The following is a 115,343-nucleotide window of genomic DNA, read 5'->3' as shown; positions in this document are numbered from 1 at the left end:
CAATTACGCTGAAAGTATAAGCGCGTCCTTCTTCAAGCGCTTCGTAGGTATAAGATTTATCGTCAGTTGTAGTGAGTACTGTACGGTTGCCTTCAGCTTCAACAGCAACTTCGAACTGCACATCTTCAATATCACCATAATTCCATGTCAATTCAACATTCGATCCATCAACGGAAGCACGTAAACCTGTTGGTGCATCCAGGTCTTCCTGGACGAATTCTTCAGATACTTCATTAGGAACTGTACCGCGTACGAATAATTCTGTGCTCTTTTGATCTGAAGGTGTATAGTCACTTGCCAATTGAAGTGGTTCAGTGCCAACTTCAATGGTTGCTTCTACAACCGATTCGGGTTGCTGGAATCTTCCTGCGTCCGGGGAAGAGATTTTAGACATGACGTCTTTGAATACTTGTTGAGACAATAAACGTTCATTGGAAGCGGTATCCATTGCTCCTTCTTTAGAAGGGTAGCCGCTCCAAACAGATATTGAATACTCAGGAGAATATCCTGCGAACCAGATGTCCGGGGCAGAACTGCTGTCATGCCCGTATTTTTCAAGGTCGTCAGCCGAGTAATTCGTTGTTCCGGTCTTACCTGCTATATCTACACCATTGACAGCCGCAGTCGTTCCAGAAGCACCTGAGAGATTTGGATTGAGTACGTCACGCAGCATGTCAGTAACCATGTATGCTGTACTGTCTTTCATAGCAGGCACTGATTCGGGTGCGACGACTTGTTCAGTCGTACCATCACGGAAAACAATCTTAGTTACCGTATGTGGTTTAGTGTAAATTCCATCATTGCCGAAAGCTGCATAGGCTCCAGCCAAATCGACAGTATTGATATAATCTTCAGTGCTTCCAATTGCGGCTGATTCAAAAATATCTCCGAAATCCAATCCCAGTTTCTGAGTGAATTCTTTTGCATTTCCGATGCCGACTTCGTTTAAAGTCTTGATTGCCGGAATATTACGGGAACGGTATAAGGCTTCCCGCATTGTCATTTCGCCAAGGAAATTGCCATCGAAGTTCCGGACTTCCTGACCACCGTCTTCATATGAATATGGTTCATCCACCAAGGTCTTGCCCGTCGACCAGTTCAGGTATTCGATAGCTGGACCATAATCCAGCAATGGCTTGATAGTGGAACCGATTTGACGGTCACGAGCTGTAGCGTAATTGCGGCGGACATCACCGCTGTATTCACGTGCTGCACCAATTGCGCGGATAGCGCCGGTTTCAGTATCGACGACCGTCAAAGCGGACTGCACTTCATCGTTGAAGAAAATATCAGATGCCATTGTGTCATTTACGGCTTTTTGAACATCAGGTTCAAGAGTCGTGTAAACAGTCAAACCTTCGTCGAGAGAAATATCTGCATCCAATGCCTCGATTTCATTTTCGACCATTTCCATGAAAGCTGTATATTCGCCGCTCGGTGGAGTAGGGCGCTGTTCTTCAGGCAATAGGGTTTCAGTAACCGGAATAGCCTGGGCAGCTTCTTTTTCTTCAGTTGTTATTTTTCCATGCTGTTCCATCAAGCTGAGTACGATATTGCGCCGATCTTGTGCACGATCCGGATTATTGAAAGGATTGTAACCGTTAGGGCTCTGAGGCATGCCTGCGAGCATCGCGGCTTCGTGCAATTCAAGTTCTGAAACATGCTTGCCGAAGAAATTCTCGGAAGCTGTACCAAATCCATAAGTGTTGCCTGACATCAGGATTTTATTGAAATACATTTCAAAGATTTCTTCTTTTGAATATTCTTGCTCCAGCTGGTAGGCCAGATACGCTTCCTGTGCTTTCCGTTCCAGTGTCTTATCGTTTTTCAGGAATGAATTCTTGATGACCTGCTGGGTAATTGTGCTGGCACCCTGTGAACCGAATCCGCCGGTTACGTTCGCAATCACCGCACCGCCAAGGCGGATAATATCAATGCCGGGATGTTCATAGAAGCGATTATCTTCCGTTGCTAAAATCGCATTTTCCATCAGTTTCGGAATATCCTCGTAATTTACATATTCCCGGTCTTCAACTGTCATATATGGTATTTCCGTTTCCCCGTCTGCCGCTAAAAATGTCGGGCTGATCGGATCGCGCAAAAGTTCTTCATCGAGTTCCGGGGCGCTGCTGGCATAATAAGTGAAAAGGCCGACACCGAATACCAGGCCGATGACTCCAATAATGAGGATCGTCAGGATGATCCGTTTAAACCATCCGCCCGAGGAGTTTTTGTTTTTCTTGTCTTTTTTCTTTTGCTGTTCCATTGCTTTTCTGCGCTGTTCGCGCGACATTTGTTTTTCGCTCACAAAATGTTCCTCACTTTCGTTGGTGCTTTCTACTGAAATTTATGCAGCTGGGGCAAATAATCGATGCGCGGAAACGCACCAGGTTTTAATTCGATACCGGTTTCCTCAATTTCCGCCAGAGTAACTGACTTCCTGCCACCGTCCATCATTCTATTCCAAAAAAATTCAAATGCTTCGAATGGAACAATGAAATAACGATCAAGGGAAGAAAAACGAATGATCAGGAAAGCCAATCCATCGTGTTTTCTAACCTGTGCCATATGATGGATTTGGTGTTCGTGTATATTCTTCAGCGGGAACGATGTTTTATTTTCCGTTTCCTTTGCCTCAAAATCTATATATTTGCCGTTCCATACACCGTTGTAATCAGTGGTGGATGGAGAACGGAAATAAGCTTCCTTAATGACGGCGGCGCTTCTTGAAGGATATTCGACTCTCACGATCTGGACAGGAACCGGTTTTTTATGGATGACTGCACGTCCGAGCTGAAGATAATAGTCGTTCGTTTCATTCAATTCATCCTCTAGTGTTTTACCCCGATTGCTGAAAGAGAAATCTTTTTTCTTTTTTTTCTTTTTGGGATCCGTTTGCTGTTCTTTTTGCGGAACGAACTTCTTTCCATTCGGATAGTTGATTGCCATTGTGATACACCTCGCTTACTTTATCATATCACATAGATTTAGACGACGAATGAGCCCTAAAGTTCCATTTCGCTAGATTCATGATAGCCGATAGGGGGGCTAATGCCAATTAAAAAGAATGTCTGTTCGTTCAGAGTCGTCTCCTATAGGCGTATATGATAAACTTAGGGCATTGGAGGGATCTTGAAAAATGAATATTCGTGAACTTTCTTCCTTATTATATGATGAATGCGGAAAATGCCAGGATCGCTTTTTTGATATGCGTGAACGGGATGCAGTTCCAGATTTCTACGAGGACGTTAAACCCTATGCCGATTATTGGCACAGTAAAATAAATCAATGGCAAGAGGAATCGCTTATTTATATACAGCAGGAACGGCCAAAATATGTCCATAAGCCCCAGATTGATACAGCGGCTGAAGGGATGACTCAATTTTTCGTACAAAGTTTTTATAAGGAAACAAGCAAGAAACGTTTTATCCAAACCATACAGGCGGCCCAGTATACGCTTCAGACTTTTATGCTGGCCATAGACGAAAAGAGCGATACTAGATGATCAGAAAGAAAACATTGCCTCAATTGATGGATGAATGGAAAACAGAACCGGATATGATGGAGCGGATTGTCCATTGGCATACGAAGGAAGAAAAACCGGCAAGATACGCTGATTTTCCGGTAGAGATGCACGACAGCCTGAAAGCGGCACTCAGAAAAAAAGGCATTGAACAATTGTATACGCACCAGCGCGAAGCCTTTGATCTGGCCCAGGAAGGCAGATCCTATACAGCTGTCACGCCGACAGCTTCCGGAAAGTCCTATTGCTATCATCTTCCGGTACTTCATAAAATCCTGAACGATCCAGGAGCCAGGGCACTTTATCTGTTTCCGACAAAAGCCCTGGCACAGGATCAGAAAAGTGATCTTCACGATCTGATAGAAAAAACGGAAAAAGAGATTTTATCCTATACGTATGACGGCGACACTTCTCCGGCCATCAGAACGAAAGTCCGGAAAGCGGGGCAAATCGTCATGACCAACCCGGATATGCTGCATTCCGCCATTTTGCCGCATCATACAAAATGGGTGTCTTTGTTTGAAAATCTGCATTACATCGTCATTGATGAGTTGCACACCTATAAAGGTGTTTTCGGCACCCATGTCTCGCATGTTATCAGACGCCTTAAACGGATCTGCGAATTTTACGGCAGCAATCCGGTGTTCATCTGCACATCCGCGACGATTGCAAATCCCAAGGAATTGGCTGAAGCGCTGACCAATGAAGAACACGCGTTGATCGACCAGAACGGAGCACCTTCCGGCAAGAAACATATCGTATTTTACAACCCTCCAATCATCCATCCGACTTTCGGTGTCAGAAGAAGTGCGGTGCTTGAAGTGCGCGATTTGGCGACGCTGCTGATTAAACAAGGGATACAGACAATCGTATTTGCCAAAAGCCGGGTCAGAGTCGAGATGCTTGTCACATATCTTCAGGCAATCACCAAGATGAAGCTTCAGGATGAATCCATTAAAGGCTACCGAGGCGGCTATTTGCCGACCGAACGGCGGGCAATCGAGAAAGGTCTGCGGGACGGTTCGATTCAATGTGTCGTTTCGACAAACGCCCTTGAACTTGGCGTTGATATCGGACAACTGCAGGCTTGCATCATGACGGGCTATCCCGGGAATATCGCCAGCGCATGGCAACAGGCCGGACGCGCCGGAAGACGCCAGGATGAATCTTTGGTTGTCTATGTCGCACAGTCGACAGCACTGGATCAATACATCATCAACAACCCTTCCTATCTGCTGGATCAATCACCGGAAGAAGCGAGAATCCACCCGGAGAATATCATTATTTTAATGGACCATTTGAAATGTGCTTCATTCGAATTGCCTTTTTCGTCAGATGAAATGTATGGCGAATTCGAGGTGCAGGAATTGCTTGAGTATTTGCAGGAACAGGGCGTACTGGTACGTACTTCCGATCGCTGGCATTGGATGAGCGACCGTTTTCCGGCACATGATATTTCATTGCGGTCAGCTTCACAGGAAAATGTCGTCATCATTGACCAGTCGGTTCCGTCTGATACCCGGGTGATAGGGGAAATGGACCGCTTCAGCGCATTGACATTATTGCACGAAGAAGCGATCTATCTTCACCAGGGAACACAGTTCCAAGTTGAAATCCTGGATTGGGAAGAAAAGAAAGCTTATGTCAGGGAAGTTGATGTGGATTATTTCACAGATGCCAATCTGGCAGTCGAGTTAAAAGTGATGAGTGAAGACAAAACAAAAGATATGCAAAGGTCAGAAGTTTTTTACGGCGATATTGCGGTATTGGCGATGCCGACCATTTTCAAGAAAATCAGATTTGATTCGCATGACAATATCGGGTCCGGTCCTATTTCATTGCCGGCCGAGGAGCTTCATACTTCTTCCACGTGGCTGAGTTTCAGCAAGCCGGACGGATTTTCGGATTCGGAGTTATCGGATATGATGACCGGTGCGGCATACGCCATCGAATCATTTATCCCGATATTCGTATCCTGTGATCGCCGCGACGTTCATGTGGTGCCACAGGTGAAATCGCCGCATAACGATCTGCCATCGTTCTTTATCCATGATTCATATCCGGGAGGCATCGGCATCAGTGAACGGATTTATGATATGTGGCTGCCGCTGCTTGATAAGGCAAGAAGCCATGTAGCTGAGTGCCCGTGTCTGGATGGCTGCCCATCGTGCATTGGTGCGCAGGACGCCATGGTCAATATGAAAGAAAATGTCATCAGATTACTCGACGAGCTTCGCGAAGAGAGGTGATAGCCGATGTCGTTTGAAAATAAACTGCTGCAAATGAAAGGCATGCTGAAAAAAGACGCAGGTGCCAAGTCGAAACCAAAAGCGCAGAAACAGGGGAAGCAACGGCCGTTGCACGAAGGCAGATGGCAGGAGATCGGCCTTGAACTGGTGGAAAACGAATTTGGTTTCATTTTTAAAAAAATAATCCGCTATCCGTTTGAGACGCGTCATGGAAATATTATGTTGAATGAACTCGACCGGGTGTTGTCTGCATGGGAAGAAGCAGAATTCGATCATCCTTTCAAGTTGAAGAAAGAAGAACGCATCTTGTTTTTTGATACAGAAACGACTGGCCTCAGCGGCACAGGAGCTTATATATTTCTTGTGGGATTATTGGAGCGTACGGACGAAGGATTTGAAATGGTCCAGTATATTATGCCGGACCCTTCCAATGAAGCCGCTTTTCTGTACGAAACGGATCTGTGGCGGTCGGAAGACCCAATCATCTTTTCTTATAATGGAAAAAGTTTTGATTGGCCTCAGCTGACCTCTAGATGGACGATGCATCGGAATATTTTGCCGAAACTGAAGCCGCTCCGGCAGATTGACCTCTTCCACGGGACAAAAAGGATATGGAAAAACGAATTGTCACGAATGAAGCTGAGCACCATCGAAGAAGAAAAGCTTGGTTTCAGGAGGGAAGGCGACGTGCCTGGATTTCTGATACCGGCCATCTATCTCGATGCGGTGAAAAGCGGCTACCCGGAAGCTCTCGATAAAGTACTGTATCATAATGAGCTGGATATTCTTTCACTCGTATCCCTTTATGTTCTTTCATCAGACCTTTTGATGGAAGATCTTGAATCTGAAACATTCGGCGCCTACACGAATATCGGAAAATGGTATGCTGATCTGAAACAATTTGACCAAAGCGCTGCCTATCTTGAACATGTTACAGCTGAACGGGGTGCTTCTTCGGCACTTGCCCGTTATTTCCTGGCGATACAGCGAAAACGCAGCGGCCAATACGAAGAAGCTGTAAAGCTGTTTACAGAAGCTGCCCCGAATCTGAGAGGGCCTGTAGAAGTGGAAGCCTGGATACATGCAGCTAAATTATATGAACATCAAATCAAAGATTATGAAAAGGCTTTGATTATGGCAGGTTTTGCAAAAGAAGCCAGTGGACAACTGGAAATCAGAAAATCGCTTGTCCGTGATCTCGATAAAAGGCTCATTAGGCTTGAATTGAAGAAACAAAAAAACCGTCCTTCAAATAAGAAGTTTTAAAACACAAAAATAATGCTTATGATATACTGAACATAAGCAGTCTTTTATGGAAGGACGATTAAAATGGACAATAAATTCACAGCTAAAGATATTTTAGAAAAAGATTTTAAAACAGGTATGCGTGGTTATAACCAGGATGAGGTTGATCACTTCCTGGATGATATCATTCAGGATTATGAAGCATTCAACAAGAAAATCGATCAATTGATGAATGAAAACAAGCGTTTGCGCGCTGAATTGGAAGACGCTCCCCGCAAGCAGGCCACTCCTGCACCGGGAACGACGAATTTTGATATATTGCGCAGGCTTTCCCATCTGGAAAACCATGTTTTCGGCAATAAATTGAACAACGAGTAATACTCTTTGTTTTATTGGAGCAAATGCAGTATACTTATGTAGCCATTAGAATTCTGGCAATCGCTCCGGCTACCGGCCGGAGAGGAAAGTCCATGCTCGCACGGACCTGAGATGGCCGTAGTGATCGCGCTTAGCGAAACAATAAGCTAAGGCAGCTGCTTTTGCAGTTGACGGCGGGTAGAACACCTAAGTCTTCGGATATGGTCGAAATACCCTGAAAGTGCCACAGTGACGGAGCTGCATAAGAAATTATGCAGGTGGAACGAGGTAAACCCCGCGAGTGAGAAACCCAAACTATGGTAGGGGCACTTTTCCAAAGGAATTGAACTGAGGAAAAGGCAGGAGCAGTCCTGCAGATAGATGGTTGCCTTCCAAGTGTACAAGGCGAGAGCCGTTTGAGTACGTGGAAAACAAAACATGGCTTATAGAATTTCTGATGGTCTTAAATTGCAATTTAAAAAAGCTCTCCCCAGGGAGAGCTTTTCTTCATGATTATAGATAGTGAAAGAAGCGCTGGCATTGAATAGTCAGTTGCTCTAATATAAGAATCGCATAAATAGTTTTTTCATTAAAGAACAGGAACTACAGTCAACAGGAAAGGGTGTAAGTATGGCTACATATAAATTGTTAGCGACTGCTGCAATGGGCCTTGAGTCCATTGTCGCCAGTGAAGTGAAAGACATGGGTTACGAAACCCAAACTGAAAACGGCAAAGTTTTCTTCGAAGGAGACGAGCGGGATATTGCCAAAACGAATCTTTGGCTGCGCACTGCAGATCGTGTGAAAATTATCGCAGGCGAATTCAATGCCTTTACGTTCGATGAGTTATTCGAAAAGACCAAGGAAATTGAGTGGGAAAAATTCCTTCCAGTGGATGCAGAATTTCCGGTACAGGGAAAATCAGTGAAATCGACCCTGCACTCAGTGCCGAATTGCCAGTCCATCGTCAAAAAAGCGATTGTCGAACGTTTGAAAAAAGCTTACCACCGCAACTCCTTCCTGGATGAATCGGGTCCACGCTTTAAAATCGAAGTATCCATCTTAAAAGATAAAGTGCAATTGTCCATCGATACGAGCGGCGCCGGCTTGCATAAACGCGGCTACCGTGTCGACCAGGGGGAAGCGCCACTCAAGGAAACACTTGCAGCAGCTTTGGTGAAGTTATCACGCTGGACGCCGGATCGCCCTTTTGTCGATCCATTCTGTGGTTCAGGAACAATTGTCATCGAAGCCGCAATGATCGGCCAAAACATTGCACCGGGCTATAACCGGGAATTTGACAGCGAAAAATGGCCATGGATCGGTGAAGATATCTGGAATGAAGTTCGGGAACAGGCAGAAGAGATGGCGAATTATGATCAGCCGTTAAATATTCTGGGAACCGACATTGATCACCGGATGGTAAAAATTGCTGAGCAGAATGCGCTTGAAGCAGGATTTGCTGATATTATCCAATTTGAACAACGCCAGGTCAAAGATTTTAAAACGACAGAAGAAAATGGTGTTGTAGTCGGCAACCCTCCTTACGGTGAACGAATCGGTGAAATTGAAATTATTGAAGAGATGATACAGGATATGGGAAGAGTATTTTCAAAACATCCTACTTGGTCTGTTTACATCCTGTCTTCAATGGCAAGATTCGAAACACTTTATGGCCAGCCAGCGACGAAAAAAAGAAAATTATTCAACGGCTTTATACGAACAGATCTTTTCCAATTCTGGGGAGAACGTCCGAAAAAATAAAATTGATGGAACGGAAGGGCATCGGCTCTTCCGTTTCTCTGTGAGGAGCGTTTATGAGACAACCAATACCATTTCCTTTATCCAAAGACAAAACGTTCTTCGAATCCTTAAATGACTGGATCGGAGATGTTTTCTACGACGAATTGCCTGAAAAAGGCTATGACCTTCGGGATGAACAGATCTTTATGGCTTTTCAAATTGAAAAAGCGCTGAAAGAAAAATCTGTGATGTTTGCCGAAGCGGGAGTCGGAACGGGTAAAACGCTTGCCTATCTATTGCCGGCGATTGCATATGCACGCTATACAGGAAAACCGGCATTAATTTCCTGCGCAGATGAAACTTTGATCGAGCAATTAGTTAAAAAAGGCGGCGATATCGACCGGTTGGATGAGCTTTTTGATTTGAACCTGGATGTCCGCCTTGCAAAATCCCGTGATCAGTACCTGTGCCTGCAGCGGCTGGAAGGGGCAAAGAAAAGAAGCGGAGCGGACTTTCTGGATGATATAGAATCAAGGCTCCCTGAATTTGTAAACAAAACGTTTTCAATGCAAAACACTTACCCATACGGGGAACGCTCAAGTTTTCCGGAGATCAATGACGAACAGTGGCAGCAGGTCAATTACCACCCGATCCAGAACTGTGCCGCGTGCGAACTGCGCAATAAATGCGGTCAGACCATCCACCGCAACCATTACCGGGAAGCGACGGATCTCGTCATCTGTTCCCATGATTTCCTGATGGAGCATCTATGGACAAAAGAAACCCGCATCCGTGAAGGGCAAACGCCATTGTTGCCGGAATTCTCGCAAATCGTGCTTGACGAAGGGCATCTGCTGGAATTTGCGGCGCAGCGCGCTTTGACATATGAAGTGCAGGAGAGCACACTGCTCGCTGTAACCGAAAGTATCCTGGCGGATAATGTCCGCGAAAAAACGTTGAATATGATTGAAGAGACCATTGATCTGCATAACGATTTCTTCCGCCTGTTGCGGAAAAATATAGTGGCAAGCGACGAAGACCGTAAAGCGATAAAAAGAGACCCTGCGTTGATCAGTTTAGGCAAAGGGTTGATCAATCATATCAATCTGTTGTTAGAGGAATTTGTATTCGAAGGTGAATTATTCACGATTCCCGAATATGAATTGCGTTTGGCGGAAGAGTTTTTTGAGAAATATATCTTTTCTATGGGCTTATTCACTGAGGAAGGCGACGCAGTGCACTGGCTGGAAATTAAAGATGACATTGAAACACTTGTCATCATGCCTCGTCTCGTGACAGATATTCTTGATGAGAAATTATTCGACGGCAAAGTGCCGATCATTTTCTCATCCGCTACATTGTCAATTAAAAAAGACTTCAGTTATCTATCCGACAGCCTGGGAATCGATAAATACCAGTCATTCTCGGTGCCATCGCCATTTGACTATGAAGACGTCATGAAAGTGCTGAAACATCCACTGGAACAGCAGCATAAATTCCAGCGTGCATACGATTTACTGTCAAGCGGAGAGCAGACGCTGATTTTATTCAAATCCAAAATGGATATGGACAATTTCAAGCAATCACTGCCGCTTGACCACGCCTATAAAATCGAATTTGAAGGAGACCGCGAACTGTCTACTGTCGTGAAAGACTTCCAGGAAGCGAAATTCCAGGTTCTCTGTTCTTATCATCTGTGGGAAGGTCTGGACTTGCCGAAAGAAGCTTTAACACAAGTTGTTATTGTCGACTTGCCATTCCCGCCACAGGATCCGGTTTTCGAAGCAAAACGCAAATTCAGCTCCAATCCGCTTGAAGAAATCGATCTTCCGTTTATGCAGCTCAGAATCCAGCAAGGAATCGGACGGCTGATCCGTACATCGGAAGACCACGGCGAGATCCACTTGCTGCTGAATGAAGATGAACTGGCACTCGAACACTTATGGCAGGAAGTACTGCCGGTTTCTGCCGAAAATTTTCTAAAACTGTAAGCCATTCATGATATAATAGACCCATTCGACAAAGGGGGATATATATGTCATTGGAAATGCAATTTACGGAACACATGAAAAAACTGATCGCTTATAATGAAGCAGTTTCATTGCTTTATTGGGATCTGCGTACAGGCGCACCCAAAAAAGGGGTGGATTTGCGTTCGGAAACAATCGGCGTGATTTCTTCTGATATTTTTATTATGTCAACTTCAGAAAAATTCGGAGATTTAATTACAGCATTGGAAGCAAAAAAAGGTGAGCTGGAACCGGTCATGCTGCGGTCTGTGGAAGAAGCACGGAAACAGTACGATCTAAGCAAAAAGATTCCAGCTGATGAATACAAGGAATTTGTGATTCTGCAATCCAAAGCTGAGTCAGTCTGGGAAACAGCCAAAGATACAGACGATTTTTCTTTATTCCAGCCTTATCTTGAAAAAATGGTGGCTACGACGAAAAAAATGATCGGCTATTGGGGAGAAAAGAATGGCAGTGCCTACAACACATTGCTGGACCAATACGAACCGGGCATGACAACTGAAATTCTGGATGAAGTGTTTGGCGAATTGCGCAATCGCATCATCCCACTGGTGCAGAAGATTGCTGAATCAACCAATAAACCAAAGACAGATTTCCTGTATCGCCAATTTCCGAAAGAGGCACAGGAAAGTTTCAGTGATAAAATCCTTGAACAGCTGGGCTATGACTTTGAAGCTGGCAGGCTGGACGAAACGGTGCATCCATTCATGATCGGCATCAACCGTCAGGATGTGCGGATTACCACAAAGTATGATGAAAAAGATTTCCGGACAGCTGTTTTCGGCACCATCCATGAATGTGGCCATGCGCTGTATGAACAGAATATCGGAGAAGAATTGAGTGGAACATTAGTGGAGACAGGTGCATCTATGGGCATCCACGAATCTCAATCATTGTTTTTCGAGAATTTTGTTGGACGCAGTGAGAAATTCTGGGAAAAGAATTATGAACTTCTGAAAGTATTTTCACCTGAGCAGTTTGGGCAGGTGCCGCAGGAAGAGTTTATCCGCGCAATCAATGAATCCAAGCCTTCGCTCATCCGAATTGAAGCGGATGAACTGACTTATGCACTTCATATCATGATTCGTTATGAATTGGAGAAGGGTCTGTTCAATGGCGATTTGGAAGTGAAGGATCTGCCGCAGCTCTGGAATGATAAATATGAGGAATACCTCGGTATACGTCCTTCAAACGATGCAGAAGGTGTTTTGCAGGATGTCCACTGGGCTGGCGCGAGCTTCGGTTACTTTCCATCTTATGCGCTCGGGTATATGTACGCGGCGCAGTTCAAGAATGCCATGCTGAAGGATTTGCCGAATTACGATGAACTTCTGGCAGCGGGAGATATTGCACCGATTCGGAACTGGCTTACTGAAAATGTCCATAAGCACGGATCGATGAAAAAACCTCTTGAAATTTTGGAAGAAGCGACGGGTGAAGGGCTGAATGCGGAGCATCTGGCGAAATACCTGGAAGAGAAATATTCGAAAGTTTATCAATTAGCTTAATAGAGTTTCACAGGCCGCCCTGGCTACAATCGGGGCGGCTTTTTTTTCGTTTATGACGAAACTGTAAGATTAACGTCATCTTAAGTAAATGCTGCCTTTAGGCATCCACCCTATACTTAAATTATCCCAATTAATAAGGTAGTAACTAAGAAGAGGAATGACAGCTTAGAGATGGCTTTAATAACTTTGGATGAATCCCAAAATCAAAATGTGAGGAGAGGATATTATGAAAAAAATTACTTTATGGTTAGCAGCTTTATGCGGAGGAGCAATAATGTTATCGGGCTGCAATATGTTAGATAAAGCGAATGGCATCATTCTTTACGGGGACGAAGAAAAAGTTTTGTCTTCACTGAAAGAAGAGCATAAAGGGCAAGTTGAAAAAGATTCTCTTTCTGTGAAACTGATGGATACTGATGGAAAACGATTGATGATTATGGACGAAACCTCTGCACAATATCTGCTGGAAAAGGAATTGCTGCAAGAAGTGAAAGATGGCAGAGATACTGAAGCTCTTTCCTCTATACCGAAATTGGCAGAAGGTGAAGCGTTTCTTTTTGCCAAGAAAGAAGACAGTGACATCGGTTTTGATAGCTTGCCAGATCAGGTGAACTATGAAGGCAACGTCATTATCGGTGATGGCCGCGCATATGCAGACATGTTTTTGGTTGTCGCTGACGAGGATTTTACCGCTTTTGAAGCTGAAGCGAAAACCATGGGAATTATTCAATACAATAAAGACCCGGATGGCATCGGCGGCTTTGACGTGGAAAGAGAACAGCTGGTAAAAATAGAAGAGTAAATTCTCAGCGATTTATCTTCTGCTACTTTAATAAACTTTTCAAATCCAGTCTTGATTGAATAATGACGGGACAATTCCCTGAATTTTCGCTTATAATAGGAGCCGGAGGGGATAAAATGTTGAAGTCATTCAGTTTAGAAGGAAAAACAGCAATTGTGACCGGAGCGGGTAAAGGCATCGGGCAGGCGATTGCTATGGCCGTCGCGGAAGCAGGCGCAAATGTCATGCTTGTTGCGCGGACAGAATCAGATTTGCAGAACGTAAAGGAATTAATCGGCAATGACCGGACAGAATATGCAATTGCGGATATAACCGACCGCAGCCAAATTCAGCGTGTTGTTGAAGAAACGATAGAGCGGTTCGGTGCTATAGATGTTCTGGTAAATAATGCTGGCATGAACATCCGTTCAAAACTGTTGGATGCAACGGATGAGGAATGGCATAGAATTATGGACACGAATGCCCAAAGCGTCTTCATGTTTTCACAGGAAGCAGCGAAAAAAATGCAAAGCGGCGGATCCATCATCAATATCAGTTCAGTCGGCGGCGAACGTGCACTGAAGACAGGTGTCGTCTATGCTGCTTCCAAAGCTGCAATCATCCAGATGACCCGGGTAATGGCAATGGAATGGGGCGAAAAAAATATTCGCGTCAATGCCATCGGTCCCTGGTATTTCCGTACACCTTTAACGGAAAAATTATTGAATGACAAAGAATATCTTGATTCAATTTTGGCAGTGACCCCGATGAAGCGCGTCGGTGAACTTCCCGAGGTTGCGACACCGGTCGTATTCCTTGCATCTGAAGCATCGAGCTATATCACCGGCCAGACTTTATTCGTCGACGGCGGAATGTCCATTCATGGGTTTTCTTAAGAAAAGCGGAGGCTCCCGCTTAGAGTAAAATGACTTTCAGTAAAAGAAAATTCAACAGCATCCTCTCCTAAATTGGAGGGGATGTTTTTCGTTTAACGCGATAAATGGTATGATAAAAGGAGTATAAAATGAAGGGGATACCGGAATATGACAGCTTTGGATCATCATAATGAATTAATAGAAACAGCGCGCCTGCACCGCATCTTTGAAGAAAATGACGACACAGACCGTGCCGCGAAAGCGAAATTATTTGGGAGGAAAATACTAAAAAATCAATTTATCATAGGCTTTGCAGGGCATTTTTCATCGGGAAAATCATCAATGATTAATGCTTTGACTGGCGAAACCTTATTGCCGTCAAGTCCGATACCGACCAGTGCCAATATCGTGAATGTACATAAAGCGGATTCGGATTTTGCAATTGTCAACAAAACGGAAGGGAAGCCGGTTTATTTTCCCGAGAACTACGACTTTGAAGCCGTTAAGCAGTATTGCAAAAGCGGCGATGTGACACAGATTGATATTGGCCATAAAGATTCCGTTTTGCCGGATGGTGTAAGCGTCATGGATACTCCTGGAGTGGATTCCACAGATGACGCCCACAGGATTTCCACTGAATCTGCACTTCATATTGCAGATATGGTTTTTTATGTGATGGACTATAATCATGTTCAGTCGGAGCTGAATTTTAACTTCACAAAAGAATTGCAAAAATACACAGACCTTTATCTGATCGTCAATCAAATTGACAAGCATCAGGACAGTGAGCTGGATTTTCCAGCTTTCAAAAAATCAGTGGCAGATTCTTTTTCTGCATGGGGGGTTCAGCCAAAAGGCATTTTCTTTACTTCATTACGTGATTTTGAAATGGAGGGCAATGATTTTGAAGCTGTGAAAAGCCTTGTTTCATCTTCAATGGAAGGCTGGGAAGGAAACGTCGGTAAAGCTGCAGAATCCGCACTTTCCCAATTAAAAGATGAACATCTGAACTTTTTGGAAGATGAAAAGATGGAAAGGCTGGAGACATTTTCAAATGTTCTGAGTCCGGAAGAATGGGAAATGCGTGAAGATGTTAAAACTGAAACAAATAAAGTGGAACGGCGTATGTCTGTACAGGATTTTGACAGCTGGAAAAGTGACTTTGAAAAAAATCGAAAAGAATTGCTCGAAAATGCCAATATCATGCCATACGAATTGCGCAACTCACTGACTCTTTATCTTGAAGCAATGCAACCTGACTTCAAAGTGGGAATGCTATTCAGCGGCAAAAAGACGGAAGCGGAACGTGATGCCCGACGAGATGATGTCAAAGAAAAGATGGCAACAGTAATTCCTTCTCAAATAACAGTGCATCTGAAAAGATTGATGAAATCAGCTTTGAAAGACGCGGCCCTGTTGACTGACCAGGATTCATTGGCAATCGATGATATGGAACTTGAAGTGCCATTTTCAGTGGTTGAGGAACAAATGCCAAAAGGTGTTTTGATTACCGGAGATACAGTGCTCAATTTCGCCAATAGTTTGAGTGTCGCCATTCAACGGTGGTTTATAAAAGAAACTGAAAGCTGGAAAAATGCACAAAAAGAGAAATTCGAATCACTGCCGGAAGATGCCGGCACAGAAATAGGCATGAAAGCTGAAACGTTGAATCAGAAATTGCTTGCCATCAGTACACTGGAAGAAATGGACGAAAAAATAGAGAAAACCGAGCGTGCATTTTCCGCAATGCTGCCAAATCAAAAGATTTCTGCGGAAGCGATTTTGGAGGATTGGCGCAGTGAGTTCCAGGCTTCGACTGATGAGATGATCGAGTTCGAACCATCGATGCTTGCTGACAAGGAAGTTGTCCAAAGAGAAGAAGAAGAACAGCAGTCAGCACAAACTGCTGAAACGGCCCAGCAGGATGAAGAAATTGTTCTTGGTCGTGCTTTAAAGACAGCTGCTGCACTTGGGCCGATCAGAGGCTTCGAAGAAACAGCCGACTATCTGAAAAGGAAAGTTTCAAGACTTGAGGGCCAGGAATTTACGATCGCTCTATTCGGCGCCTTCAGTGCTGGAAAGTCATCTTTCTCCAATGCATTGATGGGAGAAACAGTTTTGCCGGTTTCACCGAATCCAACGACGGCGACGATAAACCGGATACGCCCAGTCAGTGAAAATCATCCTCACGAAACGGCTGATGTGCGTTTGAAAACAGTCCAGCAGATGACGGAAGATGTACGCAACTCATTTGGCATCTTCGATGTCAAAATACAGTCTCTGGATGATGCCTATCGAAAAGCTGAACAATTGCCGGAAGCAGGCGGGACCGAGCAGCAGGTGCATAAGTCGTTCATCGATGCGTTCAAGTCAGGCTATCGTGACTTTAAGGACCAGCTTGGAGAAACTATCCGGACGAACCGGGAAGAATTCGGTCTCTATGTGGCAAAAGAAGAGCGCAGCTGCTTTGTCGATGAAATTGATTTTTATTATGATTGCGAACTGACTCGCAGCGGTGTTACGCTTGTTGATACACCTGGTGCAGATTCGATCAATGCCCGCCATACGAATGTGGCATTTGAATATATCCGGAATGCGGATGCTGTTCTATTCATCACTTATTACAATCACGCTTTTGCACGTGCGGACCGTGAATTCCTGATACAACTGGGACGTGTCAAAGATGCTTTTGAAATGGATAAAATGTTCTTTGTAGTAAATGCAATTGATTTAGCGCAAAACAAGGCAGAACAGGAATCGGTTGAGAATTATGTCAAAGAGGAATTGCAGCGCTTCGGCATCAGATTTCCTCGGCTATTCGGTGTCTCGAGCCTTCAGGCGCTGAAAAATCGAGAGCAATCTGGAATGGCGGAATTTGAGGAGTCCTTCCAGCATTTCCTGAAAGAAGAATTGAAAGGAATGGCTGTCCAGTCGCTGGCGGAAGAAGAACAGAAAGCAGTTGCGCGTTTCTGGTCTTTGATTGACCACACTGATGCTAATATGTCCCGCAAAGACGAGCGACTGTCGGAATTGAAAATCCTTGAACAGCAGCTCCGCAAGCAACTTGCGGATTCTCCTGCACCGGTTATGGTCAAAGATGCCTTGCAGGAACTTAGTGAACTTTTATATTATGTTAATCAACGTGTATTCTACCGTTTCAATGACTTTTTCAAGGAATCGTTCAACCCGTCCTTGTTTGCAGGAAAATCGTCGCAGCAAGCTTTGGATACAGCATTACATGATATTGTTGAAATGACCGCTTTTGACTTTGAGCAGGAAATCCGGGTGACGAATTTCAGGTTGTCTCAGCGGATTCAAAAATCTGTTGAAAGCCGTTTCCGGGACGAAACCGAAAAGCTGCGGGCAAAAAATCCTGATTTTTCATTTACACCGTATGAAGTGACGGAAGCTGACATGCTGGAACCGGATAAAGCCTTCACAGGTACAGATTATTCTTCTGTAAAGTCCTATTATAGAAACAATAAAAGCTTTTTTGAGAAAAACGAAAAAGAAAAACTTCGTGACGCTCTTCAAGCATTAATGGAACCGGATGCAAACATTTATCTGGAAAAAGAAAAGCGGAAACTGGCTGAATGGGCAGAGTTCTGGATTGAACAGGAAGCTGAGGGATTGAGACAGCACATCATCCGCCAAGGCACTGACCAGATCGATTCTGAACGAACTCTATTGCAGCAAGAGGAAAAACTGGCTCAGTGGAAAGAGATATATGCAAATTTGATAAGTGAAAGGGTGTAGGATTATGAAAGTATTTATCGAAACGCTGGATACGGACCAATATCGCTGGATTGATACACGTTATGAGCTTGGCAACCCGGATGCGGGAAAAAATCTATATGAGCAAGAACATATTAAAGGTGCAATCTATTGGGATCTTGAAAAAGATATGAGTGATATGTCATCCGAAGGCGGTCGCCATCCTATGCCATCACATCAGCAATTGGAAAACCTGGTCCAAAACAGCGGGATATCACCAAAGGACGATATCGTCGTCTACGATCAAGGAGGTTCCCCGTTTGCTGCCAGAGCATGGTGGCTGTTGAAGTATTGCGGATTTGAAAATGTCTACATCAGCCAAATGGGTTATACAGAGTTGAAAGAAAAAGGGGCGGCAGTATCTGAAGAGTTGCCACAAATCGCTCCATCGGATTATTCACCGGTCTTCAATAATGATATATATGCTGACCGCCAATACGTGAAGAATGTGATTAAAGGCGAAGAGCTGGGCATACTGCTTGATGCAAGATCTCCTGAGCGATACTCAGGAATCGAAGAGCCGCTTGACCGGATAGCCGGAAGAATCCCTGGGGCCCATAATTTTGACTGGAGTCAGCTGGTTAACCATGGAAAACTGGATACCGATGTGGATTTTTCTACTGTGATTCAACAGCATGAACCAGTGGTGGTCTATTGTGGCAGTGGAGTGACAGCAGCTCCACTATATGCAATGCTCGCAGAAAAAGGTTATGATTCACTGCGGCTTTATACAGGAAGCTATTCAGATTGGATTGCTGATCCTGAAAATGAGGTGGAGATTGACCGGGAAAAACATCCGGAAGCGTCGGATGAAGATACGCGTGTCATTCTCGCCAAACTGATTGAAGAAGGATACAGCGGCGAAATGCTGATGAAGAAATTCGAATACGAAAAATCCCTGCTGCAGGACAACAAGTAAAGCAAGCAGGAATTTCGAAAAAAGGGGTACCGGAAAAAAATCCGGTACCCCTTTTTATAATTGAAGATATTCAAATGAACAATTTATTCATGCTTTACCAGCAACAATCGGATAATCTGATGATTTTCCATTTCCCGTACCGTTATGGTATGGCCGGGAAGTTCAACCTTGCCGCCTTCAGTGATTTCTGTATTCATCATCTGGACCCATCCTCCGATAGTATCCACATCTTCACTGTCATAAAAATTCAACGCGAAGCGGTCTTCGAGATCCGATAACAACACACGGCCGTTCAAAAGATAGCGGTTAGCATCGAGAGTTTTGATCTCGTCCCGTTCATCTTCATCAAACTCATCACGGATTTCCCCGACAATTTCTTCGAGAATGTCTTCCATCGTGATGACGCCGGCAGTTCCGCCGTATTCATCGACGACAATCGCCATATGGACATGCTCTTTCTGCATTTTGACCAGTACATCCTGAATCGGGGCCATGTCATGGACAAACGGGATGTCGTGCATCGAAATACTCTTTTTCAGGTCCATTTCCTGCGTATAATTTGTCAGCATTTCCTTAACATTGATAAAACCGATAATATCATCTTTATCGCCTTGTTCCGTAACTGGGTAGCGTGTGTATTGATGCTCTCGGACAATTTCCATCAAGTCGCCATGATCCATTTCCATAGAAATGGTTTCCATTTGCGTACGGGGAATCATGATATCTTTCGCCATTCTTTCGTCGAAGGAAAAAATATTCTGCATATACGAAAGTTCGGTTTGATTGATTTCCCCGCTGTTATAGCTCTGGGTCATGATGATTTTCAGGTCTTCTTCCGAATGCGCTTGTTCATAGCCCACGGTTTTAATGCCGGCCAGGCTAAGCAGCCCTTTTGAAGTGCCGTTCATCAGGCGAATGGCGGGTTCCATGAATCGGCCGAATAAATAAAGGGGCCACGCCACTTTCAATGCGATATTTTCTGCATTTTGAATAGCCATCGTTTTGGGAGCCATTTCCCCGATCACGACATGGAAAAAAGTAATGATCGCAAATGCCACACCGAATGAAAAAATTGTGGTGATAGGCTCATTGAGGCTCAAGGCTTCAAAGAGCGGCCGCAGCAACTGTTCGATGACAGGCTCACCCAGCCAGCCGAGTCCAAGGGCGGAAACCGTAATGCCGAGCTGGCAGGCTGAAAGGTAATAATCCAGATTATCAATGATCCGCTTTGAAATAACCGCGCTTTTATTGCCTTCGGATATCAATTGGTCAATACGGGAAACGCGTACCTTGATGATGGAGAATTCTGCTGCCACAAACATTGCTGTCAGCGCTATAAGAAGCGCCATGATAGATAAATTCAAGATAAGTAAACTGTCCAATTAATCCTCCCTTGATAGGAGGTTCACCTCTGCTTTCCAAATATGGAACCATTATAACATATTCAGGAACTTCTTAAGTATTTGGCGGATTGGGATGGGAATTTCAAAAAAATGATGGGGGATTTATTGAATATCCTGTGAATTCAACTTATGATGAATTAGAGAAAAGGAGTGAGTTCATGAAGACGTTATGGCATGGCGGAATTATTTATACAATGGCGGCAGAAGGTAAGACAGTGGAAGCTGTTTTAGTTTCTGACAGTAAAATAGAAGCAATGGGTTCCTATCAGGAATTGAAAGACAGGGCTGACCAGGAAATCGACCTTAAAGGAAAAGTACTTTATCCCGGTTTTGTTGACAGTCATATGCACATGATTGGGCACGGAGAGAAACTGCTCCGTGTAGATCTTTCGAAAATCGATTCATCGGAAGATATGAAACAGCAGTTGATTGAATCCACAGATGATCTGGCGGCAGATGACTGGTTTATCGGAGAAGGGTGGAATGAGAACAATTTTCCTGACCGCAAAATCTTTCATCGGGTCGAACTTGATGAGATTTCATCTTCCCCGATGATGCTGAAGCGTGTCTGCAGACATGCCATCCTTGCAAACTCCAGCGCGCTCGCGCTTGCAGGCATAACGAAAGATTCACCGGATCCTGAGGGCGGATTGATTGTTCGCGACGCTGACGGCGAGCCGACAGGCTATCTACTGGATGCAGCTCAAGATCTTGTAGCGAATGTAGTGCCAGAAGTTAGTGTGGAGTATTTGACAAGGGCTTTGCAAACGTCTGTCGATGATTTACTGGCTTTAGGACTGACCGGCGCACACACGGAAGACATGGGCTATTATGGCCATTATTCGAAACCGTTGCAGGCATTCAAAAATGTATTGGGAGGCGAAACGAAATTCCGCGCCCATCTGCTGCGTGCTCACAGCGCATTTGAAGAAATGATGGAAAACGCTACATATGTAGAGCCTTTTGTAGATCCAGGTCCGATGAAGATTTTTGCTGACGGATCCATCGGCGGCCGTACAGCACTTTTAAGCAAACCCTATAATGACGATCCTTCTACCAGCGGAGTTGCCATCCATTCCGATGAAGAACTGAAACGTCTGGTATCAGTTGCCCGAAAACATGATGAAGCGGTGGCCATCCATGTTATTGGTGATTTGGGTATGGAGAAAGCACTTGACGCAATTGAAGCTCATCCAGTGCCGAAAGGGAAGCGGGACCGTTTGATCCACAGCATGGTCCTAAGGGAAGATTTAGTCGAGCGCATGGAAAAAATCGATGCGATCCTCGATCTTCAGCCAAGTTTCGTGACATCGGATTTTCCTTGGGTCGTTGAACGGCTTGGAGAAGAGCGTCTGGAATGGTCCTATGCATGGAAAAAACTGCTGGACCGCGGGTTGATCTGTGCAGGAGGATCGGATGCACCGATTGAAGAAGTGGACCCTAAGCAGGGAATTTATGCGGCTGTAACGAGACGCAAGCCGTATGAAAATCATGAAGGGTATATGCCGGAAGAAAAACTGAGCCGTTTTGAAGCTATCCAGCTTTATACGAGCGGCAGTGCTGCTGCCATTTGTAAAGAAAATTCAAGAGGCAGAATTGCTGAAAATTATGATGCCGATTTCAGTATTTTTGACCGGAACCTTTTTGAAGGAAATGAAGAGCAGATTCTCGAAGCGCAAGTCGAACTGACGGTTGTAGCTGGAGAAATCATGTTTCAGAGAGGGGAATGACAATGGAGGCTTATATAATAACCGGCGCATCAAAAGGCATAGGTCTTGCTCTCAGTAAACAATTAGCTGAAAAAGGGCATCAGGTATATGGAATTGCCCGTTCTTTTTCGAAAGAATGGCCGGGAACAAAGTCTTTCGATTTCGATCTTTTAAAAACATCAGAAATTCCTGCGTTAATTGAAATTATTTTCGGTTTTATTCCAGAGGATTGCGAAATCATAACGCTCATTAATAATGCCGGAACGATTACGCCAATCGGCTTTGCTGGAAACAATCCAGCCGATGAAATAAGCGGCAGCATCGCTTTGAACCTGACAGCGCCTATGATAACGACTGGTGCTTTTATAACTCAGGCTGCCGATTTTCCATCGCAAAAAAGAGTCATCAACATCTCTTCGGGCGCCGGCAGAAATGCTTATGAAGGGTGGAGTGCATATTGCGCCGGAAAAGCGGGACTCGACCATTTCAGTCTGTGCCTTGAAAAGGAGTACAAAGATATCAAAACGATGTCAATAGCGCCTGGCATCATCGATACGGATATGCAAGGAAAAATCCGGGAAAGCTCAGAAACCGATTTTCCAATGATTGAGAATTTCATAGCGTATAAGGAGCAGGGTAAGCTCAGCACGCCGGAACAAACTGCTGAACAGTTAATCCGTCTTTTTGAGAGAGAAGATTTTTGGGATTTGGAAACAATAGCAGACATTCGCGATTATAATTGAATTAACCAATTGAAGTTTATTTAGTGAAAGGAGCTTGTTGATGTCTAATATCCCTCCGAATATTCTTGCCTTGCTTGCGGATGCCGATCATGCGGGAGTAAACATGAAGAGTCCAAAAGCAGTAGTTACCCATTTATTGGCCCATGGAGAAAAGGAATCTATCCTGTTTTTCTACAAGCCCAACAGCCTGGAATTTGATTTTGATAAATACAATGAGGCCGTTGAAGTCATGAGAAAACAAAAAAATTAAAAAAGATGGTCACATATGCCATGTTGTATTTGGCACGTGTGACCTTTTTGAATACATTTATCTTCCGCCCAATAAATCGAACAGACCACCGGCTGCACTGCCTTCGCCTTTGGAACGGCCAGCAGGATTTTGAGGCGCTGCAGCAAATACTTTGCTGGCAAGACGGCTGAAGGGAAGAGATTGTACCCACACGCTGCCAGGTCCTCTAAGAGTTGCGAAAAATAAACCCTCACCGCCGAACAGAGCGGTTTTCACACCGGGAACCATCTCGATATTGTAATCAACATCGGAGGTCATGGCGACCAGGCAGCCGGTATCGACTTTCAGCACTTCACCTTTTTGAAGATTTTTCCGGTATAGAGTTCCGCCCGCATGAATGAAGGCCATCCCGTCACCTTCAAGTTTTTGCATGATGAAACCTTCACCGCCAAAAAAGCCGGTTCCGAGTTTCCGCTGGAATTCAATGCCGATGGAGACACCCTTCGCCGCGGCCAGGAAAGCATCTTTCTGGCAAATTACCTTGCCTCCGAGCCTGCTTAGATCAAGCGGCACGATTTTACCAGGATAAGGAGATGCAAAAGAGACGGTACGTTTTCCGCTGCCCTGGTTAGTGAAAGCTGTCATAAAGAGGCTTTCTCCTGTAATGATTCTTTTGCCTGCACCTAGAAGTTTTCCCATGACACCGCTGCCTGAACCATTGTTGGAACCATCGCCGAATATTGTTTCCATAACGATTCCATCTTCCATCATCATAAGCGCGCCTGCTTCTGCAACAACAGTTTCACTGGGATCCAATTCCACCTCTACAAATTGCATATCATCACCGTACAATTTGAAATCAATTTCGTGATTATTCATCTTTTCCTCTCCTTTTCCATTTAACTGTCTCTTTCTACTATATAAGTTATTCCGGCATAAATGAATGCTTAAATATTAATATTTACAGAAGCTTCTGTTTCCTTACAAGGTTCTTTATCTTTGAAAGCTGTTCCGGGACTATATCGAATGTTCCGAAAATATGGTAAGATTTAAGAAAATCTTTATACGAATGAGGGGTTATAATGGGGAATGTTCTTTCATTGGCAATCGTAGCTGTAGCGATATTTGCGGCTTACGCATTGAAGAAATTTTATGACAGACCGTATATCGTCAATTTTGCACTGGCAGCGATGCTTTTGCTGATTGTCGTCAGAACTGTAATGCTGCAGCCTATTACTGGTTTAGGATATGCCGCTATCGTAATTTGTACTGTCGCAGGAATTTTTCAGATTGTCCTAGGTATCAAAAGTTATAAATCGGCACAACAAGTTCAAGCATAAAAAAGAATCCCTTACTGGGGTTCTTTTTTTATTGAAAAAATGCGTTTTATGAAAATAAATGGATAGCTATGTTGTTTTTCTGATCAATTTTTCCGAATTATTAGAAAGTAGGTCTTTCATATCAATTTAAGTTTAGTATAATGATTAATATCACTTAAAGAATATACAGATTCTGATTGAGGAGGAGTTTTATGGAGCCAAGGAAAAGCAGAAAGGAATTCCGGAAAAATAAACAGCATTATAAAGAAACCGGTTTGTCTTACGGCGTAGCAAATATGGATGCCAAGCCGCTGGACCGTGAAGGCAATAAATTTCTCGAATTTTTAATGCATGCCTTTTTATTTTTGCTGGGTGGGATTATTTTATGCGGTATGTTATTGGGATTATTGACGATGACATGAAGCTATGTAAGTTGAACATAAGAAATAGAATTTACCGCTTTGGCGCTATGGACAGGGCAAAGATTATGCTCCTGCGCACTGCTCGTCGCAAAGGAGGCGCCATCTTCGTATGGCGCACCTTAGCTCCCGCAATAAGCCGAGAAGACCACTCGTCTTTGCTCCGTCGGCATTCGCCTGCTCCTGAGCCGCGCCTTTGCTGAGAGAACTTTCTAAAGATATGGAGCAAAACAGCGAAGACGCCTTGGGGAACAGAAACGGAGTTGGCTTTCCAACTCTGTTTCGACGAAGTGCTGAAATCCACTCGGGCGAAGTGCAACGAGACCGAGTTAGTTCAGCGCGAGCCAAGTGTGGCCGAAGGTTCTTCGGCCGGCGCTTTGCGACGAAGCTAGCGCAGCGATGCAGGAGCACGGTTCTTGGCAAGCGAAGCTGTTTTGCGGAATATCGATTATTAAAAATTATTAATTCCACTTATATTGCTAGAAAGGAGTGTTCGATATGATCAGATATCCACCTGCTGAAATCAGGAACATCGGGGTGACAGCACCATCATCAGGAGTAGAAGAAGAGCTGCATACACTCCTTGAACAAACAGTCAGACGCCAGCAGGAAAAAGGGTTCAATGTCAAAGTTGGAAAGACTGCGTGGACTCAGAAAGAAGCCAAATCAGCACCTGCAGAGGTAAGGGCAAGCGAACTGATGGATATGTTTTCCGGCGTCGATGCCATTATCCCGCCGTGGGGAGGGGAATTACTCATCGAAATCCTTGAGCATTTGGACTTCGAACGGATAAATCCTAAATGGATTCTCGGCTATTCGGACACCAGCCTGCTGCTTCTTGCAGTAACCTTGAATACCGGAATTGCAACTGCCCACGGCACCAATATCATTGATTTGCGCGGTTCGGAAACAGACGAAACAACTGCTAAATGGATTGATGTCCTTTCAACTGAAAGCGGGGAAGAAGTCAAACAGACATCATCGGAGTCTTATCAAAAGAGCTGGAATCACGTAAATCCATCTCCAATGGTTTTCCATCTGACAGAGAAAACAGAATGGAAGACAGTTTCAGGGAATGCAGTGAAGTTTGAAGGCAGACTGCTCGGAGGCTGCATCGACGTCATTCATCATCTGGCTGGAACCCCTTTTGGCAATGTTAAAGAATTCCGCCAGCAACATATCCCTGGTGAACCGGTGATCTGGTACCTCGAGAATTGTGAAATGTCGGTAGCGGATTTAAAGCGTTCATTGACTCAAATGAAATATGCCGGCTGGTTTGAAAATTGTACAGGCATTCTTTTTGGCAGAAGCGCAGCAAACCATCCGACCGAAGGATATACAGCAGAGAAAATGTACAGGGATCTGGAAAATGAGCTGGCTATACCGGTCATCTACGATGTGGATTGCGGACATATGCCCCCACAGATCATTTTTGTCAACGGGGCATTCGCTGAAGTGGAATTTCAGCAAGGCAATGGAAAAGTCAACCAGAAATTCATATAAAAAGGATGTAAATGTTTATGAAAATTAGAATCGTCACACCCAATGAAGCAGAGGCATACAATATTCTCAGGCTGGAAGCTTTGCTGGACACCCCGGACGCTTTTGCAGTTTTATACGAAGATGCTTTAAACAAACCTATTGAAAAGACCCGTTCCCAGTTGGCTTCGGAGCATTCCGTAACTTTTGGCGCGTACGATGCAGACAAACTGATTGGGAACATGACGCTGGCACGAAACACTGTGCCGAAGATGAATCACAGGGCTTCCATCGTTGCTGTTTATGTAAGTCCAGCTTACCGAGGCACCGGAGCAGCCGATGACCTTATGGAAAAATTGATGGAATATGCTGAAACGTGGGAAGGGCTCGAGCAGCTTGATTTGATGGTGGCAAGCCATAATTTGAGGGCAAAGAATTTTTATCTGCGATACGGTTTTGAGAAATATGGAACCGAAATTCATGCGATGAAAACAGGGGACAGATACATTGATGAAGAATTAATGGTGAAATTCATAAAGTAAGTGCAATGCTGCTTGTAATCCGGAAAGTAGGTGCTATATGAGGAATTTGTCGAAGATTACCTTGTTTGTATCATTATTTTTATTAATCGGATTTCCAATGATTTTTATGATTATTTCCATGTTTACCGATCAATGGATCTATATGTTCTCCGGATCCGTGCCGTCTGTACTGGCTGGAGCTTTTGGCATCTTTTTTCTAATCCAGCAATACAGGAAGACTGATGAAGAAGAAGCATAATTGAGTGTTGGCAAAGTCGCCTCAAAAAAAGCGCGGAGAAAACCTCCGCGCTTTTTTGCTGGTTTAATTTCATTTTTTCAATCGGTATACTAATTTAGCTAGGAGTATAAACCGTGCTCCTGTCCCTGCATCGCTGAGTTAGCTTTGGGACATGAAAAAACATTGCATCGCTTTGCTGCTTCGTCGCAAAGACTTAGCCTCGCAAACGTCGGCTAATGTCTTCGAAGCTGTTTTGCGGAATATCGATTTTCTTGCATTTATTTCTCAAAAAAAAAACAGGCTTCACTTGGAAACCTGTTTTTTGCCCTGCATTATTTCGATGATGACGAGACCAATCGTAATCCCAAGGAACACGTTGATCAGCAATGGTTCCAGAAATTGATCGCGGAAGATGAAAGCCACGGTCAAGATATAAAAAGCACCTTGTGCGACCTTGGCAGTAGTGGGAATTTTATCTTTTGGATACCTTACGCGCGCCAGCTGAAAGACGACGAACGATGCCAGCAGCAGTAAAAAATGCGGCCAATAAAGGTTGTCGACTGTATTATTGACGATAGCATAAATGATAAGCGGAATTATATAAAAAAGTACAGAATTCACAAAATCACCTTTCCGGACTACTTTCTTGAATTGTCCTGCTGTTTGCCACTGAACAGCAGATATAAATTATAGATGGCAAAAATAACGGCAAGCGTTACGATGACAATCGAAATGATAGGATAAACAGCTGGTCCTGTTTCCATTATTTCAATAATACGAGTGTAGATAATCCATGGTCCGATGACCAATATGAATATATCAAGTGCAGTCCCCAATTTTGTTCTCATGATATTCCTCCAATAGCTCATACTCTCTTTATCTTATCAGAAACAGCCATTGCTTGGGGAATGATTGCTTAAAGATATTGAATTGCATGCTTTATTTTCTGTTCGCACGCAAAGCAGTTCCGGCTAAATCATGGGCAGCCCGGTTCTGGGAATCAGGGATCCATTTGATGAAGCAATATGAAAAAGGTTTGGAGCGGGCCAGTGCCTCTTCAAGGAGCGGTTTATATAGAGGGTTCTTGATGAACTCTTTTTCAAATGCATCGACCACCACTTTTGAATCGGATTTTATGGAAACCATCTCTGAAGTTAAATCCGCAGCAAGTTCAAGGCCTTTTAAAAGAGCCGTGAATTCTGCGACATGATTGTCCATTTCACCGACAAACTCTTTGTGCTTGATCAAGTGGCCTTCGCCGCGGATAAATACTCCAACGGCACTGACTTTGGGAGATCCTGCTGTAGCTGCATCGATAAAAACTTCAAGCATCTATTACACCTGCTTTTCGTCATTTGGTGTGATTATTTTCGCAATATAGCCGAATGGGGTATCAAGTAGGGAAACGATAAATTTCAACACGTATGTGGAAATGAAGATTTGAACCCATACATCGAATGGAAATACGCCATAGAAGGCGATGCTGGTGAAAATCAGCGTATCGAGCAATTGGCTTAATAAGGTGGAGCCGTTATTCCGTATCCAAAATTGACTGTCTTTCGGAAACAGTTTTCGAAGTGCAGAAAATATCAGCACATCGAGATGCTGGCTGGCCAAATAAGCAATCATACTGGCAATTGCAATCTGCGGAACCAGTCCGAAAATGGTTTCAAGTGAGCCGTGGGCGAAATCGCTTTCTCCAGGGATGAACTGGAGACCGAATTGCATCGCAATGACCATGATCAGTAAAGCGGAAAATCCAAGCCACACCGCTTTTTTTGCTTCTTTCTTGCCGTACTTCTCATTAAGGATATCGGTCGCAAGAAATGTGGAAGCATATAGGCTGTTTCCAAGGGTTGCGGTCAATCCGATGATTTCAATCGTTTTGGTCACCTGAATATTTGCTAAAATTGTCGATATGGCAACCCAGGCAAACAACCCGGTTTTACCAAAAAATTTATACATAATTAAAAGCATAGCAAAATTGGCCACGACAAAACCAAGGCCCAGTAATTCATTGAACAAATCTTTTTCCTCCTTAGTTTTGGTAAAGCGGGAGTTCACGAACCGCTTGGATAATAAAAATATCCTTTGACAGTATAACTATTGTTGGAATAAAAAACAAACAAGTAGTAAAATGATGAAACGGCAATTATATAAGAGGTGACTGCGTGAATAAACTAACGATAATCAACGAAATAGATGAAATGTTAAATACGTACTGCGAAGGTTGTTTCGTCAGGACGCAAATCCGTAAAGACGAGGGCAAAACCGCTGCCCACCGCTTTTGCATCAGCAATTGCACCATCGGTACACAACTGCAATTCTTAGGCAATGAATTGAACAAAACAGGAACTTCCAGCAAAAATTGAAAAAAACCTGAGCGAAAAGATTATTCGCTCAGGTTTTTTTCATTCCGCTTTACTGGTGTTGTATTGCTTCAGCTGCAGGACTTTGCTTGAAGGCTGCGGATTTATATTATAGAGTTCATGGTTTTTAAATGCATGTACTTCTTCATAAACATCTTTCATCTTTTCCATCAGCCATTGATCGGAATGTTGTTTTTCTGACCAATAGAAAATATCCATGACATTCTTTTCACCGGTAATTGGATGGATGCGCTCGTAATGGATGGAGGGTGCTTTTTTGAAGTTCTGTTTTTGATAAAATCTGACTCGTTTTGATGATTCGGGGTCATCGGAGGAAACAGGATCAACTTCCAGGATGATGAGTTTATTTTTCTTCTTCACTTTTGAGATTAATTTGCTGCCGAGCCCTGTGCCGCGTGACTTGTCGCTGACCAGAATATAATCAATGAAAAGGTAGTCGGGTTTCTCAAAATAAACCAAAGTGTAATGGGGACCTTCTTCAACTTGATAGCAGTTCTTTTTTTCGCGAAGCAAAATTTTCATGTGATTTTCAGACTTCATTTCTTTGGCTGGAAAATATTCTCTAAGCTTTAAGTACCATTGTCCCATTGCTTCCATCTCCTTTCGATATAGGCAAGCTGATAATTTCTTGAATTGCAATAATAGAAATCTATATTTCTACTTACCATAATCTTCGAAAAACTAAACCCTTAGTCGCTTAAAATGTTTGAAAATTTCGATTAAGGAAATAATATGCTTATATAGGAACTAAATTCTGCTAAGGGAGTGTTTATTGATGAAAGACTCGACCAATGAAGGACAATTGACCGCTATTCTGGGCTGGAGCCTGCCTGCAATCGAAGCGGTGGATAAGTTGAACAGGCCATTTGTTGTAGTCGGTCCACCTGATTTCCAAGGTTTTGCCGATGAAAATGATATTAATTTTATTCCATGGGACTTTGACAGGCTCAATGAAGGATCTGATGAGCTTTACGAACGGCTTAGAGATATGGATACGAAAGTAGCCGTGCCGATCTATGAAGAAACCGTAGAATGGGCAGGAGCATTGAATGCCAGGTTGTTTGATGATCCGCGGGCTTTTAACCGCTCCCTGCTGCTAAGAGATAAAGGGTTAATGAAACGGAAAGCCCAAATGGCGGGTATACGCGTCGGTGTATTCGAGGAAGCCCATTCAAAAGACGACATCCACAGATTTTTAAAACGGGTAAACGATGCTCTCATTAAGATTGATGGGGACCTTAACGACCCGATTCATATCAAACCGTTGAACAAAGCGGGAACAGTGGGGCATATGATGATCCGTGATGCTGCGGATATTGACAAGATGGGCGAAGCGGAATTCCCTTATCTGATGGAAAGCCATTTGGACGGCCAGGAATTTTCATGTGAAGCATTTATCCATAATGGAAAGATAAAATTCCTCAATATCACCGAGTATGTTAAGCTCGGCCACTCGAATTTTGTTCCTGCATCTCCTACTCTTGAAGAATGGCGGCCACAAATTGAAAATCAAATTCAAAAGCTGGTTGATTCATTTGAAATTAAATATGGCGTAATTCATCCTGAATATTTCATCTCACATGATGGAACGATCAATTTCGGGGAAGTTGCTGCGCGTGTGCCAGGGGGACATATATTTGATTTGATAGAAAAAGCATATGGCTTTAATGCATTTCAGGCCCAGATTCTTTGCAGCGATCCGGATACGACAGAAGAAGAACTGGATGAATTTTTCCCGGAAGAAGTCACGTCAGCCAAAGGATATGCTGGAAGCTTAATGGTTTATCCACGTGTCCGCCTTGTCGAAAAATTGGATGTTCCTGAAGAGTTGAAAAATGATCCGTATTTCGATAAACACGATTTATTCATTCCGGTGACATCAAAAGTTGCTGAACGGGTTGGTTTCGGCAATCATTACGGCACTATATTCTTCTTCGGGGAAGACAGTGACCGTATGAAAGAATTGCTGGAGCAATACGAGAACTATGATTTCTATAATTAATCAACTGGGGGAATATAAATGACAACTGAGTCAGCTGTAAAAGACAGGTTTCAAAAAGCATTGAAATCACTGGAAGAGGCAAAGCCATTTGCGAAAAGCATGTACCAGACAGAAGTATTTCAAATAGCGCAGGAACTGGCTTCAACTGATGAAGGCATCGAGACGCTTTATGAATTTGCTCCGCAATTTGATAAAGCAGGCGTATTCCATGGCGGCCCGTGGTCCGATGCCACCAGCCTGGAAGCGCCATTTGTCGGAGGATCCTTAAAGATCAAAGGCGTCAATTCGGTGGTAGAACTGATGAGCGAATTGCGTATGCTTTCTATTATAGAAGGAAATTACGAACATGAAGGAGTGCCCCCGGAAGAAGCTTCGGCTTTTCTGAATGAAGTGCTGGCACTGAACTTGGACTTCCTGTTCCCGCCGGAAACAGAAGAGGCCAGGGTGGCTGGAGGAGAGCATATAGAGCGGGGCGAGCGGCTCTTCCGTTTTCTTGGCAGCAAGCTTTCCTATAAAGCAGTGGCAGATAAATTGGTGGAGGAAATTGAGCGGCTGACAGTGCAGCGTCCAATCATGGTGGAACGGATTATAAAAATGATAGAAACTGCAGTTCAAATGATTGATGAAAACATCGAGGAAGAAACGAAAAACAAATTGCTGTCTTTCCAAAAAGCTGTTTCTTCGCCAACTCCTTTGACTGATGAATCTCAGAATTTGAAGGAATACCAGAAGAAGTTGACGCAATTGGATGAACAGGCTGTGCTGGCTGAAGCGCAAATTTTCCGCGAGTCAATGGAAGCCACTGGTCTTGTTGCTCCTGCCCACGCAATTCTTGTCCGCCATTTAAACCGCAGGTATCCGGATCTGGTTCCGGAATCGCTTGGCCTGACTGAAATGGGTACAGCGAGTTATAACGCCAATCCCGAATTAATCCGCGACATGATCCAAATCGCTGTCCATCCGGCTACTTCCAAAGTGATCTATGGTTTAACAAGAATGCTGGACAGAGGCGTTCTGGCGCAGGATCCAGTTTTACCTGCACTTAGACGGCTTTTTGAAATTGACTTTCATCAAGATGTACGGAAAATGATCATGAAGAGCGAATACCGCAAAGCGGGAATTACACCAAATGGAGTGTTAGTGGGAGGCGTCATCAATGTTCTTGGCCAGCCTCTTGGAATTGGACAGGGACTAAATCCCACCTGCCAATCTGCCCGTGCCATCTCATTATGGGCACAGCACGGAATTGGGCAATTGCTTGAATATATCGCTCGGGCAGTCCGGGAAAATGATATTGATATGACGTTTGAAGGCACACCGGTCCATTCGAATGCAATTGAGGGCGGTGTAGCGGAAGAAATCCATCATGAATTGGATCCGGTTTCTAGTGTGCTGGTGCCGCATCTCGATAAAATCTATAATGAAATGATGAAAAAGACAGTACTTCGGGGTGAAGACGGACATAAATGGGTAAACCCTGAATTTTACGGGGAATGGATCCAAAGAGGTTTCGTCAACATCATCGATCCGCTTACCGGTTTCGTTACCGATTACGAAGCGTTTGTCCGATTATTTTATGCAACGCATCACCCCGAATACAATGAAGGCTATGAAATGATTTACCCGAATCCTGTCGGAATTTATATCACAAATGTGCACGGCAACCTGCTGGGCCTCCATGCAGTCTCGATTCAGCGGATTGATGAAGACCCTCACGGAGAGCATCGTGTATACTTCTATAACCCGAACAATGACAGCGGCCAGAATTGGGGACAGGGAATAGAGACAAGTGTCCAGGGCAACGGTGAACTGGAAGGCGAAAGTTCTTTGCCATTCAAACAATTCACAGCACGGATGTATGCTTTCCACTATAACCCGTATGAACAGGGAGATACTTATATGGTGGAAGATGCAGATGTCGAGGAAATTGAACAATTGTCCAGAGAAAGTTGGGGCAAAACATATACTTGGCTTTAAACAAGAAAAAAGTGCTGAACAAAAAAAGCAGAAACGGTAAATCCCGTTTCTGCTTTTTGTATGGTTACAAAAATTTTGATTTTACTCTGAATCCAGCTGTATTACATTTGCGGCTTGCGGACCACGATTTCCATCAATTATCTCGAACGAGACGGGTTTGCCTTCCTGCAATGTGCGAAAACCATCGCCTTTAATGCCGGTAAAGTGGACGAATACATCATCGCCATCGTTATACTCAATAAAACCATAGCCTTTTTCCGTGTTAAACCATTTTACGATTCCCTGGTGCATGCACGTTCCCCCTTGGTATTGAGTACTTTCGTGGTACCATTAACATAGCAGTAATGGATGGATTATACTATACACGAAGCCCGTAAAACCGTCAATTTTCCATTAAAATAAAGAAAAAATTATCTGTTGCATTCGCTGAGCAGATGGAACGGCATTTAAAGGACGCTTCGGGAATGATATTGACATCGACTGTTTAAGAGTAAAAACTCAATAAATTAATGAATAGCCGGGGAGCGGAAGTATGGCAGAAAATATTTTGGAAAAATGCAGAGCCAAGGTTAAGGGGATTTATGACACTTTCGATGCCAGCCACGACTGGCAGCATATCGAAAGGGTATTGGACAACGCAAAGCGGATTATGGAAACGGAGGAGGCTGACCCTTTCATAGTGGAACTGGCTGTACTTCTTCACGATGTTTCTGATCCGAAATACAAAAAAGGTGATTCTGACCCTGAATCGGAAATTCTGGGGTCTCTGGGATTGCCCCATGCGCAAGCCAGCCAAATCAAGCAGATTATCCACCAGGTTTCATTCAAAGGCGGCAATGGCGAACGGCCCTCCAGCCCGGAAGCAATGATCGTTCAGGATGCTGACCGGCTGGATGCCATCGGTGCAATAGGGATAGCGCGGACATTTGCCTACGGTGGCGCAAAAAGCAGAAAGCTTTACGACTGGGATGAAAAGCCGAGAAGTGAAATGACCGAAGAAGAGTACAGGAACAAGCCGACCAGCAGCACCACACATTTCTATGAGAAACTGCTTCTATTGAAATACACGATGACAACTGGCACTGGGAAGCAAATAGCTGATGAACGCCATCAATTTATGCTATCCTTTTTAGAGCAACTTAAAAAAGAAACGGATGGTAATGCATGAGCCACTTAAATATTACAAAACTGACCAAAACGGTCGGAGCTAAAACTTTATTCAAAGATATTGAGTTTTCATTATATCCAGGCGACCGTGCCGGATTAATCGGAGTCAACGGAACAGGCAAGTCGACGCTAATGTCGATTTTGGCAGGCGAAATGGATGCGGATTCGATTTCAATGGATCATCCGAAAAAATATGAAATCACGTATTTAAAGCAAGACCCGGAATTCGATGAATCACTGACAGTACTTGAAACAGTGTTCTCCGGTGAGTCACCGATCCTTCAATTGAACAGATCTTACGAACAGGCACTGACAAATATGATGACGGATTCGAGCTCGACGGAACTTCAGGAAGAGCTGATGAAAATCCAGGAAGGCATGGAACGTGAAAATGCCTGGGATATCAATGCATTGGCAAAAACTGCGCTTACTAAACTGGGCATCGATATGTTCGACCGGCCGATTGGTGAATTGTCCGGAGGCCAGCGAAAGCGTGTGGCGCTTGCAAAAGCATTGATAGAACCCTGCGATTTGATACTTTTGGATGAGCCGACTAACCATCTGGATGCCATTTCTACTGAGTGGCTGCAGGAAACATTGCTGCGCATGAACTCGGCAATGCTCTTTGTGACGCATGACCGGTACTTCCTGGATGCTGTTTCGACGCACATTTTTGAAATTGCCGATCAGACTATGTATACACATAAAGGGAACTATGGCGATTACTTGGAAAACAGGGCGGTGCGCGAAGAAATGGCTGCAGCTTCCCAACAGAAGCTTGAAAACCGCTTCCGCTCGGAATTGAAATGGATCCGGCGCGGAGCCAAAGCACGTTCAACCAAACAAAAAGCGCGTATACAGCGCTTCGATGAAATAAAAGAAAATGTGCAGAAAGAAAACGACCACACATCTCTTGAATTGTCGATGCAAAGCCAGCGTCTTGGAAAGAAAATCATTGAAGGCGAAAATGTGGGTATGGCATTCGGGGATAAACAGGTGTTCAGCGGTTTTGACTTCCTGCTGCAGGGCGGCGACCGAATCGGTATCGTAGGCCCCAACGGAGCAGGGAAATCCACGCTCATGAAAATTATTGCAGGCGAATATGAACCTACCCAAGGTAAACTTGAATATGGCAGCACGGTCAAGATTGCCCATTTCACACAGCATCTTCCCGAGATGAATGAATCTCAGCGGATGATAGAATACATTCAGGAAATTTCCAACGATTATGAAGCTGAAAAAGGTGTCCGTTTGTCTGCTACACAGATGCTCGAACGATTCCTTTTCCCATCAAACGGACACGGCACTCAGATTGGCAAGCTGTCAGGTGGTGAGCGTAAGCGTTTGTATCTTTTGAAATTATTGATGGAGCAGCCAAATATCCTGCTTCTCGATGAGCCGACAAATGACCTCGATATCCAGACACTTGGTGTTCTCGAAGATTTCCTTGAAAAATTCCCGGGTGTCGTGCTGACGATTTCGCATGATCGCTTCTTCCTGGATCGGATCGCCCATAAATTATGGACAACCGGAACAGGTAAAATTGAAGAATATCAAGGCCTTTATACAGAATTCATCAAAGAAAAGCAAAGCCCGGTGACGGAAGACAATAAAATACCGGTAGCTGCACTGACACCGGAAAAACCGAAAAATGAACCGAAAAAGAAAATGACGTATAAAGAACAGCAGGAATACAGCACGATTCTGGAAGACATTTCTTCATTGGAATCAAAAATAGAAGAGCGTGAAAAAGAAATGGCTGAAGCAGGAGCGGATTACGATAAACTGCGGAAACTGACAGCTGAAATTGATGAATTGACTAAGCAATATGACACCAAGCTGGAACGCTGGACGTATCTCCAGGATTTGGCCGAAGGATAAATAAAACTTGCAGGAGGGATTTTTGTGAAGATCAAAACAATTGAGCCTACACCAAGCCCGAATACGATGAAAGTGATCATAGATCAGGAACTGCCATTTGGGAAAAGCCATAATTACAACCAGGACAATCTCGAAGAGGCACCAACTGAAATCCAGAATATCCTGGCAATTGACGGGGTAAAAGGCGTATACCATGTAGCGGATTTCCTCGCAGTGGAGCGCATCGCCAAATTCGGCTGGGAAAACATACTGGCAGATGTCCGCAAAGCACTTGGCGAAGGCAGCGGCAACACCGAGCAGGAACTTGAGATTGATGAGCATTACGGGGAAGTATATGTACATGTTCAGGAGTTCAAAGGTATACCGCTGCAAGTTAAAGTTTTTGATAATGCCTCAGAAGAACGTTTTGGCATGCCTGAGCGCTTTGTAACGGCGATGAGCATTGTCATGGACCCTACAGAAGAAAATTACCTGATGCAGCGCAAATGGGCGGATTACGGTGTCCGTTACGGAGAAAAAGATGAAATAGGCAAAAGTGTTGTAGAAGAAATCGAAGCGGCTTATCCACAGGAGCGGCTGGATGCTTTAACACAGCCAAAAGATGCTGAGAAGCAGGAAGCCGTTTCGCGCGGAAGAAAAGTGACGGCGGAAGAATTTGATGTTCCCGAATGGGAAACGCGTTTCCAATTGCTCGACCAGATGATTGAAGCGGACCTTGAGGATTTGCCGCTGCTGGATAAGGCGCTTGATGATGAAAAAATGTCAATCCGCCGACAGGCTGCAATCTATCTCGGCGATATTGATGACAAGGCAGTTGTGCCGTATATTGAACGGGCTATGAAAGATAAAAGCTGGGCAGTCCGCAGAACAGCCGGCGATACGATCAGCGATCTGGGCTTTGAAGAATTCGAACCCATCATGATCGAGACATTAAAAGATAAAAACAAGCTGGTCCGCTGGCGTGCGGCTATGTTCCTTTACGAAACTGGAACAGAAGCGGCGCTACCTGCACTGAAGGAAGCTGCTGACGATCCGGAATTTGAGGTTAAGCTGCAGATAAAAATGGCGATTGCACGGATTGAGCAAGGCGAAGAAGCGGAAGGTTCTGTTTGGAAACAAATGACCGAAGCCCGCCAGGCGATGAAAGAGCAGAAATAAAAGCAGTTTAAATTTGAAAATAACCAGTGGCTATCACAGCCCCTGGTTATTTTTTATTGTCATAGCTCCAACTTAATTGAATATCTAATGTTTCCATGCATCTGGAAAGAGGTATTACCTTCTGAAACAGCTATTTTTTGTTAAAACTTGAAGGAGGGCATTTACATGGAGGGTAATATTTTTTCAATTGAAATAATCAGCCAGGGAAAATATGAGTCGTGGGAATTTAAAAACGAAGTGGCAAGAGACGAATTATTTGATAAAACTCGCGAACGTTTCAGCGAATATGCGATTGCAGATAAAGGGGACGATGTTGATGACACGCGAATCGCGCAGTTATCAGCCACCAGTCTGAAGATCAAGGAAGACGGAAACGTAGATCAGCAAGTGCCATATGAATGGTATGAAGCTGAGCAGTTTGAACAGCTCCTCAATTTCATCAATAACGAGTATCCGAAATATTAATAACCTGTAATGCATGAAAACACCTTAAGATTCCGTTAGAATGGAATTAAGAGCTTCGGTAAAAGGAAGCGAGTATATAAAAAGGTGGTAAGTGGAATGAATGCATATGATGAATATATGAAAGGCATCGTAACACCGATGCGCAAAGAATTGACTGACCATGGCTTTAAGGAATTGCTGACGCCGGAAGATGTAAATGAACATATCAGCGAAGCAAAAGGCACAACACTGGCCGTAATCAACTCGGTATGCGGCTGTGCAGCAGGGCTTGCACGTCCAGGGGTCATCGAAGCACTTAACAGCACGGAAGCAAAACCGGATCATCTAGTGACGGTGTTTGCGGGGCAGGAAAAAGAAGCGACTGCACAGATGAGAAGCTATTTTGAAGATGTACCGCCATCGTCGCCTTCCATCGCAGTTTTAAAAGACGGGGAACTTGCATATTTCATTCCGCGCGAACAGATTGAAGACCATTCGGTTGAACATATCCGTGATAATCTGAAACAGGCCTTGGAACAGGTCGCTGAATAATGGGAACGATTGTCACGACAGCATATCGGCCGACTGCAGACACTATTGCAGAAGCTGAAAGGATTGCTGGGGAGCTGGATATCCAATTCATCGTCCGCAATAAACGTTCGATAGACAGAATACATGCCGACGAACAATCGGATATCCTGGTGGCTTCAAAAGAACGGCTTGAGTTTTATCCAATGGGTAAAACAGAGCCGTTCTTTTTTCACCCGAATTCAGCGGCTTTCCGCACTAAGCGGCCATTGGAAAGGGATCCTCTTATAGAAGTTTCGGGTCTCGCACGAAGCGACAGTTTCCTTGATTGCACCCTTGGTATGGCTTCGGATGCAATCACAGTGTCGCAATATATAGGTTCTGATGGAAACGTCGTGGGCTGTGAGAGCAACCCGAATATAGCCTATATTCTTAAAAAGGGGCTGTCCCGCTATGATGCGATGCCGCATCTGACAGAAGCGATGAGAAGGGTTCGCGTCGTAAGTTTGGACGCAATCGATTATTTGAAAACACTGGACAACGGTGTCTTCGATATTATTTACATGGATCCGATGTTTACCGAAGAAATCAAAGAAGCATCCAATTTCACTCCCGTACGTTCTAGTGCCAATATGGGTCAGCTGACGGATGAATGGATGGAAGAAGCAAAAAGAGTCGCCAAAAAAGCAGTTGTATTGAAGGCGCATTTCCGTTCGCAGGATTTTGAACGGTTCGGATTTGAACGGCGTGTCCGTCCGAACACGAAATTCCATTATGGAGTAATCAAAATAAAATGAAACGCTAAAAGCCCTTCCCGAAGCAGGAAGGGCTTTTAGCTGTAAAATTATTAGTCAGTGAAGCTTAATGAAGTCAAGTACCCGAGCATAAGCAGGAGACCCAGGCCGATAAGGATCGATGCATCCATGAAAAATTCCTCCTTTTTCAAAAAAAAACAGCGCGTATTTGCTGATTTTATTGTACAATGAATTTCAAGAAGATGAAACCTTTACCATTATAATTCGTATAATTAAACAAAGTTGTTTACAAATTGTTCGAAATTGAAGGTGATTGAGATGAAAAATTGGTGGCAAAAATCGCTGGTGATTGCAGTAGCTGTCCTGAGCCTCGGTATGATTCCTCCTAACCATACGATTTGGGAATCATTGCTGGAAGACAAGCCGGAACTCAAAACCCATGCGGAAAAAAGTCCGAATACTCAAACTACATACGATTGGCTGGACCCATCTGAATTCTATTACAATAATCCGACCATACTTGATACAGTGCATCAGACCGCCGAAGAGCAAGCCTACATGAAATTCGGTTCGCGTATTGGTCCTGTTATCGGGGATGAATTCAAGACGGCCATTTTGCCGAACATCCAGCAGGCGATCGATCTGCATCTTGCCCAAGTAGATTCAGATAGCTTGCGCAGGCTGGCGATTTCTCAAAAGCCTTCCGGTGAGCATTCCGAAAAGATTTTTCATATCTACGACACCGAAACCAATAAGGATAAAATCCGTTTCCACGTACGTACAGAGAAGAAACCGCAGGACGGTTATTACTTCAACTTCCATTACCATTTGGAGGAAGATGATTTCCAGCAGCATATCACATTGGGCGATATTTACTGGTCCAAAAATACTCCGCCAAAGTGGCTGTCGTAAAACCGTTATATTTATAACGGTTTTTTAGATTGTAGAGAACTAGTCAACTTCGATAATCATTACGTTCTAGATGGATGCTTTACGCGGGGAGCGGGCCTGAGCCTTCTCGGTCGCTTCGAAAACCGATTCTCCTGTCTCTGCATCGCTGAGCTAGCTTCGAGATATGAAAGTGCGTTGCAGGAGCACATCTTTGCCTTTCACCGTCTAGCACTTCATTTTGTTTTAGTATAAATATGAAGACTCTTTTTCTTTATTTGAAATAAATTCAAAAGAATATCTACTATAAAAAGTGACCTAAGATATGGAGCAAAACAGCGAAGACTCCCAGGGGAACAGAAACACAGTTGGCTTTCCAACTGTGTTTCGAGCGAAGTGCTGAGATCCACTCGGGCGAAGTGCAACGAGTCCGAGTTAGCTCAGCGCAAGCCAAGTGTGGCCGAATTTATTTCGGCCGGCGCTTTGCGACGAAGCTAGCGCAGCGATGCAGGAGCACGGGTTTTGGAAAGCGAAGCTGTTTTGCGCAATATCGGTTTTCTACTCTCTTTCTCGACAAGCTGTTAAAACCGTTATATTTATAACGGTTTTTTTGTTATGATAAAGCATATAATGGAGGCGAATGGAATGAAACAATATTTAGATTTATGTGAACATATATTAGAGAACGGAACAAAAAAAGAAGACCGCACAGGTACAGGAACATTAAGTGTTTTCGGTTATCAGATGCGCTACGACCTGAAAAAGGGTTTTCCGTTGATGACGACGAAAAAAACCGCGTTCCGCCTCATTGTGTCAGAGCTTCTTTGGTTTATCAAAGGGGATACAAACGTAAAATCATTGATCGCAGACAATAATCATATCTGGGACGAATGGGCTTTTGGCCAATGGGTTTCAAGTAAAGAATATGACGGTCCGGATATGACCGATTTCGGCCGCCGTGCACAAAAAGATGAAGAATTTGCGGTTCTTTATAAGGAACAAATGGCTATTTTCCAGAAAAACATCCTGGAAGATGACGCTTTTGCAGAAAAATATGGTGATCTGGGTCCTGTATATGGCAAACAATGGCGTTCATGGCAGGCGACCACCGGAGAAACGATCGATCAATTGAAAAATGTGATTGAAGCCATTAAAAAAAATCCGGATTCAAGGCGTCATCTGGTGACAGCTTGGAATCCGGAATTTGTTGAGGATATGGCTTTGCCACCTTGCCACACAATGTTCCAATTTTATGTGGCTGACGGGAAATTATCCTGCCAGCTTTACCAGCGAAGCGCTGATGTATTCCTGGGGGTTCCGTTCAATATTGCTTCCTATGCCTTGTTAACGCATCTGATTGCAAGAGAATGCGGTCTGGATGTCGGTGATTTTGTCCATACAACTGGAGATACACATCTTTACCTGAATCATATGGACCAAGTAAAAGAACAGCTAAGCCGTACGCCGAAAGAGCTGCCGACATTAAAAGTCAACGAAGATGTCGAATCGATTTTTGATCTGACAATGAACGATATCAGCATAGAAGGTTATGATCCGCATCCGAGGATTTCAGCACCTGTAGCTGTTTAGGAGGAAAAATAGATGATTTCATTGATGGTTGCACATGATCCCAATCGCATCATAGGACGGGACAATCAATTGCCGTGGCACATACCGGAAGATCTTGCTTATTTCAAAAAACATACGTTGAATAAAGGCATTGTAATGGGGCGCAATACGTACGAATCAATCGGCAGGCCATTGCCGAAACGGCGTAATATTGTAGTCAGCCGACAGGAAAACTTGGAGATTGAAGGAGTCGAGGTCGTCCATTCCATCGATGATGCTGTAAAACTTGCAGAAGAAGTCCATCCGGAAGTTATGGTGATTGGCGGAGAACAGATTTTCAGAAGTGTCCTTCCCAATGCTGATCGACTCTATATAACGCTTGTACACGATGAATTCGAAGGAGATACGTATTTTCCGGAATACGGTGAAGGATGGCATCTTGCTTCAGAGTCGGAACGTCTTGAATCAGGTGGAGTTTCCTTCAGCTATTTGATATTTGACCGCAAAAGCGGAGGATCAAACCATGCTTAATTCGATCAAAACTTTTTCTTTTCTGTTCGGTTATTTGCCGGTTGCAGCGGTGAAGCTGAAGAGTTTTCAAAAGAAAAAGCCTCATTTAACAATTGAGGAATATGATGCGCTTATTCACACGGAACCGAGTAAATGGGCGTCAGGCATCATGAAACGCACTAAAAGTGAGGTTTCAGTAACCGGACTGGAGCTATTGCCGGAAGGACCTGTTCTCATTGTGAGCAACCATGAAGGCAATTTTGATATACCGGTCATTCTTTCCAGCATACCAAAGCCTTTTGGTTTCATTTCAAAGAAAGAAGTAAAAAAGCTGCCGGTGATTCCGATTTATATGGAAGATATGAATTGTGTATTCATCGATCGAACTGACCGAAGAAGTGCGTTGAAATCGATTTCCGACACAGCTGAAAAGTTAAAAGAAGGCCATTCGATATTAATTTTCCCGGAAGGCACACGAAGCAAAGGCAATGGCCTTGGTGATTTCAAAGCCGGTTTCATCCGTATTGCATCCGATGCGGGAGTACCGATTTTACCGCTGGCCATTCAGGGGACAGCCGATATCATGGAGAAAAATGACAATAAGATCAAGCCGGCTAAGGTAAGTTTACAGATCCTTGAGCCGATTGCGCCTGAAACATTTAAATCCATGCCTTCCAAAGAAGCTATTCAATTCGTTAAAGAAAAAATTGAATTGGCATTTAAGAATACGGACAATCAACAAAAGTAGTTCAGCCTGATAATCCTGTTGGACTTTATAGTCAGCCATATCATTTGCTATGGTTCCCTTATGTTTTTAGAATAGGAAATAAGGTATATAAGAAGAAGGAAGTGATGTCATGTCAAGGATTCACATAGTGACGGATTCGACCTCGGATCTTCGTCCGGAAGTATTAAAAGAGTATGGCGTGCATATGGTGCCGTTATCCATTCAAATAGGAGATAAAACTTATTTGGACCGAGTTGACCTTGAACCGGAATCATTCCTGGGACTGATGGAGAAATCCGATGAATTGCCGAAGAGTTCCCAGCCTGCTCCCGGTGTTTTCAAGGAGCTTTATGATGAACTTGGAAAAGACGGCGATCAGGTATTATCCATTCATATGACTGGCGGCATGAGCGGGACTGTTGAGTCTGCACGCACGGCAGCAGAACTGACCGATACGGATGTAACAGTGATTGATTCCCGCTATATTTCCTATGCACTTTCCTTCCAGGTTCTGGAAGCTGCTAAAATGGCTAAAGATGGAAAGTCGATGGAAGAGATTGTAGCCAAAGTGGATGACATTAGAAGGAAAACAAAATTATTCGTTGTTGTGGACACATTGGATAATCTGGTGAAAGGCGGCCGTATCGGAAAAGGACGTGCGATGGTCGGTTCATTCCTGAAGATTAAACCGATAGCATCACTGGATGATGGTGAGTATACACCTGTTGCAAAAGCACGGAGCCACAAAAAAGTGGTTGATTACCTTTTTGAGGATTTTATCGAGCGAACAAAAGGTAAAACGGTTAAAGGTGTAGGGCTGGTTCATGCTGGTGGGTTAGCGATGGCTGAACCACTGCGTGAAAAGATTATCGAATCCGGTTTTAAAGACATAGATTTTGATTTTACAACTCCGGTTATTTCTACTCACACCGGCATTGGAGCCATAGGCTTCATGTTTTATACCGATTGACAGGGGCAGTTAAAGATTTTTAGGAAGGTAAAGGAGAGAAATAAGTGAAACGCATCCTGTATATTGTCTTATTTGCCATAGTATTGTTAGCGGGATGCAGTTCCTCTTTTATTTTCGGAAACGACGAAGCGACGCCAAGGGTCCAGACGGTTTTTGCCGGGTACCAGGTGCCGCCGAACTTTGTACCGCAGGCACTTGTTATAACTGCGCTTGGCGATTCACTGTCACAAGGTGTCGGTGATGAAGCGAACAGGGGCGGTTATGTTGGCCGGCTTGCGTCTGAAATCAGGGAATGGCCCGGTGTCCGCGGAGCTGCGGTAGAGAATACAGCAAAACGCGGCCGCAGAAGCGATCAACTGCTATCCATGTTTCAAAAAGGTGAATTGACCGGTCCTGTTACTGAAGCGGATTATATCGTCATGACGATCGGCGGAAATGACATTATGAGAATCGTGAAGCGGGATTTATTCAATCTAAATCTTGAAGCTTTCCGGGAAGAATTGCTGTTATATGAGAACAGATATCAGAATATATATTCTACAATCCGTGAAATGAACCCTCAAGCTCCATTGATTATGATAGGCGTTTATAATCCTTTCTCGCTGATTACCAATGAGATACAGGAATTCGATGAAATTATGGCGGCCTATAATGGAGTCATGGAAGAGGCATTGGCGGAAGACCCGCAAGCTTGTTTTGTTCCGGTCCAGGATTTGTTTGAAGGAAACGATAATCTAGTTTATCATACGGATTTTTTCCATCCGAATGGGAACGGTTATGATTTAATGACAGAACGTATTTTAGAACGCATGGGAGAATGCGGTTTGATATTTGAAGACAGGGGGTGAGGGCTTTTGAAAATTTGGCGTACAGCATTTATTGTTTTACTGGCCGTTAACATATTGGCTCTAATCGCTTTCGTATTTTATATAACGATTCCCGCTAAGGATTATATAAGTTATGAAGCTGAAAAAAGGGCCTTTGCGGAAGGCAATACTTTAACGGTAAGAACATCTAAAGCGGATTTCGAAGGGATTGCGAATACCTATATACAGGACGCGATGAAAGACCAGCCAATTCCCTTGACTCTAGCTGTAAATGATGACGTGTCGCTGTCAACGGAATTACAGGTGTTTTCCATGACGCTGCCAATTTTGCTCAAGTTTGAACCATATGTGCAGGATGATGGAAATCTTTTGCTTGAGCAGAAATCGGTTAATGTTGGGATGCTTAATATTCCGCCTGAATCGGCGTTAAAGCTGCTGCGTGATTCCGTGACCTTACCGGAATTCATGGAAGTGGATCCCGGATCAGAAGAAATCCTTCTCAGATTGACTGATATTCCCTTGGATGACGGAATCAGTGTAAGGGCAGAGTCCTTCAATCTGGAAGAAGATGACATCAGATTGCGTGTTACCATAACCCAATAGGAAGAGGTGCAGGAATATGAAGACCGAAAAAGCGACATTTGCAGGAGGTTGTTTCTGGTGTATGGTCAAACCATTCGACAGCCTGCCCGGAATTGAATCGGTTGTCAGCGGCTATACTGGCGGAGATTTGGAAAATCCCACATACGAACAAGTGTGCACGAATCTGACAGGCCATAAAGAAGCCGTTGAAATTGTATTCCAACCTGAAATCTATCCATATGAAAAATTACTGGATGTTTTTTGGTCTCAAATTGATCCTACCGATGGTGGTGGGCAATTCTTTGATCGAGGTTCCTCTTATGCACCGGCAATTTTTTATCATACAGAAGAACAGCGGATTGCGGCTGAAAAGTCCAAAGAAGAGCTGGAGGCATCCGGCAAATTCGATAAACCGATTGTTACTCCGATTCTGGAAGCCAAGCCGTTTTATTTGGCTGAAATGTACCATCAGGATTATTATAAGAAGAATCCGGCACATTATGAGCGCTATTCTGTCGGATCCGGCAGAGCCGCTTTTATTCAAAGAAATTGGGGTGAGCAATAATGAAGGAAGAACTTAAGCAGAAGTTATCACCGATGCAATATCACGTAACTCAGGAAAACGGGACAGAACCTCCGTTCCAGGGGGAATACGACCAGCATTTTGAAGATGGCATTTACGTGGATATCGTATCCGGCAAGCCATTATTCAGCTCGAAAGATAAATTTGATGCGCATTGCGGTTGGCCGAGTTTCTCTAAACCGATCCAAGGTGAGGAAGTGAAAGAGAGCTTTGATACAAGCCACGGAATGCGCCGTACAGAAGTGCGTTCTGCATCTGCAGATTCCCATTTGGGCCATTTGTTCCCGGATGGACCGTCTGAACTTGGAGGATTGCGTTACTGCATCAATTCAGCAGCACTCCGGTTTGTACCCAAAGAAGACCTTGAAAAAGAAGGGTATTCTGAATATAAGGCGCTGTTTGAACAGGAATAACTTTTACTTTTTAAGGAATTCCATTATCATTTTGAATAGCTGATGAAGAATTAGTTAGCCCCGGGCCGGTTGTCCGGGGCTTTAATTTTGAAATAAGGAGTGGGTATATAAAAATGGAGCGGTCGTTTTATCATTTTGCCTTATCTTATCGGGGGAAAACAGAGGCCGATGATTTTTCTCGGTTTGCAGATGCAATGTTTTTGGATCATTCATTTCCCAAAACAACCAATGACTTCGAAAAGATTTCAAGATACCTCGAAGAACGTGCACACCCCATTATGAAAGCTTCTGTTTTCGATGAACTATGGGATGAATATACCAGTCATTAATGCTCTTCGTTGCACTTGATGGCAAAAAACAGTATGATTAGTACGACTAAAATAAAGTGAGGTTTTATAATGAGTGTTCATATTAATGCTAAAAAAGGCGATATCGCCGATACGATTCTTCTTCCGGGAGATCCGCTTCGCGCGAAATATATCGCTGAAACGTTTTTGGAAGATGTAACTTTGTACAACGAAGTTAGAAACATGTTTGGCTATACCGGTACTTATAAAGGCAAACGCATTTCTGTGCAAGGTACAGGAATGGGCGTTCCTTCAATTTCTATCTACACAACAGAATTGATGAACGAGTACGATGTCAAGAAACTGATCCGTGTCGGCACTTGCGGTTCGATCCACAAGGATGTTAAAGTCCGCGACGTAATTTTGGCGCAGAGCGCTTCTACAGATTCAAATATGAATTCAATCATTTTTGGTAATGTGTCTTACGCTCCGACTGCTCATTTCGGTTTATTGCTTAACGCTTATAACGCAGGCATTGAAAAAGGCTTGAACCTGCGCGTTGGTAACGTATTCACAGAAGACGTGTTCTATAACGACCACGCCGAGCATGAAAAATGGGCGCAATACGGTGTGCTTGCTCTTGAAATGGAATCTTCGGCTCTTTATACACTGGCTGCCAAATTCGGTGCACAGGCATTGTCGATCCTTACAGTAAGCGACCATCTATTGACTGGTGAAGTGACTACTGCTGAAGAACGCCAAACGACTTTCAACGATATGATCATCGTTGCACTAGAAGCGGCAATCCAGGAATAACCTATATCTTTGCAATAAAAAAAGAGACTGTTCAAAACAGTCTTTTTTTCGAATATTGAAGTCTGGCCGAAGCGTTGCTGGCTGCCGGAAAATATGAAAGTGGTGAAATAGATGGATGAAAGACGTCCAGAAGAGGGAAATGAGCAATTGCCTCCTGCAGAGGAGTCGCGTGGCCATTATATACGCCTGAAAACTTTCTCCTTCATCATGCTGGTGGTTGTACTCATACTGGCTACTGCAGGATTGACAGTTTTTGCGCTGACCTTCGGCGATGAGAAAGCGGTGGAAGTGAATTCTCCTGAACGGCGGGAGTTCCAGAAACTTTACACTGCCTATGATGAGATACAAAACAATTATTTTGAAGATGTCGACCGGGAAGAATTGATCAACGGTGCCATTAATGGCATGGTCGATTCATTGGGAGATCCATATTCCGATTACATGAACGAAGAAGAAGCTTCGCAATTCCTGGAAGGGATTTCTTCAAGCTTTGAAGGAATCGGAGCAGAAGTCCAGGAACGAAACGGCTACATTACAATCGTATCGCCGATAAAGAACTCTCCTGCTGAAAAAGCGGGCATCCAGCCCAATGACCAGGTAATCGCAGTCGACGGTGAAAACATTCAGGGATTCAGTACAACAGAAGCCGTTATGCTGATCCGTGGCGAAAAAGGGACGGAAGTCACTTTGACGATAATGCGCGGCGACATGCAGGACCCGATCGAAGTAACAATTGTCCGTGATGAAATTCCGATTGAGACTGTTTATTCCGAAATGATTGGAGACAATGTCGCACATATTCAAATCACGAGCTTTTCTCAGGAGACTTTCAGTGAACTGGAAACAGCCATTGCTGATATGAAAGAAGAGGGCATGGAAGCGATGGTAATCGATGTTCGCCAGAATCCTGGCGGCCTGTTGCAATCTGCTCTCGATATTTCAAACCTCTTTATCGAAGAAGGGGCAGAAATGTTCGAAGTCCAGGCAAAAGGACAGGAGCCAGAAATTTATCTGGCCAGCGACGCCGATAAAGTCGACATACCAGTGACTCTATTGATTGACGGTGGAAGTGCTTCTGCTTCTGAGATTCTTGCAGGTGCTATGAGTGAATCTGCGGGTATCCAGCTTGTTGGCGAAAAAACGTTTGGCAAAGGTACGGTTCAGACGGCAAATGATCTTGCCGATGGCTCAAACCTTAAATTTACAACTGCCAAATGGCTGACGCCGGACGGTAACTGGATTCACGAAAAAGGAATCGAACCGGATGTGGCAGTTGAATATCCTGAATACGCTTCTCTGCCATTTATCGATGCTTCCCTTGAACTGAAGGACGGCACCATTTCAGAACAGGTCCGTACAGCTGAAAAAATGCTGGAGGCCCTTGAGTATGAAGTAGGCGAAGTAGATGGTGTATTTGAAGAAGAAATGACGCAGGCAGTTGAGGCGTTCCAGGAAGACCAGGAACTCGAAGTGACTGGCATTCTGACAGGCGACAGCATTTACGCCTTAATGGATGAACTGCGTGCAAAAATTGAAGAAGAGGATCCTATGCTTCTTGAAGCTAAGAAATTAGTGATGGAAGAAGCCGGCATTGAAGCTTCAGCTCCGGAAACGGATGAAGAAGCGGAAGAGGCCGAGGAAGAATCTGCAGAGTAAATTGCAAAGGTCCGCGGAAGCGGGCCTTTTGTTTTTGTGTTATATGATAGAATTTAAGCATATAGAGGAGGGCTAACATGATTGATGTTTATTTATTCAGCGGATTTTTAGGGAGCGGCAAAACGACGCTCCTGAAGAATATGCTGATCCAGATAAAAGAGGCTGGTTTGAAGCCGGCTGTCTTTATGAATGAGCTGGGGGAACTTGCTATCGATTCTGATGAAGTGGAAGATGGTGTGCCTTTGAAGGAATTACTGGACGGCTGTATTTGCTGTACAGGTTCAGAAAAGTCCGAAGCACAGATTCAGACTTTGCTTGCAGAAGAAACATTTGATGTCCTGCTGATCGAAACTACGGGTGCTGCACATCCGGTGGAAGCACTCGACGCAATTTTTTCTCCGCTTTTCGCTGAGAAATTGAATTTCAGAGGGATAGTGACGGTGGCTGACAGCAAGCGGTGGTTGGACAGAGACCGTATGTCGCCTCAAATCCGTTCCTTATTCCTTGAACAGATCCGGCATGCTGATTTGATATTGGCCAATAAGATGGATTTGCTGGATGAGAAGGAGCAGGGGGATGCGGTTTTTGGCATGCAGTCACTGAACTCAAAAGCTCAGATTGTTCAAACAGCCAATTCGAAAATACCATATAAACTTTTGCAGAACCTGTCAGCCGGTACAAAAGGGACTGTGGAAAAAGCTGAGATTGGCAAATTGAATTTAAACACAAAAGTCCTTCGGTTTGAACAGCCTGTTAACAGGGAGAGATTTGAAGACTGGCTAAGAACTTTGCCCGAAACGGTCTACCGGATAAAAGGATATGTACCACTGGATGGTGATAAGTACCCGCATGCTTTTCAATATGCATACGGTATGGCTCAGTGGCTCCCGGAGTATATGAAAATGCAGCCGCAGATAGTCGTGATAGGAGAAGGCATCGACGGAGTTGAATTGCCATGAGTAATTTGGAAGCTTTCCGTAAAGTATGGCCGCAGCGCCAGGCGACAGCAAACATAGAATCGGAAGAGGATATGAAGCGCTACATTGTCATAGAATTAAAGGATGAACTGACTCACCCGCGGGTCCGTAAAACAAAGCAGCAGAAGCTTGAACTTGCGATTGAGCGGATCAATGACACACCGCTGGAGCAACAGGAGAAGCAGCAGCTGATCAATGAATATAAAAAAATAGCAGCCCAGTTGGACTGAGCTGCTAACAGGACCGCCGGCATCTGCTGGCGGTTATTTTTTGTCTTAACCGGTAATTCAAAATCCTTGCCTGTTTAATTTGGCTGATTCTTGCTGAATTTCTTTTGTATAAGCAATAATCTTAAGGACAGAGTGACAGCTCCTGCAGTCAGCCCTGCTATCAATCCGATCCAGTAGCCGAAAGCGCCGAAATCCGTGAACCGTGCCAATAGGTAACCGACAGGCAGGCCGATTACCCAGTATGAGATCAAAGCCATGATGAAAGTGATGTTAACGTCCTTATAACCCCGAAGTGCACCTTGTACAGGCGCCTGGATAGCATCTGATAGCTGGAACAATGCAGCAAATACTAAAAATTGCACAGCCAGTTCGATAACAGCAGGGTCAGATGAATACAATTCAGCTATCGGTTCGCGCAGGAAGTATAAAATGGCGGCTGATACAAAGCTGATTACTATGGCTGTTCCTACGCTCAGCCAGCTGTATTGGCGCGCATCCTTATAACGTGCCGCTCCAACTTCATAGCCTACAAGAATTGTGGCACCCATGGAAATACTGAGTGGCAGCATATAGAGCAGTGACGTAAAGTTTAAAGCAATCTGATGGGCGGCAATTGTAATGGTCCCATAAACAGCTAGCATGAAAGTAACTGCGGAGAAAATACTTGTCTCAGCAAAAATCGAAATTCCGATTGGTACACCGATACGGCTAATTTCCTTCCAGCGTGTAATAGAAACTCTTTCCCACTTCCGGAATATTTGGTAGCTTGAAAAAGGGTTTTGTGTATGGATGATCACTGAGGCAATCAACAGCACCAGCCAGTAAGTAATAGCCGATGCAAGTCCTGCTCCTGCACCACCAAGTTCGGGGAAGCCAAAATTGCCGAAGATGAATAGATAATTGAAAAATACATTGATTGGTGCGGATAACAACGTAATAACCATCGTTACTCGTGTAGCACCCAAAGCATCAATATAGGAACGTAGAGCATTATAGACAAACAGCGGTATAAGCCCGAGGCTCATGGCAAATATGTATCTGCTGGCAACATCTGCGACGGCCGGCTCCAGTTCCATGAAGCCGAGTAAGGTATCGATAAAAATGAAAAAGAACAGAAAGACAATTGTTGCCAGCAGAATCGCAAGATAAATCCCTTGCTGTACGGCTTCTTTAACACTTTCTTTTTTCTTGGCCCCCATCAATTGTGCTACAATTGGAGTAATGGACATTAAAATTCCGGCAAGTCCGATATACACCGGAACCCAGAATGATGATCCGATTGAAACTCCGGCCAGGTCATCCGTGCCATACCGGGCGGTCATATAGATATCAAAAAAAGTAACAAGATACATAGCAACTTGTGTAACTAATATTGGAAATACAATTTTCACCAATAATTTTAATTTCTCAGCTTTGGTCTTTGTTTCGTACATCGTCCATCCTCCTGAAATACAATAGCCTTAGGGCAAATTAAGACAAGTATAGCATAGAACCGTTTCTTATAAATTCTAATTAAAGTGTCTCTATAAGTTAACCTAAGACTCTTAGTAACCGATATTCCGCAAAACAGCTCGCTTGCCAAAACCCGTGCTCCTGCATCGCTGCGCTAGCTTCGTCGCAAAGAGCCGGCCTTGCAGGCTGCGGCCAACTCTTGGCTCGCGCTAAGCTAACTCGTTCTCGTTGAACTTCGCCCGAGTGGATCTTGCACTTCGTCGGCATTCGCCTGCTCCCCAAGGCGTCTTCGCTGTTTTGCTTCATATCTCTAGAGAGATCTCCAGCGCCGGCGCGGCTCAGGAGCAGGCGAATGCCGACCGGAGTAATAAGACGAGTGGTCTTCTCGGCTTATTACGGGAGGCAAGGAACGCTTTAGCGCTTCCTTTGCGACGAGCTGTGCGCAGGAGCATAATCTTTGCACTGTCCAAAGCGACGAAGCGGTATATATAAGATAATTTTGGTCTTCAACTTCAATTTAGGACAAATCAAAAGATGAAAGTAGGATTTTAGCATGCATAAACGCACGATTATACTGACTGGCGGTGGAACTGCCGGCCATGTTTCACTCAATCAGGCCTTAATACCTGAAATTACCGGCATGGACTATGATGTCGAATACATCGGTTCAAAAGACGGGATTGAAAAAGAATTGATAGTCGACTCCTTTCCCGACATAAAATACCACGCTATCTCAAGCGGTAAATTAAGAAGATATTTCTCAATGAAGAATTTTACAGATCCGTTCAAGGTGGTTGCCGGTCTTGGGCAATCGATGAACATAATACGGAAGACGAAACCCGCTGCCATATTTTCAAAGGGCGGTTTTGTCTCGGTTCCGGTGGCTATGGCAGGAAAACTGATGGGTATTCCAGTCATTATCCATGAATCGGATGTAACACCCGGTCTTGCCAACAAGATTGCTATGCCTTTTGCGGATCACATCTTCACTGTTTTTAAAGAGACGATGCAGCATGTGCCAAAAGAGAAATCCACTTGTACAGGTTCAGTCATCCGCAGTGAATTAATGGATGGATCTGCTGCGAAAGGTCGGGAAATCTGTCATTTCGATAATGATCTCCCGGTGCTGATGATAATGGGAGGAAGCCAGGGGTCCGAAGTGATCAATACGGCCATCCGGTCAAATCTGCAAGTTATACTGGAAACCTTCAACGTCATCCATCTTTGCGGAAAAGGCAATATCGATGAAAAATTGGAAGGCATGGATCAATACTGCCAATTTGAATATGTCACCCATGAATTGTCCCATCTTCTTCATATGACTGATTTTGTGGTTTCACGCGCAGGATCCAATTCGATATTTGAATTTTTGGCTTTGAAAAAGCCGATGCTGCTGATTCCATTATCCAGACAAAAAAGCAGGGGAGACCAGATCCTAAATGCAGAATTGTTCCGGAAAAACGGCTTTGCTCTTGTGCTTGAAGAAGAAGAAGCTACCCCTGAACGATTTTTGAAAGCTTTGGAACAACTGAAGGCTGATGAAGAATTGCTAATCGAAAAAATGACAGATGCAGAGCCTCCCAAAACTGCCTATGAAATGGCAAAACTAGTCGTAGCGCACACAAAGAAACGCTGATAATGGAGTGAGTGATATGAAAATAACTTTGGAAAAAGTCCATGGATCGATGAATACATTTTACATGGTGGATGGGGAAGAAAGAGACGATTATGCCAACCTTGCCCTTCAGCTTTGTGCGAAGGATCAGGGAGTTGATGGTCTTTTGGTGATTCTTCCCTCCAATTCCGCCCATGCCAAAATGCGGGTGTTCAACCGTGACGGGTCAGAAGCATCGATGTGCGGCAACGGCCTCCGTTGTGTAGCGCGCTATGTTTGTGAAAAAGAAGGTGTGGACGAAGCGGTTATCGAAACGATGAAAGCCGATTTGGCAGTCAGACGAGAAGAAACATTAATGGACGGAATCGAAACTTACTCCGTTCAAATTTCGCCGGTTTCATTTCAGTTGAAGGATTTGCCGATGGAATATGACAATCAAACAACATTGATACAGCAGGCGATTCCTGAAATATCCGAAGAAATCATGTTTTCTGCAGTTGCGGTGCCTAATCCTCATTTAATTGGCATTGTTCCGGAAGAAATTCAAAAGTCTCCCGAACATCAGAAGAAATGGGCTGAAAAATTCAATGGGCAGAATAATTATTTCTCAGACGGCGTGAATGTCAGCTATGTGACTAAGGTCGGGCAAGGCATTTTTGTTCGCACTTATGAACGCGGCGTCGGCTTCACCAATGCCTGTGGAACCGCTATGACTGCTTCAGCCCTCATCAGCTGCATGTCGGATATGGTGCCTTTTGGCGAAGTGGCTGTCTATAATCCGGGAGGAATGGTGAAATGCACCGTCAATAAAAGCGGGGATACTTTTGAATTGTTGCTGACCGGGAATGCGACCAGGCTTTCTGTACACGAATTCCAATGGGAAGAAGAACAAGTGGACAGTGAATTTACAGCTTTCGAAATCCTGGATGAACAACGGCAATATGAGAAATTCATTGAGGAGATTTCTGTAGTTGTTGAGCAATTTGCCAAAAGAAAAGAGTGATTTAATGCGCAGCCCTTTTACGAAGGAACAATTAGATCTATTATATGGAAACGCCGAAGACCTGATTTTTTTCATGCGCAAAGCAGAAGATGATTATGTATATGAGTATGTTAATGACCGCTGCAACAGCACATTCGAACAGGAGCTGGTCGGAACCACCGTTGATGACAGCATGCCTGCTTCAGTTGCAGAAGAAATTAAAAAGCAGTACCGTATCGCAGAATCCATTGACGGTGTACATCGCTACCGGGATTATAATCTTTTCAGCAAAAAAAAAGCGGCCAATGAAACAGAAGTCACCAAGATTTCCTTTGAGGGACAATTGTATTTATTGGCTATTTCGAGAAATGTAAGTAAACAGAAAAAAGTGGAAGAAGATTATCTTTTCTACCAATCGCTTGTGCAGAATTCAGTGGATCCGATGATCATGATTTCTTCCGATTTTATGGTTATCGGTATGAATCCAGCTTACGAGAGTGTATTCGGTGTGCTGAAACAACAATGGATCGGGAAGTCTTTCATGGCACTTCCGTCAAACAGTGAAAAGTTTTTAAACAAAGTCATTTCTGTACTGGGCAAAGAAGAATTCGGTAAAGGGAGCTCTTCATTCATAACAAGCCCCAAAACGAGTGAAAGTGAAAACGGAAAATTTTCGGTCAGCTTTTCTCCTGTCAAAATAGGGGAAGACATACGGGCTTACCAAATCGTTTTCCGTGAACTGACGGATGAAGTCCAGTTGAAGGAAGAGTTGAAGAAAACCGAAAATGTGCTCGACAGTTATAAAGATGCATTGAATTATGCCGCCATGGTGACGATATGGGAACCGGCAGGTACAATTCTTTTTGCAAATGATAATTTCAAAGGAACCACAGGTTATGAAAAAGATGAACTTTTGGGGATGCAAATATCAGTGATTGGCAGAGCGGTTATACCGGATGCTTTTTATGACAGTATTCGGGATATCATTTTCAGGGGAACAATCTGGCGCGGGGAAATGAAAAGCCTGAAGAAGAACGGAGATTTCTTTTGGGTAGATACGACAATCATCCCGCTGAAAAACGAAGAAGGCATCATTTATCAGGTTCTGGCAATCATGTTCGACATTACCGACCGGAAGCAACTCGAAGAGAAACTGCATTTCATGGCTTATCATGACAGCCTGACACAATTACCGAACAGGCGGTTGATGATGCAGGAATTCGAGCTGCTTGAGAGAGATGCTGATGAACAGGACAGCTTGATCGCTTTGCTTTATATTGATGGCGACGACTTTAAATCAATCAACGATAACTTCGGCCATAATATTGGAGATGAATTTATAGCTTGTTTCGGACAGGCTTTGACAAAAAGCATCAGATCAGGAGATATGGCCGCCAGAATTGGAGGCGATGAGTTCGTTATCGCTGCGGCAGGCATAAATCCTAAAAAATCGGGAATGCAGATTAAGAACTTGATTAACAGAATCCATGAAAAGCTGGCAGTAGGATGGACGATAGAGGGCCACTACTTTTCACCGACTGCTTCTGTCGGCATAGCTTTCTATCCCAAGGATGCAAATAATTTCGAGGATCTTGTGAAAATGGCAGATTCGGCACTCTATGAATCAAAAAAAGCCGGAAGAAACCAAGTCCGTTTTTACCGTAACGAAGAAGACAGCACACATTAATTTCCATTTCTCTTACAATATTCTCAATGAAAGCGCTTAACATTTGCCTATGTGAATAATTTCACTCAAAAGCATTGTTTTTTCCAACGGAAGTAGTAAGATTGATATGGAAAATTGTTCTTCAATGGGTTAAACGCCTTCTGCTTTGTGTATAGCGGTTTGCGTGATAAAATATGGAAGACATATTTATTTATAGGACTGCCTTTAAGGCAAAATAGTTGGAGGTTTTTTTATGTCTAGCAATTATTCAGATTCGAAATCCCCATGGAGTTCCATTACAGGTCCAAACCTTGGGTATGTTATGGAAATGTATGACATTTATCAGGAATCTCCGGAATCCATCGATCCGGAATTCGCTGAGCTATTCAAGCAATACGGACCTCCTGTTGAGCCAGGCGCTGAACAACAGCCTGCCGCAACGGCTGAAGTGAAATCCGATAAATTCGGCAAAGTCCTCGGCGCAATCCATTTGGCTGAAGCAATCCGCGCACACGGACATCTTGCATCGGATATTTATCCTTTAAAAGATCAACCCCGTGATACAGAGCGTCTTGAACCTTCAACATACGGATTGACGGAACAGGATTTAAAAGAAGTACCGGTTTCATTGTTATTGGAAAATGCACCAGCCGATATTAAAGACGGACTGGCAGCTATCAATTATTTGAAATCCCTTTACACGGAAAAAGTGGCTTTTGAGTTTTCTCATATTGTTCAGCCGCAGGAGCGCAGCTGGCTGCAATCCAAAATCGAGGCAGGCGAAGTTAAACCGTCGCTTGATGCTGATAAGAAAAAACAAGTTCTTGAACTTTTAACGCGTGTTGAAGGTTTTGAAAAATTCGTTCACCGCACGTTCGTCGGCCAAAAACGCTTTTCAATTGAAGGTGTCGATACACTGGTCGTATTGATGGATGAACTTGTCCGTCTATCCGAAACAGCCGGCACAGAAAATATCATGATCGGGATGGCACATCGCGGTCGTTTAAATGTGCTTACACATATTTTGAACAAACCATATGAAATGATGTTCGCCGGATTTGCGCATGTCAGCGATGAAGCATTCCTGCCTGAAGACGGTTCATTGCAGATCACAAAAGGCTGGTTCGGCGATGTTAAGTACCATATGGGTGCTGCGTATACATCACCAAAAGGTACCAATATCAAATTGGCTTATAACCCATCCCACCTTGAAATTGTGAGCCCGGTAGTTGCCGGACAGACCCGTGCTGCACAGGAACTCACTCAGCAGAGCGGACTGGCGCCAATCGATGTCAATAAAGCGTATGCCATCATGGTGCACGGTGATGCAGCGTTCCCAGGACAGGGAGTCGTTACTGAAACATTGAACTTCAGCCGTATCCGCGGATATCAAACTGGCGGTTCAATCCACATCATCGCAAATAACCTGATCGGCTTTACAACTGAGCAATATGATTCAAGATCGACTCATTATTCTTCCGACCCTGCAAAAGGCTACGAAGTACCTGTCATCCACGTCAATGCGGATGAACCGGAAGAAGTAATTGCTGTAGCACGTTTGGCATTTGAATATCGCCAAAAATTCGGCAAGGACATTCTGATCGACCTGATCGGCTACCGCCGTTATGGCCATAACGAAATGGATGAGCCGCTCGTTACAAACCCTACGATGTATCACGGCATTCATGAACATGGCACAGTACGCGAAATCTATGGTGAAAAATTGGCTTCCGGCAAGGTGCTTTCAGAAGACGATGTGAAAAAACTCGACAGCGATATTCTTTCTGAAATGCAAAAAGCATACGATCATGTTAAAGAAAACAAATCGGATGATGCGCATGAGGTAGTAATACCTGAAGCCGTTATGCAAGGATTCCCTGAAGTTCCAACAGGTGTCGATAAAGATGTTCTAACGAAAATGAATGAAGACCTGCTGTCCTGGCCAAGTGATTTCTCTGCATTCGGCAAACTTGCCCGAATCCTGAAACGCCGCGAAGATCCATTCAACGGCAAAGGCAAAATCGACTGGGCACATGCCGAGACATTGGCATTCGGTTCGATTCTTCAGGAAGGCAATCCGATTCGCCTGTCAGGCCAGGATGCGCAGCGCGGAACATTTGCTCACCGCCATCTGGTACTGCATGATGAAAAGAATGGCAACGAACTTGTGCCGCTTCATCATATTTCTGATGCAAAAGCATCTTTCGTTGTATACAACAGCCCATTGAGCGAAGCATCCGTTGTCGGCTTTGAATATGGCTATAATGTTGAAAACGATAAAGCACTGGTTATCTGGGAAGCCCAATACGGCGATTTCGCCAACATGGCACAGATGATGTTCGATCAGTTCATTTCTGCAGCCCGCGCCAAATGGGGCCAGAAATCCGGATTGGTAATGCTGCTTCCGCATGCTTATGAAGGACAGGGACCTGAGCATTCGAGTGCGCGTTTGGAGCGCTACCTGCAAAATGCCGGAGAAAACAACTGGACAGTAGCAAATCTTTCAAGTGCGGCTAACTACTTCCATATTCTTCGCAGACAAGCGAAGATGCTTGGTGAAGAGTCGATCCGCCCGCTGATCATCGTTACACCTAAATCCCTATTGCGCCATCCTTTGGTAGGTGCAGATGTTGAAGATCTGACAGAAGGAAACTTCCAGACTATCATCGAGCAGCCAGGCATGGGGCAGAACACGAAAAAAGTGGAACGCCTTCTATTCGCCAGCGGCAAGATGGCAATCGACCTTGCAGACCGCGTAAAAGACGGCTCTGAATATCCGGATACGCATATTGTCCGTGTCGAACAGCTGTATCCTTTCCCTTCCGAAAAAATTCAGGCGATCATTAAGCGCTATCCGAAACTTAAAGAACTCGCATGGGTACAGGAAGAACCGAAAAATATGGGATCATGGTCATTTGCAGAACCGAATCTTCGTGAAATTGCAGATGGCATTGATATAAATTATTATGGCCGCGTTGTCCGTTCGAGCCCGGCTGAAGGCGACGGGGAAATGCATAAAGTGGAACAGGCACGCATCATTGATGAAGCATTAGCTAAATCTTGAGCATAATCTAAGGAGGAATTTTTTGTGGCAGAAATCAAAGTACCAGAATTAGCAGAATCGATTACAGAAGGAACGATCGCACAATGGCTGAAACAGCCAGGCGATACAGTTGAAAAAGGTGAATTCATCGTTGAGCTTGAAACAGATAAAGTAAACGTTGAAGTTATTTCCGAAGAAGCTGGAGTTGTCCAGGAGCTTATGGCTGCTGAAGGCGACACAGTTGAAGTCGGCCAGGTAATTGCAATTGTCGGAGAAGGTTCCGGCGAAGCTGCAGCATCTGAGCCAGCTGAACAAAAAGAGGAAGAAACCAAATCGACTGGCGTACCAGCTGAAACATCTGCTCCGGCAACACAGGAAGCTGTTGAAGAAGCACCGGCTGCTGAAGAGCAATCTTCTTCTGACCGCACAATCGCCAGCCCTGCCGCGCGCAAACTGGCACGCGAAAAAGGCATCGACCTTGCAGCGATTTCACCAGTAGACCCAATGGGCCGTGTACGTGTTCAGGACGTTGAAGCCCATTCATCTAAACCGGCTGCCAGCGCACCGGCTAAAGCGGAAGCGCCAAAAGCTGCTGCATCTGGTGCATCATCTGACGAAGAAAGCGGCCGTATTGTCCGTGAAAAAATGTCGAGACGCCGTCAGACAATCGCTAAACGTTTGCTTGAAGTTAAGCAGTCTACAGCGATGCTGACTACTTTCAACGAAATCGATATGACAAACGTTATGGCTCTTCGCAGCCGTAAAAAAGATGATTTCCTTAAAAACAATGATGTGAAACTTGGCTTTATGTCATTCTTCACGAAAGCAGTAACTGCTGCATTGAAAAAATATCCTTACGTGAATGCTGAACTTGATGGCACTGATGTATTGCTGAAACAATTCTATGATGTCGGGATTGCCGTTTCTACAGAAGAAGGACTTGTCGTTCCTATCGTCCGCGATACTGACAAGAAGAACTTCGCGGAAATCGAAGCTTCAATCGGCGAGCTTGCAACAAAAGCACGCGATAAGAAACTCTCAATCGCTGATATGACAGGCGGTTCATTCACTATCACTAACGGTGGCGTCTTCGGCTCATTGATGTCGACACCAATCCTTAACGGTACTCAAGTCGGTATTCTTGGAATGCACACAATCCAAAAACGTCCGATTGCCGTTGGAGACAATATCGAAATTCGTCCGATGATGTACGTGGCGCTTTCTTATGACCACCGTGTAATCGACGGAAGCGATTCTGTAGGATTCCTGAAAATGGTCAAAGACTTGATCGAAAATCCGGAAGATCTATTGCTTCAAGGCTAATAAAATCAATTCAACCGCCCACCGGCTTGATGCTGGTGGGCGGTTTTTTATATTGATAATTAAGATAAACTAGGTAGTCGATATTCCGCTGAAATTCATGGTAGTTCTTTATTAGTATTTGTTCGATAAACTCACTGTAACTTACACATTAACAATTTCCTGTCCGAGCTTTGATAAATTTTAGCTTCTGGTAGTTCTGCGTTGCAGAGGTTCCATTTTTTTGTCATGATTAGGTAAGAAGAGCCAAAAGGCGGTCGAATGGGATGGATTTGTCATTTTTTATGGAGATTGTGAAAGAATACGGCTATATCAGCATGTTCATCTTCAATTGGCTGTTATTATTCGGCATGCCGATTCCTAACGAAGTCGCCGCCGCTTTTTCCGGTGTCCTGACCGAAATCAGTTATTTCAAGCCTATTTACGCTTTCATTTCAGCGTACCTTGGCTTGATCACCAGCAATACATTTGCCTATCTTATCGGACGTTTTTTTGGCCAAAAGCTGCTGGACCGTTTGAGCAGGACATGGCTGAAAAAGCCGATTGACAATTTTTCCGGCTTCTTGCAAAAACACGGTGAAATCGCTATTTCCTTCAGTTTTTTCCTGCCAGGCATCCGCTGGGCGATGCCGTATGTTGTAGGCGCCAATAAGTATCCATTTGTTAAATACATGCTTTATGCCTATACGGCAGGCTTTGTGTGGATGATGGTCTATTTTAATCTGGGACGTACTTTCCCTTATGCCTATAATTCAATACTGAATCACTTGCAGGGATTTTTAACATTGCTGTCGGTGGCGATTCTTGCGTTGCTGCTGGGAAGGTATATATACAAAGAGAGAAAAATGCGGAAGTAATGCTTTGAAGCAATGCTTATTTGAAAATAGCTGCTGTTTTCCTTATACTAGAATACATAGACATACAGAAAAGGATGAGGACTGTGATTCATAACGAATGGCTAACAAAAGAAACGATCCGTACGGTAACTTGCACGCATACAGACGCGGCGAAATTCCTGGTATCGAACGTACTGACTGCCGGTAAAACATATGAAGTGAAAAACGAAACCGATGAATTTATCTTTGTTGTGGACAATACAGGTAAAATTGGCGGGTTCTATAAAACTTATTTCGAATAAACTTTGAAAAATGACAAGAGCCGATGCATGCACATCGGTTTTTTCTATGGAGAGAGGGTTGTTTTATGGATTTTATCGAGAAGGAAATAAGCGAACGGAAAAACAGAAAACATGAAGGCTACGAGAAATTAATCGGCACAGGAGGCTATATTTCGCCAGACGCCAATCTTTGGGAAGATGTTATGGCAGCAGTCGTCCTGCGCAAGCCTGTTCTGTTAAAAGGGCCGACAGGAGCGGGGAAGACTCGGATGGCTGAATCGATTTCAGCTGTTTTTGGTCAGCCGATGCAAAGCATCAACAGTTCCGTGGACCTTGACGCTGAGGCGCTGCTTGGTTTTAAGACCTTGGTGCAGCGCGATGGCCAAAGCCAAATCGAATTTATCGAAGGTCCTGTAGTGACAGCCATGAAAAAAGGGCATTTGCTTTATATCGATGAAATCAATATGGCGAAAGCGGAGACTTTACCGATCCTGCATTCAGCGCTTGACCATCGCCGCATGATGACGAATCCGTTTACGGGAGAAGTGATTGAAGCCCATCCCGACTTCGGTGTAATTGCGGCAATCAATGAAGGCTATATCGGTACGGCGCCCATGAACGAAGCGTTGAAAAACCGCTTTATTGCTTACCCGATCCCTTATCTTACCGGTCAGCAGCTTTCTGAATTATGGGACCGTGAATTTCCACAGGCTGAACCAAAATTAAAGGGATTCATGCTGAATTTGGCTGAGGATCTGATGAAGCAGGTCGAAAATGGGTTGCTGTCAGAAGAAGCAGCGTCAATCCGCAGTTTACTGGATGCGACCGCGCTGGCTGAACATATGGATCCGATCCGTGCCGTCAATTATGCCATTGCACAAAAGCTGGAAGATGAAAGTGAACGGGAACTGTTCATGGACTTGGCCAATACTTGGAAAAAGTAGGTGAATGGGATGGCGTCAGTCAATCGCTTTATCCAATTTAATAATGAAACAATCGATACGAAAATGCTCTACCGGATGGAAATGCTTGCTGGCGCATTGGCCGATGCCCCTTACCTGAAGGTAACGACCCGTAAATTGATCGAATTTCGGCCAACCGAGTCGTCGGTTTCTGTCAGTGTGTTCTGGAGGCATCGCACAAAATACACAGAGCAGCAAGGCTATCTTTCGGATGTCTATTTGCTTAGTGCCGGCTTTTGGAGAAATTTCGGTTTGTCGGCATGGAAGGACTTAATAGCTGAACAATCCCCAGTATCCTCATTGAGGAGACAGCTGCTGCTGTGTGCGGAAGAATTCAGGCTGTCAGAGAAGATAATCAAAGAACGGCCAGGAACAGCAGCAGCGTTTGCTGTTCGTGAACAGGTTTACCGCGAATATCATCAGGATCAGTTCAATCAGAACCTGAAAAAAGGCTTTCTGGCGGACGCTTTTCTAAATGCGGCATACCTGAGCCTGCGCGATATCGAAACTGAAATGGATAACGAGTGGGGCGCTGTACTGCTGATTTGGAAAGGATTGTTTGATGCAAGGTCGACTGCCGATTCAGCTGCAATTGTGGAGCAGATGACAGGACGGCTCGAATATTTGCTGAAAAACGATATGGTTCATACTTATTACACTTTCGGTGACGCAGCGGATAAAGCTCCTCCGTTTCATTACCATGAAGGCATTGAAGCTGAAAAAACGGAAGAACAGGAAGAAATTGAAACAATCGAGGAATGGTTTAATACCTGGCACCGCGAAAATGAAATGACTGATACGCCTGCCATGGAATTTGAACTCGAACGCGGTGATTCGCAGCTGGCTACAGGCGGGCGGGAGGAAGCTGGCGCGGATGAAGTGAAGCAGACCGGCAGGGGAGATTCAAGCGGTGATCATTTGGAAGATAACGATGAAGAAGACAGGGAGATGGAAAGCGGACCGAAAAAAGCAGGCGGCAAATTCGGCCGCGCCAATGAACAGGTCGTTTACCACGAACAGCGGCTGTTGGCGCATGTTGACCATAGCCGGCAAATAGCCGATTGGCGCAGGAAGCAGGCGCCATATGTGCGGGCCCTGCTGAAGGAATTGAAAAAGCGCATTACACAGCGCCATCAGGATTACCGCGCCAATTTAAATGCCGGAAGGCTGTCTAAAAACCTGCTGCCGCTTGCACTTGAAGAGCGTCCGAAGCCGTTTTACCGAAAATCTGCGCCTTCCAAGGAATTAGACGCAGTATTCTGCCTGCTGATTGACGGTTCTGCTTCGATGGTTGATAAATTGGACGAAACCAAACAGGCTGTGCTGCTGTTCCACGATGTGCTTCGCGGACTCGGCATACCACATGAAATTGTGCTGTTTTATGAAGATGCATATGAAGCAAGCGACACTGAACAGCCGAATTATTTTGAGTGGATGCATAAATTCGAAGACGGCATGCGCGACCATGCGCAGGAGATTGTATCATTCGAGGCGCATGAAGATAACCGGGACGGCTTTGCAATCCGCTGGATGACCGACCGGGTCAAGCGCCGGCGCGAGAAACACCGCTTCCTGCTGGTATTCTCGGATGGTGAGCCGTCGGCATATAATTACGCGGAAAACGGAGTGGTCGATACAGCGAATTCTGTGGCGGAAGCGAAGAAAGAAGGGGTAGAGCTGCTGCACCTCTTTCTCAGCAGTGAACCGATCACAGAAGAGCAGGCTGCTTTCTACCGCATGATGTATGGCAATAAATCCGTGAGTGCCGACTCGCTCGAACATTTCGTTGACCAGACGCTGCGTTTGCTGAAACGGACCTTGCATCTGGTTATCCAGTCGGGTTAAGTATGGATTTTCGTTTTGAGCTTTGTTTTTCCATTTAAACTATGGGAAATCGCCGAATTAATCGAGTTTTTCATGAGTTTTTTTCCATTTAAAAGGGAATACTGTCTTCAGAAGAAAAATACTGTCCGGAGCAGCACAAATACTGTCCGGAGTAAAAATATAGAATTGAAAATTTAAAGTGGAAAAGGCATTTATTCTCAACAAGCGAAAAAATCCCGTGAAGCAGATAAGCTTCACGGGATTTTCTATTGTTGATTTCTGGAATTTTCGCCTTCGTGGATGGCCAGCAGGCGCTGTTTGAGTTCCACTTCCATTTTGCCGATTTCCATTTCAGCGGCGCGGCGATTTTTGCGTCCTTCGCTTTGGATCTGCAAAGTCTCTTCAATAGTGGTAAGCAGATTTTCCTGAGTTTTTTTCAATGTTTCAATTTCGATGATGCCGCGCTCATTTTCCTTGGCGGTCTCAATTGAATTCATTTTCAGCATTTCGGAGTTTTTCAATAAAAGATCGTTGGTGGTGGAAGTAACCTGTTTCTGAGCTTCCACGGCTTTCATCTGTTTATTGAGCGTCAAAGCGATTGCAATCTGGTTTTTCCAGAGCGGAATCGAAGTCATGATTGACGACTGGATCTTCTCAGCCAAAGTCTGGTTGGTCTGCTGGATCATCCGGATTTGCGGTGCGCTCTGGATGGTGATTTGCCGGGACAACTGGAGATCATATAAACGCTTGTCCAGTCGGTCGACAAATTGCACCATATCGTTGACTTCCTGATAAGCCATCTGGTCATCGGATGCCTCCGCTTTTTTGCGGAGTGCAGGTATGGTCTCATTCAGGATTTCATCGCGTTTCAGTTCAGCGGCGGCGATGTAGACATTGAGTGCCTGGAAATACATTTTGTTCTGATCGTACAATTCTTCGAGCATTTGAACATCTTCCAGCAGGCCGCGTTTCGAATGGTCCAGCTGGATGCTGATGCGGTCGACTTGCGTGCTCAGTTTCTGGTATTTGGTCATGATTTCCTGAACAGAATATTTAGCTTTCGCAAACAGTTTCCGGATGCCGGACTTTTTCGTCTCCGTCAATTCCTCCGGATTCAATTCCTGCAATTTCTTCATCAAGTCATGCAACACGTCGCCAACGGGGCCGATATCTTTCTGCTGCACATGGTCGAGCATCTTGTGAGAGAAATTGCCCAGCTGGCTTTGGGCATTTGCGCCGTATGTCAAAATCGCTTCGTGGTTGCCGGCTGGAATCTGTTTCGCCAGCTCCTGCGCTTTTTTCTTGTCCTCATTTGATAATTTGTCCATTAACAGTACGGGACGGCCGGATTGCTGTTCGGCAGGGGATTGCTCTTTTTCCATCTGGATGCCGAATGGCGATTCCAGCAAATCATCCAATTCACTTCGAGTCGATTGATTTTCGTTCATTTTCCACGTCTCCTTCGTCATCGGCCGGGGGTTGAACCAATAGTTTCTGATTTTGCTGTTTGTCGACCGCCAGGCGGGCATAGTCAAGTTCCATCCGAAGCTGTTCCACATCGGAAGACAGTACTTTCTTCAAATCATTTTCCATAACACGATTCATCGACTGCAGGGTATCTCGTGTGTCCTGTAAGGCGATTTTGATGTCGCGGTCTTTCACAGGCTGTCCGACCAGCAAAGTGTATTTTTCGGTCAATTCCATCGCAGTATCCAGATGCGAATAAAAAAAGGACTCAGCCAGATAAAATTTTCTCGGGTTTTGCTGAACGACAGTAATGATTTTGTTCGCAAGCTTTGTCATCTCCATCAATTGCCTGAAGGAAGAGATGGAGCGTACACGGTAGTAATGTCCTTGCAGCCGTTTTGTTTTTGTCTTGGCTTCCTGGACTTGTTTGAGTACATGTTTATATTCACTTCTCGTCATCCCCAATTCCTTGGAAGTGGAAGAGAATTGTACTTGTTTGATCGTTGAATTACTGGCAAGATAGGTTCCGGCTGCCACTGCTCCTGAAGCGAGCAATCCGATTTCCGCACCCAGGTATAGGATGGGGAACATCACTCCCGTAATCGGAAGGCTGACCGACTGGCGTCTTATAAAGTTTTGGACTCGCTTCATGCGAAAGTCACTCCTTCAATGCTATTCCTTATATATACGATTGAATGTCTGAAAAGTTTCGTCCTGAGTTTCTTTATCCCCATTTTACGGGAAAGGCAGAGGCAATACAAACTTCGGAATTTGACCAGGCTGCAGAGGCTTTTTACTGGACAGATGCCAAACGATTTGGCAAAATGCAATTAGAGAAATTGAAATGCAACGGAAAGAAACAGTTTCTAAAAAAATAATTATAAATATTTAGATTTGTTTGACACTTACACGCAATTTAGGTATTATTAAGGAAATAAATACTATCTTCACCACAAACAGCTATTCACATATTCCAAAAAGTGATCAGCAAGTGATGGTACTTTTTGGAATATGTGAATTTTTTTATTGAAATTCCATATTGAAAATTTTTTTATTATCAGGAGGTTTTTTAACATGCAAGAAGGTACAGTAAAATGGTTTAACTCAGAAAAAGGTTTCGGCTTCATCGAAGTTGAAGGCGGAGATGACGTATTCGTACACTTCTCAGCGATCCAAGGCGAAGGCTTTAAAACGCTTGACGAAGGACAAAAAGTTGAATTTGAAGTAGAGGAAGGCAACCGCGGACCTCAAGCTACAAACGTAACTAAAGTGTAATCTCCAAGGGCTGCTCATTGTGAGCGGCTCTTTTTTTGGTCTTAAAGCTTAAAGGAGCGGACATCAAAGGAAGTTTCGTTAAATGTTTTCCAATATCAAAAGCTGATGGAGAAAAATCAATGATTTTTCTCCATCAGCTTTATTTAAATTGATAAGGAAACTATGCTCATTTTTAAATTATGTTCAATTCAACGTCGATATTGCCATTGGTCGCTTTTGAGTAGGGGCAGAATGCATGCGCTTTATCTACGAGGTCTTTGGCAGTTTCTTCATCCACGCCTTCCAGGTGGGCGTTTATCGTAACAGCAATCTTGTAGCCGTCATCACTTTCATCTTTGAGGAAATGAACATCGGCTTTGACGGAAGTGCTGGAGACTTCCGCTTTTTCTTTTAATATGATTACATCCAATGCTCCATCAAAACAGGCGGAATATCCTGCTGCGAATAACTGTTCAGGAGTTGTGCCTTCACCTCCGGGTCCACCCAATTCTTTTGGAGAAACCAATTGAAGATCCAATACCTTGTCATCGGAAGCGACTCTTCCTTTACGACCACCAGTGGCTGTTGCAGATGTTGTGAATAATGCTGACATTTTCCCAACCCCTTTACTGATTTGATATTTGAGAACAGTTAAAACTTACATCTTAATCGACTCACTAGTCAAATTACATAATTTCTCCGATATTTTGCAGCGCCTCTATGCCGGCAATGTTGATAGAGCTGCCGGGGAAGGGATGTCCTTGAGAGAAGGTCTTATTTTGTTTTATTATTTTTATAGATATCAGAATTTTCGGATATAAAAAACAATATCTTTAATTCTATTATTTCTTAATTTTTTTTAATATCTTTACCCATACATTTACCCATTAAACATCAGTATTATCACAAGCTTCCTTTTACAATAAGTTCAATAATATCCATTACAGGAAAATAAAAACACTTAATCCAGCCTATATATTCAGAATAATTAAACAGTTATGCTGTTAACACCGAGCTGCGATTCCGGTAAAACGAAAAGGAGTGAATTTGATGAAAAAGAAAAAATTACTGACTTTAAGTTTAGCAGCATCACTGGCATTATCAGCTACAGCAGTTTCCGCAAACACAGCACCAGGACAAAACACAGCAGAGAAGATCCATGTAAACAAAGAAACCAAGACGCCGGATTTTATTGCCGGGAAGCTTACAGCTCCATCCAATAAACCGGTGAAAGAAATTGTCCTTACATATTTGGAGCAGAAAGAAGAAGACTATAAGATCGGCAAGAATGGTTCGTCCAATTTCAAAGTTGTCAGCCAGAAAAAAGATGACCTTGGGTTTACAAAACTGAAACTGCAGCAAGTATTTAAAGGGGTGCCGGTATTCGGCTCCGTCATCAACGCGCATGTAAATCAGGAAGGTGTATTAACATCGGTATCCGGTAATCTTGCACCTGAATTGTATGACAAGCAATCATTGAAAAAAGGGGCAACAGTAAAAGCGGATGCAGCGCTGAAAAATGCAGCAGCTGACCTGGCTCAAAAAATTGGTGGTACACCGGAACTCGAACATGAAGCAGCGGCCGAACTGGTGGTATATGTACAAGACGGAAAAGCAAACTATGCATACAGTGCTGAATTTGAATTCCTGTATCCGGAACCGGGCAATTATCAGTACTTCATTGATGCCAAAACAGGCGAAGTTTTGGACTCCTATAATCAAATCCATGCAGCCAAACCTTCTGCAGGAGGGGGCACTTTAACTGGGGAAGATTCGACAGCCAGCGGAAAAGGGGTGCTTGGTGATACAAAAACCTTCAATACCTTGCTGAATAACAATGGATCCTATCTTGTCGACCGCACACGGGGAGACGGCATCTTCACATACGACGCGAAAAATCGTACACGAACGCCAGGAACGTTATGGCTCGACAGCGATAATGTCTATAACGCGGCTTACGACGGGGCAGCTGTAGACGCACATGCTTATGCTGGACAGACATATGATTATTTCCTTGACGTCCATAACCGCAACAGCTATGACGGCAACGGCGCGCAATTGGTATCGACAGTCCATTACGGGCGCAGCTATAACAATGCTTTCTGGAGTGGTTCACAAATGGTTTATGGTGACGGGGACGGCAGCCAGTTTATCCCATTGTCCGGCGCACTTGATGTAATTGCTCATGAACTGACGCATGCCGTTACAGATACGACGGCTGACTTGGTTTATCAGAACGAATCTGGAGCAATCAATGAATCGATGTCCGATATCTTTGGAACACTTGTCGAATACCATTTCAACAATAATCCAGATTGGCAGGTAGGCGAGGATATTTATACGCCGAACATTGCCGGGGATGCACTGCGTTCGATGGAAGATCCGACTTTGAGCGGAGACCCTGACCATTATTCGAAACGCTATACAGGAACTGGTGATTACGGCGGAGTCCATATCAACTCCGGCATCAGCAATAAAGCCGCTTACTTGTTGGCGAACGGCGGAACTCATTATGGAGTCAGCGTAAATGCTATCGGAAATGACAAAGCGGGAGATATCTATTACCGCACATTGACGCAGTACTTAACGCCGAATTCGAACTACAGCCATTTCCGTGCAGCTGCTGTTCAGGCTGCCACAGATTTATACGGAGCATCCAGTGCTGAGGTGGCAAGCGTGAAAGCCGCTTTCTCTGCTGTAGGGGTCAATTGACCATTTAAGTCTGAACTTTAATTGGCACGTTGGAGGTCCACGATTGTGGGCCTCTTTTTAATGGAAGCAGACAGCCTATTATAGAAGAAGTTTAAACGGTTGGCTTGGGAGGGTATAAAAAAGTATCGAGGATATGAAATTAGGAGGTTTCTTTTTATGGCTGATGAAGTAATTTGGGGCGAAGGAAAAGTGAAATGGTTTGATGAAGATAAAGGATACGGCTATATCGTCGCTGAGACAGGTGAGGAATTTTTCGTCGAAACGATTTCTATCAATATGGATCTGGGTGTATTGATGCCAGGGCAAGAAGTTAAATTCAATATTATTGAAGGAAATCCGGAAAGAGAACGAGTTGCTACGAATGTGACCATGAAATTTTAAAGTTTTACTGCATTAAAGCTTTTTCTTAGGACACATATGGTTATAATAAGGACAATTACGGATATAGGGGGAGAACCAATGACGAACGAAAATCTGAAAAAACCACTTCCAAGCGAAGAAGATCAACGTGATTTTTATCAGAAGCTGCGATACAAGATTCAAAACTGGGTAGATAGTAAAAACGGCAAGGGAAGCAAATTCCTGAAGTACGTATTGTTTGCTCCGGATTTTTTCCATTTACTGATGAAAATGATGCTTGACAGTCGCATCGACAGCAAAAGCAAGTCGATGATCGGAGCGGGGATCCTTTATTTCTTTGCACCGGTCGATTTACTGCCTGAAGCTATCATGGGGCCTGCCGGTTTTGCCGATGATGTGGTTGTGGCAGTTTATATTGTAAACTCATTGTTGAACAAGTATCCGAAGGAAGTTGTAACATCCCATTGGGCTGGTGACGAAGATCTGCTTATGGTAGTCAGCAGATTAGCCAGCACTGGAAACAAATGGGCATCTCGTTTGCCAGCGGGTAAAATGGTGAAACGTTTCCTTAAATAAATCAGAAAAATCCCGCTACACTTTTAAAGTGTGGCGGGATTTCAGTCTGTCGAGAAACATAAACTTCTTCAATCATTTCGCTGCATATCTTTTAATGTCTCGAAGCTAGCGCAGCGATGCAGAGACAGACGGACGCGTTCCGCAGGGAGCTGCCTGCTGCTGCATTTTATATCTGTAGAAACATATAAATATTTTTCTCGGAAAACCAAACTTGTTAGATTACTTCTTTATAGAAAGCGATTCTGAGATATGGAGCAAAATAGTGAGACTCCCAAGGGATCAGCTCAGTGCGAGCCCCAAGGAAAGCGAAGCTGTTTTGCGCAATATCGGTTAATTAGTATAACAAGCTAAAAATCCCGCGACACACTCCAGAGGAATGTGTGGCGGGATTTCTTTTGGCTTAGTTAGTGATGCCTTGTGATTCTTTCCATTCAAGAAATTCATCGTAAGTCAATTGTTTGTCGAGGATTGTACCGTCTTCACGGATTTCAATTACACGATTGGCAACTGTCTGGATGAACTGATGGTCATGTGATGTGAAGACCATCGCGCCTTTGAAAGCGATCATGCCGTTGTTCAATGCCTGGATTGACTCCAAGTCCAAGTGGTTGGTTGGTTCATCCAACAACAGGACATTGGCGTGGGACAGCATCATTTTAGAAAGCATGCAACGGACTTTTTCGCCACCTGATAATACAGACGGTTTCTTTTTCACTTCTTCGCCGGAGAACAGCATTCTTCCAAGGAAGCCGCGAAGGAATGTTTCACTTTCGTCTTCAGGTGAATACTGGCGCAGCCAATCGACTAGCGACAACTCGCTGCCTTCAAAATAGGCTGTGTTGTCAATCGGAAGGTAGGCGCGTGAAGTTGTAACTCCCCAGCGTGCATAGCCTTCTTCGGGCTCGTCTTCTTCTGCCAATATGCGAAGCAGGGCAGACTTAGCGAGAGGGTCACCGATCAATACAATTTTATCGTCTTTGTTCATATTGAAGCTGACGCCGCTCAGCAGTTTATTGCCATCCACTGTCTGGCTCAAGTCTTTAACCGTCAAAACGTCATTGCCGATTTCGCGGCCGATCGTAAAGTTGACGAACGGATATTTTCGTGAAGAAGGGCGAATATCGTCCAACTCGATTTTATCAAGCATTTTTTTCCGCGACGTAGCTTGCTTCGATTTGGAAGCGTTGGCTGAGAAGCGGGCGATAAAGGCCTGCAATTCTTTGATCTTTTCTTCTTTTTTGGAGTTCTGGTCAGATGCCAGGCGAGTCGCCAATTGGCTTGATTCGTACCAGAAATCGTAGTTTCCTACATAAAGTTGGATTTTACCGAAATCCAAATCCGCAATATGTGTGCAGACTTTATTCAAAAAGTGACGGTCATGCGATACGACGATGACAGTGTTTTCAAAGTTCATGAGGAAATCTTCCAGCCATTGAATCGCTTTAAGGTCCAGGTGGTTGGTAGGCTCATCCAGAAGAAGAACATCAGGTTTGCCGAAAAGCGCCTGTGCCAATAGCACTTTCACTTTATCGGAACCGGAAAGTTCCGCCATTTTCTTGTCGTGGAGATTATCTGAAATTCCAAGACCCTGCAAAAGGATTGCAGCTTCAGATTCTGCTTCCCAGCCGTTCAGCTCGGCAAATTCGCCTTCAAGCTCAGCAGCGCGCATGCCGTCTTCATCAGAAAAATCTTCTTTCATATAGATGGCATTTTTCTCAGTCATGACATCATACAATTTCTTATAGCCCATCATTACTGTATCAAGAACTTGTTTTTCCTCGTATTCGAAGTGGTCCTGCTTCAACACAGCGAGGCGTTCGCCTGATCCCATGTAGACATTGCCGGATTGTGCTTCAAGATCACCGGAAAGAATTTTAATGAACGTCGATTTACCGGCACCATTGGCTCCGATCAGTCCGTAGCAATTTCCCGGGTTGAATTGGATGTTCACGTCCTCGAATAATTTACGGTCACCGAAACGTAAACTTACATCATTTACTGCTATCATTAATACGTACCTCCTAAATTTCACAATGCCATTAGTATACCATGAAATGGTCAAAAACAGATAGCATCTGAACGCGGTGTTCGTTAAACTAAAAGGGAAGAGTGTGGTTCGAAAAGAGAAATTCTAATCATGCCGCTTCGGCGCTTTGGACAAGGCTCCCACAATAAGCCGAGAAGACCACTCGTCTTATTGCTCCGCCCAGTCCTGAGCCGCGCCTTTGCTGAGAAAACTTTCTAGAGATGTGGAGTACAACAGCGAAGACGCCTTGGGGAGCAAGGTTAAACCCCGTGCTCCTGCATCGCTGCGCTGCTTCGTCGCAAAGACTTAGCCTCGCAGGCGTCGGCTAATGTCTTCGGAGCTGTTTTGCGGAACATCGTTTACCAAAGATTCTTACTTACATATTATAAAATTGCTAAACCTTATACTTTCGTTCCTTATAAGCTTCAAGCATACCGAGGTCTTTGTTGAGTAAATACTCCATTTTAACATAATCGCGCCGTGTCGGAATGTGTTCCGGGGTCAGGCCTTTCATGGTGAATATGAAATAATAGCCGCCTATTTGGCGGAACCAGACAACCACATGCGGGAATTCATCAAAAATGGCTTTTATATTATAGCGTTTAGCATAGCTCCAATTTACGATTTTCATAGATGTAACCGCCTTTCACTGCTTTTATTTTAATAAATTTTTGTGGCGAACACAAGTTTGATTGGCGTCGGAAAGGGGTGTTTACATTTTGACAGACAAGCAAAAAAAATCCGCGCTTGGCATAATGGTTCTGGCGATTCTTTTTGTCTCCATCAATTTGCGTCCGGCAATATCTTCAATCGGCCCGCTGCTGGATACGATACGGGCAGATCTTTCACTGACCAGCAGCCAGGTAAGCCTGCTTACCTCGGTGCCGGTTTTCTGCATGGGTTTGTTTGCGCCGCTGGCAGTCGTTTTCAATAAGAAGCTGGGACTGAAAAAATCCATCGCAATTCTATTGACGGCGATAGGGGCATTCACATTGCTGCGCGGCTTTTTGCCAACCTATCCAATTCTGCTTGCCAGTGCATTTTTTATCGGTTTATCGATAGCCATCATCAGCCCGTTGCTGTCTGCGATGATCAAAAGAAATTTCCCGACGCGTACAGCTTCGTTGATCGGCGTCTATTCATTCGGAATGGGGCTCGGGGCAACATTGGCAGCGGGATTAACGGGCGTCTTTTATGCGGTCGCGGGATGGCCTTTTGCATTGGCGAGCTGGGGGCTGCTGTCGGTAGCAGCGATTATTTTATGGCTTCGCGTTAAGGAGCCGGCAGCCGAAGTAGATGAAATACCGCTGGAAGGCATTGCTGTCGTTTCACCATGGAAAAACAGGCGTGCGTGGTATATGCTTCTGTTTTTCGGTTTCCAGTCGGCGTTGTTCTTTTCCATCATTACCTGGCTTGCACCGATTGCCATCGAAAAAGGGATGTCGATCCTGGTTGCCGGTGCGGTCCTGACTGTCATGTCGACAGTTCAGATCGCCTGCAACCTGTCGATTCCACTGCTGCTTGAAAAATGGCCCAGCCGCCATTTATGGATTATGATCAGTCTTGGATTCGGAGCGGTTGGTGTTCTATTGCTGATGTTTGCGGGCATTGCCTTTATCTGGCCTGCAGCGATTTGCCTGGGTATCACACTCGGAGGTTTGTTCCCATTGGCATTAATGATGCCGTTGGATGAAAACTCTACGCCGGACGACGTCAACAGCTGGACTGCGATGATCCAGTCCGGAGGATATATCATTTCCGCGCTTACGCCTTTTGCCATCGGCTTATTCTATGACCGATTCCAAAACCATATGATCTCATTGAGCCTGTTTCTTGGGTTTATTGCCATGTTAATGGTGTTCGCTTTTTTATTGAAAGAAAAACCTGCAACTGATTGAAATCAATACGAATTAAAAAGGGGAAATCCGACTTGAAAGAGCAGATTTACACGACCGTCATCTTTGATATTGACGATACATTAATGGATTTTGCATTATCAGAACACGCAGCATTACATAATACATTTATGGATTTTAAGATTCCAAATGGCTTTGTCGACATGCATGACAGTTACAGGGCAATCAGCAAAGTACTGTGGAATGACCTGGAACAAGGGAATATTGCGCTGCGGGAACTTGGAGTGGAGCGGTTCCGGCGCTTGTTCCTGGAACATCAGACAGATAAAGATCCGGTTGCGTTCAGCAACACATATCTGGGTTATTTGGGGAAGGAAGCCCATCTGATGGCTGGTGCCCTTGAAGTTTTGGAAGAGTTATCGCATTGCCGGCTTGTGATTATGACAAACGGCTTCGGCGAAGTACAGAAATCGAGACTTCAAAATTCAGAACTTGGCAGTCACTTTGAACACATCGTCATATCGGAAGAGGCAGGCTATCAAAAACCGGATTCCGGGATTTTCGATTATGCTTTTTCCAAAATAGGAATCGAAGCGAAAACGAAGACGATTATTGTGGGGGACTCATTGACCTCAGATATTCAAGGAGGTATAAATTACGGCATTGATACGGTGTGGTTCAATCCAAACGGCAAAAAGAATGACAGCGAAATCCAGCCGACATATGAAATACAGGATCTGCTGGAAGTCATAGATATTGTCAACGGAAGTATTGGCAACAGAAAGGAAGGAGACAAGTGATTATCAGAAATGCAGAAAGGGCTGACGCCGCACGATTGGTGAACTTGATTGCAGATGCAGAAAAATCGGGTTTCATGATGTTCGAACCGGGTGAACGCCAAATATCACCGGAGCAGTTAAGCAAAAGAATAGAGGCAATGGAACAGGATGAAAAATCGGCGATACTGTTGGCGGATGACGATGGGGAACTGAAGGGGTATCTGTTCATCATCGGCAACAGTCCACAGCGGAGGAGCCATAGTGTGTATTTGGCCATCGGCATTGGGGAATCGAGCCGAGGGAAAGGCGTCGGCACCAGATTGTTCGAACAATTGGATGCTTGGGCGATCGAAAAGGGAATCCGCCGGCTGGAACTTACTGTGATGATTCATAATCGCGCCGGTGTCGCTTTATATCAGAAGGCGGGCTTTAAAATAGAAGGAATCAAAAAGAATTCGTTGAAAGTCAACGGGGAATACATAGATGAGTATTATATGGCGAAGCTGCTTGGGTGATGGTATTTAAGTCTTCTTAGAAACGATATTACGCAAAACAGCTCCGCGTTCCTGGGGGCTTGCGCTAAGCTAACTCGTGCTCGTTTCACTTCGCCCGAGTGGATCTCAGCACTTCGCTCGAAACACAGTTGGAAGCCAACTGTGTTTCTAATCCCCTGGGAGTCTTCGCTGTTTTGCTCCATATCTTTAGAGATTTCTTTCAGCAAAGGCGCCTCTCCGGAGCAGGCGAATGCCGACAGGACAGAAGACGAGTAGTCTTCTCGCCTTATTGCGGGAGGCAAGGAGCGCTTTAGCGCCTCCTTTGCCACGAGCAGTGCGCAGGAGCATAATCTTTGCACTGTCCATAGCGCCGAAGCGGTATTTGTTCTATTTCTTAAGTTCAACTTGTATAGATAGATAAATAAAAAAACGGACGCTTCCATTTCTGGAGCGTCCGTCAATATTATTTTTCGATTTGTTCCTGTGTCCAAACGGCATCAAGGAATTCATCCCGGCCGGATTGTGCACGGTCTTCATGGTAATGTTCAGAGTTTTTCTTGTAATAATCCTGGTGGTAATCTTCTGCTGCATAAAACGGTGCAGCGTCAAGAATCGGCGTGTTTACCGGTTTATTGTATCGGCCGCTTGCATCCAGTTCCTGCTTTGACTTTTCAGCAATTTCACGTTGTCTGTCGTTATGGACAAAGATGGCCGGCTTGTATTGATCGCCGCGATCCTGGAACTGCCCTTCATTGTCAGTAGGGTCAATCTGCTGCCAGAAGATATCAAGCAATTGCTCGTAAGGGAAAACTTCCGGATCGAATGTGATTTCGACCACTTCAAGATGGCCGGTTGTGCCAGTCTTTACTTGTTCATAAGTAGGATTTTCCACGTGGCCGCCGGAATAACCCGAAACCACTTTTTCTATTCCATCAAATTGGTCAAACGGCTTAACCATACACCAGAAACAGCCGCCTGCAAATGTCGCTTTCTCTGCCATAACACATCTCCTCCTGTCGTTCATAAAAGAAATAGTACCACTGCAACTGTTTACAGACAATAAAATTGTTTATACTGTATGAATATAGAGTTGTATTACACTGATATGTCGATACTTTAAAGTGGAAACTTCTGCATCGCCCATGCGTCATATTTGGCATGGATATAGAAAGGAATGTGTCATTAATGGAAGAAGAACGCCAACTTAGAGGAAGACGCCGCAAAAAGAGAAGAGTCCGTAAACGGGGAATCCTGTTCATGCTATTGATTATTCTGCTTGCAGCCGGCGCCTACTTTTTTATGCAATATCAAAGCGGCAAGAAACTGGCCGAAGAATCGGATTTACCCGAAGTTGAATTTAATAATGATGAAGAAAATGAAGGCTATGAAAATATATTGGTACTGGGTGTCGACTCCCGCGGTGAAGAAAAATCCCGTACGGATACGATGATGCTCGTTTCGCACAACAAAGAATCGAATGATGTGAAAGTTGTGTCGTTCATGCGTGATATCTACGCGGAGATTCCAGGATATCAATCCTATAAATTGAATACAGCTTATTACCTGGGCGGAGTAGATTTGTTAGCTGATACACTGCGCAATATGTTCGGTGTGGAAATTCAGCATTATGCTTTAGTCGACTTCTCCAGTTTTGAGAAATTAGTGGATATTGCTGCGCCTAATGGCGTCGAAGTAGATGTCGAAAAAGACATGTCTGAGAATATCGGTGTATCACTGACTCAGGGCCAACAGCGTTTGAATGGCAAGGAGTTGCTCGGCTATGCCCGTTTCCGTGCAGATAATGAAGGAGATTTCGGTCGTGTACGCCGCCAGCAGCAGGTTCTTGCAGCGCTGAAGGAAGAAATGGTCAGCGTTTCCGCCATTCCCAAGTTCCCGAAACTGGCAGGAGCTGCACAAGGCTATGTCCAAACCGATATGCCGGCACTGGACCAGGTGAAGCTGGCGACTGATATGGCGACCGGCGGAACAGAAGGCATTGAGAGGCTGACGATTCCGGTTGAAGGCAGCCATAGCTACGGTAATTATGCACAGGCCGGATCAGTGCTCGAAATCAATTTGGAGCAGAACCGGCAGGCCTTGAGTGAATTTTTAGGCCAGCCCCTGCAGTAAATAAATCAGAATATATGCTAAAATAGAAATGATTAGTCCAAAGGGAAAGTAGGAAGCGCCATGGAACCTGAAGAAAAGCCATCCTTTTTTACAACGAACTACATTCAGTTCCTGGGAGGCAGAAACACTTTATTTACTTTAATTGCGTTACTGTTGGTTGGCTTGATCGTTTTCATATTCAGGGAAGTTTCGTTCATATTTAATCCGCTTAGCGTCTTTATGCAGACGGTTGTATTGCCTGTGACCTTAGCGATGATTTTGTATTATCTGCTGCGCCCAGTACTGAGGCTTCTTGAACGGTTCCGCGTCAAAAGAATCTGGGGCATATTGATCATCTTTCTTGGCGTCGTCGGTTTGCTGACACTCGTCACATTTTTGATCCTGCCTTTCCTGCGGGAGCAGCTCCAAATGTTGATTGATGAGTTTCCGCAGTACTTCATGCAATTAATGACGGATATTGATGCGTTTCTTCGTACCTCATATATAGGGGATTACTATACCGGATCCAATTTTGATATCGATCAATTGATGGAAACGTTGCCGGATAATCTGGCAGGCATCCTTCAGGATACGGTGACGACCATCATCACCGGAGTTACAGGTTTCCTGTCCACGATCACCAGCTTTGTGCTGTCGATTGTCGTCGTTCCGTTTATCTTGTTTTATTTGCTGAAAGACGGCGAAAAGCTTCCGGAATATATTTTGAAACTTTTGCCGCCGCGGCTGCGCGACGATACACGTGAGGTATTTGGTGAAGCGGATAAGCAGTTAAGTGCTTATATCCAGGGTCAATTGATCGTTGCCTTCCTGATCGGCGTTATGGTTTATATCGGTTTCCTGATCATCGGCATGAAGTATGCGCTTCTGCTCGGAGTGCTGGCAATGTTCACAAGTGTTGTGCCTTATATCGGGCCTGCAATCGCAATAACACCGGCAGTCATTATCGCTTTAGTAACTTCGCCATTCATGCTGGTGAAGCTGGCGATTGTCTGGACAGTGGTGCAATTGGTGGAGGGAAATGTGATTTCACCGCAGGTCATGGGGAAAACGCTGTATATCCATCCGGTCACCATCATCTTCGTCCTATTGACAGCCGGTTCCTTATTCGGAGTGGCAGGGGTGATTCTCGGAATTCCAGCTTACGCAATCCTGCGTGTTCTGGTTTCCCATATATTCAAGCTGTTCAAACGCCGGTATAATAAATATGAGCCTGCACTTGATAACCATTACGATTATACAGAATTGCATTAAACGTTTACGGTAAGACCAGAAGTGGTAAAGTGGTAATACAAAAATTTGGAGGTTTCCTAAAATGAAATTCAAAGATTTTTTATCATCAATCGGCTTTGGATCGATGAAAGTCGAAACAGTAGTGGAGAGGCCGCATTTGGAAGAAGGCGAGACCTTGAACGGCACCATCTATTTCGAAGGGGGAGACTCCGACCAGGAAGTTGATTATGTGGAATTGCACGTCATCAAATTAATCGATGATTACCGTGAAGACAGTGATTTTAATATCATTGAAACCGTTGTATCCAAGCAATCCATGGAGTTTGCAGGTTCTGTCAAATCAAAGGATACGGTGATGCAGCAATTCGAAATCGTTCCGGATGAGCGATGGCTGGTGGAAACCGATAAATCGCGCCTGATCCTGAGGACGATTGTGCATATCCGTGAAGGCGTGGATGTACGCGATGAAGACGAGATTACATATGGGAAAATTGAAGGCTGAAAAGCCTTTTTTTTTTGCTTTTAAAATTTATACAGATGATAGTCGCCAAAAAGAACACTCAAAAAGTGGAGTTAAGTTGAGAAGGGAAAAAAAGGGAATATATTTCGGCTCCTATGTTAAGATTTATAATAGAAGAGAAAATTATATTTTAAAGGAAGGGAGATGGTTTTATTGAAAAGTTTTTCAATCCTGTTAGGTGCGTTGCTTAGCACAATGTTTTTAATCGGATGCCAACAATCGACTGGTGCTGATACTACAACGATTGCAGTCGACAATCCTGAAAGCCCTTATCCTCGTGAAGAGGCGATTGAAAATGGGGATGTTGTTGATATTTTTGGTGAAATTACCAACTTGGATAAGTTTGAAGAATTTATCGAGAATTTCGAAGCCGGAATTGAAGATGAAATCCGCATTACATTGTATACGGTAGAAGGCGATCCGGTTTTTTATAATCTGAATTTCGACGGCGATAAAATAAATTACACCTACGATGACTCGCAAGATGGATATGCGGGTGCTGACAGAGGAGCACAAAGTACATCTTGTTCTGAAATTACATCTGAAAATACAGACGAAGGAACAATGTATAGTTTGAAAGAATGTTCATCTTCGGATGTTGGCAGCACATTTTACTTTTTAATACCGAAATCATAAAAGTATGATGAATTACAATCCAATTTGAGGGCTATGAAGGTTTTCTATTATTCTATGTAGATAATGATTAATAAAATGTTAAAGGCAGACCGGATACAAGGTATCCGATCTGCCTTTTTAACTGCTAATGAATTATGGACTGCATCAATTGTTTTTACCTTTTCTATCTTATGGTTTAGATTTCTCGTCAGCCTTTTCTGGTTTGCCTTTTTCTTCTTTAGCAGCTTTTTCAGCTTCACGTTTTGCTTCAGCGGCAGCTTTTTCAGCTTCACGTTTTGCCTCAGCGGCAGCTTTTTCAGCTTCACGTTTTGCCTCAGCGGCAGCTTTTTCAGCTTCACGTTTTGCTTCAGCTGCAGCCTTTTCGGCTTCACGTTTTGCTTCAGCCGCAGCCTTTTCCTGCTCACGTTTCAACTCAGCGGCAGCTTTTTCAGCTTCGCGCTTCGCTTCAGCATCCGCTTTTTCGGCAGCTTTTGCATCTTTGACCGTCGCTTTTTCTTCGGCTTTCACAGCTTTTGCGGCAGTCTTTTCTTCTTCTGTACGCTCCTCATCAGAATCGGAATCTTCATCAGATGGGGGAGCGGGTACTGTTTCATCTTCATCAGTTGCTTCATCCGTATCTTCCTCAGTTTCTTCGGATACTTCAGCCTGCTCTTCAGCACTGTCTTCATTTTCTGTCGTTTCATCTGCAGTCTCGTCTTCTACAGGAGCATCTGTTTCTTCATCTGCTTCACTTTCTTCTTCCGGCTCATCTAACTTGGCAAGTTCTTTTTCAATTTTACTCTCCAAGCGTTCCATCGCCTTGGCGACATTTTTAGCGAGCGCTTCTTTCGCTTTCGGATTGGTCACTTTCTCCATGGCCGTCTGCAGAGCCAATAAGTTAGAGTTGAATTTCTCTTCCAAAGCAGCACGGGCATCTTCTTCTGTCAAATCGTCAGCTGTCTCAGAAACGTCTCCAACGTTTATTTCTTCGTCACTTGCCTCATCAGAAGTCTCTTCTTCCTCAACATCAGTCAATTGCTCCAGACCTTCTTCATACAACTCCAATGCTTTCTCAAGAGCTTCCACAGCCAACTCCTCATTGCCCTCAGCCATTAACGCTTCAGCTTCCAGAATCCGCTGTTCTGCATACTCAGCAAACAATTCGGCTTCAGCTGTGTTGTCGAACGTCACAGCCAGCTGTAATTTTTCCTGTAATTGCTTCAGGAAATAAAAGAAATCGCCTGGTACCAAATCCGGCTCTTCAGCAACTTCAATTTCAGATGTGGTGTTTTGAACCTGTTCTTCATTCTCATCAGCAGAAGCAGAAACTGCATTAAAAGACAGGAATCCTGCTGATGCCATAATTCCCACTGCAAAATAACGCTTGATCTGTTTGGAAACTTGTTCTTTTTTGTGTTCTGACAACATTCCATTACCCCCGAGTTCTTATTTTCATTGCAAAAGAATATTGAACTCTACTAAAAAAAGTATCATTCGCCATTCCCGGCAGCCCAGCCGCCTTAGCCGGAGCCACAGGCCTGAAACTTTGCGTCACAGCCTTTCGACTGCTTTGCCTTTATACAAGATGCGAATAAATATTTTGTTTAGCTCATACGAAGTAAACAGAATATTATTGCTACCTTAGTTTAATAGAATAATATAAAAATAGGTAGGGTAATAGGAACTTATTTATTGTATTTATTTACAAGTTAAACGCTATTTAGACTCAATTATAATGACAAAAAAGAACCTAAAATTGATGTCGAAATAAAAATCAACAGTATAGCAGCAGACAAAGCAAAATCTTTCGGCTTTATGGACACAGGCTGGAAAAACTCTTTGCGCATTTCACCGGTAAATCCCCGCGCTTCCATCGCAAAAGCGGAGCGTTCCGCTTTTCTTACAGCTCCGGCAAGCATCGGGATAATGATTCTGCGAACGCCAAGAACCCGCTGCCACCAGAATTTTTCAACGGCGGCTCCGCGCAGGCGATGGGCCTGTTGGATCTGAAAGAATTCATCTTTCAGCACAGGGAGAAATTGATAGCCGACAAGTACACCGTAAGCGAGTTTTGGCGACAGCTTGAGCTGCTGCATCAGACTCATAACGAATTTCACGGGATCCGTCGTCAAAGCGAACAGCAGAGACAGGGAGGAAAATGCCAGAACACGGAACGACAGTGATAAGGCTAATGCTAACTGTTCATCCGTCACATCAAAGCCGAACAGTGACCAGATAACAGTGCCTCCCGTTTCAGCACCAAAGACAATCGTCGTCCACAAATAGCCGAATGCGCCGATCACAAAAGGAAGCATGAACAAGCTCCAAAGTTTCCAGTTGATTCTGCTGAAAATGAGCTGAAGGACGAGGATACTGAAAAAGAACAGCAACGGCGTCCATGGATTGAAGAAAAATGCGAGACCAAGCATCGCAATTGTCACCGTGATGAACTTTAAAGAAGGATTCATATCATGCAAAAGATTCTGCACGGCGCATCATTCCTTTCGGCGGCAATAGGTTATGGGCTGCTAGCAGTTCCGGATCCTGCCACACTCTATCGGCAAGGAATTTCCCTGTCATTCTGCCGTCCTTCAACAGCACAATAGAATCAGCGACAGCGGCGGCAAACTCCATATCATGTGTCACGATAAAAACGGTATCTCCCTGGTCCAATCGGCTGTCGATAAGACGGAACAGTTTCAATAAAGCTCCTTCATCCTGCCCTGAAGTCGGTTCGTCGAGAAACAGTATATTTCGTTTATCCGCAAGCATCGCCCCGATCGCCACCCGGCGTTTTTGGCCATGGCTGACGGAAAATGGATTTTGTTCTTTGATTTCCGTTAACCGGAGAGACTTCATCAGATCATCCAGTTCCAGTTTGGAAGACATTCCGCCAAAAGCCATTTCGTCAAGGACTGTTGAAGTTAAAAACAAAAATTCTGGTGATTGTGGTACATAGCCACACGGGTCTGATGCAAATTTCACGGCTTCTTTTTTATAGGTGCCACAGATCGCTTTCACCAATGTCGATTTCCCGCTGCCATTTGGTCCCGCTATGACGATGCATTCTCCTTTTTGCGCATGGAATGAAACCGGCTGGAGCAGAGTATTTCCTTTCATCTTTACTGAAAGACCCGTCGCGGATAAAGCAGTCTCATCCAGTATTGAATGGAGCCGGAGCGGGTAACGCAAAATCTCGTGCGGCTCGAAGGTGGCATCTTCTGAAATTCTGCCATCGCTTGTTATCTTAATTTCACGCTCAAAAAATGTTCCCCAATAATCAAGCCTATGTTCAACAGCGATGACTGTCAGATTGAACGTCCTTTGCAATTGATCGAGCCAAAGGACAAATTCTTTCCCGGTATATGGATCGAGATGCGAAATCGGTTCATCAAGCAACAGGACTTCGGGATTCATGACCAATGCACAGGAAGTGGCAACCCGCTGTTTCATTCCGCCAGAAAGTGTTTGGATCGAAACATGGCGAAGGTGGGACAGACCGGTTATGTCCAGGACATGACGGATACGTTCCGCCATTTCGCTTGCCGGGGTATTTAAATTTTCAAGAGTGAAGGCAAGTTCTTCTTCGACCGTTGGCATGCAGAACTGCGAATCCGGATCCTGAAAAACGGTAGCCACTCGGTGGTTGATTTCTCCAGGTGCATAAGAATCTGCCGGTTTGCCGAAAGAGTGAATTTCGCCATCCACGATGCCGTCGCAATTGGCAGGATAGAGCCGGTTCAATAAATACAGCAAAGTCGACTTGCCGGAACCGCTGGGACCGGAAATGGCGACCCGTTCGCCGCGCTCGATGGTAAAAGAAATAGATGATAATGTCGGTGATTGGTCATCCGGAAAACGGAAGCTGACATTATTCATTTCAAAGATAGTGTCAGGCATTGGCATCACGCGGTTGTGTCCGGGCAATGGCGTAGCCGCGCAGTGAACCGGTCGCAAGCAGCGCATCGCCGATGTATTTGCCGCCGATGCCTGCGATGATTGCTCCGCTCAATACGCGCAGCGTGAACATCAGCGCAACGAACGAAGGATCCAGTGCCGCATAGCCGGATACGAAATAACCGTAGATGAAGCTGAATACTGCAGCACCGATACCTGCAAGCATAAAGACGAAAATATTAAAGTAGCGGTAACGCGTCACAGCAAAAGCTGCTTCAGCGCCGAGCCCTTGAACAATCCCGGAAAGGATAAGGCGCGGACCGACCGCATTACCGAGCATCACTTCGATGATTGCGGCCATGGTTTCGGGAATTAAGGCAGCGCCTGGCTTACGGATAATGTGCATACAGATGATTGAAACGATAAACCAGATGCCGAACATCCATTCATAGGCGATGGGGCCGATCAGCCCTGCCCAGATATTGCCGAGGTGGATGAATAACAGGTAGACGATACCAAACACGACTCCGAACAGTGACATCAATACGATTTCCTTCAGTTTCCACGATTTAAGCATCGGCTTTTCCTCCATCAGCTTTGGCATGAGAAGGGCTGTTGATGCTCATGGAGACCGTCATGACGAGATGGCGATGTTCATCAGAACGTGCATGAGTGAATGATTCTTCAAAAAAGGCGAAGACATCATGTATATCGCCGTGGATGCCGCTGGCGTAATGCATCGAATCGTTCCAGACGCCGTGTTCTTTTGCCCGTTCCACTTCACGGTAAATGACGCTCATATAATCGGGATTGTTCATCGGATAAAGAGCAAACTGCGACGATACATACTGCTTTGTGTTATCCGTATTCAACAACTCATCATCTTTGTCGAGGTAGACATCTCCTGAAGTATCTCCCGGGCAGCCGATGGAAAACGTACCATTCAATGCTACATGTTCTCCTGTTTTCGCTGCATGCAAAGTCAATGCTTTCGCCACATTGAAGACGTGAATCTGTTTTCCGCGGATGACAGTGGATACGTCATCGGTGTGCATCCAAACATTCGAGGTGTCGGTGTCGTTCAGCGCCCCTTTGATGATTTTGATGAAATCGCCGGACATCGGATTGAGCGTGAAGCGAAATCCGACAATCGGGCTCGTGCCGCATTGCAATGGTTCCATAACAATATTCCTCCTTAAAAATGTGCACAAAAATAGCCGCATCCGTGAAGATGCAGCCACTGTTCCATGCAAATTAAAAGGAGATACTAGCTCCTGAAAAGTTCGTTTTGCGGAAAGTCACCGCACTTCCTCACGCAGGTCCTAACCTGATCGAGTCATAAGGGATCGGAGCTTTCGCTCGCATCTCAGCTAAATAAGCACCCCCAGTGCAGAAAACGGTATGCGGTTTTTGTGTTCGGGTTGTCCCGATGGCTCTAGTGTAAATGAAGGGAGGGGGGAAGTAAAGGGTATTTTGTAAACATGATATTCCGCAAAACAGCTTGCTTGCATGGGGGGCTTGGGCTGAGCTTGGTCCCCTGGGCGTCTGCGCCGTTTTGCTACATATCATTTAAATAATTACTAACTCAATAGAGGAAGTATTAAATGAAAATAAATGGGAAAATCCATTTATCTCGAAATCAGAGCATATTTATTGTGTTCATGCATAAACCGGCGTAAAATTCCCATTAGTCACCAAATTTATTGGGGCTTTATTGAAAAGATAAGAAGATGAAAATCGATTGATTTAAACTATATAACTATCTGGTTAGCAGAAAGGATGGTTTTTGATATGACAGTAAAAGTAAAAGTATATTCGGATTATGTTTGTCCGTTTTGTTTCCTGGCAGAAAAGCCGTTAGAGGAAGCGATTAAAGGAAAAGATGTGGAAGTTGAGTGGATGCCTTTCGAATTGCGTCCAGCTCCCAATGCAACATTGCGCCCAGAAGATGATTATCTCCAAACAACTTGGTCGCAGTCGGTTTACCCGATGGCTGAACAGATGGGAATCGAGATAGTTCTTCCGGATGTGTCACCGCAGCCTCATACCCATTTGGCATTTGAAGGGTTTCAATATGCCAAGGAAAAAGGGAAAGGTACTGCATACAATGAACGCATGCTAAAAGCTTTTTTCCAGGAGAGCCAGGATATCGGTGATGTCGATGTATTGACGAAACTGGCAGGGGAAGTCGGTTTGGATGAAAAAGAATACCGTGATGCACTTGAGTCCCGTAAGTACAAAGAAGCTCACCAGCAGGCACTTGTACACTCATATGAAGAGGCTGGAATAACGGCTGTACCGACATTCGTGATCGGCGATACTAAAATAGCCGGCATCCATACGAAAGAGACAATCGAACAGCTGATCGACGAAGAACTGCAGAAACAAAAGCCTAAAGTCTTGTTTGAAGGAATGGCTTGTGGACCAGACGGTTTCTGCTAATACTACTAGAAGAGGTGTAAACCTATGACGATTAACAATAAAGCGATTTTAAAGAATAACGACTGGGTAAAAGGCATTTCCCGACACGGCGAAATGATTATCGGTTTTGTTGACTCGATGAGTTTGGAACAAGAGGCAGTGCATGTAGTTGTGGCCGAAAGCGACAATGAAGAGCTGATCGGCAAAACGATTCCGATGCATTTCACTCAAGTAGAAGTCATTCCGACGGCCGCAACCAAAAATGCCGGCGAGCTTGAGTTTTTGATCGATCTGGCTTTGGCGACAGGTGATAAAGACTGGTTTGAAGAGCTTTCTGCTGAATTGAATGAGAAGAAGCAAGCGGTCAATTAAGATAAACAGAAAAGATAATGATATAAGAAAGAGCAGCGGCATAATAGAGCCGCTGTTCTTTTTGTTTGATAGTCTAAGCCCTAAAGCAAATAAGAGTAATATTTTCATATTAATGCGTAAGGGAATTAAAAGAGGGTATTGAAGATTATAGTGAAATAATCAAGATTTAATTATCAAAAAAATAAATGACAAAGCAGGTGTTGAGATATGAATGAAGAGACTACGATTTTAAAAACAACTGATTGGGTTAAAGGGACTTCGATTAAAGGTGAAATAGTTATAGGATTTATCGATTCGCTGAGCATGGTCCAAGGCGCTGTATATGTAACGGTTGCCGAAAGCGATAACGCTGAAATTGTAGGATTAACGATTCCACTTGCAGTCCAGCAGGTCGAGAGTTTGCCAGAAATTGCACCGAAAGATACAGCTCAGCTTGAGGATCTGATTGACCTGGCTTTGCAGACTGGTGATAGAAAGTGGTTTGAAGAGTTGACTGGTGAGTTGAACGGGAAGAGGGAAACGGTTTAATAATTAATAGACAATATAAAAGCAATGAACTTGTTATGAGCTTGTTGCTTTTTCTATTTGCTCTTTTATAAGTGATATTATCCTATAAAACACAATTGTAATAACATAATAGTGAGTAAAATAGTGTTAGGATATGGGTATAGCTCAATTAGGGGCACTCCTTAGTTGATTTACGTTAACTACTGTGTATCTATATAAGTTACTTTTATTTTCTAAGCCTTCGACTTAATAGGATAATTTACAATATTAATTAAAAGAACCGAAAAAAACCTATGCCATAGTGGAGACAAAAAAGATCGATTACTAATAACGCCTAATCGATACAGTACATCCCGAAAAAAGTGCCTAGCCATAATATATATGTTTACACCAAAGAGTAACCCCCTCCCCCCTTACAGGGAGAGGGCGGTTACTTTTTTTGTTTATTCCAATCCCAAAGCCTCCAACCCAATTTCCGCCAATGCAGCCTGGCCTTCTTCAGTCGGATGGATGTCACCCTCGATGATATAGTCAGCCTGTTTTTCCTGATAAGCTAAAAAGGCATCTGCGAGAAAGACATTCTCGTGGTTTTCGGCAATCTCCGCATAGGCGGCGTTTATCTGGGGCAAGAGGGATTCGCCGATTCCATGCAGGTTGCTGGAGGGAGGTAAGGGGTTGTATATATTATATAGAAGGATTTTTGCGTCTGTAAGTGACCGGATTTCTTCAATAAGTTCGCCTAACTCTGCGGAAACATTATTGCTGCTGAGTTCCTGAAGAATGATTTCGGTCATTATCATTGGATCTCCTGCGCTTTCAGTTTGGGCATTTCGGAGAATCCGCAGTAAATCGTTGCCTCCGATTGTCATGGCGATATAGTCCGCGTCTTTAACTAGAGTCTGGTATGTTTCATCTTCTCGAAGGGCTTCAGTGACCTGTCCGGTTTGCCAGCCTGAAACAGCCAGGTTGTGTACTTCTAAACCTGCTTCTTCACCGATTAAATAGGGATAGCCAGACTGCTCGCTGTTTACAAGATTGGCACTGGCGGTTATGGAATCACCTAAAGCAACAAGTGTCATCGGCTCAAGGTCTTCTTCCGCACACGCGCTCAGAAAAATGAGAGAGAAGATGATAAAGGCCATGGGTATAGCCATTCTGATTTTTGACATTTCCCAGCTCCTATAATATTTTTTGTCTATAATATCATGAAAATATTATTAAATGTACTCTTTAACAAAGGCATATTAATCTTTTCCCAATATAAAAGAGCATCCTTTTGAAAGTAACAATCGTCTAGAATTTTGACAATTCATCACAATGGCATAAAGAAAAATAGCAAATACCAAATAAAACGAAACGGCTGAAGAACTATCTTCAGGCGTTTTTTACACTTTATTTTAATTTATGTTGACAAGATTTACAATTTTTAGAATAATTAAAAAGTATTAATTAAAGTTTTCATTGAGAAGGAGGGAAAAGGTCAAGATTATAAGAATAGGAGTATTAAAAGCAGGATTGACAGCGCTTGCAGAAGGGGGTTTATATGATTTGGGTTATAGCTTTCGGGCTGGTGACAATAGCATCGGTAGTATTGGGGCTTAAAAAGAAGAGGGCGTTATATTTGCTGGTCCCAGTTGCATCCATCTTCACATTCGTGTTAGTGAAAATCATTATGGTTCCTCTTCCTTTTACTGACACGGTCCGTTTCATATTCAGCTTGAGTGGATGAACAAAGAACTCATTGTAACAGGTTGATTTTGATTTTATCAAAAATAATGGGGTGAAGAATTTGAGGAAGATTGATAAAAAAGAAGCAGATGCTTATTTTCGTCTTCGTACCACTTTAATTATAATTTATTTGGCAATAGGGTTTACCGCTTCTTTTGTCGTCGTATTTTTTGCGGAGGAATTATCCGGCTTTACCGTCAACGGATTTCCTTTTCATTATTTCATGGGGGCTCAAGGTGCGGTTCTGATCTTTATAATCCTATTGTTCATCAATGCTATCGTGAATGATCAAATCGACAAAAAGTTCGGCCTTACCCAGCAAAAGAAAAGATGACATCAATTCGCTGCATTGACATGCAGGAAATACTGTTTAACAACAACCGGTGTTGACCGGTGTTGAATGCTTTTTAAAAAGGGGGAGAACTGGTGGATTCACAATTTATCGTATCACTTGTCCTGATTTTGGGAACTTTTGGATTATATATAGGAATAGCCTTTTATAATACGGCACGTGTGACTTCTGATTTCTACGTGGCAGGGAGAAACGTGCCGGCGATCTTTAATGGTATGGCAATTGGCGCAGACTGGATGAGTGCCGCTTCTTTTATCGGGCTGGCGGGGACGGTCATGCTTTTGGGCTACGATGGCCTTGCTTATATTATGGGGTGGACAGGCGGCTATCTGTTGCTGACATTTTTACTTGCTCCACAATTAAGAAAGTCCGGCCGTTATACGGTTCCTGAGTTTATCGGAGATCGTTATAAGAGCAGCACCGCGCGGTTAATAGCCGCTGTAGCAACCATCATCATCAGTTTTACATATTCAATCGGACAGCTGTCAGGCTCGGGTGTTGTTATTGGCCGTTTGCTGGAAGTTGATACGGCTATTGGGACAATGGTCGGGGTGGCTCTAATCGCCTTTTACTCTGCTGTAGGGGGGATGAAAGGAATCACTTGGACACAAGTTGCGCAATATCTTGTGTTGATCACAGCTTATCTGATACCAGTCATTTTTATGTCACTTCAATTGACCAATAATCCGCTGCCATGGCTTTCTTATGGACAGATTGTCAGTGAGCTTCAAGTATTGGATGCTCAGCTTGGTATTTCTGAATATGTAGTTCCTTTCACTGAGGCAACGAGATGGCAGTTTCTGGCTCTGATGTTTACCTTAATGGCCGGGACAGCCGGTCTGCCTCATGTCATCGTCCGTTTCTATACGGTGCCGACAATGAAAGCTGCTCGCTGGAGCGGCGCCTGGGCATTGCTTTTCATAGGATTGCTTTATTTATCGGCACCTGCTTACGCTGCATTTTCCCGTTTCATCTTAATGACACAAGTGGCAGGCTCTTCAATTGCAGATTTACCAGCTTGGACAACTTCCTGGGTCAATACCGGATCGCTTTCGTTGGCAGATGCTAATGGTGACGGCTTTTTACAATGGGAAGAACTCGTGATCAGCAACGATATTGTAGTTATGGCAACTCCGGAAATCGCCAATCTTGGTGTTTTTGTCGTCGGATTAATGGCAGCGGGCGCAATGGCTGCCGCGCTATCAACGGCTGGCGGATTGATGATTGCAATTTCTGCAGCTCTGTCACAGGATATTTACTATAGATCTATCAACCCGCAAGCGAGCGAAAGAAAACGTTTATTGGTTGGCCGCTGGTCAATCATCATTGCGACAGTTTCAGCAGGGATCGTAGCACTTGATCCGCCAGGTGCGATTACACAAATTGTCGCATGGGCGTTTGCGTTGGCATCCGGTACTTTCTTCCCGGCGCTGATTTTAGGTGTTTGGTGGAAACGTGCAAATGGACCGGGGGTCATCGCAGGCATGTTAACTGGTCTGGTGGTGACACTTACCTATATTTTCGCTTCCAGATTCGGTGGGTTCAGTATTTTAGGGATAATCGATACAGGTGCCGGCGTGTTCGGTGCGGCAGCGGCAATACTTGCCATTGTCATTGTGTCCCTGGCGACGAAAGCTCCATCTCAGGAAACACAGGATGAAGTAATGGATCTCCGTTATCCGGAAGGCATGTCTTATAAAGACGGTGAAGTCTGGATGGATGATTCGAAGAAAGAATAAAAAAAATGGAGAAGTAAATCCTTTAAGGATGAACTTCTCCATATTTTATTTGTGGGAGTGTTTCAAATGAAAAAAGTAAACTATATACACTAGCTGAAAATTTGCTCGTTACGCAGAAATGCTTCAGGCTTCGAACAAGTGCTATCCATATGATGATACACGCCATCCCGTGATGAAGTTAAGAAGCCGTGCATCGCTTCCAATACATGATAAGCGAGTTGGCCATTCGCGCGGTGCGTTTTGCCGTTCAGTAGGGAATATGCCATGTCAGCGACGCCAATGCCGCGTCCGTTTTCCTGGAAATCGGATATCAAAGGGATGTCGGTGAAGTTTTCTTCATCTTTTTTGCGCAGCCGAACCGGTCCGCCGAAGTTATTCGGATCTGGAACGAGCAAAGTACCTTCGCTTCCGTAAATTTCAATCGGCGGGAGCGTGGAACCTCCGAAAGCATCGAAACTTGCAGTTAGGGTACCGATCGCACCAGAGGCGAAATCGATCGTTCCGGATATGTGTGTTTCAGTAGAGACGGTGATTTTCTGTCCGGCGTTCGGTTCACTTAGGATGGTCCGTTCAGCATAACTGATGCGCGCTGATCCGGCAATGCGTTGGATGGGACCGAGTAATGCGATTAAAGCAGTTAAATAATAGGGTCCCATGTCAAACAGCGGACCGCCGCCTTTTTCATAATAGAAAGCAGGATTTGGGTGCCAATGCTCATGTCCACGGCTGATTACAAAAGCTGAAGCCCCGATTGGGACACCGATTTCGCCGCTTTCTATCAGACGAAGTGCGGTTTGTACGCCTGCCCCCAGGAATGTGTCAGGGGCGCCGCCGACTAATAAGCCTTTTTCTTGCGCTTTGTCCAACACCTGCTTGGCTTCTTGCAGGCTGATCGCCAGCGGTTTTTCCACATAGACATGTTTGCCGGCTTCCAATATTTGAAGGCAAACTTCAGCATGCACTTTCGGAAGCGTTAAATTGATGACCAGATCGATTTCCGGATCAGCCAGCAATTCCTGTACGGTGCAGGCTTTTGGAATTCCGAATTGATCCGCTTGTGCGCGTGCGCGTTCGAAATCCAAATCTGCACAAGCTGTAAGCGTTAAATGGTTGTAGGCAGGAATGTTCTCCATGTAAATAGAACTGATGTAGCCGCAGCCGATGATGCCGATCTTTATAGTTCTCATCCTACTCCTCCTTTATTGGCTGTCGCCCATGCCAGTGTAGTTCCGGGCATTTCCAGAAGCTGCATAGCCGTGATTGTTTGAATCTCCGTAGAGTATTTTTCCTTCAGCCGCCCATAAAAATCCTCTTTTCATAATCAACGAAACTTCAGGCATCGCTATGATATCCGCAACGTGCCCCAGTGAATTGTAGAACACGCGCCCGGCGCCCCAGCGTTTTGTCCAGACAACCGGCATGTCGACGGCTTTGTTTAAGGTATGCGGCCCTTCTGCAACAGGGAAGCGGGTGGTGGCCAGCACTTCTACTGCCGGATCGATATGCAGATAGTATTGTTCGCTGACAACTTTGAAATCGTTCAATCCTTCTAAAAGGGGGCTCGAAGAATGTTTGATATTGACCATATATTCTATTCCGTCATTGCCTGGATGCGCGACCCAATTGCCGCCAGTCATAAATTGCCAGTCCACATTTTTTCTGAAAGAGTCGCACATTCCGCCGTGGCTGCCCGCCAGTCCAACACCGCTGATCACAGCTTCCGAGACATTGCGCACGTATTGTGGATCGATTTCTCCCATCGTCCAGTGGGGGACGATCAAATCAAGCGTTTTTAATTTTTCAGCATCTGCGTAAGCGTCAAGTGTATTCGAGATTTCTACGTCGAAGTTTTCGGCAACGAGCAGCTCTTTATAAATTTCAGCGACTTGTTCCGGCTCATGGCCGTCCCAACCGCCTTGGACGATCAATGCTTTTTTATTCACGGGCTCAACACTCCTGTCGGTTCAAATTTTTACTAAAGGCTGGATACAGTAATCCATTTTCTTTCCTTAACCGATAATTCAACAGCTTCAAGTACTTGCTGGCATTTGACGCCATCATTGAAATTGGGGACCGGCTGGCGGTCTTCCTGAAGTGCGTCCATGAATTCTACGAAAGCATGGGTAAACGTATGTTCATAGCCGATCGGATGTCCAGCAGGCCACCAAGCGCCAGAATAGGCATGCGCAGGATCGGTTGCGAGTACGCGGCGGAATCCCTGGACATCATCTTTGTCGTCGGTAAAGTAAACCTGCAGTTCGTTCATCCGTTCAAAGTCAAAAATGACACTGCCTTTGCTGCCGTTGATTTCAAAAGAGTTTGTGCTGCGGTGTCCTGTTGCGAAACGGGTGGCTTCAAAACTGCCTAGTGCGCAGTTTGTAAAGCGGGCCATGAATAATGTCGCGTCGTCAACAGTAACAGGACCGGTTTTGGCTGCCTGTCCGCTCGTTGCCGATAAACCGGCCGTTTCTTCCGGAAGCGGCCGTTCTTTGATGAACGTTTCACTCATGCCGATGACATCAGCAATATCTCCGATAAGAAAATGGGCCATGTCGATCAGATGCGCTCCTAAATCACCATGAGCACCCGAACCGGCAATTTCTTTCTGAAGACGCCAGGCGAGGGGAAAGTCAGGGTCGACCAGCCAGTCCTGCAAAAACCAGGCCCGAAAATGATGGATGTCGCCCAACCGGCCATCGTCAATCAACTTTTTAGCCAGCAAAACGGCAGGGGCAAAACGGTAATTGAAGCCGACCATATGCTTCACGCCTGCTTTTTCCGCCGCTTCCAGCATGTCACGCGAATCCTTCAAAGAAAGTGCCAGCGGTTTTTCACAGTAGAGATGTTTGCCGGCACCAGCCGCCGCAATTGCAATTTCCTTATGGGCGTTGCTCGGGGCGTTGATATCGATCAAGTCGATATCGTCCCGGGATACGAGCTCTTTCCAATCGGAAGTATGTTCTTCCCAGCCGAATTGTGTTGCGGCAGCAGCCACAGCTTCAGTATTTCGGCCGCAAATTACTTTCATATCCGGCTTTTTGCGGTCCGGGAAGAACATCGGCAGCGCTCGGTAGCCATTGCTGTGAGCTTTACCCATGAATTTATAGCCAACCATGCCGATATTTAATCTAGTCATCAACTCATCCCCAATCTTTGTTTACTTGATAAACAAACTTGTTTTCATTTTCTCGAATATTTAAAATTCTGTCAAACTTAAGAATTCATCTGAAAAGTATTTAAACAGAAAAAGGAACCGCCTTCTCCTGGCAGGGAGAGGACAGTACCTTCTTTTTGTTGGGAGCATTTCATCCCAAATAAATATTATGGCTTTCGTTCATTTAAATCTGCCAGAATCTGCGGGTATTGTTTATCAAGTTTATACATCCACATAAGAACAGTCTGCAAAACAGCCAGTATGAGGGGGATATAAATATTAAGCACCAGGATCATGGATACTGCAGATGATGTTTGTACTTCAAGTCCACCAGCATAACCTCCAAAAGCCAATAGCCATCCGATCAATGCTCCCCCGAGACCGGCGCCAACCTTCATGCCGAAGCTTGCTGCACTGTTAACCAGCCCTTGTGTTCTGATGCCGAATTTCCATTCACCATATTCAGCCGTATCGTTGATCATCGCGTATAAAAACATGATGATGGGAAGCAGTCCAAAGCCTTGAATAACTGTACCGACAGAAAATACATAGAGGCTGAATGGATCGATCATTTTAACAAGCGGCCCGAAAATCCCCAGAACCGAAACAAATAGGGCTATATTGCGTTTGCCGAATTTTTTTACCAGTTTTGGTATGAAAAAGAAGCCGATGATTGTCGGTAAAAACAACAGCATTCCGATCAATGAGAAGTAGGCGGCATTTCCCAATATATAAGTTGTATAGTATAAACCCGCTCCTGCCAGCAGGGCATTCAACGTGTAAGCGATTACACAATAAACCGTGATTATCAGCCAGTACTTGTTGGTGAATAATGCTTTTAAAGCGATTTTAAGGGGAATATCTTTTTTGGCTTGCTCAGCTGCTGAAACTCCCACTCTTTCTTTAGTGGAGCGGAAAGCCAAAAAGCTCGTTACAGTGATTGCAATTCCGCAAAACACGGCGACTGAAGTCCATCCGGCTGTTCCGCCTATAGCACTTGCCACAGGCTGAGCCAACACCGTTATAAGCAAAGTGCTGAGCATCGTGAAAATGCCAGTGTAGATATTAAGCATGGACCGTTTATTGGGTTCCTGGGACATTAATCCAAGCAAAGTCTTATAAGGAATAGATACTGCAGTGTAAACCAAAATTAACAGGATATATGTAATGTATGCATAAATGATTTTCCCGGTTCCGCCGATGTCCGGTACAGAGAAGAGCAAAATGATTGAAATCCCAAGAGGAATCCCCATCCAAAGAATCCAGGGACGGGCTTTGCCATGTTTCGATTTTGTACGATCCACTAAAGTTCCCATGCCGATGTCTGTCACTCCATCAAAGAGACGCGCTACCAGCATCAGTGTACCTACTACTCCGGCAGAGATTCCGGCTACATCCGTGTAATAAAAGGTCAGAAATGTCCCCACTAATGTCCAGACTAAAATTACGCCGAAAAACCCCAACCCATAATTCAGCATTTCCTTATGGCCCGGTGCTTCGGCTGATATGGATTTTGAAATTACCACTTTCTGCTCTTCTGCCAACATTCTGCTCTCCCCCTTTTTACTAATGGTTGCCAACAGCATACCAACCGGTTAGTATATAATTTATTGTATGTTTTATTTTCGGAAAATTCAATCGCTTATTTTAGAAGAAAAGAATCCGGCTGCAGGCAATAATTCTGTAAAGAAGAGGAATCATCCAGTTTTGAATAGAATTGGTAAGAGGCACCTTTTTAATGGCTTTACTTTTAGTGTTACACAGAGAGAAAAAGGGGATGGTTTATTTGCAAAGCAAAGTTGCAGTAGTCACTGGTGCAGCTCAAGGAATTGGAGCTGCGATTGTTGAGCGTTTCGTTGCAGAGGGCGTTAAGGTGGCAGCACTGGACGTCAATGGCGACAAACTGAGAGAGAGATGGCAGACAGCAGGAGATCAGGTTGTGGCTTTCGAATGTGATGTGACGGACGGGGAACTGGTGAAACGGGTTTTCGAAGAAATTTACAGCCGCTTCGAAAAGATTGATATCCTGGTTAATAATGCAGGCATCACCCGTGATGCGATTTTTCATAAGATGACAGAAGCGCAATGGCATTCGGTGATGGATGTCAACTTGACTTCGATGTTCCATACATGCCAGGCGGTTATACCGGCGATGCGGAAACAGGAGTACGGGAAAATCGTCAACATTTCTTCAGTTTCCAGCTGGGGGAATGCCGGCCAGGCCAATTACAGTGCGTCGAAAGCCGGTGTTCTGGGTTTCACAAAAACGCTGGCAAAGGAAAATGGCGGTAAGAATATTACGGTAAATGCGATTGCGCCTGGACAAATCGATACTGAGATGACCAAGGATCTGCCGGAGAATATTCAGATGATGGCTTTGATGCTTACGCCAGCGGGGCGCCTAGGGGATACATCCGAGGTGGCGTCTGTTGCGCGTTTCTTGGCTTCGGATGATTCCAGTTTCGTCAATGGTGAATGCATCCAGGTCAACGGCGGATTTTTGATGGTTTAATAAATTTCACAAGGGGATGAAGAGAATGGCAATGACTACGTTGAATGAAACGATGCAGCAAATTGAAAAGGAAATTAATAATAATCCTGAGCCGATTTCAGGCATGGATACGATTTATAAATTTGTGATTGACGGGGAAGCATATCAGCTGCAGTTGAAAGATGGTAAAGCTGAGCTTTTATCGGATGCAGAAGTGGATGCGGATTGCACACTGAAAATGTCGTACGATAATTTTCAGAAGTTCCTGGCAGGAAAACTGAACGGCATGACGGCGTTTATGACCGGCAAATTGAAGATTGACGGCGACATGACCAAAGCGTTAAAGCTTGAAAGCATTGTGAAGAAATACGAGTTGGATATCTAAAAAGTTTTTCAGGTTGACTGAAGCTGGCTTGGCGTTAACAACGCGCAAGCCGGCTTTTTCTTTTTTAAATTGTTCTAATGCATTTATTTTCTGAATTGTTTAATTATAATTTGCAAACATACGTTCTATTTGTTATGATGTTTTTACTCAGATATGGAATGGCGGATTTCTTTGCCGCTCATTCAACGGATGCTTCTTCAATTAAGTTAAAAAAACTGAAGGAGGAATTTTATGTTTCAATCAGCAAAGGAATTGGAGACGATTTTTTTAACAGAGGGGGTCTTCTACAGATTATTGACGAACAATGTAAGTCACTTTTGCAGAAGTGTCGCTTACATTCGCAGGAAAGGATCCTTTACAGATGGAACCGATGCATTGTTTGTTCTGCTGAATCCCGGAAAAAGTCTGCCAGTCGATGGTGAAGATGCCATACCCTTTTTAACGGGGGAGGTGGATATACTGCCGATCTTGCCGGCCACACCTGATAACACGATGTTTCAGCTGATGCGCCTGATGGAGCGGATGGAGTGGAATCATGTCCAGATCATCAATCTGACAGATTTGCGGACCGGAAAATTCAATGAGTATCTGGATGGCCAGAAGTTAATGAGGACTCATCGCGACAGCCGCCACAGCATCTTTTCCATTGACCGCTATCCTGAATTGTTAGACATTGTGGAAGGTACAGACCATATTATTGCAGGTTGGGGAACCAAACAAGAAATTACCGGCGCTGCGGAAGAAGCCTATACCGTGTTATCAGAACTTGGAGAAGTTACGGGTATTCCATATAATAAGCAACCGCTTTACTATCATCCATTCCCGTGGCTCCGAACAAAATGCATCAAATGGCTGGATGATATGGAAGAGCAGTTGAAAGGAGCAACGAAAGTGGTTTGAGCTTCTTATTTCATGGCTTGGTCGTTTTTGCTGATTCGAAATGAACTGTTGAAAAAAGCAGTATGCTCACAAAGAGCTGCTGCTTCTATTTTTTAATAAAAATCCCCCCCATCCTTAACCAGCGCATTGATGAAGTATCTTCAACGAGCAGAAACCCACTTTCTTACATGAAGTTTCTTTTTCTAAAATATGGGTAACTAAATGGTACAAATATGTTCGCGGCTCTGAGCAGTCGCCGTCGATTCCTGTTTGATGCCGAAGTGCAACTATGTCGTTCCCGGAGGAGTGGTAACTTTGCTGGATTCATTATTGTTTGATGGCTGGAAAGCTCCTTTACGGATTGTTATCATGTCGATCCTTATATACGCGTATCTTATTTTGATCATGCGTCTTTCCGGAAAACGGACCATGTTCCAATACAATATGTTTGATGTAATTATATCGGTAGCCTATGGTTCAACGATTGCAACCATTCTCCTGACAGATAAGATCTCTTTTACAGAAGGGGCATTCGTCCTCGGGATGCTGACTTTTATACAGTTACTCATTGCAGTGATGGAAATGAAGTCGAAAAAATTTGGAGCAGTCATCAACCCGACGCCGACTTTTCTTTACTATAACGATGATTATTGCGAAGAAAATCTGGAGAAAGAGCGGGTGCTGAAGAGTGAAATCAGAAATGCCGTCCGTCAGCAAGGTATTGGGACCATGGAAAAAATCGAAGCAATCGTGTTGGAGGGGAACGGCCAATTATCGATCATTCCTAAAAGCGAAGCAGGAGCCGGAGATACACTGGTGGATGTTAAAAGCCCAAAACAGGACAAATAATGAGAAAAAGCCGATTAGAATTTTAAATTCTAACCGGCTTTTTTGCTTGTTTTATTGAGTTGCTTTACCTGCTGCGGATTTTCGACAGCAAGCGAAGTATTTCCAGGTAAAGCCAGACTAACGTGATGAGCAGGCCGAACGCTCCGTACCATTCGAAGTATTTTGGTACACGGCTGCCCGCAGCGTTTTCGATATAATCGAAATCGAGCACAAGATTCAACGCAGCGACTATGACGATGACAACGCTGATAGCGATGCCGATCGGTGATGAATCGTGCAAATAGGGAATATTGAATCCGAAGAATCCGCCGATGAACGAAATGATATAGACAAGGAATATGGCTCCTGTTGCAGCAACGACGCCCATTCTGAAGTTCTGGGTAACTTTGATCAAGCCGGATTTATAGAGCAGCAGCAAACTCAGCAGCACTGCGATTGTCAGCATCACAGCCTGAAATACGATTCCGCCGTATTGAGCTTCGTATTGCGCGGATATCGCACCAAGGAATAACCCTTCGAGCAAGGCATAAAGTGGAGCTGTAAACGGTGAAATCTTCGGCACAAAGATGGTGATCAATGCCACAATCAGGCCGCCGATTGCACCTATTAATATCAGTGGCAAAACACTGCCAGGATTTTCAACAAACTGGTTCCAGGAATAGACGAATGTAGCCAACACCAGCAGTATTAGAATGAATGTCTTGTTGACAGTTCCCCCGATGGTCATTGTCTGGCCAGAGCCGATTGTATCGAATTTTTCAAATGCTTCTTTTTTCAAACTTGGATTTCCGCTTCTCAAAAATCTTCACCTCTTCATTTTCTAACGAGCATATTCCATTATATCCTGTGTATACAAAATGACCAAATTATATGGAAGAAGAGCTTATAAACCTGTAAGGCATGCAAAAAGCCGCTGTTCGATTTCTGAACAGCGGCAACTCTATTCAAGCTAATCTCATTCGGGAAACTCCGTCATGTTATTGACAGTAAACCAGGCATCGTTCACCCCCTGGCCGTTTACATCACCTTCAGCCGTGTCGTTAATGAAGTAATAGAGGGGGTAGCCTTTGTACGTCACTTGTTCTTCGCCGTTGTCATCCCGAGTGATCGTATTGAATACCTCTCTGTCGTAACCTTCCGGCACTTCAACTTCTTCTGCTGTAAACGCTGGCCAGTTCACGAGGCAATCGCCGGTGCAGTTGCTGGTATCCAATTCGTCCTCGGTAAAATAATACAATGCCATTCCTTCCGAATCGGCCAGATATGGTCCTGTCGCTTCACTTTCCAACTCTTGCAGCTCCTGTACTTCCCCCGTAACTACCGGTTCATCTGGTTTATCGGAAGGAGCGGAATATCCTTCCGTGGAGTCTTCCTGGCCATTGCCGCATGCAGTCAATAGCGTTAACATGGAAATTACAAAGAAAAGAAACAACCGTTTTTCCATTTTCGCCACTCCTTTTGATTAATGTCCAATTGGCGGGAGAAGATCAGGCAGCAGGTTCGATGACAATGAGCGGCATAAGATAGTCTGGCTTATAAAAATTTCCCCTTTCTCAAATTTTTCTCTATATTATAGGTAACGCAATAAAAACTGATACGGTTTTATAATTTACAAAATTTATTTTGAAAACTAGGACTTTTATTGATTTTACGAGACACAGCCGGGAGAAGGTGGCCGTTCAAATGAAATGTAAAAGTGACAGTGAATTGATGGAGCTGGTTTCTCAAAAACACCGGCCTGCTTTGGAAGAATTATATGACCGCTACATCAAACTGGTCTATAGTTTTGTATTTAAATTTTGCGGAGAGAATACCGAGAAAACAAAGGAAATCAGTCAGCTGATTTTTCTTAAACTGTGGACGACTGGCAGTTCTTATGATGAGTCAAAAGGCAGTTTCATCAACTGGCTGCTGACGATATCCAGAAATGTCTGTATCGATTATTTCAGAAAAGAACGTGCGCATCTTCGAAATGATCGTACTTTAACTGACGAACGGTTGCTGGAAGATGAAAATCATGCCACTGAAATAGATCAGCTGCTCGACAGCCAAGAGATTGACGAAGCCAAAAAGCACTTGACTGAAGCTCAACTTCGCACCATCAATCTCTTCTATTGGAAGGGCTATACACTCAAGGAGATTTCTGAGATTGAAAGGGAACCGATAGGGACTATCAAAAGCCGGCTGCATCAATCATTGATGAAATTGCGAAGACAAATAGGAAATGGAGATCGGTAGCTATGGAGAATTACTGCGAAAATCTATTGGATTATGTCAATAACCAAGGTACAGCAAATGAAGCTAATGGATTAATGGAACATTTACATGTATGTCAAAGGTGTCAGGGAAATATCGATTTATACTGTGAATCACTCGAACTGATGCAGCGGGATTTCACTATCCAGGATGTACCCGGATCGTTGATAAAAGAAATTTTGGATTTTGTTTTCGAAAAATAAATGGCATACAAATACTCGGAAATAATATAGAACTTAAAGAAAAGTAAAGCGCACAGACCAAATTGGTCTGTGGGCATTTATTTTATGCCTGCTTCAATAATAAAATTACTGGGCTGAAAAAAGAGAATATATTCCAAATGCTCAAATATGCCAATTTCAACATCGTTTTCTTAATTATGTCAGTAAAAACAAGTATAAAGAGCTATGTATATAATTGACAAACAACACTTTCTTCCTATTCAAAATATATTGAATTATTTATACAATTTAAAAGTATAAAAAATTATTTAGGGGGACGAATGATGTTGAAAGTATTGTCTACATCCGCAATAACGCTTGCCTTAGTGGGCAGCGCAGTATTCGCTGGCGTAAATCACGGTGATTCAGCCGTTGAAAAAGTCAGCCATAAAAGTGAATTAAGCTTGGCCCATTATGTCGGGGCTTCACCGGAGCTTGCAGATAAGGCGAGAGAGCTCGGAATCGATCTTTCAAAAGCCGACCCTGCTGAAAAACTTGCAAACAATAATGGCAAGAAATTCGAAGCGCCTGGCGACAACCATGCGGCTTATAATGTAACAGAAGGGGATGTACCGGTTCTTGTGCTGTTGGCGAAATACAAAGACGGTGATGAACCAATCGGCGATATGCCCGGCCAGGTTCCGGCAGAATACTATGAAGACCTGATTTTTGGTGATGAGTATAATCCTTATGAACTGGAACAGTTCAAGCAGTATGCAGAACATAACGGCGTGGCCGTCCCAACCGACCGCACCATGCAAAATGTTTATAAAGAGTCGAGCAATGGCAAAGTAAACCTGGTGCGTAAAGAAAACACCGATTTTGCTTGGGTCGAGCTGCCAAAAGGCGCTTCCTATTATCTTGACCAGGAAGGGACTTATGCTGAAAACGGCAAGTATCTTCTAGGAAATGCGAACGGAGATGCGCATACCGGTGAATTTGTCCGTGACTTGCTGAAAGCGGCAGATGACCAAATTGACTTCTCCCAATATGCAGTTGACGGCGAAGTGCCGAATATCTTTGTTGTGCATGAAGGAACCGGCGCAGAATTCAGCCGTGACCCGGCGCAATTCTGGTCTCATAAATGGAGCCTTTTGAGTGCACTGTACTATGGCAAGTATTACGAAACAGGACAACCTGCCGATGTCCATGCAGGTATTCCGCAAAACGAATGGATCGACCAGACAATTGAAAACGAAATGACATATGACGGCGTGCTCGTCAATAACTACAACATCCAGCCAGGTATTGGCGGTAACGTTGCGGGTTATGATGCAGCGACGGATTCTTATGATGAGTCTCTTGCGACAGGACCATTCCCGGCTCAGCCAGGGGTATATGCCCATGAATTCGGCCACGCTTTAGGTTTGCCGGATTTCTATGACACACTTTATTCTTCTGAAGGCGTCGGCAACTATTCAATGATGGCTGGCGGATCGTGGATGCGTTATCCGGATGCTGCGGCATACTCAGGCAACTCACCAACTCTATTTGATCCGTTCTCGAAAATTTTCCTTGGATGGGCTGATCCAATTGACGTGAAACCTGGTGATGAGCCACAGACGATTACATTGCCTCCGGTCAATGAAGCATCTGCTGACAGCGGAATTGTGAAGATGGAAGTGCCTGGTTCAAACGGCACTGAATACTTCCTGTTTGAAAACGTTCAGCAAAAAGGATTCAACCAGGGCTTGATCAGACAGGGTGAAGATGCGCATGGACTGCTTGCTTGGCATGTGGATGAAAACATCATCAATCTTTACCAGACAGCTGGATTCCGTCCGAATAATGTTGAAAACTGGATGAACAAACGCTTCCAGTACAATCAGTTCCAAACAGCTGCTGACGGCACAAAAGTGACGCATTACGGTCTTTCAGTGCTGCAGGCTGACGGCAAATACGATTTGGAGAAAAACCTTAACCGCGGCGACGCAGCCGATTTCTTCAAGTCCGGCGATGAAATCACTCCGGTTTCAAGCAATGTCCACACTGGATCTTATTACTTCTGGAAAGGGCAGAGTGCTACACCTGCTGATACTGGAATCCATGTAACGGATATTGTGGAAAACGAAGACGGTTCGATTACTGCCAAGTTCTTCTACAATTCAAATTCAAGCAAGAAATAACCCGATTGTTCAACCGAAAACCGCTTTCCTTCATTAAAATGTGGAGGAAGCGGTTTTTTCATGTTTTATTTCCAACGGATAGGCTATAGGAATTAAAGATGTTATACAAATATGGAAGAAGGGGAGTACAGTGTATACACATCAATTGCTGATTCTGTTGTTCATCGGATATATTGTCTACACAATCGATATCAAAAAGAATTTCTTTCCGGTTCCGGTAGTTTTGGTCGCAATAGGACTGGGCTTATCCTTCATCCCTTATTTTGAGGGGTTTAATATTTCCAAAGATATCATCTTTAATGTATTTCTTCCAGCCATCCTGTTTACATCAGCTTACCAATTTCCGTTAAAACAATTAAAGGAAAATGCAGGCATTATCATCACATTAAGTACGCTGGGCATGATTGCTACCGTATTCCTGCTTGGGTTATCAATCTACTTTGCTGGAACGATGTTTACGGCGCTATCGTTTACGGCAGCTTTCCTGCTGGCTGCGATATTAGCGCCGACTGACCCGGTCTCCGTTACAACAATTTTGAAGGAAAGCAGCGGGGCAGAGCAGATTGCCGATGTAGTGGAAGGTGAGTCGATGATCAATGACGGTACCAGCATCGTCTTTTTTACAATTTTCCTGACGATGTTCCAAACCGGGGGCGGCTTTTCCGTCGGCAAATTCGTCTCTGAACTTCTATTGGTGTCAATAGGCGGCATACTGCTGGGTATTGTTATCGGTTGGCTCATGAGTAAAACAATCCGCTATACGAAAGATAAAAAGTATCAGGTCATGTTAAGTGTCGTTGGTGCTTATGGTGCTTTTTACATCGGTGAAGCGATTGGCGTATCGGGTGTTTTGGCTACGGTCGCAGCAGGTATTTTTGTATCGTACGAAATGAGCAAGGAAATTAAAGAAGATAATTTAAAGAAATCGCTTGATGGTTTCTGGGATATAGCGACTCCCGTGCTTCTCGCGGTACTGTTTCTTTTAATCGGTATACGCGGCGCAGATTATCTTGCATTTTCGGGTTGGTTGTTTGCAATTATTGTATTTGTGTTGTCCATCATCGTCCGCTATATTGTTATCGGGATATTTATCTACGGGGTGCCAGCGTGGCGCCATGAATTCAAAAACGATTTTTCTACGGTCACCCTTACAGCATGGTCAGGCATAAAAGGGGCTATGTCGGTTGCTTTACTGCTTTGGCTTGAGGAAGCGGCATCGGGAAAAGATGAAATTTTAGTATCGCTGTCATTTGCCGTTATCCTTCTGTCGTTAGTCATCCAGAGTGTCGGAATTTATCCATTATCGAAAGTACTCAAGAATCTGCAGTAATTGCTGAATTATTAATGACAGCAAAAAAGCTCCAATCCCGTTCTTGGGATTGGAGCTTTTAATATTATTCGAGACCAAAAGCGGTAATTCCGATATCAGCCAGAACCTGTTGTCCAGCAGCAGTCGGGTGGATATCACCCTGGATGACATAAGCCGCCTGGTTGTCACCGAAAGCTGTATAGGCATCTGCAAGATAAACATTTTCACTGGAAGCGGCCAAAGCTGCAAAGGTCTGGTTGATGCCAGGCAGGATGGCATCCGCAACATAATGAAGCTGATCGGTTAATTGGAACGGATTGTATACGTTATAAAGTACAATCGGTGCATCTGTCAGAGAGCGGGTTTCTGCAATAGCGGCAGCGATATTGGCAAAGACATCATCCGCTTGGAGCTTTTGCACCAGCAACTGCTGGAACTGCGCTTGATTGCCTCCACTTTCTTCGCCAGCTTCGCGAAGAATCTGGAGCAGGTCATTATTGCCGATTGTAATCACGACATAATCTGCATGGCTGATGGCCTGGCGGTACTTCTGTTCATCTTCCAGGGCACCCAGCAGCTGTTCGCTTTGCCAACCCGGTATTCCCAGATTGCGGACCCGCAAGTCTTCTTCAGCTCCGATTAAATATGGGTAAGCTGCTTTGGAAGGATTCTGGTTGGTTTGGCCGAGGTTATAACCGAATGGGATCGAATCTCCGAGAGCTACCAACGATTCCTTAGCCTGGTCACTTTTAGCTGACGCGGCAGGTGAAATAATGGATGTTGCCAAAAGAATAACTGCTAATGATTTTGCTGCTTTATTCATGGACATTCCCCTTTCAAATATATTGCAATTTTAGTATAAACTTATTTGATTGAATTGTCTGTAAATAATTGTATAGGTGATACTTTATTTAATATATGGAACTTTTATTATGATAAGATTAAAGGAATAAAATGTATTCTGGCGAGAAGAATGGAGGGGCAGTATGAATCAGCTGATCGAAAAGGCCGCCTGTTTTGCAGCTGTCAAACATGACGGACAGTACCGGAAAGGGACCCACATACCATATATTACACATCCATATGGTGTGGCCATGATTCTTATGGAAGAAAAACAGCCTGAAGAGACAATTGCTGCGGGATTATTGCACGATACGCTGGAAGATACGGAAACAACGGAAGAAGAATTGTTCAAGAACTTCGGCGAAGAAATTTTGATGCTGGTAAAGGCTGCTTCCGAAAAGGATAAATCCCAGTCTTGGGAAATGCGTAAACAGCACACCATTGCCAACTTGCCCAATCACTCGACAAGCGAATTGTATTTGATATTGGCTGACAAACTGCATAATCTGCGGTCCATTCATGTCGATGCGAGGAAGTTCGGCGACAGCATCTGGAGCCGGTTCAATAGAGGGAAACGGGAACAATGCTGGTATTACATGAGCATCAGCCGTGCAGTGAGTGAAAAGAAAAGGGAAGTGCCACTCATAAGAAAGCTGGAAGAAGAGACGAACGAGCTCTTTATCGGCAAAAAAAGGCTGACACATCATGATATACGCTTGCTTTTTGACAGCATCCATTCGGATAGATCATCTGCAGAGGAAGATTTACGGGAATCGCATCTTCTGGATTTCAGCGCAGAAATGCAACAAGCTGCAGGAGACCAATTGGACAAAGAAGCACCGGATTCCATTCTGAACCTGCTTAAAGAAGCTGGAATGGAAATGGCCCCTCATGTTGAAGATGACCTTTTTATCTATTCTTATTACCATGAAATGAAATTCCGCCTCGGTTGGGATGATGAAACTTTTCTGGAGTATTTTAAACTGTACTATAAAAGAAAATAAAGAAAACTGAAAAAGCTCAAAGGGGATAAAATCATGCCACTGGAAATAGTACGGAACGATATAACTAAAATGATTGTAGATGCCATCGTCAATGCGGCCAACTCGGGCTTGAAAATGGGCGGGGGCGTTTGTGGTGCCATATTCAAAGCTGCTGGGGCAAGCGAGCTGCAGCAGGCGTGTGACAGGATTGGCTATTGTCCTGTCGGTGAAGCGGTTCACACAGAGGCTTTTGTACTCAATGCTGATTTCATCATTCATACCGTTGGACCCGTTTGGCAAGGTGGCTCCCATAATGAAGAAAGGCTGCTCCGTAATAGTTACAGGAATTCTCTCGAACTGGCAGAATCGCTCGGCTGCCAGTCAATCGCATTCCCTTTGATTTCCACAGGAATTTACGGATATCCCAAAGAAGCCGCATTGAAAGTGGCAATTGGGGAAATCGAGTCATTTCTGATGCACCATGAAATGGATGTTTATCTTGTCGTATTCGATAAACAATCTTTCAGCATCAGCAGTACATTATTCGATTCGATAGAAGCCTATATCGATGAACATCAAGTGGATGCGCTGGAGAGACGGTATCCGCGCCGTAAACGTATTATTAGAGACGAAATCATTTCGCAGAATCTGGAACAGGAGTTCAAACTGGAGTCCGCCATGGATCTCAGCCTGGAGGACGTGTTGAAAAATGTGGACGAATCTTTTTCGGAACGCCTCTTCCGTTATATCGACGAAAAAGAGATGACGGATGCAGAAACCTATAAAAAGGCCAATATCGACCGGAAGCTTTTTTCGAAAATACGCAATTCCCCCGGCTATACGCCCATGAAAAAAACGATCATCGCCTTTGCTGTGGCACTTGAACTGGATTTGCAGGAAACAGAAGACTTGCTTGAAAAAGCGGGTTACAGGTTGTCGCGCAGCCATAAATTCGATTTGATCATCATGTATTTTATCGAACGGGAAAATTATAAAGTCCATGAGATCAACGAGGCTTTATTTGCATTTGACCAGGTTTTGCTCGGTTCCTGAAATGTCGCTTCCAAAGCGACCAATCGCCTAGATGAAAATCGTATCCTTAAGTTGTTCATAAAACTTGAGGAGGAATTTAAAATGAAGAATGAAATGACGGAATTGGTGTTCATACTCGACAAGAGCGGTTCGATGGCTGGACTGGAAAAAGACACTATTGGCGGATTTAATGCTTTGATTGAAAAGCAGCGCAAACTGGAAGGTGATGTCCGCGTCACAACGGTGCTGTTTAATCAGTCCTATGAATTGCTTCATGACCGCATCAACCTGAAAGGGATTTCTCCTCTGACTGAAGAGGACTATGAAGTGGGCGGTACAACGGCGCTTCTGGACGCCATCGGCTCTTCTATCCAAAAAATAGGGAATGCACAAAAACGGACTTCTGAAGAGGAGCGGGCGGACAAAGTGATGTTCGTAATAACGACTGACGGGATGGAGAACGCGAGCTGCGAATACAATTATAAAAAAATCCTTGAAATGATTGGCAGGCAAAAACAGAAATTCAACTGGGAATTCATTTTTCTTGGAGCCAATATCGATGCCGTCGCCACCGCGCAGCAATTCGGCGTGGGAGAAGAATTCGCTGTGGAATATCATGCAGATGCGGAAGGGACGCAGCTGAACTACCAGGTCCTGTCCGAAGCTGTGGCTTCATTCCGTACCGGAAAATCCCTCGACCGCGATTGGAAGAAAGATATTGAGAAAGATTACAAGTCACGGGCAAAGAAATAGTGATGCTGAACGAAGCCTTCCCTTAGTCGGGAAGGCTTTTTTGATTGTGCGGACAACTTACAGTAGTTTTGATTGAAATGGCAAAGGGTAGTGAATCTATACGGGTATATGCAGTAAAAATCGATTGTTGGAGGTAATTACTCAATGGATAAAAAAGGCAATAAGCTATTCGGTTTTTTTGGCGGCCAAATGGAGGTTCAAGAAAAAATAGAAGAATTGAAAAATGAGGGTTATCCATCAGACAATATGTATGTTATTGCGAAAGACAATGAACAGATAAATGCCTTGCGATCTTACTCGGAAGTCCATTTCAGTACGGAACAGGACGGAGAATGGATCGATAAGTTCAAAGAAATGTTTTCAGGCAACCATTCGTTAAGGAATGTCTTTGAAGAAATGGGCTTCAGCAGCGAAGAGGCTGAAGATTTTAACCGCCGCATTGAAAACGGTGAAATCTTTCTGTTTGCGGACGACGAAGTTTATGACGAATCAGATAGGGATGCAGGAATTTCTGCAGCGGGAGTTTCAAACAACTCTGCCGGAGAATACGCAGAAACTCCAAAAATGAGCCGGACAGAACGGCGCAGAAAGCTGTCGGGTACAGATGAAGAAAGCTTATTATTGCATGAAGAACAACTGCAAGTTCATAAAGAGCGTGTGCAGACCGGAGAAATTAATGTCAATAAACGGATAGTGGAAGAACAGCAGCATATGGATGTTCCGGTTGAACGGGATGACGTCGTGGTGGAAAGACGGCCGGTTGCGGATAACGGAAACCCGGATGAGGAAATTAGAAGAGAGCCCTATCAGGTAGGGGATGAACTTCATATACCGGTTGTTGAGGAACGGCTGGTTGTAACGAAAAAAGAAGTGGTAACAGAAGAGATTGTGGTAACTAAACGGAAAATAAACGAAACCGAGCACATCTCCGAAACTGTCCGCCGTGAAGAAGTTGATATTGATGACAGTGACCTGCCGCCGAACGGCAGTACTAGAAAGTAAGATTCTGCAGAAACCTTATAAGAGAGGGCCTCGTGCGGCCTGGATGTTTATCAGGAATGCCAAAGGGTACACAAATACTAGATTCATCAGAAAGAAGACACATCAATTTAATTGGAGGTTTTATGATGGTGAACAATAATAATAACAACAACGACAAATTGGTAGGAACATTTGAACTGCAGGCGCAAGTCTTCAAGAAAATTGAACAACTGAAAGAACAAGGTTACCGTGAAGAGGATATGTATGTTGTCGCCAAAGACGGCGCGAATATCGATACTCTTCAGGACAAAACAAGAACAAATATCACTTCCGGTGATAAAGACAGTAATTGGAAAGATAAATTCACCAATCTATTCTCCAGCGACGATACGGAAAGAAGCTCATATCGCAATGTCAGCGATGATAACACGCGCGATACGGATTACAGCAGCCAGGTTGAAAATGGCCGTATCCTTTTATACGTTGACCAGGATTTCGCTGGCTCGTCAGGGACGTATGGCACAGGAAGCAGAACTGGTACAGATACAGGCAGTGATCTAAGCCGCGACAATTACTCTGGCACTGGCACTGATGAAGAAAGTCTCAAACTTCATGAAGAACGCTTGAATGTTGATAAAGAACGTGTGCAGACTGGTGAAGTAAATGTCGGGAAACATGTTGTGGAAGAAGAACAATCGATTGATGTGCCTGTTGAGCATGAAGAGGTTTACGTGGAACGCCGTCCGGTAAACGAAGAGTCCGGATCCGGCCTCACTGGCCGAGACGGACTGGATGGCAACGACTCCATCCATGTCGATGTCAATGAAGAACGCGTAAATGTATCCAAAGACGATGTCGTCAGCGAGGAATTGGTTGTCGGTAAACGCAAAGTCAAAGATACAGAACATGTCAGCGAGACTGTCCGCCGTGAAGAAGCGGATATCGATGAAGACAATAATGCCAATAAAGGCTTGTTTAACGACAAGGACAATAAAAGAGGCTTATAAGCCATCAGAATAAAACAATAGAATACTGCAAGGTGCCGCATCGGATGTGTCCGGTGCGGTTTTTTAGTTGGCAAAGATATTTCATTTCCTAAAGAATCTGCTTGCCGCTGTAACTTTTGCCAAAATTGACAGTCTAATCCTTAAAGGGGTGGATGGTTATATGAAGAGGAGCACGGTGTTTGCAGTTTCGCTAGCTGTAATAATACTTGCGGGTTGTGGGCAAACCCAAGGATCAACTGATCCAGGCAGCTTACAGCCTTCGAAAAATGCCGAATTCGAGGAAGATGATTATTTGGAGATAGTGGATGCCAGTAACCTTATGGGCATGAATTTATTGTCCGAAATCAGTGGGAAAGGCGAAGGGGACAACCCATTTATATCTCCTGTCAGCCTTTATATGGCACTTTCCATGCTCTATAACGGTGCTGAAGGTGATACGAAAGATGAGATTGCTGAAGTGTTGGGAGTGAAGGGAATTGAGGCGGGCAATCTGAATCAGGCGAACGCATCGCTGATGTCGATCCTTGCTTCTGACACAGAGAAGATAGAGCTGAGGATCGGAAACTCCATTTGGCTGAATGACTCTTATCAATTCCAGGAGCAATTCACTGCCAGCAATCGTGATTACTTTAATGCGGAAATTGAGGAGATCGACATTTCGGATAAAGCTTCGGCGGTTGAAATCAATGAATGGGTACAGGATGCTACCAACAATAAAATAAAGAAAATGGCAGAAGAGCCTTTAGACTCGAATATTGTTGCTATTCTCTTAAACGCAGTTTATTTTAAAGGTGATTGGCAATATAAATTCGAAGCAGGCACAACGAAGGAAAGCACATTTATGGGAGAAGGGGATAAGAAAAGCACTGTCCAAATGATGAGACTGGAAGAAAGAATCCCTTACCTTGAAACGGACAGCTTTCAGGCGGTTTCATTGCCTTACGGGGATGGCGAAATGGATATGAAGTTATTTTTGCCAAGAAGCAGTTCAAGTCTGAAAGAATTCAGAGACGCGCTGAATACAGAAAACTGGAAACGGTGGAATGGAGAGTTCAGCAGTCGACAAGGAAAAGTCCTGATGCCCAAATTTGAAATGGAATATGAAATTATATTGAATGATGCAATGAAAGAGCTGGGTATGCCAAGCTCTTTTAATGAAAATGCTGATTTTCCGCATATTGTCGAAGGAGACAGTGAACTAGCAGTTACTTCAATAGCCCAAAAAACCTACCTCGATATAAACGAGGAAGGGACCGAAGCAGCTGCGGCGACTTCGATTTCTGTAGTGGATTCCGGAGATGCAGAGCCACCGTTCACGATGAAAATTGAAAGACCTTTTTTCCTGGCCATAACAGATGTTGAGTCAGGGGCCATACTATTTATGGGTGAAATCAAAGATCTGCAGTAAAAGCTTCTTTAAAAAGTGTTGCGACCATTCCAATAATCTTTTTGGAATGGTTTTTCTATTGGTGAAACTTTAGATGTTTTTTCCGTAAAATAAATGAAGAGGGGAGGGGGATGAAGCAGCCTGCAATGAAAATACCGAAATGGCCAAATGATGATGAATGTGCTGAATATGCTGAAAAACGAGTCGGTTCTTTTAATCAGATATCTGCTTTACCAGGGCTTCCAAATGGCAAATGAGCTGCAGAAGGTTTGGGTGTTTTATTCATGCCAATCTTCCTGGTTGTTATATTCAGCAGCATGATCATATTTATGATAAGGATGCTCCGGCTTTAAATTTCCGTAATCCCAGTGGAAAGCAGTTATCCAGTAACCCACAGGGAAATGGGGTTATCCACAAAGCTTCGAAGTTATTAACTATTTGATGATACAAGTGTATTAATTAGATTTTATGCATTGAATTTATTTAATACACCCGTATCATATTTATTGAATAATAAAAGTATTCTGATAAAATGGATGTATGCCAAAACTTATAGATCATGAAAGCAAGAAGCTGGATATCGCACATGCCGCATGGAAAATTCTATTGAAGGAGGGTATGGGAGGCGCGTCAGTAAGGAATATAGCGAAGGAGGCCGGAATCACACTGGGAGCGCTGCGTTATTATTTCACATCACAGGAAGAGCTGTTAGCTTACACAGAAGATCTGGTGCATGCAAACCTTGCGGAAAAAACTTCAGAACTGTTCATGGCGGATTTGCTGCCCCGGGAAAAGATCCTGCGGCTGCTGATCGGCTTATTGCCGGAAGGAAGAGAAGGGGATTCAGCGCCGGAAGCCCGGCTGATCTTCAAGCTGAATGCGAGTTATTCGCAGAAAAGCTATGACAGAAGCCGCGACAGCGTCTATCAGGCTGTAAAATCCGTTATGTCGAACCTTGTCATGCTTAATCTATTGAAGAAAGAAACAGATTTGAGTCTGGAAACTGACCGTCTGTATTTGATGATGGACGGACTAGCTATGGATTTGATGCTGCAGGGAACAGAAGCGAAGACAGATAAGCTGAGAAAGATACTCGAAACCCACCTCGATTCAATATGTAAAGAGCAGCAAAGCAGGGATCAATTTTGACCTCTGCTTTTTATCTAGCTGCAGTTTTACTTAAAAGTTAAATAGTTATACATATTTATATAAGATTTAAGTTTATATAGTTGTTTACATAATATAAATATCATTCAATTAAATCTAATTTCATCAAACGAGAAGAATATCTTAGCTGAACATAAATGCTTTCTTCAACATATATAGGTTTATAAAATGATGAAAAAAGGTATAAATCATTAAACTTTTATTTATTTTCAATTTAAAATAAAATAAAGGGGTGTAATTTATCCCTAAAGAGGAGTTGAGACCGATGAGTTCAGAATCGATCAAAGGTTCAAGCATGATTGTGAAAATGACACGTACTCTGATGAATGAAGGCTGGTCATTTACTCCCAATGAATTTGATGTGATCATCAAAGCTGAAAACAAGGCAACCGGTGAATCCGTCCATTTCCCGTCGATCGGAAACTTGAAGACCTGGCTTTATCAAAAAGCGTTGAGCTATTAAAATAAAAGAAAAGCCCGGCCATCAGAAACATGATGGCCGGGCTTTTTCGTTGCATACGTTTTTTCTTTCTTACAGCATTTTCTCCAAAGCCATGACCGCTTCTTCAGCGGTTTTTGGATCGACTGTGATCCTGTTGATTACTCTGCCTTCCACCAACTCTTCGAGCGCCCATGTCAGATGAGGCAAATCGATGCGGTTCATCGTCAGGCAAGGGCACATATACGGGTTAAGCGAAACGATATCACGGTCCGGATAGTCCTTGATGAGACGGTTCACCAGGTTCATTTCTGTGCCGATCGCCCATTTGGAACCGGGTTCAGAAGCTTCGATCATATCAATGATGTATTTCGTCGAACCGGCGTAATCGGAGATGCTGACGACTTCATAGGTGCATTCAGGGTGGACGAGGATATTGCGGTCTGGTTCTTTGTCTCGCAGGATTTCCACATGCTTCGGCAGAAAGTTCATATGTACCGAACAATGGCCTTTCCAAAGAATTACCTGCACGTCTTCAAGTTCGCATTGCAGTTCAAGTTTTTGTTTGACTGGATCCCATATTGCCATTTGCTCCAATGGAATTCCAAGTTTTACGGCTGTGTTCCTGCCAAGGTGCTGATCGGGAAGGAACAGCATGCGCTGCTTTTGTCCGAGAGCCCATTCCACCATTTCCGCAGCATTGGAAGAAGTGACCGTTGCACCGCCATTTCTGCCGACAAAAGCTTTGATGGCGGCGGTTGAATTTACATAAGTCAGGGGTACAATCGTATCACCGAAATATTCCTGCAGTTTCTGCCATGCCCGCTCGGTCTGATCAATATTGGCCATATCCGCCATTGAGCAGCCTGCCCGCATGTCGGGTAGGATGACTGCCTGTTCAGGTGTGGTCAGAATATCCGCAGTTTCCGCCATGAAATGGACACCGCAGAATAATATATAGTCGGCGGTCTGGCTGCCGGCGATTTGTGAAAGCTGGAGAGAATCTCCTGTTACGTCCGCATAGCGGATCACTTCATCTTTTTGGTAATGGTGGCCCAAAATAAATAATCGGTCGCCAAGAATGTTCCTTGCGCGGGCTGCCCGTTCATGCAGTTCGCTGGTCGGCGCTGCCAGATATTCTGGCGGCATGGCATCGGCCAATTGAAGTTCATCCAATAATGAAGTCATTGTATAATAGCCTCCTTTTGTGAAACGCTTAAATTCATACTCATATCGAGATTGCTGACGCTATGTGTCAATGCGCCGATGGATATGACATCAACACCAGTGTTTTTGTAATCAGCAAGTTTCTTCAAATCGATTCCTCCTGATGCTTCGGTACGGATGGCAGGCGGCACTAGCTGCGTCCAACGCTTCATCGTGTCAGGCGTTTGGTTATCGAACATGATGACATCAGGCAAAGCAGCAATCGCTTCCACTAATTGTTCTTCTGTTTCCACTTCAACTTCGACCATCATCATATGGCCATGCGCCGAACGCACTTTTCTTACTGCATCCGTAATGGAACCGGCTGCCGCGATGTGATTGTCTTTCAGCATGACCGCATCGTATAACCCGTTGCGGTGGTTAAATCCGCCGCCAGCTCTTACCGCATATTTTTCGAACATGCGGAGGCCGGGTGTCGTTTTTCTCGTATCGACGAT

Annotated in this window: 117 protein-coding genes, 1 other RNA gene and 2 riboswitches (2 of these 120 cut by a window edge); of the genes, 86 read left to right on the top strand and 32 right to left on the bottom strand. The window is 44.2% G+C overall.

What is annotated here, in order from left to right:
* Together DP120_RS05520 and recU are read right to left on the bottom strand one after the other, a co-directional pair.
* Window positions 1-2,308, bottom strand: the 5' portion of a protein-coding gene (locus DP120_RS05520; protein ID WP_112222650.1) for a penicillin-binding protein 1A. Its footprint begins 431 nt before the window's first position; only the first 2,308 of its 2,739 coding nucleotides appear in the window; it begins with the start codon at window positions 2,306-2,308; the stop codon falls past the left edge of the window.
* Between the two features lie 29 nt (window positions 2,309-2,337).
* Window positions 2,338-2,949, bottom strand: coding sequence for a Holliday junction resolvase RecU (recU, locus tag DP120_RS05515; protein WP_112222649.1), 612 nt, complete (start codon window positions 2,947-2,949; stop codon window positions 2,338-2,340).
* A 190-nt stretch (window positions 2,950-3,139) separates the two neighbouring features.
* Between recU and DP120_RS05510 the strand changes: the two genes are divergently transcribed.
* The 12 genes from DP120_RS05510 to DP120_RS05455 all read left to right on the top strand — a co-directional run bounded on the left by DP120_RS05510 (window position 3,140) and on the right by DP120_RS05455 (window position 19,004).
* Window positions 3,140-3,505: a YppE family protein gene (locus tag DP120_RS05510; protein ID WP_112222647.1), complete on the top strand. Its 366-nt coding sequence runs from the start codon at window positions 3,140-3,142 to the stop codon at window positions 3,503-3,505.
* Window positions 3,502-5,772, top strand: a complete 2,271-nt coding sequence (locus DP120_RS05505) for a DEAD/DEAH box helicase (RefSeq protein WP_112222645.1) — start codon at window positions 3,502-3,504, stop codon at window positions 5,770-5,772. The genes DP120_RS05510 and DP120_RS05505 overlap by 4 nt, the downstream gene beginning before the upstream one ends.
* 6 nt (window positions 5,773-5,778) lie before the next feature.
* A complete protein-coding gene (locus tag DP120_RS05500; RefSeq protein ID WP_112222643.1) occupies window positions 5,779-7,038 on the top strand; it encodes a ribonuclease H-like domain-containing protein in 1,260 nt (419 codons plus the stop codon).
* A 63-nt stretch (window positions 7,039-7,101) separates the two neighbouring features.
* The gene (gene gpsB, locus DP120_RS05495; protein ID WP_112222642.1) at window positions 7,102-7,395 is read left to right on the top strand and encodes a cell division regulator GpsB; all 294 of its coding nucleotides are present in this window, start codon (window positions 7,102-7,104) and stop codon (window positions 7,393-7,395) included.
* Window positions 7,396-7,443: 48 nt separating this feature from the next.
* Window positions 7,444-7,825: RNase P RNA component class B (gene rnpB / locus DP120_RS05490), an RNA gene on the top strand.
* A gap of 179 nt (window positions 7,826-8,004) precedes the next feature.
* Entirely contained in the window at window positions 8,005-9,138 is a 1,134-nt protein-coding gene (locus DP120_RS05485; RefSeq protein WP_112222640.1) for a THUMP domain-containing class I SAM-dependent RNA methyltransferase, read from the top strand.
* A 53-nt stretch (window positions 9,139-9,191) separates the two neighbouring features.
* Complete coding sequence (locus tag DP120_RS05480; protein ID WP_112222639.1) at window positions 9,192-11,108, top strand: ATP-dependent DNA helicase; 1,917 nt, start codon at window positions 9,192-9,194, stop codon at window positions 11,106-11,108.
* A gap of 44 nt (window positions 11,109-11,152) precedes the next feature.
* Complete coding sequence (locus tag DP120_RS05475; RefSeq protein ID WP_112222637.1) at window positions 11,153-12,655, top strand: carboxypeptidase M32; 1,503 nt, start codon at window positions 11,153-11,155, stop codon at window positions 12,653-12,655.
* A 226-nt stretch (window positions 12,656-12,881) separates the two neighbouring features.
* Window positions 12,882-13,457 (top strand): lipoprotein BA_5634 family protein, encoded by a 576-nt coding sequence (locus tag DP120_RS05470; RefSeq protein ID WP_112222635.1) that lies wholly within the window; start codon window positions 12,882-12,884, stop codon window positions 13,455-13,457.
* A 116-nt stretch (window positions 13,458-13,573) separates the two neighbouring features.
* The gene (locus tag DP120_RS05465; RefSeq protein ID WP_112222634.1) at window positions 13,574-14,332 is read left to right on the top strand and encodes an SDR family NAD(P)-dependent oxidoreductase; all 759 of its coding nucleotides are present in this window, start codon (window positions 13,574-13,576) and stop codon (window positions 14,330-14,332) included.
* 147 nt (window positions 14,333-14,479) lie between these two features.
* Window positions 14,480-18,067 (top strand): dynamin family protein, encoded by a 3,588-nt coding sequence (locus DP120_RS05460; RefSeq protein ID WP_112222632.1) that lies wholly within the window; start codon window positions 14,480-14,482, stop codon window positions 18,065-18,067.
* 4 nt (window positions 18,068-18,071) lie between these two features.
* Complete coding sequence (locus DP120_RS05455; RefSeq protein WP_112222630.1) at window positions 18,072-19,004, top strand: sulfurtransferase; 933 nt, start codon at window positions 18,072-18,074, stop codon at window positions 19,002-19,004.
* Between the two features lie 83 nt (window positions 19,005-19,087).
* Here the strand turns inward: DP120_RS05455 and DP120_RS05450 are convergent, their stop codons facing one another.
* Window positions 19,088-20,386, bottom strand: coding sequence for a hemolysin family protein (locus DP120_RS05450; protein WP_112222628.1), 1,299 nt, complete (start codon window positions 20,384-20,386; stop codon window positions 19,088-19,090).
* A gap of 179 nt (window positions 20,387-20,565) precedes the next feature.
* Between DP120_RS05450 and DP120_RS05445 the strand changes: the two genes are divergently transcribed.
* From DP120_RS05445 to DP120_RS05435, 3 genes are read left to right on the top strand one after another with little or no spacing between them, the layout of a single operon-like run.
* Window positions 20,566-22,137 carry an amidohydrolase gene (locus DP120_RS05445; RefSeq protein ID WP_112222626.1) on the top strand — a complete coding sequence of 524 codons (1,572 nt, stop codon included), beginning with the start codon at window positions 20,566-20,568 and terminating at the stop codon, window positions 22,135-22,137.
* A gap of 2 nt (window positions 22,138-22,139) precedes the next feature.
* Window positions 22,140-22,859 (top strand): SDR family NAD(P)-dependent oxidoreductase, encoded by a 720-nt coding sequence (locus tag DP120_RS05440; protein ID WP_240611978.1) that lies wholly within the window; start codon window positions 22,140-22,142, stop codon window positions 22,857-22,859.
* A gap of 40 nt (window positions 22,860-22,899) precedes the next feature.
* On the top strand, window positions 22,900-23,109 hold the full coding sequence (locus DP120_RS05435) for a hypothetical protein (RefSeq protein WP_112222623.1): 210 nt from the start codon (window positions 22,900-22,902) through the stop codon (window positions 23,107-23,109).
* Between the two features lie 57 nt (window positions 23,110-23,166).
* Here DP120_RS05435 and DP120_RS05430 read toward each other — a convergent pair whose 3' ends face one another.
* The gene (locus DP120_RS05430; protein ID WP_112222621.1) at window positions 23,167-23,967 is read right to left on the bottom strand and encodes a TIGR00266 family protein; all 801 of its coding nucleotides are present in this window, start codon (window positions 23,965-23,967) and stop codon (window positions 23,167-23,169) included.
* A gap of 203 nt (window positions 23,968-24,170) precedes the next feature.
* Between DP120_RS05430 and DP120_RS05425 the strand changes: the two genes are divergently transcribed.
* The 5 genes from DP120_RS05425 to DP120_RS05405 all read left to right on the top strand — a co-directional run bounded on the left by DP120_RS05425 (window position 24,171) and on the right by DP120_RS05405 (window position 27,085).
* Window positions 24,171-24,428 (top strand): hypothetical protein, encoded by a 258-nt coding sequence (locus tag DP120_RS05425; protein ID WP_112222620.1) that lies wholly within the window; start codon window positions 24,171-24,173, stop codon window positions 24,426-24,428.
* Window positions 24,429-24,619: 191 nt separating this feature from the next.
* Entirely contained in the window at window positions 24,620-24,829 is a 210-nt protein-coding gene (locus DP120_RS05420; RefSeq protein WP_112222618.1) for a hypothetical protein, read from the top strand.
* 495 nt (window positions 24,830-25,324) lie between these two features.
* Window positions 25,325-26,329 carry a S66 family peptidase gene (locus DP120_RS05415; RefSeq protein ID WP_112222612.1) on the top strand — a complete coding sequence of 335 codons (1,005 nt, stop codon included), beginning with the start codon at window positions 25,325-25,327 and terminating at the stop codon, window positions 26,327-26,329.
* 17 nt (window positions 26,330-26,346) lie between these two features.
* Window positions 26,347-26,847 carry a GNAT family N-acetyltransferase gene (locus tag DP120_RS05410; RefSeq protein ID WP_112222611.1) on the top strand — a complete coding sequence of 167 codons (501 nt, stop codon included), beginning with the start codon at window positions 26,347-26,349 and terminating at the stop codon, window positions 26,845-26,847.
* A gap of 46 nt (window positions 26,848-26,893) precedes the next feature.
* Window positions 26,894-27,085: a hypothetical protein gene (locus tag DP120_RS05405; protein WP_165843722.1), complete on the top strand. Its 192-nt coding sequence runs from the start codon at window positions 26,894-26,896 to the stop codon at window positions 27,083-27,085.
* Between the two features lie 282 nt (window positions 27,086-27,367).
* Here DP120_RS05405 and DP120_RS05400 read toward each other — a convergent pair whose 3' ends face one another.
* The 4 genes from DP120_RS05400 to DP120_RS05385 all read right to left on the bottom strand — a co-directional run bounded on the left by DP120_RS05400 (window position 27,368) and on the right by DP120_RS05385 (window position 29,089).
* A complete protein-coding gene (locus tag DP120_RS05400; RefSeq protein WP_112222608.1) occupies window positions 27,368-27,685 on the bottom strand; it encodes a hypothetical protein in 318 nt (105 codons plus the stop codon).
* Between the two features lie 17 nt (window positions 27,686-27,702).
* Entirely contained in the window at window positions 27,703-27,912 is a 210-nt protein-coding gene (locus tag DP120_RS05395; RefSeq protein WP_112222606.1) for a hypothetical protein, read from the bottom strand.
* Window positions 27,913-28,003: 91 nt separating this feature from the next.
* Window positions 28,004-28,396 (bottom strand): ribonuclease HI family protein, encoded by a 393-nt coding sequence (locus tag DP120_RS05390; RefSeq protein ID WP_112222604.1) that lies wholly within the window; start codon window positions 28,394-28,396, stop codon window positions 28,004-28,006.
* Window positions 28,397-28,399: 3 nt separating this feature from the next.
* Window positions 28,400-29,089, bottom strand: coding sequence for a queuosine precursor transporter (locus tag DP120_RS05385; RefSeq protein ID WP_112222602.1), 690 nt, complete (start codon window positions 29,087-29,089; stop codon window positions 28,400-28,402).
* Window positions 29,090-29,235: 146 nt separating this feature from the next.
* On the opposite strand from DP120_RS05385, the gene DP120_RS05380 reads away from it, so the two are divergent.
* A complete protein-coding gene (locus tag DP120_RS05380) occupies window positions 29,236-29,436 on the top strand; it encodes a zinc-finger domain-containing protein (RefSeq protein WP_112222600.1) in 201 nt (66 codons plus the stop codon).
* A gap of 39 nt (window positions 29,437-29,475) precedes the next feature.
* Here DP120_RS05380 and DP120_RS05375 read toward each other — a convergent pair whose 3' ends face one another.
* Entirely contained in the window at window positions 29,476-30,042 is a 567-nt protein-coding gene (locus DP120_RS05375) for a GNAT family N-acetyltransferase (RefSeq protein WP_112222598.1), read from the bottom strand.
* A 187-nt stretch (window positions 30,043-30,229) separates the two neighbouring features.
* On the opposite strand from DP120_RS05375, the gene DP120_RS05370 reads away from it, so the two are divergent.
* The gene (locus DP120_RS05370; protein ID WP_112222597.1) at window positions 30,230-31,456 is read left to right on the top strand and encodes an ATP-grasp domain-containing protein; all 1,227 of its coding nucleotides are present in this window, start codon (window positions 30,230-30,232) and stop codon (window positions 31,454-31,456) included.
* A gap of 18 nt (window positions 31,457-31,474) precedes the next feature.
* Window positions 31,475-33,433, top strand: a complete 1,959-nt coding sequence (locus tag DP120_RS05365; protein ID WP_112222595.1) for a hypothetical protein — start codon at window positions 31,475-31,477, stop codon at window positions 33,431-33,433.
* Window positions 33,434-33,514: 81 nt separating this feature from the next.
* Here the strand turns inward: DP120_RS05365 and DP120_RS05360 are convergent, their stop codons facing one another.
* Window positions 33,515-33,724 carry a cold shock domain-containing protein gene (locus DP120_RS05360; RefSeq protein WP_112222593.1) on the bottom strand — a complete coding sequence of 70 codons (210 nt, stop codon included), beginning with the start codon at window positions 33,722-33,724 and terminating at the stop codon, window positions 33,515-33,517.
* 241 nt (window positions 33,725-33,965) lie between these two features.
* Here DP120_RS05360 and DP120_RS05355 point away from each other — a divergent pair, with 241 nt between their 5' ends.
* From DP120_RS05355 to DP120_RS05260, 20 genes are all read left to right on the top strand, one after another.
* Window positions 33,966-34,601 (top strand): HD domain-containing protein, encoded by a 636-nt coding sequence (locus tag DP120_RS05355; protein ID WP_112222591.1) that lies wholly within the window; start codon window positions 33,966-33,968, stop codon window positions 34,599-34,601.
* Window positions 34,598-36,481 carry an ABC-F family ATP-binding cassette domain-containing protein gene (locus tag DP120_RS05350; protein WP_112222589.1) on the top strand — a complete coding sequence of 628 codons (1,884 nt, stop codon included), beginning with the start codon at window positions 34,598-34,600 and terminating at the stop codon, window positions 36,479-36,481. Before DP120_RS05355 ends, DP120_RS05350 begins: the two co-directional genes overlap by 4 nt.
* Window positions 36,482-36,505: 24 nt before the next feature.
* On the top strand, window positions 36,506-37,639 hold the full coding sequence (locus DP120_RS05345) for a conserved virulence factor C family protein (RefSeq protein ID WP_112222587.1): 1,134 nt from the start codon (window positions 36,506-36,508) through the stop codon (window positions 37,637-37,639).
* Between the two features lie 165 nt (window positions 37,640-37,804).
* A complete protein-coding gene (locus DP120_RS05340) occupies window positions 37,805-38,104 on the top strand; it encodes a hypothetical protein (RefSeq protein ID WP_112222585.1) in 300 nt (99 codons plus the stop codon).
* 96 nt (window positions 38,105-38,200) lie between these two features.
* The gene (locus tag DP120_RS05335) at window positions 38,201-38,635 is read left to right on the top strand and encodes a BrxA/BrxB family bacilliredoxin (RefSeq protein WP_112222583.1); all 435 of its coding nucleotides are present in this window, start codon (window positions 38,201-38,203) and stop codon (window positions 38,633-38,635) included.
* Window positions 38,635-39,408 (top strand): class I SAM-dependent methyltransferase, encoded by a 774-nt coding sequence (locus DP120_RS05330; protein ID WP_112222582.1) that lies wholly within the window; start codon window positions 38,635-38,637, stop codon window positions 39,406-39,408. Before DP120_RS05335 ends, DP120_RS05330 begins: the two co-directional genes overlap by 1 nt.
* Window positions 39,409-39,684: 276 nt before the next feature.
* Window positions 39,685-40,278 (top strand): YpjP family protein, encoded by a 594-nt coding sequence (locus DP120_RS05325; RefSeq protein ID WP_112222580.1) that lies wholly within the window; start codon window positions 39,685-39,687, stop codon window positions 40,276-40,278.
* A gap of 621 nt (window positions 40,279-40,899) precedes the next feature.
* Complete coding sequence (locus DP120_RS05320; protein WP_112222578.1) at window positions 40,900-41,844, top strand: thymidylate synthase; 945 nt, start codon at window positions 40,900-40,902, stop codon at window positions 41,842-41,844.
* A 12-nt stretch (window positions 41,845-41,856) separates the two neighbouring features.
* Complete coding sequence (locus tag DP120_RS05315; RefSeq protein ID WP_112222576.1) at window positions 41,857-42,354, top strand: dihydrofolate reductase; 498 nt, start codon at window positions 41,857-41,859, stop codon at window positions 42,352-42,354.
* Complete coding sequence (locus DP120_RS05310; protein ID WP_112222574.1) at window positions 42,347-43,081, top strand: lysophospholipid acyltransferase family protein; 735 nt, start codon at window positions 42,347-42,349, stop codon at window positions 43,079-43,081. The genes DP120_RS05315 and DP120_RS05310 overlap by 8 nt, the downstream gene beginning before the upstream one ends.
* Before the next feature lie 109 nt (window positions 43,082-43,190).
* On the top strand, window positions 43,191-44,030 hold the full coding sequence (locus DP120_RS05305; protein ID WP_112222572.1) for a DegV family protein: 840 nt from the start codon (window positions 43,191-43,193) through the stop codon (window positions 44,028-44,030).
* 44 nt (window positions 44,031-44,074) lie between these two features.
* A complete protein-coding gene (locus DP120_RS05300; RefSeq protein ID WP_112222570.1) occupies window positions 44,075-44,878 on the top strand; it encodes a GDSL-type esterase/lipase family protein in 804 nt (267 codons plus the stop codon).
* A 6-nt stretch (window positions 44,879-44,884) separates the two neighbouring features.
* Window positions 44,885-45,460, top strand: a complete 576-nt coding sequence (locus DP120_RS05295; RefSeq protein ID WP_112222568.1) for a YpmS family protein — start codon at window positions 44,885-44,887, stop codon at window positions 45,458-45,460.
* A 16-nt stretch (window positions 45,461-45,476) separates the two neighbouring features.
* On the top strand, window positions 45,477-46,004 hold the full coding sequence (gene msrA, locus DP120_RS05290; protein WP_112222567.1) for a peptide-methionine (S)-S-oxide reductase MsrA: 528 nt from the start codon (window positions 45,477-45,479) through the stop codon (window positions 46,002-46,004).
* Window positions 46,004-46,435: a peptide-methionine (R)-S-oxide reductase MsrB gene (gene msrB, locus DP120_RS05285; protein ID WP_112222565.1), complete on the top strand. Its 432-nt coding sequence runs from the start codon at window positions 46,004-46,006 to the stop codon at window positions 46,433-46,435. The genes msrA (DP120_RS05290) and msrB overlap by 1 nt, the downstream gene beginning before the upstream one ends.
* A gap of 113 nt (window positions 46,436-46,548) precedes the next feature.
* Window positions 46,549-46,764, top strand: a complete 216-nt coding sequence (locus DP120_RS05280; protein ID WP_112222563.1) for a YozE family protein — start codon at window positions 46,549-46,551, stop codon at window positions 46,762-46,764.
* A 69-nt stretch (window positions 46,765-46,833) separates the two neighbouring features.
* Window positions 46,834-47,538 carry a purine-nucleoside phosphorylase gene (deoD, locus tag DP120_RS05275; protein WP_112222561.1) on the top strand — a complete coding sequence of 235 codons (705 nt, stop codon included), beginning with the start codon at window positions 46,834-46,836 and terminating at the stop codon, window positions 47,536-47,538.
* 111 nt (window positions 47,539-47,649) lie between these two features.
* Window positions 47,650-49,194 (top strand): lmo1851 family serine protease, encoded by a 1,545-nt coding sequence (locus tag DP120_RS05270; RefSeq protein ID WP_112222559.1) that lies wholly within the window; start codon window positions 47,650-47,652, stop codon window positions 49,192-49,194.
* A gap of 77 nt (window positions 49,195-49,271) precedes the next feature.
* A complete protein-coding gene (locus DP120_RS05265; protein ID WP_112222557.1) occupies window positions 49,272-50,153 on the top strand; it encodes a CobW family GTP-binding protein in 882 nt (293 codons plus the stop codon).
* Window positions 50,150-50,401 carry a hypothetical protein gene (locus DP120_RS05260; protein ID WP_112222556.1) on the top strand — a complete coding sequence of 84 codons (252 nt, stop codon included), beginning with the start codon at window positions 50,150-50,152 and terminating at the stop codon, window positions 50,399-50,401. Before DP120_RS05265 ends, DP120_RS05260 begins: the two co-directional genes overlap by 4 nt.
* Before the next feature lie 74 nt (window positions 50,402-50,475).
* On the opposite strand, the gene DP120_RS05255 is transcribed toward DP120_RS05260, so the two are convergent.
* Window positions 50,476-51,834, bottom strand: coding sequence for an MATE family efflux transporter (locus DP120_RS05255; RefSeq protein WP_112222554.1), 1,359 nt, complete (start codon window positions 51,832-51,834; stop codon window positions 50,476-50,478).
* A gap of 572 nt (window positions 51,835-52,406) precedes the next feature.
* Here DP120_RS05255 and DP120_RS05245 point away from each other — a divergent pair.
* The 9 genes from DP120_RS05245 (at window position 52,407) to DP120_RS05205 (ending at window position 64,403) form a co-directional block, all read left to right on the top strand.
* A complete protein-coding gene (locus DP120_RS05245) occupies window positions 52,407-53,489 on the top strand; it encodes an undecaprenyldiphospho-muramoylpentapeptide beta-N-acetylglucosaminyltransferase (protein WP_112222550.1) in 1,083 nt (360 codons plus the stop codon).
* 16 nt (window positions 53,490-53,505) lie between these two features.
* Complete coding sequence (gene dapF / locus DP120_RS05240) at window positions 53,506-54,471, top strand: diaminopimelate epimerase (RefSeq protein ID WP_112222548.1); 966 nt, start codon at window positions 53,506-53,508, stop codon at window positions 54,469-54,471.
* Window positions 54,440-56,137 (top strand): sensor domain-containing diguanylate cyclase, encoded by a 1,698-nt coding sequence (locus DP120_RS05235; protein ID WP_240611977.1) that lies wholly within the window; start codon window positions 54,440-54,442, stop codon window positions 56,135-56,137. The genes dapF and DP120_RS05235 overlap by 32 nt, the downstream gene beginning before the upstream one ends.
* A gap of 232 nt (window positions 56,138-56,369) precedes the next feature.
* Window positions 56,370-59,180, top strand: a complete 2,811-nt coding sequence (locus DP120_RS05230) for a 2-oxoglutarate dehydrogenase E1 component (protein ID WP_112222546.1) — start codon at window positions 56,370-56,372, stop codon at window positions 59,178-59,180.
* A 24-nt stretch (window positions 59,181-59,204) separates the two neighbouring features.
* Window positions 59,205-60,482 carry a 2-oxoglutarate dehydrogenase complex dihydrolipoyllysine-residue succinyltransferase gene (odhB, locus tag DP120_RS05225; RefSeq protein ID WP_112222544.1) on the top strand — a complete coding sequence of 426 codons (1,278 nt, stop codon included), beginning with the start codon at window positions 59,205-59,207 and terminating at the stop codon, window positions 60,480-60,482.
* Between the two features lie 263 nt (window positions 60,483-60,745).
* Window positions 60,746-61,336, top strand: coding sequence for a DedA family protein (locus DP120_RS05220; RefSeq protein WP_112222542.1), 591 nt, complete (start codon window positions 60,746-60,748; stop codon window positions 61,334-61,336).
* 83 nt (window positions 61,337-61,419) lie between these two features.
* Window positions 61,420-61,617, top strand: a complete 198-nt coding sequence (locus tag DP120_RS05215; protein ID WP_112222540.1) for a DUF6501 family protein — start codon at window positions 61,420-61,422, stop codon at window positions 61,615-61,617.
* Window positions 61,618-61,682: 65 nt separating this feature from the next.
* On the top strand, window positions 61,683-62,540 hold the full coding sequence (locus DP120_RS05210) for an ATP-binding protein (RefSeq protein ID WP_112222539.1): 858 nt from the start codon (window positions 61,683-61,685) through the stop codon (window positions 62,538-62,540).
* Between the two features lie 9 nt (window positions 62,541-62,549).
* Window positions 62,550-64,403 (top strand): vWA domain-containing protein, encoded by a 1,854-nt coding sequence (locus DP120_RS05205; RefSeq protein ID WP_112222537.1) that lies wholly within the window; start codon window positions 62,550-62,552, stop codon window positions 64,401-64,403.
* Window positions 64,404-64,648: 245 nt separating this feature from the next.
* On the opposite strand, the gene DP120_RS05200 is transcribed toward DP120_RS05205, so the two are convergent.
* Together DP120_RS05200 and DP120_RS05195 are read right to left on the bottom strand one after the other, a co-directional pair.
* Window positions 64,649-65,830, bottom strand: a complete 1,182-nt coding sequence (locus tag DP120_RS05200; RefSeq protein WP_112222536.1) for a toxic anion resistance protein — start codon at window positions 65,828-65,830, stop codon at window positions 64,649-64,651.
* Complete coding sequence (locus tag DP120_RS05195) at window positions 65,802-66,500, bottom strand: 5-bromo-4-chloroindolyl phosphate hydrolysis family protein (RefSeq protein WP_112222534.1); 699 nt, start codon at window positions 66,498-66,500, stop codon at window positions 65,802-65,804. Before DP120_RS05195 ends, DP120_RS05200 begins: the two co-directional genes overlap by 29 nt.
* A 423-nt stretch (window positions 66,501-66,923) precedes the next feature.
* Here DP120_RS05195 and DP120_RS05190 point away from each other — a divergent pair, with 423 nt between their 5' ends.
* Window positions 66,924-67,124, top strand: coding sequence for a cold-shock protein (locus DP120_RS05190; RefSeq protein ID WP_112222532.1), 201 nt, complete (start codon window positions 66,924-66,926; stop codon window positions 67,122-67,124).
* Between the two features lie 172 nt (window positions 67,125-67,296).
* On the opposite strand, the gene DP120_RS05185 is transcribed toward DP120_RS05190, so the two are convergent.
* A complete protein-coding gene (locus DP120_RS05185) occupies window positions 67,297-67,716 on the bottom strand; it encodes an organic hydroperoxide resistance protein (RefSeq protein WP_112222531.1) in 420 nt (139 codons plus the stop codon).
* 437 nt (window positions 67,717-68,153) lie between these two features.
* On the opposite strand from DP120_RS05185, the gene DP120_RS05180 reads away from it, so the two are divergent.
* The 3 genes from DP120_RS05180 (at window position 68,154) to DP120_RS05170 (ending at window position 70,751) form a co-directional block, all read left to right on the top strand.
* A complete protein-coding gene (locus DP120_RS05180) occupies window positions 68,154-69,815 on the top strand; it encodes a M4 family metallopeptidase (RefSeq protein ID WP_112222529.1) in 1,662 nt (553 codons plus the stop codon).
* Between the two features lie 156 nt (window positions 69,816-69,971).
* Entirely contained in the window at window positions 69,972-70,196 is a 225-nt protein-coding gene (locus DP120_RS05175) for a cold shock domain-containing protein (protein WP_112222528.1), read from the top strand.
* Between the two features lie 78 nt (window positions 70,197-70,274).
* Window positions 70,275-70,751: a YkvA family protein gene (locus tag DP120_RS05170; protein ID WP_112222527.1), complete on the top strand. Its 477-nt coding sequence runs from the start codon at window positions 70,275-70,277 to the stop codon at window positions 70,749-70,751.
* 400 nt (window positions 70,752-71,151) lie between these two features.
* Here the strand turns inward: DP120_RS05170 and DP120_RS05165 are convergent, their stop codons facing one another.
* On the bottom strand, window positions 71,152-72,759 hold the full coding sequence (locus DP120_RS05165) for an ABC-F family ATP-binding cassette domain-containing protein (protein WP_112222525.1): 1,608 nt from the start codon (window positions 72,757-72,759) through the stop codon (window positions 71,152-71,154).
* Window positions 72,760-73,171: 412 nt separating this feature from the next.
* Window positions 73,172-73,408, bottom strand: coding sequence for a hypothetical protein (locus DP120_RS05160; RefSeq protein WP_112222524.1), 237 nt, complete (start codon window positions 73,406-73,408; stop codon window positions 73,172-73,174).
* A gap of 88 nt (window positions 73,409-73,496) precedes the next feature.
* On the opposite strand from DP120_RS05160, the gene DP120_RS05155 reads away from it, so the two are divergent.
* From DP120_RS05155 to DP120_RS05145, 3 genes are read left to right on the top strand one after another with little or no spacing between them, the layout of a single operon-like run.
* Window positions 73,497-74,675, top strand: a complete 1,179-nt coding sequence (locus DP120_RS05155) for an MFS transporter (RefSeq protein ID WP_112222522.1) — start codon at window positions 73,497-73,499, stop codon at window positions 74,673-74,675.
* A gap of 32 nt (window positions 74,676-74,707) precedes the next feature.
* The gene (locus tag DP120_RS05150) at window positions 74,708-75,433 is read left to right on the top strand and encodes a YjjG family noncanonical pyrimidine nucleotidase (protein ID WP_276310395.1); all 726 of its coding nucleotides are present in this window, start codon (window positions 74,708-74,710) and stop codon (window positions 75,431-75,433) included.
* Complete coding sequence (locus DP120_RS05145; RefSeq protein ID WP_112222521.1) at window positions 75,430-75,927, top strand: GNAT family N-acetyltransferase; 498 nt, start codon at window positions 75,430-75,432, stop codon at window positions 75,925-75,927. The genes DP120_RS05150 and DP120_RS05145 overlap by 4 nt, the downstream gene beginning before the upstream one ends.
* A 442-nt stretch (window positions 75,928-76,369) precedes the next feature.
* On the opposite strand, the gene msrA (DP120_RS05140) is transcribed toward DP120_RS05145, so the two are convergent.
* Window positions 76,370-76,906, bottom strand: coding sequence for a peptide-methionine (S)-S-oxide reductase MsrA (gene msrA / locus DP120_RS05140; protein ID WP_112222519.1), 537 nt, complete (start codon window positions 76,904-76,906; stop codon window positions 76,370-76,372).
* 185 nt (window positions 76,907-77,091) lie between these two features.
* Between msrA (DP120_RS05140) and DP120_RS05135 the strand changes: the two genes are divergently transcribed.
* The 5 genes from DP120_RS05135 to DP120_RS05115 all read left to right on the top strand — a co-directional run bounded on the left by DP120_RS05135 (window position 77,092) and on the right by DP120_RS05115 (window position 80,422).
* On the top strand, window positions 77,092-78,036 hold the full coding sequence (locus tag DP120_RS05135; protein ID WP_112222517.1) for an LCP family protein: 945 nt from the start codon (window positions 77,092-77,094) through the stop codon (window positions 78,034-78,036).
* A gap of 60 nt (window positions 78,037-78,096) precedes the next feature.
* A complete protein-coding gene (locus DP120_RS05130) occupies window positions 78,097-79,287 on the top strand; it encodes an AI-2E family transporter (protein ID WP_112222516.1) in 1,191 nt (396 codons plus the stop codon).
* A gap of 61 nt (window positions 79,288-79,348) precedes the next feature.
* Window positions 79,349-79,768, top strand: coding sequence for a sporulation protein (locus DP120_RS05125; RefSeq protein WP_112222514.1), 420 nt, complete (start codon window positions 79,349-79,351; stop codon window positions 79,766-79,768).
* A complete protein-coding gene (locus tag DP120_RS05120; protein ID WP_112222513.1) occupies window positions 79,749-79,943 on the top strand; it encodes a hypothetical protein in 195 nt (64 codons plus the stop codon). The genes DP120_RS05125 and DP120_RS05120 overlap by 20 nt, the downstream gene beginning before the upstream one ends.
* On the top strand, window positions 79,940-80,422 hold the full coding sequence (locus tag DP120_RS05115; RefSeq protein WP_240611976.1) for a DUF4362 domain-containing protein: 483 nt from the start codon (window positions 79,940-79,942) through the stop codon (window positions 80,420-80,422). Before DP120_RS05120 ends, DP120_RS05115 begins: the two co-directional genes overlap by 4 nt.
* Before the next feature lie 168 nt (window positions 80,423-80,590).
* Here the strand turns inward: DP120_RS05115 and DP120_RS05110 are convergent, their stop codons facing one another.
* The 5 genes from DP120_RS05110 to DP120_RS05090 all read right to left on the bottom strand — a co-directional run bounded on the left by DP120_RS05110 (window position 80,591) and on the right by DP120_RS05090 (window position 85,479).
* Window positions 80,591-81,829 carry a DUF5667 domain-containing protein gene (locus DP120_RS05110; protein WP_112222512.1) on the bottom strand — a complete coding sequence of 413 codons (1,239 nt, stop codon included), beginning with the start codon at window positions 81,827-81,829 and terminating at the stop codon, window positions 80,591-80,593.
* Between the two features lie 74 nt (window positions 81,830-81,903).
* Window positions 81,904-81,986: riboswitch (cyclic di-GMP riboswitch) on the bottom strand.
* A gap of 145 nt (window positions 81,987-82,131) precedes the next feature.
* Window positions 82,132-82,890: an energy-coupling factor transporter transmembrane component T family protein gene (locus DP120_RS05105; protein ID WP_240611975.1), complete on the bottom strand. Its 759-nt coding sequence runs from the start codon at window positions 82,888-82,890 to the stop codon at window positions 82,132-82,134.
* Complete coding sequence (locus DP120_RS05100; protein ID WP_112223250.1) at window positions 82,871-84,301, bottom strand: ABC transporter ATP-binding protein; 1,431 nt, start codon at window positions 84,299-84,301, stop codon at window positions 82,871-82,873. Before DP120_RS05100 ends, DP120_RS05105 begins: the two co-directional genes overlap by 20 nt.
* The gene (locus DP120_RS05095) at window positions 84,294-84,875 is read right to left on the bottom strand and encodes an ECF transporter S component (RefSeq protein ID WP_112222510.1); all 582 of its coding nucleotides are present in this window, start codon (window positions 84,873-84,875) and stop codon (window positions 84,294-84,296) included. The genes DP120_RS05100 and DP120_RS05095 overlap by 8 nt, the downstream gene beginning before the upstream one ends.
* A complete protein-coding gene (locus DP120_RS05090; RefSeq protein ID WP_112222508.1) occupies window positions 84,868-85,479 on the bottom strand; it encodes a YkoF family thiamine/hydroxymethylpyrimidine-binding protein in 612 nt (203 codons plus the stop codon). Before DP120_RS05090 ends, DP120_RS05095 begins: the two co-directional genes overlap by 8 nt.
* A 110-nt stretch (window positions 85,480-85,589) precedes the next feature.
* A riboswitch (TPP riboswitch) is annotated at window positions 85,590-85,694 on the bottom strand.
* Between the two features lie 395 nt (window positions 85,695-86,089).
* Between DP120_RS05090 and DP120_RS05085 the strand changes: the two genes are divergently transcribed.
* The 3 genes from DP120_RS05085 (at window position 86,090) to DP120_RS05075 (ending at window position 87,619) form a co-directional block, all read left to right on the top strand.
* Window positions 86,090-86,740 carry a DsbA family oxidoreductase gene (locus DP120_RS05085; RefSeq protein WP_112222506.1) on the top strand — a complete coding sequence of 217 codons (651 nt, stop codon included), beginning with the start codon at window positions 86,090-86,092 and terminating at the stop codon, window positions 86,738-86,740.
* 24 nt (window positions 86,741-86,764) lie between these two features.
* Window positions 86,765-87,091: an IDEAL domain-containing protein gene (locus DP120_RS05080; RefSeq protein WP_112222505.1), complete on the top strand. Its 327-nt coding sequence runs from the start codon at window positions 86,765-86,767 to the stop codon at window positions 87,089-87,091.
* Window positions 87,092-87,298: 207 nt separating this feature from the next.
* Window positions 87,299-87,619, top strand: a complete 321-nt coding sequence (locus DP120_RS05075) for an IDEAL domain-containing protein (RefSeq protein ID WP_112222503.1) — start codon at window positions 87,299-87,301, stop codon at window positions 87,617-87,619.
* A gap of 422 nt (window positions 87,620-88,041) precedes the next feature.
* On the opposite strand, the gene DP120_RS05070 is transcribed toward DP120_RS05075, so the two are convergent.
* On the bottom strand, window positions 88,042-88,767 hold the full coding sequence (locus DP120_RS05070) for an SGNH/GDSL hydrolase family protein (RefSeq protein ID WP_112222502.1): 726 nt from the start codon (window positions 88,765-88,767) through the stop codon (window positions 88,042-88,044).
* Window positions 88,768-89,141: 374 nt separating this feature from the next.
* On the opposite strand from DP120_RS05070, the gene DP120_RS05065 reads away from it, so the two are divergent.
* From DP120_RS05065 to DP120_RS05055, 3 genes are all read left to right on the top strand, one after another.
* Window positions 89,142-89,327 (top strand): hypothetical protein, encoded by a 186-nt coding sequence (locus tag DP120_RS05065; protein WP_112222501.1) that lies wholly within the window; start codon window positions 89,142-89,144, stop codon window positions 89,325-89,327.
* A 60-nt stretch (window positions 89,328-89,387) separates the two neighbouring features.
* On the top strand, window positions 89,388-89,660 hold the full coding sequence (locus tag DP120_RS05060; protein WP_112222499.1) for a DUF4212 domain-containing protein: 273 nt from the start codon (window positions 89,388-89,390) through the stop codon (window positions 89,658-89,660).
* Window positions 89,661-89,752: 92 nt separating this feature from the next.
* Window positions 89,753-91,417: a sodium:solute symporter family protein gene (locus tag DP120_RS05055; protein WP_112222498.1), complete on the top strand. Its 1,665-nt coding sequence runs from the start codon at window positions 89,753-89,755 to the stop codon at window positions 91,415-91,417.
* Between the two features lie 89 nt (window positions 91,418-91,506).
* Here the strand turns inward: DP120_RS05055 and DP120_RS05050 are convergent, their stop codons facing one another.
* The 4 genes from DP120_RS05050 to DP120_RS05035 all read right to left on the bottom strand — a co-directional run bounded on the left by DP120_RS05050 (window position 91,507) and on the right by DP120_RS05035 (window position 96,118).
* A complete protein-coding gene (locus tag DP120_RS05050; RefSeq protein ID WP_112222496.1) occupies window positions 91,507-92,604 on the bottom strand; it encodes a Gfo/Idh/MocA family protein in 1,098 nt (365 codons plus the stop codon).
* 12 nt (window positions 92,605-92,616) lie between these two features.
* Entirely contained in the window at window positions 92,617-93,360 is a 744-nt protein-coding gene (locus tag DP120_RS05045; protein WP_112222495.1) for a ThuA domain-containing protein, read from the bottom strand.
* A gap of 32 nt (window positions 93,361-93,392) precedes the next feature.
* Window positions 93,393-94,553 carry a Gfo/Idh/MocA family protein gene (locus DP120_RS05040; RefSeq protein WP_112222494.1) on the bottom strand — a complete coding sequence of 387 codons (1,161 nt, stop codon included), beginning with the start codon at window positions 94,551-94,553 and terminating at the stop codon, window positions 93,393-93,395.
* 185 nt (window positions 94,554-94,738) lie between these two features.
* On the bottom strand, window positions 94,739-96,118 hold the full coding sequence (locus tag DP120_RS05035; protein WP_112222493.1) for an MFS transporter: 1,380 nt from the start codon (window positions 96,116-96,118) through the stop codon (window positions 94,739-94,741).
* Between the two features lie 230 nt (window positions 96,119-96,348).
* On the opposite strand from DP120_RS05035, the gene fabG reads away from it, so the two are divergent.
* From fabG to DP120_RS05015, 4 genes are all read left to right on the top strand, one after another.
* Window positions 96,349-97,083 (top strand): 3-oxoacyl-ACP reductase FabG, encoded by a 735-nt coding sequence (gene fabG, locus DP120_RS05030; protein ID WP_112223249.1) that lies wholly within the window; start codon window positions 96,349-96,351, stop codon window positions 97,081-97,083.
* Window positions 97,084-97,108: 25 nt separating this feature from the next.
* On the top strand, window positions 97,109-97,447 hold the full coding sequence (locus tag DP120_RS05025) for an SCP2 sterol-binding domain-containing protein (RefSeq protein ID WP_233785891.1): 339 nt from the start codon (window positions 97,109-97,111) through the stop codon (window positions 97,445-97,447).
* Between the two features lie 231 nt (window positions 97,448-97,678).
* On the top strand, window positions 97,679-98,347 hold the full coding sequence (locus tag DP120_RS05020; RefSeq protein WP_112222490.1) for a DUF1643 domain-containing protein: 669 nt from the start codon (window positions 97,679-97,681) through the stop codon (window positions 98,345-98,347).
* 294 nt (window positions 98,348-98,641) lie between these two features.
* The gene (locus tag DP120_RS05015) at window positions 98,642-99,175 is read left to right on the top strand and encodes a DUF421 domain-containing protein (protein WP_165843728.1); all 534 of its coding nucleotides are present in this window, start codon (window positions 98,642-98,644) and stop codon (window positions 99,173-99,175) included.
* A 64-nt stretch (window positions 99,176-99,239) separates the two neighbouring features.
* Here DP120_RS05015 and DP120_RS05010 read toward each other — a convergent pair whose 3' ends face one another.
* Window positions 99,240-99,974 (bottom strand): Bax inhibitor-1/YccA family protein, encoded by a 735-nt coding sequence (locus DP120_RS05010; RefSeq protein ID WP_112222486.1) that lies wholly within the window; start codon window positions 99,972-99,974, stop codon window positions 99,240-99,242.
* 156 nt (window positions 99,975-100,130) lie between these two features.
* Window positions 100,131-100,619 (bottom strand): COG4315 family predicted lipoprotein, encoded by a 489-nt coding sequence (locus DP120_RS05005; protein WP_112222484.1) that lies wholly within the window; start codon window positions 100,617-100,619, stop codon window positions 100,131-100,133.
* Between the two features lie 239 nt (window positions 100,620-100,858).
* Between DP120_RS05005 and DP120_RS05000 the strand changes: the two genes are divergently transcribed.
* The 3 genes from DP120_RS05000 (at window position 100,859) to DP120_RS04985 (ending at window position 105,108) form a co-directional block, all read left to right on the top strand.
* On the top strand, window positions 100,859-101,413 hold the full coding sequence (locus DP120_RS05000) for an RNA polymerase sigma factor (RefSeq protein WP_112222482.1): 555 nt from the start codon (window positions 100,859-100,861) through the stop codon (window positions 101,411-101,413).
* 523 nt (window positions 101,414-101,936) lie between these two features.
* Complete coding sequence (locus tag DP120_RS04990) at window positions 101,937-103,778, top strand: M6 family metalloprotease domain-containing protein (RefSeq protein WP_112222478.1); 1,842 nt, start codon at window positions 101,937-101,939, stop codon at window positions 103,776-103,778.
* A 130-nt stretch (window positions 103,779-103,908) separates the two neighbouring features.
* Window positions 103,909-105,108, top strand: a complete 1,200-nt coding sequence (locus DP120_RS04985) for a cation:proton antiporter (protein WP_112222476.1) — start codon at window positions 103,909-103,911, stop codon at window positions 105,106-105,108.
* Between the two features lie 64 nt (window positions 105,109-105,172).
* Here the strand turns inward: DP120_RS04985 and DP120_RS04980 are convergent, their stop codons facing one another.
* Complete coding sequence (locus tag DP120_RS04980) at window positions 105,173-105,910, bottom strand: SGNH/GDSL hydrolase family protein (protein ID WP_240611974.1); 738 nt, start codon at window positions 105,908-105,910, stop codon at window positions 105,173-105,175.
* Window positions 105,911-106,073: 163 nt separating this feature from the next.
* On the opposite strand from DP120_RS04980, the gene DP120_RS04975 reads away from it, so the two are divergent.
* The 9 genes from DP120_RS04975 (at window position 106,074) to DP120_RS04940 (ending at window position 113,703) form a co-directional block, all read left to right on the top strand.
* Window positions 106,074-106,934 (top strand): HD domain-containing protein, encoded by an 861-nt coding sequence (locus DP120_RS04975; RefSeq protein ID WP_112222474.1) that lies wholly within the window; start codon window positions 106,074-106,076, stop codon window positions 106,932-106,934.
* 33 nt (window positions 106,935-106,967) lie between these two features.
* Window positions 106,968-107,966 carry a macro domain-containing protein gene (locus tag DP120_RS04970; protein WP_112222472.1) on the top strand — a complete coding sequence of 333 codons (999 nt, stop codon included), beginning with the start codon at window positions 106,968-106,970 and terminating at the stop codon, window positions 107,964-107,966.
* Between the two features lie 81 nt (window positions 107,967-108,047).
* Entirely contained in the window at window positions 108,048-108,698 is a 651-nt protein-coding gene (locus DP120_RS04965) for a vWA domain-containing protein (RefSeq protein WP_112222470.1), read from the top strand.
* Window positions 108,699-108,842: 144 nt separating this feature from the next.
* Window positions 108,843-109,700 (top strand): YsnF/AvaK domain-containing protein, encoded by an 858-nt coding sequence (locus DP120_RS04960; protein ID WP_112222468.1) that lies wholly within the window; start codon window positions 108,843-108,845, stop codon window positions 109,698-109,700.
* Window positions 109,701-109,825: 125 nt separating this feature from the next.
* On the top strand, window positions 109,826-110,686 hold the full coding sequence (locus DP120_RS04955; RefSeq protein WP_112222466.1) for a YsnF/AvaK domain-containing protein: 861 nt from the start codon (window positions 109,826-109,828) through the stop codon (window positions 110,684-110,686).
* A gap of 160 nt (window positions 110,687-110,846) precedes the next feature.
* The gene (locus tag DP120_RS04950) at window positions 110,847-112,094 is read left to right on the top strand and encodes a serpin family protein (protein WP_112222464.1); all 1,248 of its coding nucleotides are present in this window, start codon (window positions 110,847-110,849) and stop codon (window positions 112,092-112,094) included.
* A 110-nt stretch (window positions 112,095-112,204) separates the two neighbouring features.
* On the top strand, window positions 112,205-112,330 hold the full coding sequence (locus tag DP120_RS18765; RefSeq protein WP_276310394.1) for a hypothetical protein: 126 nt from the start codon (window positions 112,205-112,207) through the stop codon (window positions 112,328-112,330).
* A gap of 283 nt (window positions 112,331-112,613) precedes the next feature.
* The gene (locus tag DP120_RS04945) at window positions 112,614-113,222 is read left to right on the top strand and encodes a TetR/AcrR family transcriptional regulator (protein WP_112222462.1); all 609 of its coding nucleotides are present in this window, start codon (window positions 112,614-112,616) and stop codon (window positions 113,220-113,222) included.
* Window positions 113,223-113,505: 283 nt separating this feature from the next.
* A complete protein-coding gene (locus DP120_RS04940) occupies window positions 113,506-113,703 on the top strand; it encodes a hypothetical protein (RefSeq protein WP_112222460.1) in 198 nt (65 codons plus the stop codon).
* A gap of 69 nt (window positions 113,704-113,772) precedes the next feature.
* Here the strand turns inward: DP120_RS04940 and nadA are convergent, their stop codons facing one another.
* Together nadA and nadC are read right to left on the bottom strand one after the other, a co-directional pair.
* Complete coding sequence (nadA, locus tag DP120_RS04935) at window positions 113,773-114,867, bottom strand: quinolinate synthase NadA (RefSeq protein ID WP_112222458.1); 1,095 nt, start codon at window positions 114,865-114,867, stop codon at window positions 113,773-113,775.
* Window positions 114,864-115,343, bottom strand: the 3' portion of a protein-coding gene (nadC, locus tag DP120_RS04930) for a carboxylating nicotinate-nucleotide diphosphorylase (RefSeq protein WP_112222456.1). It continues 375 nt past the right edge of the window; the window shows 480 of its 855 coding nt (coding positions 376-855); its start codon lies beyond the right edge, outside the window; the stop codon is at window positions 114,864-114,866. Before nadC ends, nadA begins: the two co-directional genes overlap by 4 nt.

It is taken from the genome of Planococcus halotolerans (assembly GCF_003289955.1).
Taxonomy (GTDB): Bacteria; Bacillota; Bacilli; order Bacillales_A; family Planococcaceae; genus Planococcus; species Planococcus halotolerans.
Note: the sequence above shows the minus strand (reverse complement) of the source record. Positions and strands in the feature narration are given on the sequence as shown.

Excerpts from the sequence above, each read along its gene's own strand:
- DP120_RS05320 (WP_112222578.1), top strand. The coding sequence starts at position 40,900 with ATGAAACAATATTTAGATTTATGTGAACATATATTAGAGAACGGAACA.
- dapF (WP_112222548.1), top strand. The coding sequence starts at position 53,506 with ATGAAAATAACTTTGGAAAAAGTCCATGGATCGATGAATACATTTTAC.
- DP120_RS05000 (WP_112222482.1), top strand. The coding sequence starts at position 100,859 with ATGAAATGTAAAAGTGACAGTGAATTGATGGAGCTGGTTTCTCAAAAA.
- DP120_RS05120 (WP_112222513.1), top strand. The coding sequence starts at position 79,749 with ATGGGAAAATTGAAGGCTGAAAAGCCTTTTTTTTTTGCTTTTAAAATT.
- DP120_RS05265 (WP_112222557.1), top strand. The coding sequence starts at position 49,272 with ATGATTGATGTTTATTTATTCAGCGGATTTTTAGGGAGCGGCAAAACG.
- DP120_RS05085 (WP_112222506.1), top strand. The coding sequence starts at position 86,090 with ATGACAGTAAAAGTAAAAGTATATTCGGATTATGTTTGTCCGTTTTGT.
- DP120_RS05190 (WP_112222532.1), top strand. The coding sequence starts at position 66,924 with ATGCAAGAAGGTACAGTAAAATGGTTTAACTCAGAAAAAGGTTTCGGC.
- DP120_RS05080 (WP_112222505.1), top strand. The coding sequence starts at position 86,765 with ATGACGATTAACAATAAAGCGATTTTAAAGAATAACGACTGGGTAAAA.
- DP120_RS05020 (WP_112222490.1), top strand. The coding sequence starts at position 97,679 with ATGTTTCAATCAGCAAAGGAATTGGAGACGATTTTTTTAACAGAGGGG.
- DP120_RS05425 (WP_112222620.1), top strand. The coding sequence starts at position 24,171 with ATGGGGAATGTTCTTTCATTGGCAATCGTAGCTGTAGCGATATTTGCG.
- DP120_RS05090 (WP_112222508.1), bottom strand. The coding sequence starts at position 85,479 with ATGGAACCATTGCAATGCGGCACGAGCCCGATTGTCGGATTTCGCTTC.
- DP120_RS05340 (WP_112222585.1), top strand. The coding sequence starts at position 37,805 with ATGGAGGGTAATATTTTTTCAATTGAAATAATCAGCCAGGGAAAATAT.
- DP120_RS05035 (WP_112222493.1), bottom strand. The coding sequence starts at position 96,118 with ATGTTGGCAGAAGAGCAGAAAGTGGTAATTTCAAAATCCATATCAGCC.
- DP120_RS05075 (WP_112222503.1), top strand. The coding sequence starts at position 87,299 with ATGAATGAAGAGACTACGATTTTAAAAACAACTGATTGGGTTAAAGGG.
- DP120_RS05005 (WP_112222484.1), bottom strand. The coding sequence starts at position 100,619 with ATGGAAAAACGGTTGTTTCTTTTCTTTGTAATTTCCATGTTAACGCTA.
- msrA (WP_112222567.1), top strand. The coding sequence starts at position 45,477 with ATGAAGACCGAAAAAGCGACATTTGCAGGAGGTTGTTTCTGGTGTATG.
- DP120_RS05500 (WP_112222643.1), top strand. The coding sequence starts at position 5,779 with ATGTCGTTTGAAAATAAACTGCTGCAAATGAAAGGCATGCTGAAAAAA.
- DP120_RS05465 (WP_112222634.1), top strand. The coding sequence starts at position 13,574 with ATGTTGAAGTCATTCAGTTTAGAAGGAAAAACAGCAATTGTGACCGGA.
- DP120_RS05185 (WP_112222531.1), bottom strand. The coding sequence starts at position 67,716 with ATGTCAGCATTATTCACAACATCTGCAACAGCCACTGGTGGTCGTAAA.
- DP120_RS04980 (WP_240611974.1), bottom strand. The coding sequence starts at position 105,910 with ATGAATAAAGCAGCAAAATCATTAGCAGTTATTCTTTTGGCAACATCC.
- msrA (WP_112222519.1), bottom strand. The coding sequence starts at position 76,906 with ATGGCAGAGAAAGCGACATTTGCAGGCGGCTGTTTCTGGTGTATGGTT.
- DP120_RS05130 (WP_112222516.1), top strand. The coding sequence starts at position 78,097 with ATGGAACCTGAAGAAAAGCCATCCTTTTTTACAACGAACTACATTCAG.
- DP120_RS05485 (WP_112222640.1), top strand. The coding sequence starts at position 8,005 with ATGGCTACATATAAATTGTTAGCGACTGCTGCAATGGGCCTTGAGTCC.
- DP120_RS05165 (WP_112222525.1), bottom strand. The coding sequence starts at position 72,759 with ATGATAGCAGTAAATGATGTAAGTTTACGTTTCGGTGACCGTAAATTA.
- DP120_RS05195 (WP_112222534.1), bottom strand. The coding sequence starts at position 66,500 with ATGAAGCGAGTCCAAAACTTTATAAGACGCCAGTCGGTCAGCCTTCCG.
- DP120_RS05305 (WP_112222572.1), top strand. The coding sequence starts at position 43,191 with ATGTCAAGGATTCACATAGTGACGGATTCGACCTCGGATCTTCGTCCG.
- DP120_RS05445 (WP_112222626.1), top strand. The coding sequence starts at position 20,566 with ATGAAGACGTTATGGCATGGCGGAATTATTTATACAATGGCGGCAGAA.
- DP120_RS05175 (WP_112222528.1), top strand. The coding sequence starts at position 69,972 with ATGGCTGATGAAGTAATTTGGGGCGAAGGAAAAGTGAAATGGTTTGAT.
- fabG (WP_112223249.1), top strand. The coding sequence starts at position 96,349 with ATGGTTTATTTGCAAAGCAAAGTTGCAGTAGTCACTGGTGCAGCTCAA.
- DP120_RS05430 (WP_112222621.1), bottom strand. The coding sequence starts at position 23,967 with ATGAATAATCACGAAATTGATTTCAAATTGTACGGTGATGATATGCAA.
- DP120_RS05420 (WP_112222618.1), top strand. The coding sequence starts at position 24,620 with ATGGAGCCAAGGAAAAGCAGAAAGGAATTCCGGAAAAATAAACAGCAT.
- DP120_RS05095 (WP_112222510.1), bottom strand. The coding sequence starts at position 84,875 with ATGCTTAAATCGTGGAAACTGAAGGAAATCGTATTGATGTCACTGTTC.
- DP120_RS05260 (WP_112222556.1), top strand. The coding sequence starts at position 50,150 with ATGAGTAATTTGGAAGCTTTCCGTAAAGTATGGCCGCAGCGCCAGGCG.
- DP120_RS05350 (WP_112222589.1), top strand. The coding sequence starts at position 34,598 with ATGAGCCACTTAAATATTACAAAACTGACCAAAACGGTCGGAGCTAAA.
- DP120_RS05370 (WP_112222597.1), top strand. The coding sequence starts at position 30,230 with ATGAAAGACTCGACCAATGAAGGACAATTGACCGCTATTCTGGGCTGG.
- DP120_RS05325 (WP_112222580.1), top strand. The coding sequence starts at position 39,685 with ATGAAAAATTGGTGGCAAAAATCGCTGGTGATTGCAGTAGCTGTCCTG.
- DP120_RS05375 (WP_112222598.1), bottom strand. The coding sequence starts at position 30,042 with ATGGGACAATGGTACTTAAAGCTTAGAGAATATTTTCCAGCCAAAGAA.
- DP120_RS05360 (WP_112222593.1), bottom strand. The coding sequence starts at position 33,724 with ATGCACCAGGGAATCGTAAAATGGTTTAACACGGAAAAAGGCTATGGT.
- DP120_RS05255 (WP_112222554.1), bottom strand. The coding sequence starts at position 51,834 with ATGTACGAAACAAAGACCAAAGCTGAGAAATTAAAATTATTGGTGAAA.
- DP120_RS05330 (WP_112222582.1), top strand. The coding sequence starts at position 38,635 with ATGGGAACGATTGTCACGACAGCATATCGGCCGACTGCAGACACTATT.
- DP120_RS04950 (WP_112222464.1), top strand. The coding sequence starts at position 110,847 with ATGAAGAGGAGCACGGTGTTTGCAGTTTCGCTAGCTGTAATAATACTT.
- DP120_RS05160 (WP_112222524.1), bottom strand. The coding sequence starts at position 73,408 with ATGAAAATCGTAAATTGGAGCTATGCTAAACGCTATAATATAAAAGCC.
- DP120_RS04955 (WP_112222466.1), top strand. The coding sequence starts at position 109,826 with ATGGTGAACAATAATAATAACAACAACGACAAATTGGTAGGAACATTT.
- DP120_RS05170 (WP_112222527.1), top strand. The coding sequence starts at position 70,275 with ATGACGAACGAAAATCTGAAAAAACCACTTCCAAGCGAAGAAGATCAA.
- DP120_RS05065 (WP_112222501.1), top strand. The coding sequence starts at position 89,142 with ATGATTTGGGTTATAGCTTTCGGGCTGGTGACAATAGCATCGGTAGTA.
- DP120_RS04965 (WP_112222470.1), top strand. The coding sequence starts at position 108,048 with ATGAAGAATGAAATGACGGAATTGGTGTTCATACTCGACAAGAGCGGT.
- DP120_RS05460 (WP_112222632.1), top strand. The coding sequence starts at position 14,480 with ATGACAGCTTTGGATCATCATAATGAATTAATAGAAACAGCGCGCCTG.
- DP120_RS05205 (WP_112222537.1), top strand. The coding sequence starts at position 62,550 with ATGGCGTCAGTCAATCGCTTTATCCAATTTAATAATGAAACAATCGAT.
- DP120_RS05200 (WP_112222536.1), bottom strand. The coding sequence starts at position 65,830 with ATGAACGAAAATCAATCGACTCGAAGTGAATTGGATGATTTGCTGGAA.
- DP120_RS05310 (WP_112222574.1), top strand. The coding sequence starts at position 42,347 with ATGCTTAATTCGATCAAAACTTTTTCTTTTCTGTTCGGTTATTTGCCG.
- DP120_RS04940 (WP_112222460.1), top strand. The coding sequence starts at position 113,506 with ATGAGTTCAGAATCGATCAAAGGTTCAAGCATGATTGTGAAAATGACA.
- DP120_RS04990 (WP_112222478.1), top strand. The coding sequence starts at position 101,937 with ATGTTGAAAGTATTGTCTACATCCGCAATAACGCTTGCCTTAGTGGGC.
- DP120_RS05050 (WP_112222496.1), bottom strand. The coding sequence starts at position 92,604 with ATGAGAACTATAAAGATCGGCATCATCGGCTGCGGCTACATCAGTTCT.
- recU (WP_112222649.1), bottom strand. The coding sequence starts at position 2,949 with ATGGCAATCAACTATCCGAATGGAAAGAAGTTCGTTCCGCAAAAAGAA.
- DP120_RS05100 (WP_112223250.1), bottom strand. The coding sequence starts at position 84,301 with ATGCCTGACACTATCTTTGAAATGAATAATGTCAGCTTCCGTTTTCCG.
- DP120_RS05505 (WP_112222645.1), top strand. The coding sequence starts at position 3,502 with ATGATCAGAAAGAAAACATTGCCTCAATTGATGGATGAATGGAAAACA.
- DP120_RS04945 (WP_112222462.1), top strand. The coding sequence starts at position 112,614 with ATGCCAAAACTTATAGATCATGAAAGCAAGAAGCTGGATATCGCACAT.
- DP120_RS05125 (WP_112222514.1), top strand. The coding sequence starts at position 79,349 with ATGAAATTCAAAGATTTTTTATCATCAATCGGCTTTGGATCGATGAAA.
- DP120_RS05435 (WP_112222623.1), top strand. The coding sequence starts at position 22,900 with ATGTCTAATATCCCTCCGAATATTCTTGCCTTGCTTGCGGATGCCGAT.
- DP120_RS05025 (WP_233785891.1), top strand. The coding sequence starts at position 97,109 with ATGGCAATGACTACGTTGAATGAAACGATGCAGCAAATTGAAAAGGAA.
- DP120_RS05355 (WP_112222591.1), top strand. The coding sequence starts at position 33,966 with ATGGCAGAAAATATTTTGGAAAAATGCAGAGCCAAGGTTAAGGGGATT.
- DP120_RS05470 (WP_112222635.1), top strand. The coding sequence starts at position 12,882 with ATGAAAAAAATTACTTTATGGTTAGCAGCTTTATGCGGAGGAGCAATA.
- DP120_RS05110 (WP_112222512.1), bottom strand. The coding sequence starts at position 81,829 with ATGTTGTCAGAACACAAAAAAGAACAAGTTTCCAAACAGATCAAGCGT.
- DP120_RS05210 (WP_112222539.1), top strand. The coding sequence starts at position 61,683 with ATGGATTTTATCGAGAAGGAAATAAGCGAACGGAAAAACAGAAAACAT.
- DP120_RS05415 (WP_112222612.1), top strand. The coding sequence starts at position 25,325 with ATGATCAGATATCCACCTGCTGAAATCAGGAACATCGGGGTGACAGCA.
- DP120_RS05480 (WP_112222639.1), top strand. The coding sequence starts at position 9,192 with ATGAGACAACCAATACCATTTCCTTTATCCAAAGACAAAACGTTCTTC.
- deoD (WP_112222561.1), top strand. The coding sequence starts at position 46,834 with ATGAGTGTTCATATTAATGCTAAAAAAGGCGATATCGCCGATACGATT.
- DP120_RS05395 (WP_112222606.1), bottom strand. The coding sequence starts at position 27,912 with ATGAGAACAAAATTGGGGACTGCACTTGATATATTCATATTGGTCATC.
- gpsB (WP_112222642.1), top strand. The coding sequence starts at position 7,102 with ATGGACAATAAATTCACAGCTAAAGATATTTTAGAAAAAGATTTTAAA.
- DP120_RS05245 (WP_112222550.1), top strand. The coding sequence starts at position 52,407 with ATGCATAAACGCACGATTATACTGACTGGCGGTGGAACTGCCGGCCAT.
- DP120_RS05230 (WP_112222546.1), top strand. The coding sequence starts at position 56,370 with ATGTCTAGCAATTATTCAGATTCGAAATCCCCATGGAGTTCCATTACA.
- DP120_RS05135 (WP_112222517.1), top strand. The coding sequence starts at position 77,092 with ATGGAAGAAGAACGCCAACTTAGAGGAAGACGCCGCAAAAAGAGAAGA.
- DP120_RS05070 (WP_112222502.1), bottom strand. The coding sequence starts at position 88,767 with ATGTCAAAAATCAGAATGGCTATACCCATGGCCTTTATCATCTTCTCT.
- DP120_RS18765 (WP_276310394.1), top strand. The coding sequence starts at position 112,205 with ATGAAGCAGCCTGCAATGAAAATACCGAAATGGCCAAATGATGATGAA.
- DP120_RS05365 (WP_112222595.1), top strand. The coding sequence starts at position 31,475 with ATGACAACTGAGTCAGCTGTAAAAGACAGGTTTCAAAAAGCATTGAAA.
- DP120_RS05315 (WP_112222576.1), top strand. The coding sequence starts at position 41,857 with ATGATTTCATTGATGGTTGCACATGATCCCAATCGCATCATAGGACGG.
- DP120_RS05440 (WP_240611978.1), top strand. The coding sequence starts at position 22,140 with ATGGAGGCTTATATAATAACCGGCGCATCAAAAGGCATAGGTCTTGCT.
- DP120_RS05270 (WP_112222559.1), top strand. The coding sequence starts at position 47,650 with ATGGATGAAAGACGTCCAGAAGAGGGAAATGAGCAATTGCCTCCTGCA.
- DP120_RS05280 (WP_112222563.1), top strand. The coding sequence starts at position 46,549 with ATGGAGCGGTCGTTTTATCATTTTGCCTTATCTTATCGGGGGAAAACA.
- DP120_RS04975 (WP_112222474.1), top strand. The coding sequence starts at position 106,074 with ATGAATCAGCTGATCGAAAAGGCCGCCTGTTTTGCAGCTGTCAAACAT.
- DP120_RS04970 (WP_112222472.1), top strand. The coding sequence starts at position 106,968 with ATGCCACTGGAAATAGTACGGAACGATATAACTAAAATGATTGTAGAT.
- nadA (WP_112222458.1), bottom strand. The coding sequence starts at position 114,867 with ATGACTTCATTATTGGATGAACTTCAATTGGCCGATGCCATGCCGCCA.
- DP120_RS05475 (WP_112222637.1), top strand. The coding sequence starts at position 11,153 with ATGTCATTGGAAATGCAATTTACGGAACACATGAAAAAACTGATCGCT.
- DP120_RS05410 (WP_112222611.1), top strand. The coding sequence starts at position 26,347 with ATGAAAATTAGAATCGTCACACCCAATGAAGCAGAGGCATACAATATT.
- DP120_RS05180 (WP_112222529.1), top strand. The coding sequence starts at position 68,154 with ATGAAAAAGAAAAAATTACTGACTTTAAGTTTAGCAGCATCACTGGCA.
- msrB (WP_112222565.1), top strand. The coding sequence starts at position 46,004 with ATGAAGGAAGAACTTAAGCAGAAGTTATCACCGATGCAATATCACGTA.
- DP120_RS05455 (WP_112222630.1), top strand. The coding sequence starts at position 18,072 with ATGAAAGTATTTATCGAAACGCTGGATACGGACCAATATCGCTGGATT.
- DP120_RS05220 (WP_112222542.1), top strand. The coding sequence starts at position 60,746 with ATGGATTTGTCATTTTTTATGGAGATTGTGAAAGAATACGGCTATATC.
- DP120_RS05040 (WP_112222494.1), bottom strand. The coding sequence starts at position 94,553 with ATGACTAGATTAAATATCGGCATGGTTGGCTATAAATTCATGGGTAAA.
- DP120_RS05335 (WP_112222583.1), top strand. The coding sequence starts at position 38,201 with ATGAATGCATATGATGAATATATGAAAGGCATCGTAACACCGATGCGC.
- DP120_RS05510 (WP_112222647.1), top strand. The coding sequence starts at position 3,140 with ATGAATATTCGTGAACTTTCTTCCTTATTATATGATGAATGCGGAAAA.
- DP120_RS04960 (WP_112222468.1), top strand. The coding sequence starts at position 108,843 with ATGGATAAAAAAGGCAATAAGCTATTCGGTTTTTTTGGCGGCCAAATG.
- DP120_RS05390 (WP_112222604.1), bottom strand. The coding sequence starts at position 28,396 with ATGCTTGAAGTTTTTATCGATGCAGCTACAGCAGGATCTCCCAAAGTC.